Consider the following 115,343-nt stretch of genomic DNA (forward strand, 5'->3'; position numbering starts at 1 on the left):
TTCGTTGACGATGGCGTCGAGCCCGATCGGGATGGCTTGAGACGACACCCCGACCAGAACAGCCTCCCGGTTCTCGTACCAATGCGCCGCCAGAAGGCTCACACCCTCGACCAGGGCGTCCGGAATCGGGTCCTGGTCGGTGCCGCCAAAGGTCTCCTCGATCTTGAACCCGAGCAGGCGCTCGACGTGGTTCTGAGCGGCTTTGCTCAACCGAATGAGCAGCGCGTCATCTTCGCTGCCCATGTCGTCGGTGAAATTCAGCTGCTCTTTGAGCTGTTCGAGAGTGACGATCATGACGTGTTCTCAGACTGCCGTTTCAAAATGAGGCCAAATCAGCATTTTTTCGCGTTTGCCTCCCCGCGCCGGTCCCCAGGAGTGGCCGAAAGTCTCGGACTACCCCCCCCCCGGTGAGTTAGATGCCTGCCGCCGCGGCAACCTTCACGATGTTGCTGTTCACCTCGATCGTGGTGTTGAGCTTCTTCGCGCTATTGGCATCTTCGAACACCTCGGGAGTGCCCATCACCAAGCCGATGAAATAGCGAGTAGAGGGCGTGCCGCCGCTGGGCGCATCATCGAACTCGATCTTGAACGCGTAATTGTCTCGCGCTCCACCTGCAGCAGCGAGGGCGGTCTGGCCCGCGTCGTCCGGATCGAGGTCGCACACGATAGCCATTGAGCCCGCATTGAATGTGCCCTTGGCCTTCTTCGTCCGGCCTCTGGTGATCTGGTTGGAGGTGATCAGTTCGGCGGTATCGCCGATCTGTCCGAGGTTGGTGGTGCCACCAATCTCGGTCCACGTCTCCCCGCTGAAATCCGCCTCAACGAAATCGGTATCCTGGTCGGCGGTGACGCCGCCAATGAAGATCTTGGTGTTTGCCGTGGCGAACATCTTGCCCATGGCTCTTTGCTCCTATGTGCGCCGTTCCGCGACGGCATCGATTGCGTTGCACCGCTTGCAGCCGGGCCTCCAATTGGACTTCGTCATGCGAAGGTCAGGCCGCTTGCGGATCGATATGACGTGCATGACGACCGTTGCCGGCGCTCCACATGCACACCATTGGTTCTCAGGTTGAGCGAGGAAGGCCTTGGCCTCCCGCTCGAATGCTCCGTCATAGCCACGCTGGCTGGAATTGGGCCGTTTGCGGTCATGGCGGGCATTGCGATCCCTCTGCATGCGCTTGACCGTCTCGCAGGGCTCAGAGCGAAGGTGAGCCCTGGAGCAGTACGGACAGACAGAGGGCGCGCGTGAAGGCATCAGGCCACCGGAGCCTCGTGGGGATGCCCCTTCACGAGGACCGCGCCCAACGCGATCGAGGTGCCCCCCGTCTTGGTGACAACGGCACGCAGGTAGCGCTTATTCCCGATGTAGCCGAGCTTGTAGACGCTGTTGGCCTCCAGGGTGGCGGGGGCGCTGCCCGTGATGTGGGAAGCGTCGATATCGGCGAAATCCCCCGATGTCGTCGTATCGCTCTCCTGGAGCTTAATGGCGAAGTCGCCGGCCGAGACGATGTCCCCAGTGTTGACCATAAGGCAGGCAGCCTCGAACCCCTGAAGGTCGATCGCGCTCCCGGTTGTGGTGGCGGAGAGAACGGCAGGCGCGATGGCCTGCACGCCTCCGATATTGGGTTCAAGCGAACGCATGTCATATGCTCCTTAGCTCGTAGCCATCTTCAGCTTGCGGAAACGTGCAGGCTGGATGACCTTGCCGCCGACGCGGCGGGTTGCGTGGATGCGGGTCAGGCCCTTCGTGGCGAGCAGGTAGGGGTTGACGAGGATCGACATGGCAAGCCGATCGACGATGCGGTACGCGCTGAAATCGCCGTACATGATCGGGAAGGCATCAGCCTCGATGTCGGGCATGTCGACCGCTTCCGATACCGGGCGGCCCAGAAGGGTCGAGGGCTGGCCAGCCTGCAGGCCGGGCTGCCAGATGTAGTTGCCGTTGCCGTCCGTGAGGGTGCGCACCACGCCCAACGTGGTGCCGTTCATCAGCCAAGTGCCCTGATTGCGATAAGCCGCCGGCAGGTCGTACATCATGGTGATGAGCTTGTCGGCGCTCAGCGTAGTGGCGTGCCCGTTGAGGTAGGCCTCGATATCGGGATTGGTGAGCAGGCCCTCGGGCTGCTTCTGCCCTGACCCTTTGACGAACGAGATGCCCTCTTTCTGGCCGAAATCGTCGGCGAGGGCGAGACGCACCTCGGCCTCGGCGGTGCCGCCGCTGTCTGCGAGCAGCTCATTGGAGATGTCCACGTAGGTCATCAGCTTGTTGGCCGGCACGTCGAGCTGGCCGAAGGTGACGGTGCTCTCCTGGCTTTCCTCGGCTTCTCCTTCCCATTGGGCATTCGTGATGCCCGTGCGCTTGGGGTATTTCACCGAAGGGCTGGCGATGTTGCGCACAGAGGCGATGGCTCGGATCGGAGAAACCTCGACCAGGTCGCGGATGAACTCGGTGCTCATCTCGGCAGGTGCGAGATAGCCGCCCTGCTCGTCGTTCGAGACCGTTAGGGCCTTGAGGTCCGCTTCGGGAGCGTTGTCGCCGCGGCGCAGGTAGGTGCCGAACGCCTTACGTTCCTCGGTGGGTTCGTCTTCATCGTTACCATTGCCGTTCGGGCGATTGGTCTTGGTTTCGAGCTCGGAGATGCGCTTTTCGAGCTTTTCGACCAGCGCATCAGGTTCGGACGGCGTGCCCTTTTCCTCGAGCTTCTTGATGCGGTCCTCAAGAGCCGTGCGCAGCTCGTCGAGGGATTTGGTGACGATCGCGACGGGATCGTCGTCATCGCCCTTGAGTTCGATCGCGCCGTGTTCAATGGCGCCTTTGGAAACGTGTTTCATCGTTACCTCTTTGCGAATTGCGCCGTGGCGCGGTTGATCGCCTCCGCGATGCGGATGGCCTGAATGCCGGATTTCGCGCTCGTGACACGAGCTCCGGGGTGCATCGGGATGGCGACAAGGCTGGCCTCGATGAGTTCGAGCTCCTTGATCGTTCTGCCGCCGCCTGCCCGCTTGGTGGCTTTCCTGGTGATGAAGCCGATCGAGATGCCCCGAACGGCTCCAGCCTTGACCAGAGCGTTGACCTCCCGAGCTCGGACCACATCCTTGATGAGCAAGGCGCCCTTGAGTTCGAGCCCCTCATCGGTTTCCTTGGCCTCGGACCAGGCGCCAACCGGATCGTTGCCGTCATGCCCGAACAGCATGGGTAGGGGCAGCGACGTGCCGGCAAAGGCGCCCTTCTCGATCATATCCCCGACACGGTCGGCCGACTTGAACGGCCAGGCCATGCCGGTGATCGAGCCATCGTCCTCGGCGAGAATCTTGGTTTCGATGAAGAGGCGATCCATGCCCTACCCCTTCGGCCCGAAGTTGCGGTGATCACCGGCAAAGGCGTCGACTTGTTCACGAACCCAGCCCACGGTTAGGAGCTTGAGAACTGCCTTGGTCTCAAACGGGACGGGCTTGCCCTCATCCTTCACGTCCCAGCGGATCACCTTGCGGGACAGAGCGTTGAGGCGCGCCTTGGCCCGGTTCTCTGCCGAGACGCGGCCGTCCTCGTCGGCCAATTCGGCAAGCTCGTCGACAAAGGCAATGTCCGCCCGGCGCGCAGTGTCCGAGTCCGGGCCGACGATCGTCAGGATCATGCCCGTGGGCTCGCCGGACCACGGCGCGATGAGGTTGAGGTCTGCGCCCTTGTCCTGGTCGGTGGCGTTGTGGAGAACGTCACTCAGCTCCATTTTCATCCTCGTCTGTGGGTTCGGGGGCGCCGGGCTGGCTGGCGCCTGTATTGGGGTTGGCGTATTCGTCCCCGCCTTCACGCGGTGGCAGGTCGAGCCATTCCCGTGCTTCGTTGGGATTGAGGACACGCGAAGAAATCAGGGAGCCGATAGCTGTGGCGCGGACGGCGAGGTCGGCCCTGGTGAGGTCGTCCCGGTCGAAGCGGATGCGATGGTCGGCCCGTTCCTCGTTGGAGAACAGCGCGCGGCGCATGGCGCTCTCCAGCGCTACAAGCCACGGTTCAAGACTATAGGTGAGAAATTCCTTGCCCTGCTGCTCGCCGTTCGACCACGTCGCGCGGTCGAGCTCGTAGATCATCGAGGGCGGCACGCGGAAGGCGCGACAGATTTCGAGGGTCTGGTATTTCCGGTTCTCGAGGAATTGGGCGTCGGTCGAGTTGAGGGTGAAGGGCACGAACTTGGTGCCATCCCACAGCACCGGCGTTTTTCCCGCGTTCTCGCTCCCCTGCTGCGCGGCCTTCCAGCCCGCCAGCATCTTCTTGACGCCCTCGTCACCGATACTCTTGGTGGTTTCCAGCACACCGCCGGGACGGGCGGCGTTCTTGAATAGATTGGCCGCGTGCCGTTCCATGTGCTTTGCCGCATTGATGGCATCGCGGGCGAGGTTGAGCGGGCATTTCGAGAACGGCCCGCGAATGTGGATGATGTTCGCGGACGGGATCGGGGTGTTGTTGATGCGGAACGCCGGCTCCTGCCGGCCGTCCTGGCTGAAGTCGATGGTGTAATGCGCCGGCTCGTACCGGACGATCTCCCGGACTTCGCCATTGACCCGGTTCACATAGGCCAGCCCGCCCTTGTCGTGGGTGAGCGCCGTTGCGACGAGATCGCGGACAAGATCGAAGGTTGAGGACCAGTCGTTCGGTTGATCGGTCAGAAGCTCGGCAACTTCATGGGTTGGATCGTCCACCCAGACTGCGCCGTCTTTGCGCTCGATGCGGATTTCGAGGCTGGCGGCAGCCTCGCTGATCAGGCGGATGGCGGATTGAACCGCCGGGAGGGTAAGCGGGTCGAGCCCGCCCGCCGGGGTGCCGGCGAAAATCTCGTACTCGCTCTCCGATGGAGAGGTGAGAGATTTCCAGCTGATATGCAGAGGCCCGATGCGCATGGACCATTTTATGCCACGCGCTCGGTTTAACCGGATACCGGTTTATCAGGGGCTAAGCGGGTTTGTGAGGGGCATTCCGGCGGCGCTACTCGCCCGGATGCATTTTGTCCCGTCGGGTGAGGGCCAAGCCGAACAGCGCCACGGCGATCAGGAGCGCGGGCGCCCAAAGCCAGAATACGAGTTCAGTCATGGGCTGGCTATTCGCCGGGAACGATGCGCTTGTCCTCGCGCTCGGCATCCCGCGATACAACGCGCAACATCACCGCACCGATGACCAGACCGGCGACAGGCATCAAGAGCAGCGATAGCAATTGCCAGTTCATGGCCGTAACCTCTTGAGGATGCGTCTCGCATAGAAATGTAGTGCAACCGAAGAACAAATACAAATCACGCTTATCCCGTTAAGCAAAAGTCCCGGCTCCGCGTTCCCGTAAAGCGCGGCAAGCCAGGGGCCAAGGCCACCGACTGCAAATATGGAAACCGCCAGCCCGTTTACATAGGTGGCCGTCAGCTTCGTGCGCTCGTTATGGATCGTGTGGTTTGCCATCTATCGTGCTTATACCCTGATTCTACGCCGCGTCACCGTCCCGCATCCACGCGATCAGATCGTCCTCAAAGGCATAGAGCCGTCGGCCCTTCTTCTTGATCGGAGTGCCCGGCAAAGCGGCCAGGGTCCGCCGGACATAGTCCTCGCCACACCCCAGGCGGGCAGCGATGCCGCCCGCCGTCCAGATGATCTTATCACGCCCGTATCGCGTGGCGCCTTGTGACGCCATGGCATCGAAGCGCTGGGGAGAGAGGGTGCTGGTCATTCAGCGACTCCTTTGGCCATGTACTGCTGCCGGAACATTTCGTTGGACACGGCTCGACGGAAGGCAACGAGCTGGGCTTCGATCTGCTCGTTATCGAGGCCGGCCTTGGCCATCGACCCGGCCATGCGCTGGCAAACCTGCCGCCAATAGCTCTCCTGGTCCTTCTGGGTGCGCCTCTTGAGGATAAGGGACGCAACATGGCGGGCCTTGCCGACATTGCGGTCCTGAGGGAATGGGATGATCAGCGCGCCTGTCGGCGCTGTCTCAGCCGCCCAGGCAAAGAGGGGAAGCTCACGCTCAGCCATTCGCTGCCCTCCACCCTGTGGTAGATCTATATGTGTCCCCGTCCTGATACGCTAACTCAGTCGATAAGGGGGCTTTACGTCCCTCTCCTGATACGCAACGATCTTTCGATGGTGCTTGCGTCTCATCTCGGGGACTTAGCGTCTCATCTCGGGGACTAGGATTTGTTTTTTCACCGGGACGCCATTCCTTAAATTCACGGGTAGGCATACGCCCTGTGCGGTCGTCTTTATCCTCGGTCAGCAGCCACTCGGCTGCCTTCCTGCCATTGGTGTTAAAGCTGCTCGGGGTGGCCAGTCGGATGAAGCCATGATCGGATAACGACACAAAGGCCCTCTGGGCCGTGTCCTTGCTCACGTTGAGGGCCTTGCCCGCCTCTCGTGCCCCAAGGCCGATGAAGCCATTGTTCGTGCCGTTGTAGCGCGCCCTAAGCTCGATATAGAGCGCCCGTGCCACCGGACCCAGGTCACGCCATGCCAACGTATTCTGGACCCACATATCGAGTTTGATGAACGGGGCAATGTTGCCCCGTTTCTTGTTCCGCCTACCCATCAGCGCTTCCTTGTATCGAGGGCAACACCGACGCGGCTCAAGTCCTTGGTAAAGACAATGCCCTTGGATGTAAGAGCCTGAGCCACCGCCAAGAGGTTCTTGGAGGGCTCAAGGTCTCCCGGCGTGCCTTCGAGCTTCTTGACCGCATAGAGCGAAATGCCGGATGCCAAGGCCAGATCCTTTTCGGACCAGCCCAGGAGGCCACGAGCAGCGACGAGTTGAAACGAGAACACCCTCATGCGGCTTCTCCCTCGAAATGTTCGCGGAGCTTACGCTTGGACGCCACCCAGCGGCGGTTTACCTGCCTGGCGGGCAGCTCGTGCTTGGCCAGCGCTTCATAGGTCTGGCGAGGTGTGCGACCGATGAAGGCCGCAATCTGATCGATGCCCCATAGGAGGTCGAGGGTTTCGGTTTCAGTCATGGGGACCCTCCCGACGCTCGACGACGATATCGAAGTATTTGCCCTGCCGGATCAGCGGATAGGCATAAGCAATCGCCAATGTCCGATCATTCTCGTCATCCTCGGAGAGGCCGCGCCGGCTCTCCAATTCCCGGACCATGTCCTCGATCTCGAAGCACACCAAGTCTTGATGACGCTCGGCCCACTCCTGCAAATTCTCAATGCATGCGACGTGGCTCGACAAGCACGCTTGGAGGCTGAAGGTATGCGACACCGACAAAAGAGCGGTGATTGCGTCCCGCATTTCCGCCACCGACATCTTTTGATGGTGCGGATTGGCCGAACGAACCGGCCTATCTGGCGCGGCCTTCGACGCTGTGCTATTTCCAACATTCATCTGGGCGTTCCTTTCTCGCTCAGGCTTCGGCGGCATCAGGGGTCTTGGCTGCAATCTCGCCCCCTGGTGCCGTTTCTGTTTCGCTTGCAGGCAGTGCCTGTTCGAGCGTGTAGACGATTTCCCCCACCATCGATCGCCGGTTGCACTCCGCTGACTTGCGAATGCGCTCCTTCAAGTCGGCAGGCACGCGGATCATCATCTGCGGGTCTGTTCGACTCATCTAAAGTCCTTTCACTAATTTGGTGAACGCAATTTCTTTACCATGCACCAAAATAGTGCGCAACAAGTCTATTGCTATTTTTTCACGAATTTGGTGATTTAGCCCGATGGCAAAGCAAGATGATTACGTTCGATATACGATCCGCGTCCCGGCGGGCCTTTACGCACGCCTTCAAGATGCGGCTGGCGAAAAGTCTGTGAACGCCGAGATCGTTGAGCGGCTAGATAGGTCGTTCCGCACACTTCCCGTGGAACTTGGCCTTGAGTTCGTTCAGGCGATAGAGAACGCGCCGCCGAGCAAGCTCAAGGAATTGCAGGAAGGGATTGCCGACCTCTTGGACTTCCACTTTCCCAACGCTGTTATTGAGCTTAGGCCGGAAGAGCTTTGGGAAATGCAGATGGCGATGGTACGGGAACTTCCTGAAGAATATCGACCAGCATTTTTGGATAAGGCACTGGAATTGTCTCGCCTTTTGGCAAAGGACCCTACGTGGGAACCGCCAACTCAAGAGGATCGCGCCACCGATGAACAAGACTAAGGCGAGATCGAAATGAGCATCCGCAAGCGCACATGGACCACAAACGGCGTCGAGAAGTCCGCCTGGGTGGTCGACTATACCGACCAAAACGGCAAGCGCCGGCTCAAGACGTTCCGGCTCAAGAAAGAGGCCGATGCCTTCGCCCTCAACTCCGGCGTCGAGGTTCGGGACGGCGTGCATGTTCCCGATCGGGAAACCGTCGCGGTGGCCGAAGCCGGGAAGCAATGGCTCAAGGCATGTGTGGCGGCCGGGCTGGAGGCCACAACCGTTGCGCAGTACCGCCAGCATGTTGACCTTCATATCGTGCCCTTTCTCGGCCCGACGAAGCTCAACAAGGTGACGGTGCCGATCGTCCGAGCCTTCCAGGACGAATTGAGGGAGAACGGCCGTTCCGCGGCGATGGTCAAGCGCGTGACGGTCAGCCTGGGGTCTATCCTCGGCAACGCTCAGGAGCGCGGCCTGACCGTCCGCAATGCCGTTCATGAGATGAAGTCGCGCCGCAAGGGCCATACGGCGGCAGAGAAGCGCCAGAAGGCCAAGCTGCGCTATGGCGTGGACATTCCCACCATGGACGAAATCAGGGCCATTGTGAGCGCCGCTGATGGACGCTATCGCCCCCTGATCCTCACGGCCATTTTCACCGGCCTCAGAGCCTCGGAATTGCGCGGCCTGACCTGGGCAGACGTGGACCTCGGCAAAGCCGTCCTGCACGTCCGCCAGCGTGCCGACGCCCACAACGTGATCGGGATGCCGAAGTCAGATGCCGGGCAGCGAAGCGTTCCGCTTTCGCCGCTGGTAGTCAACACGTTGAGGGAATGGAAACTGGCCTGCCCCAAGGGCGAGCTGGGGCTTGTGTTCCCCAATGGCGAGGGGAATGTCGAGTGGCACGCCAATATAATCAAGCGCGGCTTTCATCCTGCCCTGATCGCGGCTGGCGTGTCCGTGCCCACCGATAAGCTGGACGATGAGGGCCAGCCCATTCCCGCCCCGAAATATTCCGGGCTGCACGCGCTCCGGCACTGGTACGCGTCCTGGTGCATCAACCGCAAAGCCGATGGCGGGCTCGAGCTGCCGCCCAAGTCGGTCCAGCAGCGCATGGGCCATAGCTCAATTCAGGTGACGTTCGACACCTATGGCCACCTGTTTCCGGCGACCGACGAAGCCGCCGCACTGGCGGCAGCGGAGCAGGCATTGTTCGCCGTCGATGCAACATGACTGCGACATGAGACGGAAAGAGCCTAGAAATCCGGGCCTCTTGAAAACACTCTGACTCCGTTAGTCCTGGTTCGAATCCAGGTTCCCCAGCCAAACTCTCAGAAAATTCCGCGTTTTCAGTGGGTTGGCGTCAATCGCCCCCGCCAAGGATTCGGATTTTTCGATCGTTTCAACCGTCGGCATTGCCGAAGACCGGGACTCCGGCAGGTCAGGCTCTGCACAAATTCACCACAAGTTCCGGGCGAGCGTGGGAACGCATGGCTTCGTGACACTCTTCCAGCGCCGAAGCGTGAAGGGCACTCCCGAAATGGCCAAAGCGAGGTACGAACCGGCCCCGACCTGTCAGTGGCATCGAAGATCTCAGCAGTTCTCGATCGTATGGATATGGACCGGGGTGATCGGCTGGACCGGATCGCCGTCACGTCGCCCGAAATATGTTGCGATAAGGTCCACTACGGTACGCACTTCATGAGGCGGATCCTGGTCGATCACCGCATCGATCATGCCCTCTCGCAGAAGGCGCCGCCGCTCCTCGGTGAGTTCGTGGGTGATGAAGACGATGTCGTCTCTCCCAAGCGCCCTGATCGCCCGAACGACCGGTAGCGCGCCGGCGGAAGCATTGTAGATTCCCTTGATGCCCGGATTCTTCTGGAGCACATCGAACACAAGGTCGCCCGCTCGCTCGCCGTGTTCCAAGCTTTCCAGGACTTCGGACAAACGGCATTGCGGGTAACGCTCGCGCAGAACCGCCCGGAATCCCGTTTCGCGTTCTTCGTGCCCGATCATGCTCAGCATTCCCGCGATCATGACGACGTCTCCGCCATCGCGCCCGAGAAACCGTCCCATCAAATCGCCGGCGATGCGTCCGGCCTTTCTGTTGTCGGGCCCGACATAGGTGTGAGTATCGATCCCTCTTAAGTCCGTTGCAAGCGTAATGACCAGCTTGCCATTTTTGCTCAGGTCTCTCAACGCCGCAGCAATATCGTCGCTATGGGCGCTGACGATAACCAGCCCGTCGTAATCGGCCCCGATTGCGGCGATCCGCTCGCTGGTTTCTTGAGGCCTCTGAGGCAGGATATGACGCATGCGAAACTGCAAATTGTACTGGGGATATGCCCCATTCGCGGCCTCGAAAGCGTTCTGGACAGCAGCATGGAATGGATTGTCCGGCGGTTGGATGAGCACGGCGATGCGCAAGGTCCGGGCGGCGCGCTGGTTCAGCGCCCGATCGAGCTTGAGCCTGCGCGCCCATTCAAGGACACGCCTTTCCTTCTCGTCGGCCACACCGCCACGACTGTTAAGCACCCTGTCGACGGTCGACGGCGATACGCCAGCCGCCCGCGCCACATCCCTTGCCGTTACCTTTCCCATCGCATCGACCTTCGCGCGTTGAAGAAATCTCTTCAATGTTGATGTTTTGCGACCATTAGCGTGGAGGTATCTTTCCGGCAATGAGGCGGCCGCGAAATATCCGGAACCGCCAGTATGTGGGAGGTTTCACAATGATCGAACTTGCCGTTTTCGGCGCGGGCCGGATCGGGTATGTGCACGCTCTCAATGTGGCGGCACATCCCCGCGTGAAGCTCAAATACATTGTCGATCCGGTCGCAGGCGCGCATCGTGATGAGCTCGCCGGGAAGACAGGCGCTGCAATCGCGGAGGCCGAAACGGTGTTTGGCGATCCAGACATTGCCGGCGTCATCATCGCCTCGAGCACAAATACGCATGCAGATCTCCTGCTCAAGGCCGCCAGGACCCGAAAAGCCGTCTTCTGCGAAAAGCCGATCAGCCTCGATTTTCCTACCGTTGCCGATGTCACGGCCCAGGTAGAGGCCTCCGGCATCCCCTGTATGCTGGGCTTCCAGCGCCGCTACGATACGAGCTTTCGTGCGCTCTACGAGCGTATTGCCTCGGGCGCTTCCGGTCCGCTTGAGCAGCTCACCATGTCCTCGCGGGATCCCTCGCCACCGCCGCGCTCCTATGTCGAGACGTCGGGTGGGATGTTCCGCGACAGTACGATCCACGACATGGATATGGCACGCTTCCTTCTCAATGAGGCGATCGCCACAGTCTATGCGGTCGGTGCCTGCCTGATTTCCGAGGAGATCGGCGATGCGGGCGACATCGACTCTCTTATGGTTACGCTGACAACCGCGTCGGGCCGCATGGCCCAGATCACGGCATGCCGCCGGGGTCCGATGGGTTATGACCAGAGGCTCGAAGCGCTTTGTGCGAAGGAGGTGCTCGCCATAGAGAACCAACCGCAATCCATGCTCGTCGTGAATACACCCGAAGGGCGCCACGCTGCCCCGCCGGAGAACTATTTCATCGAGCGCTTCCGGCAGGCTTATCGCGACGAGATGAATGCCTTCATCGCGCTTATCGAGAATGGAGAGGCACCGCTCGCGGACATTCGCGACGGCTATGAGGCACAGCGGCTCGTCGAGGCGGCGATCGTCTCTATGAACACCGGCCAGGCCGTGCGCTTCGGCACGTCCTGGGTGCCTGACGGGGAGAACTGAGATGAGCGTAGACAAGCTCCCCAACGGCGTTCGTTTGGGCGTCAGTCCACTATCATGGACCAACGAAGTGCTCGACGAACTGGGTGGGGATATTCCGCTGGAAACCTGCCTCAACCAGGCCGCTGCGGCCGGTTATCAGGGCGTGGAACTGGGGAAGAAATTTCCGCGTGAGCACGAAGAGCTGCGCGCCACGCTTGATGGCTATGGCCTCGCGCTCATTTCCGGCTGGTATTCGGGCTTCCTCGCCGAACGTTCGGTCGAAGAGGAGATGGAAGCGGTCGCCTCCCATGCCGAACTGCTCACCGCACTCGGTGCGGAGGTCATGGTCTATGGACCTTGCGGCAAGATGACCCCGGGCGCGCCCCTCGACATGTCGATGACCGAACGGCTCACACTGGATGAAGACGAAATGGACACCTATGCCGACCGGCTCTCGGCCTTCGAAAAGCGGCTCCTCGATACGTACGGCCTGAAGATGGGATATCACCACCACCTGATGATGGTTGCGGAGACTTTCGACGAGATCTCACGCATCATCGACCGCGCAGGCTGCGGGCTCCTTCTCGACACGGGCCATGCCGTCGCAGCCGGGTTCGACTATGCAAAACTCATCGAGCGGTTCGGCGACCTCATTACCCACATCCACCTCAAAGATGTCCGCGCCGACCGCATGGCACGCGTACGCAAAGAAGACCTCTCGTTCAACGACGGCGTGCGCGCCGGGATGTTCACGGTACCCGGTGACGGTGACGTGGACTTCAGGCCACTTGCCGAATTCGTGAGGGCATCCGGCTATCGGGGATGGCTCGCCGTCGAAGCCGAGCAGGATCCAGCACGTCCGGAAGCGGAACCTCAAGCGGCGGTTCGGCGCGCGCTGGATTTCACCACATCTTTGTTCGGAGGACAGCCATGACTAGAAAACTCAATATCGGCCTCATCGGCTCGGGTTTCATGGGCCAAGCGCACGCTGATGCCTTCCGGCGCGCGGCGATGCTTTATCGCGATCTGCCAGCCATACCGCACCTTTATATGCTCGCGGACGCGAGCGACGCGCTTGCGGCAAATGCCGCCGCGCGGTTCGGTTTCGAAAAGAGCACCGGCGACTGGCGAACGCTCGTCAACGATCCGGCCATCGACGTCATCGACATCACCTCGCCCAACAACATGCACCACGAAATGGCCCTTGCGGCGATTGCGGCGGGCAAACACGTCTATTGCGAGAAGCCGCTAGCGGTAACGCTGGCCGAAGCCGAAGAAATGGCTGCCGCCGCCAAGGCCAAGGGTGTCAAGACGATGGTAGCGTTCAACAACGTCAAAACGCCTGCCGCCATGCTCGCCAAGCAACTCATCGACCGTGGCGACATCGGCACGCCGATGCGCTTCCGCGGCTGGTTCGACCAGGGTTTTTTCAACGACCCAGATCTGCCCTTTTCCTGGCGCTGCACCCGCAAGGACGCTGGTTCGGGCGCGTTGGGGGATCTGGGCTCGCATGTCATTTCGGTCGCTCAGTTCCTCATGGGCGACATTGAAAGCACTATCGCGCAGACGCAAACCTTCTTCCCCACCCGGCCCGTACCGCAAGGCGGATCGGGCTATGCGGCCAGCGCCGGTTCGGACGCGCCGCGCGCGGTTGTCGAGAACGAAGACCAGATCCAGGCGCTGATCAAATTCAAGAGCGGCGCAGGCGGTACCATCGAAGCCTCACGCGTCGCGGCAGGAAAGGTCTTCGGCATCTACTGGGAAATCTCCGGCGCGGAAGGCACCATCATCATGGATGGCGAGCGCTTCAACGAGCTCAAGATTTCCCGCTTCAACGATCCCAAGCCGGACCGCGGTTTCAAGACCATCTATGCCGGAAGTCAGGTGCCGCAGTTCTCGGCCTTCTTCGGCTTCGATTTCGCTGGCGGCGGGCTCGGCTTTTTCGACGTGAAGGTCATCGAGGTCCGCGACCTGATCGAAGGCATAGTGAACGCCGGGGATTGCTTCCCCAATTTCGCATTCGGCCTCGACAACGAGCGCATCATCGATGCGATGGAACGTTCTATCGAAACCGCTACATGGGAGCAGGTTTCGGCGGGAGAAAACGCATGACATTCCTCAAGGCCCTGCCCGCATCGCGGGTCAAGCCCGCCATGGAAGCCCCGGCCCTGCGCTGGGGTATCCTTGGCACCGGATGGATCGCGGGCAAATTCGTCGAGTCCGTCAAAGCCCATACCAAACAGATCATCACCGCTGCCGGATCGCGGGATCAGGACAAGGCGAATGCGTTCGCGGCACGGTGGGGCATCGAGAGTGCATATGGCAGCTATGAAGCACTGGTCGAGGCGGGCGATATCGACGTGATCTATGTCGCGACACCGCACAATCTGCACCACCGCCACGTGCTTCTTGCACTCGAAGCTGGCAAGCATGTTCTGGTCGAAAAGCCGATGGCTATCGACTACGCCCAGGCAACCGAAATGGTCGCTCTGGCTCGACGGAAGGGCGTTTTCTTCGCCGAGGCTCTCTGGACCTTCTTCCTGCCGAAGTTCGACGTTCTTGAGCAGATCTTCGATTCCGGAGTGCTTGGCGAGATCAAATCCGTCTACACTGAATATGGCGAGTATCTCCCACGCACCCACCGCATCTTCGATCCCAGGCTGGCCGGCGGCCCGCTGCTGGACCTCGGGACCTATCCCGTTGCTCTACTGGCCAAGCTCTTGGGTGTCCCGCACGCCGTTGTCGGCCTGGGACAGCCGGACCCCAGCGGGGTGAATGGCCAACTCGCTGTCGTCATGCAAAACGACCGAGGCAATATCGGCACCATGTCGACGTCGCTCTACGGCTTTACGCCGACGAACGCAGCCATTGTGGGGACCGGCGGCACCGTTCGGTTCTCGAGTGAATTCCACCTGCCCGGTGCCTTCGAACTCGCTTCGGTGGACGGCGGCAGTGCACTGATGGATAGCGGAACCGTGCACCGATACGACGAACCCAGAGGTGCGCATTTCGAAGGTATCTACTATGAAGCCGCCGAAGTCGCGCGCTGTGTTGCCGGGGGTAAACTAGAAACACCTTGCCGTCCGCTCGATGCATCACTCGAGACGATGGCAACGCTGGACAAGATCAGGGCCGCGACCGGTATCGATTTTTCAGAGGCCAACTTGACGCTTGTTTGAAGTGTCTCCAGTGTTCGCGTATCGCGTCAAGTCAGGCAAACCCGGTTCCGATGTCCTTGTCCGCATTCCGATTGGTTCCGTTTGCCGGGTTCAGTACGCTTTCTGCCTCTCTAGGGGCACTTCCGGCACGGCGTGAAGCTGCGCCCTCGCGGCGAGAACCGGCATGATCAAAGACTTGTTCAAAGCTCTGCTCGGCAACGGCCTCGCGGAGGAGACTTTCCGTGCCCGGCTTGAGGCCGACGAAATGCCCGCCGCTCTTTATGCAATCGGAGATGTGCATGGCCGGTTTGATCTTCTCAAAGCTCTCGAGGCCCGGATATATGCGGACGGCGATGCATTCGAGGGCGAAAAATGGATTGTTATGCTGGGCGACCTCATAGACAGGGGACCGGCCTCGGCGCAGGTCCTCGATCACATGCTCCATCCGCCGCCCCAAGGGTGGCGCCGTATATGCCTGTGTGGGAATCACGATCACACCATGGCGGCGGCCATGCGCGACAAAGCGATGATGGAACAGTGGTTGTCGTTTGGTGGTGTCGAAACGCTCGCCTCATACGGCGTCGAGCTTGGGGCCCTTGCCGATGCCGGAGGGCGCTGGTCCAGACTTCAGGCCATCCTCGACAGCAGCATTCCGTCCGAACATATCCGGTTCCTCGACGCGCTTCCGATCATGCTGGCCGTACCAGGCTATGTGTTCGTCCATGCGGGACTACGGCCGGGCGTGCCGTTGGAACGCCAAACTGATGACGATATGATGTGGATCCGCACGGGCAATGTCACGCCATACGATGTTTTCCCATTCGTAATCGTTCACGGTCATACACCGACGGATACAGTTGACCTTTCCGCGCAAATCATCAACATCGACACGGGGGCATTTGCGAGTGGAATACTGACCGCCATTCGAATTACTCCCGACAAGAAACTGACTGTCATACAAACCACTGGTGCCGAGTCCGGCAAGCAGTATGAATAGATTTTTACTGCATTTATAGCCTGACCGATAATTCGGCGGCTGAGGGCTTAGGAGTTTCGGGAGGGGGAATGAACGAAACTGAAATCGATTTTAGAGCTCTATTTGACCTCCTTCGCCGTCGCATTCGCCTTATTGCCACAGTTTTTCTCCTTTTTGTCGGACTTTCAGCGGTCATAGCGTTTTCCTTGACGCCGCAATATTCCTCTTCGGCTTTGATCCTCGTCGATCCCAGCCAAAAAAACCTGCTCAACCCTGAACTGAATTCAGCGAGCGCATCGAGCGATAACGCGAGGGTCGACAGCGAAGTGGAAATCCTGCGTTCAAACACGATTCTGCTCAATGTCATCGATGAACTCGATCTCGTCACCGATCCCGAATTTGGCGTTACGCTCGGAGTTCGCGAAAAGATTCTGGCGTTCCTGCGCATTGCCAATCCCGAATTGCCAAGGGGTGACGCGGCGCTGCGCAACGTGCTCAACAAGCTGCGCAGCGCAATATCGGTGCAGCGTCTCGGGTTGACATATCTCATATCGGTGAAAGCGGAGTCCGAGGTTCCCAGCCGGTCGGCCGAACTCGCCAATGCGATTGCCGATGCATATATACGCGATCAAATACGATCGAAGATCGACAACGTTCTGGCGTCCCAGCAGGTTCTCGATGCCCGACTGAGCGAGGCGCGCGCGGCCATCGTGGCCAGCGAAGAGAATTTCGACGCCTTTTTAAACGCCAATATCGATGGCGCGGCATTCGATGTGGACAGCGACATCGCAGCGATGCGCGCCGAACTTGAACGGCTAACGAACGAACGCCGCGCTACGCAAACCCTGGCGCGCACGGTCGAGCAGTCGCTCGCCGATCAGGACTGGGAGACCATCGTCGCAACGCTCCAGTCTGACGCGGTTGCCGAAATCGAACGGCAACGCCAACACCTCGCCGCGAGCCTCGCTGCGGCGGAGAGCGGCTCTCCCGTCGCGATTAACTTGCGCGAAGAGCTTGCCGCAATCGAAGACCAACTCGAACAAGCGGCGCGGATCGAGGTCGCGGGCCTGCGCGCGTCGGTTTCGGAACTCGACAGTTCGGCCAGCACGCTCCGCCAGCAGATTCGCTCCGATGTTCTGGCAAGCGATCTTCCTGTCGAAATTCTCACGAGAATCTACGAGCTGCAGCAGTCTGCGGAGCTCTCGCGTTCACAATATGCTACGCTGCTCGAACGCAGTTCCGACCTCAGCATTCAGGCCCGTCTCCAGATCGCCGACAGCCGCATCGTCTCGCGCGCCCTGCCCGCAGATCGTCCCAGCTTTCCCAATACTCCGCTCATCGTGACCCTCGCGGGAATTGCGGGCTTGGGTCTGGGCGTCGGCCTTGCATTCGTTTACGAGAATTTCATTGGCGGGTTCACGTCCGAAGCGCAGATTGCGTCAGTGCTGCGCCTGGAGGTCATCCAGGAGGTACCCAAACAAAAGGCAGCTCCAAATGGCCCCAACGGCACGGTTGCCGACACCGTCATTGCCGCCCCACTTTCATTTTATTCGGAGTCGATCCGCAAAATCCGCGCGAGCATCGACCATGGGCTGCGCCGCAAGCCAGGCGCAACACCCGGGCGAGAGGAAACGTCGGGCAACGGTTCAGTCATCATGGTGTCGTCTTCGGTTCCTGCCGAGGGCAAAACGACTATCGCGCTCTCCCTGGCGCGAACCTATGCTTATTCGGGGCTCAGGACCATCATCATCGACTGCGATCTCCGCAAGCCCTCGATCCACAAATATATGGGCCTCGAGCCCACGACCGGCCTTCTGGAATTCCTGACCGGTGAAGCAAGCGGCGAGGCCCTTACCAATGTCATCGCACTCGATACCGAAACCGGGCTGAGCGTTCTCACCGGGTCGCGGCGCTCGGACATTCCAACCGATCAGCTTCTGACAGGCATTGCCTTTGAGCGGTTGATCGGCGCTGCGGTCAAGAATTTCGACATCGTCGTGCTCGATACGCCACCGACCGGCCCAGTGGTCGACGGGCTTTATGTGGCGCGATACGCGAACGTGATCGCATTCGTCGTGCGCTGGGCAAGCACGCCACAGACAGAAGCGCGACGCGCCATCACGCGGTTGACGGATGCAAAGGCCGAAGATGCCGAAATCATTGCCGTCCTCAATCAGCAGGAAGGCACGCGCGGCAGCTATAAAAGTCCCTATGCCGGCTACTACGATGAAGGCTGATGGGCGCCTGCGGGTGTTTGCCTGCCGCCGCGTATGCGCTAAGAGCCGTTTCAATGCAGCAAAACAGTTCGAGTTGATCTTATGGCGGCCAGCGAAATCGCATTCGGCACCTCGGGATTACGCGGCCCCGCCGATGGGTTTACCCCCGCGCGGGTCGCGGCCTACACGCGTGCATTTCTGGCGGTGTACTGTCCCGGTCAACCGGACGGCGACGTCCTCGTCGGCCAGGATTTCAGAAGCTCAAGTCCCGCCATAGCCGAAGCGGTTGCGCGCGCCGTCATCGCGTCAGGGTGCCATCCGATCAACGCCGGCACCGTTCCGACTCCCGCACTGGCCGCCTACGCCCTCGCGCGCCGTCTGCCCGCCATTATGGTGACGGGCAGCCATACGCCCGCCGACCAGAACGGGCTCAAATTCTATCGGCCTGAGGGCGAACTGCTCAAAACCGACGAAGCGCCGATCCGCACCGCGGCCAATGCGTTGATCCAGGAGCCGGGTAACCGTCTGTCCACGCCGGACGGCGACGCCCTGCCCGCCGTTTCAAACGATGTCGAAGCCGAGTATCGCGACCGGTATCTGGGCGCGTTTCCCCCCGACATCCTCGCGGGCCTCACCATCGGGGTCTTCCAGCATTCCGCTGTCGGACGGGACCTCATCCCGAATGTTCTTTCGGCACTGGGCGCCCGCTGCGTCCCGTTTGGCCGGTCCGAGACTTTTACCGCCGTCGATACCGAAGCGGTTGAAGCCGGCGTTCTGAAGACAGCACGACAAATGATCGCAGATCATCGCCTCGACGCCGTCGTCTCCACCGATGGCGATGGCGACCGCCCGCTGGTGATCGATGAAACCGGATTTCAAATCACCGGAGATATCCTGGGCGCGCTCACGGCGAAATTCCTGGGCGCCGACACCGTCGTTACACCGCTGACCTCCACCAGCGCCATAGAGCTGTCGGGATGGTTCGGAACCGTCGAACGTACGAAAATCGGCTCACCTTATGTCGTTGAAGCGCTCAAAAGGGCGGCTGGCAGCATCGCTGTCGGGTTCGAGGCCAATGGCGGTTTCCTGCTTCAAACGCCTGTCATGTTGCGCGACACCACGCTCGCGCCGCTACCGACCCGGGATGCGATGCTGCCGCTGATCGCTTGCCTCGCCCTGGCGCGAACCCGTGCGGTTTCGATATCTCGGCTCCGCGAGGAGCTACCGAGGCGCACTGTGAAAGCCGATCGCTTGCGCCCGGTCGCCCCAAACCTCGGAAAGGCCTTTCTCGACCGGATCGCAGCCACACCCGGGGCCCGCCGGGTTATCATGCCGGACCTCGAAAACCCGATGGCAATCGACCTGACCGACGGCGTAAGACTTACGCTCGCCGACCGCACGATTGTTCACTTCCGGCAGTCAGGCAACGCGCCAGAACTGCGGTGTTACGTCGAGACGGAGGCGATCGCGGATACCGATGCGCTACTTGGCATGCTATTGGCGCATACGGAGACCTACCTGAGAACACTGGAAGCCTCATGACCCCATCGCCCACAAAAATCGTCCCGATCATTCTCGCGGGGGGTACGGGGACGCGGCTTTGGCCGATGTCACGCGCGGCGCGGCCCAAGCAATTCCTCTCGCTTATCAGCGAGAACAGCCTTTTCCAGGATACCCTGCTCCGGGTTTCGGACAGGGCCGTTTACGATCCGCCGATCATCGTCACCAATGCGGATTACCGCTTTCTGGTAGCCGAGCAGGCGCTCGAGATCGGGATCGAGCCCGGTGTCATCGTGCTCGAGCCGCAGGCGCGCAATACGGCGCCCGCCATTGCGGTGGCAGCACTGATCGCCGGCGCGGATGGACACGATCCTTTGCTGCATGTCCTTCCCTCGGATCATGCCGTCGCCGCCGACACAGCCTATCGTACGGCGGTCGAAACCGCGATCGCGGCGGCGCAAGAGGGACGGCTCGTGACCTTCGGCATCACCCCCGACATGCCGGCCACCGGCTTCGGCTATATCGAGGCAGGTCCTCAAGAAGGCAACGGCGCGCATGCCGTTTCGCGTTTCATCGAAAAACCCGATTTCCCGACTGCGCAGGCGATGATTGCCGAAGGCGGGTATTTCTGGAACTCGGGCATGTTCATGTTTGCCGCCAGCGCAATTCTGGAAGCGGCGCGGCAACTCGCGCCGGATGTGCTTGCAGCTGCCGAAGGGGCTGTCGGGCAGGCCGTGCATGATCTGGATTTCTTGCGGCTCGATGCCGATGCGTTCGCCAAGGCACCGAACATATCGATCGACTATGCCATCTTCGAAAAGGCCGACACCGTTTCGATCGTCCCCGCAGCCATCACGTGGTCCGATCTGGGGTCCTGGGATGCGGTCTGGCGTGCCTCATTGCGCGACGAGCACGGCAATGTCGCCCGGGGACGGACGACGCTGATCGACAGCACTGACGCTTTGGTGATCTCGGACAACGGCCATATCGTTGTCGACGGGCACAAGGACATCATCGTTGTTGCAAGCGACGATGCCGTCTATGTCGGCCGACTTTCGGCGGCACAGAGAGTTGGAGCGGCGGTCGAACGGCTCAAGGCCCACAGCCAGACGCACGAACTGACTCAGAGCCATAAAACAATGTACCGCCCCTGGGGCGGCTATTCCTCCATACTCGACGGAGAGCGCTTTCAGGTCAAACGGCTCTTCGTCAAACCGGGCAAGAAGCTCTCTCTGCAAAAGCACCATCACCGCGCCGAGCACTGGGTCGTCGTGCGCGGAATCGGTGAGATAGACGTCGACGGGCGAACCAGGACGCTGCGCGAAAATGAGAGCGTCTATATTCCCCAGGGCTCGGTGCACCGTCTGTCGAATCCGGGCAAGATGATGCTCGAGGTTATCGAAGTGCAAACCGGTTCCTATCTCGGCGAAGACGATATCACGCGGATTGCCGACGAGTTCGGACGCGTCTGAGAGGCCAACCGGAAATTCGGATGGCCGACCTACCGGACCATCTTTGCCCGGGAAAACCTTTCAGGGCCAAACCCTTGGCCGAAACTTATCTCCGCTCCGCGTACCGGTGCCATGCTTGGCGCACCAATGCAAAAAGGAGCGAAATAGCCATGAGCACCTCTTTTCCCGGACGCGCCGCCAGCACGAACGGACCGGCGGGCGATATCTTTTCGATCACACCCGATGACGCGGCCGACCTCACGCAAACAATTCGGGGGATTTACGTCGGGGCCACTGGCGACCTCTCCGTCGTCGCCGCCTCGGGCGCCCAGGCCGTCTTTGTCGGTGTGCCGGGTGGCACGGTTCTGCCAGTGAGCGTTTCGCGCGTTATGGCGACCGGCACCACCGCGAGCAATCTCGTCGGGCTTATCTAATGATCGGCGTCGCGCTCACACCACATCTTGCGCCATCGAAAGCGTGGTGGCCGGCCGGCAATGTCTATGCTGCCGATTTCGTACAGCAGCGTTTTATGAATGACGGCGTGCATGTGCCGCAATCGGCAGCTTTCACCTTCACGCGCGCCTCGAACAAACTGGCGCAGGCGATTTCTGGCGAATGGAAGCTGTTTCCACCGGACACGCCTGCCATCACCGGCCAGGGGCTCTTCTATGAGCCAGAGGAAACCTTCTATCCCGTCAACGCGCTTTTCGAAGGGGCACTACCGGGCATTCTGGGTTCCGGAGGCGCGCTGCCGGCCGGCTGGACGGTCCTGGAAGCAAGCGGACTTTCGATCGACGTCATTGAGACGGGGCTCTATGGCGATGTCCCGTATATTCGGCTGAGACTCTTCGGAACGACGGATTGGACCGACGTCCAGATCGCCCTCAACGCCACAACCCAGGCCGCCGCCACGAATGAGACATGGACGGCAGCTCTGTCGCTGCGCCATGTCGCGGGAGCAACCGGAGGTATCATACCCTATGTTCGAGCGGTGGAGGAAACCGACGGCGCCTTCGTTGCGGCTACGACTGTCGAACTCCCCTGGTCTTCGGACTTCACACGCGCTTCCGCAACACGCCTTATTCAATCCGGCGCGACGAACAATGTGCGCGCGCGGTTCCGTCTAATCCTGCCAGACACCGGGATATCCACGGATATGACGATAGACCTGCACCTTCCAGCGCTCGCCAAGAGCGCATCTCCGGGCTCTCCGCTATTGACGGATGCCGCCGCCCCCGCGACCCGCGGCGCCGACGTCCAGACGCTGTCCCTTCCGGCCGGCAACCGTCTTCTGACGGTCGTGCATGGACAAGATGAGGAAACGACGTTTACCGATTCCGGCGGTCCGTTCATCATGCCAACAGGCCTGACCGGGCCCATAGGGATGGCTTTCCTCGCGTGACTCAAATCGATGCGGGTTGCGCAGAGGATTTGACGGGTTCACACGGCAATCGTAGCTGACGGGTCGGTCACAGGCACGGTCTTTCCTTCTCCCCTTGAGGGAGTAGGGAAGCCGTGCAACCGGCAAGGCCGTGCCTCAAACATCTGCGCCAACCCGTCATAATCACTGTGCAGAACGACCAGGGCCTGTCATCGAGAGCGAGGCCGTCGCCAACCCGATCGCCAGCCAGAATCCCATCTGCGCAAACGTCTCATTCGGCAAGGTCGTGAAGAAGACATAGGGCACGAGCAGAACCAGCAGGAGCCGGATGTCGTACTCCTTGCCGCCGACCCGTACGACCCGCGGCCGGGATAGTGCCGCCCACATGATCGCAAACACATACGCATGCCATAGCCCGAAGCCGACCAGCCCCAGTTCGCTCAGGATACGCCCCGGCAGGGAAAACGTCGAAGGCCATCCGCGCTCCGCCTCGATCAGCCAAGCCTGGATTTCGCCGCTATACCAGCCCCATTGGGGCATGAAATCGGTTGCCCAGAATGCGAACTGGCCCAGCCCCTTGCCCACCACGGGCGAATCCGCGAACTGCTGCAAGGTACTGACATTCATGGCAAAGCGGCTCAGGTTGGAGACCTTCCCGTCCTGCAAGAAGATCTGTCCGATCTCATCCTGGCCGACGAACTGCACTGCCAATATTGCGAAGAGGCCGAGAAGGTTGGCAATCAGAAGAGCGCGGTAAGGTGCGCGTCGTATGCCCGACCACTGCGTCAGCTTCAGGACAACGAGCACAAGGAAAACGCCTGCCGCGACAACCAGGCTGGCCCGCGCCTGGCTCAGCGCCAGCATCGCCAGATTGGCGGCAAGGGCCGCGCCCCACCATAGTCTGGCCTTCGGTCCACGCGCATAGAATGCCCATCCCCAAACGCTTATCGGCGTGACAAAGGATAGCCAAAGCCCCAGCCCGTGCGGCTCGAACGCCACGCTTGTCATGCGCCCCCAGAAGGTTAGATGCGGAAATCCCGGACGCAGGAGTGCCACTGCTGCCGCGTAGATGCCTCCAGTGCCTGGCGCCAGCCAGTACGCGACCTCAAGCGCACCAACGGCGGCGGCAAAAAACGTCCCGTACATCGCCGGACGGAGAATATAGGTCATGGCTTGGTGCCATGTGCAACGGCTGACGACGACGGCTAGCGCAAAGCAATAGGCAAGTACCATGGCCGAACTGACGAACCGGCTCGTCCCGCTTCTGCCCCTGAGCGAGGCGGATTGGATTGTATCGGAATTGAAGATTCCCGAAACGGCCACCCAGGCAAGAAAGACGACTGCAAAAGCGAAGAGAATCCGGTTGCTCTTGCTCATCCGAAAATCGAGAGAATACAGCAAGATAGCGGGAACATAAAACCAGACGGAAGCCGTTCGCGCGAGTTCTCCGAGGATGGACGGTCCGGCGAGTCCGGTCATGGGAAGCAGAGCCGTGCCCCACCCGACCAACACAAGCGCCAGACGCCCCACAACCGATGTCCGGTCTGAGGGGAGAACCTCAACGGCTATGTTCGGAGACGTCCCCGCCATGCTTATGCCATCCCCCTGGGAGCAGGAACGGTCCGTTCCACGGCACGCAAGAATTCAACGATGCCGCTACGGTCTATGATGCTTTTCCAGTGCAGCACGCCGGGATCGAAAGCCGAATTGTCCGGTTGCGCCTCCAGCACTTCAAAATCGGGAAATGCGAACCGCTTGCTGACATATGCGTTTATTCCGAATTCCCGTATGGCCTGAACGTTGCCCGGGGAATCATTTGCCCATATGCGCATGCCCATGGCCGCGTACTCGTAGAGTTTCGTGGGAGGCTGCATTGCGTGAGGCATGTGATAGGGGAAATAGCACAGGCCTATTTTGCATCGCCGTACCGTTTCGAGCGCGTCGCGTTGTGGCAGCTTGCCCAGAAACCGGATATTGGTTTGACTGGCATACCGGCTGTCAATTCCGTCTCTCACCGGCCCGATCATGCACAACGAACGCCCATGCCCGTATTTTGCGATAAAGGCGTCAAGCATGTCCGGGGTCTTCCGCTCATCGCTGATCTGCCCGACATAACCGAAATCGAAGAGCGCCTCCGCTCTTCCGGCCCGGGGATCGAGATATTCAGGAACACCCAATCCCAGTATTCCAAATGGGACGGTGTCTCTACGATTGAACGTCTTTTCGAGATAGCCCGTTTGAAAAAGCCGGTAATCGGGCTTGGGGAGAAGGAACCGCTTGCCGATATCCTTCGCCACACCGAAACGCCCGACGGAGCGCGAGCGGAATTCATGTATGACGGCCGCTCTGCCCGGCGGCAGTGGCCTTGGAAAAAAACCCATGATTTGCCAGATCACTGTCCGGCTCAAGTCCTGAGCAAAGTCGACATCCTCGAGGGCAGTCCGGCGGCAGCGATAGCCCATGTTTTCGAGATATCCGGTGCATGCGTCAATGGACGGGTAATAGGCCCCATCCCCGGTCACAAATAGGATTTCAAGCGTCATTCCGGTGCAACCGTCTGTATTCAAGAGCGAGGCCGAAGCCGATAGTCACCAAGATCTGCCCGACCGCTACGGCCGTCAGTGCGTGCACGAGCGCAAGGCCGGCCAGAAGGGGCACCGTTCGGACGGCAAAAATTGTCGCGGACGCTGCGAGCGCGATGGGCGTTGCGTTGACGATGATCGCAAGGCGGGTCAGCACCGAATAAGCGACCCAACTCGCAAAGGTTGTCGAGAGCACGATCAAGATCGCGTCGCCGCCTTGCCACGCTACCGGCAGGAGATCCGCCCAAAGACCATGCGATAACAGCGCCACCGCCGGCAGCGCCAACGTCAAAAGGCACATGCCGATCAAGACCGGACCGATTGCGCGATGGGCGTTATGCCGGTCGAGTTCACCAAACAATACGTACTCGATCGATAGCGTGACAATCGTCGCTGCGCCGCCGATCAGGCGGTCGGCCAGGGCATAGCTTCCGGCCTCCGCAGCGGGGCTTCGCGCATTAATGATCGAAAGCGGCACCAGCGTGCTGAGGAAATGCACCACTACCGCTGGGAGCCTGACGGCACTGAAGCGCCAGTTGCGCCCGATGACACTCGTGTCCGGTGCCTCCAGCCTGAAGCGGGCGAGGAGGGCAAATGCGACAGCCGTCAGGCAATATCCTGCCGCAAAGCCGGCAATCAGGCCTTCGGGAAACCCCACCAGGGCAAGCTGCAGGAGCGCGATGGCGACAAACCGGGCTATGTTCCCATAGCCGATCAGATTGTAGCGCTTTCGGGCGGTCAGCAGCATGATGCATATGTTGCAGACGGACATGGCCGCGACGCATATGCCGAGAAGCGGATTGAAAACCGATACGGGCACGGATATCGCAAGCGCCAGATAAAACACCGTCGAAGCTGCCTTGCCGGGCCGCTCTTCGAACTTGATGATTTCCTCGAGCCTGAACGTCGCAATGCGCGAAATGAGCAAAGCGAGAACCGCGAACAAGGCGAAGCGGGCAAAAGACGATGGCCCGTAAAGAAACGCCAACGGAATCGTTATGAAGAAATTCAGCGCCTGCCCAAGCACGTTCAGCGACGAAAGGCTGAAAACGCCACGCGCGATCCGAACAACGGCGTCCGACCTCAGCGGGGCGATGGCGCGCTCAATACCTGAATTCACCGCCGCGGCCCCCTGTAAATGGTCTCGAGCTGGTGAAACATTCTTTCCGCAGTGAACAGGCGTTCGTAGCGCTCCCGCCCGTTAATGCCCAGTTGCCGCATGTCCATGTCCGCGAGGCGTAAAACGGCCCGGGCAAACTCCTGGGCAGACCCCGGAGGACACAATACGCCGGTTTCTCCGTCGATAACGGCTTCAGGCAAACTGCTTGCCGAGGTCGCGACGATCGGCCTGCCCATGCGCATGGCTTCGAGGGCGACAAGGCTGAACCCTTCCCAGCGCGACGGCATCACGACGGCATCGGCCTCGGTCATGGCCTGACGCACGTCGTTCTCGCTCCGCCACCCGAGGTCAACGACATTTTCCGGTATCGCCCGGATGGGAGGTTCCCCAACGACCGGTCCGCCGATCATGGTCAAGCCATACCCGCGGGGGCCAAGGTCCTTCATCGCCTCGATGAGGATATCGACGCCCTTTTGCCGGTCATAGCGGCCCACGAACAAAAGGCGCTTGCCATCGCTGCCCGCCGGCAGGGGTGCCCATTCCGCATTTCCGATACCGTTATAGACGAGCCTGGTCTTCGCTTTGGGAATACCTGCCCGGACCGACAGGTTTTCCTCTGACCGGGAAATGTTCACAATGGTATCCGTGCGGAGGGCGAGCAGGCGTTCGGCGAGGGAGTAGACCTGCTTTTTGACCGGTGTGGTATCCATGGCGAAAGACCAGCCATGGGGACAATACACGATGCGCAGCCCATTGGAGCGCGGCGCAAGCCGGCCCGCGAGGCCTGCGAAGGTACTGTGCAGGTGAATGACGTCATAATCGTTGGTGCGCGCGTGCCGCACCCAATGCCGCGCCAGTTGCGCAACGCCGAGCAAACTGCGGCGCGCATCCGGATAGGCCTCCACGCTTACACCCGGACAGGTAATGAAACTTGCCTGCGAGGCGGGCACGAAGACCGTCACCTTGTCATAAGCGCGAACCTGAAACGGAAGGAGTTCATTGAGATAGGTGGCCGGTCCGCCTTTGAGCGTTTCGGCAAAATGAACCACGCGCATTATCCAGCCCCCAAATCCCTGTCCCCCTGGACGCTTGTCGCGAGCTCGCGTCCGCGCAAATCGTCCGGCTACTCTGCGAGGTTCGCCGTGGCATGGTAGCTCCGGTACCACTCGACGAACGCCGATACCCCGTCCTTCACCCCCACTTGCGGCACGAACCCGGTCAGGGCATGGAAAAGCCCGCCATCGGACGCAGTCGCGACGACGTCCCCCTGCTGCATGGGCAGCATCCGCTTTTGCGCGCGCTTGCCCAGCGCCGCTTCCACCGCTTCGATGAATTCCATGAGCCCCACCGGACTGCCCCCGCCGATATTGACGGCGCGCCAGGGTGCGACCGGGGATAGCGAATCCGTTACGCCCTCGGCCTCTACCGGTTGACCGATCACAGGTACCGCATCCATCAGGCGGCTGATGCCTTCGACAAGATCGTCGATATAGGTGAAGTCGCGGGTCATCCGCCCCTCCCCGTAAACGTCGATGGACCGCCCCTCCTCTATCGCCGACACGAATTTGAAGAGCGCCATATCCGGCCTCCCCCAGGGGCCGTAAACGGTAAAAAAGCGGAAGCACGTGGTGGGGATGCCCCAAAGGTGGGCATAGGAATGGCTCATCGCCTCGTTGGCCTTCTTGGTGGCCGCGTAGAGCGAGACCGGAAAGTCCGAACGCTCGGCTTCCTTGAACGGCATCTGTTCGTTGCCGCCGTATACAGAGCTGGTCGAGGCAACGAGCAAATGCTTGGGCTTGGCTTCACGCGCCAACTCGAGGAGATTGAACGTGCCCACGAGATTGGAGCTAACGTAGGTTTCCGGATGCTCGATGCTGTAGCGGACACCGGCTTGCGCCGCGAGATGGACGATGACATCCGGCTGGCAATCCTCCACCGCACGGCGCAGCGCATCCTTGTCTTCGAGCATGCCTATATAGGCACGAAAGCCGCTGTTTTCGCTCAGCACCTCGTGCCGGCGCTTCTTGAGCGTAACGTCGTAATAGGGTGTCAGGCCGTCATAACCGACGACGAGGTGTCCATCGGCAACCAAGCGCTTTGCCAGATGGAAACCGATGAACCCCGCGGTACCGGTAACGAAAACCTTCATTCGGCAGCATCCGACATGTCGATATCCTGAACAGGCGATGCAGCCCGGCCCACACCGTGATAGTCAAACCCAGCCCGCTCCATATCCGAACGGCCATAAACGTTACGCAGGTCGACAAAAACCCGCCCGTTCATCACCGTCTTGAGCCGCTCGAAATCGAGCGAACGGAACTGGTTCCATTCGGTCACCAGCACAAGGCAGTCCGCGTTATCGGCGACGTCATAGGCGTCCGCGCCATATTCGATCCCGTCGATGACCTCGCGGGCGGCCTTCATGCCCTCGGGATCGAAGGCCGTGATCACCGCCCCGGCATCTTTAAGCGCCTGGACGATCGCAATCGATGGTGCGTCCCGCATGTCGTCGGTGTTGGGCTTGAAGGTCAATCCCAGAATGCCGATCCGCTTGCCACGGACCGAGCCTCCGCACGCGGCGATGACCTTGCGGCCCATGGCCCGCTTGCGGGTGTCGTTGACCGCGACGGTCGTCTCGACGAGCCGCTGCGGCGCTTCGTGATCCTGCCCGGTCTTGACCAGAGCAAGCGTATCCTTGGGAAAGCACGAGCCGCCATAGCCGGGTCCGGCATTGAGAAATTTGGCGCCGATACGGTTATCGAGCCCGATGCCCCGGGCAACCTCCTGAACGTCGCCACCAACCTTTTCGCAAAGGTCTGCCATCTCGTTGATGAAGGTGATCTTCATCGCCAGGAAGGCATTGCCGGCATATTTGATCAGCTCGGCGGTGCGTCGGCTGGTGAAAAGGAGTGGCGCCTGATTGAGGTAGAGCGGGCGGTAGACTTCTTCCATGACCTGCCGCGCGCGCGCGTCCTCCAGCCCCACGACGATACGGTCCGGACGCTTGAAATCTTCAATCGCTGCACCTTCGCGCAGGAACTCCGGGTTGGAGACCACAGCCGTGTCGGCTGCAGGGTTGGTCTCAAGGATGATACGCTCGACTTCATCGCCCGTCCCCACCGGAACCGTCGATTTGGTCACCACGACGGTGAAGCCCTTCATTGCGCGGGCGATGTCGGCCGCCGCGCTATAGACATAACGTAGATCCGCATGGCCGTCGCCGCGCCGTGACGGCGTACCGACGGCGATGAAGACCACATCCGCATCGGCAACCGCCGGCGCGAGGTCTGTGGTGAAACTGAGACGACCGGCCCTGGTATTCTCTGCGACCAGAAGGTCGAGACCGGGTTCGTATATCGGGATCTCCCCGTTATGGAGGGCTTCGATCTTTTCGGCGTTGAGATCGACGCATGTGACGGTGTGGCCGAAATCGGCAAAGCACGCTCCGCTTACGAGCCCCACATAGCCCGAACCGATCATTGTAATGTGCATGGAAACCTCCGATACGCGAGAGCTGCACTATAGCAGATGTGCCGGTTTGTATGAGATTCTGTTTCAGAATGATGTCCTGTTCGGGGCATCGACGACGCGCGAGACGTCATAAACCACTTCCGCCGAGGAACTCGCGGCGCAGGGTGAGCCAGATGATCTTGATGTCCAGAAGAAGCGAGAAATTCTGGATGTAGGCGATATCGTGGTCGATACGGGCCCAGGCAACCTCAGCGTCGTCGGTCGGGCCACGCAGGCCATTAGCCTGGGCCCATCCGGAAATACCGGGTTTCATACCGTGCCGTGCCGCATAATAGGGCACAAGCTCGCGATAACGCCGTCCGCCCGCAAGCATGTCGTAAACGTGCGGCCGTGGCCCGATGAGCGACATATCGCCCTTGAGCACGTTGAGAAGCTGCGGCAATTCGTCGATGCTCGTCCGGCGCAAGACGCGGCCGATAGGTGTCAGGCGCGGATCGCCGGCTTTCGTTTGCGCAACGCCGGATGCATCGCACCGGTCGATATACATCGAGCGGAATTTATAGACCGCGAACGGCTCACCGCCGAGCCCTTCCCGTATCTGGGTGAAAAGAACCGGCCCCTTGCTTGTCAGAACGATCCCGATGGCAACGATTGCCAGGAACGGCGCAAGGAAAATCAGCGTCGCCAGACTGAGAAGGATGTCCATCACGCGCTTTCCAGCGAGCTGGAGCCGGCGCAGCCTTGAATTTTCCAGCTCTATGGGTTGGCCGTTCCGGAAGGTCAAGCGCATGCCGGAAGGCCAGGTCTCGTAAATCTCCGGCAAAAACGCATACCTTCGAGCAGCGTGGACCGCTGCATCAGGCTTACCGATATAGCCAGCGTCAACGCCGTTTGCATTGGCGGCGTCAAACGAATGCCCAAGCACCATACCCCTCCTTGCACGATCCCGGCAATTACGAACACTCCACAAAAAGACCGGAACACTGCCCGGCTTTTAATGAACCCAGAGTCTAATATTGAATTTTAGACAAATTAAATACTCACATTGCAATACGAAATACCACTATAATGACAAAACTTCTCAATGAGCTTACATATCTTCTCACACCCGAAATCAATCTCGTACGCATATATACATACAATGACATAGAGAATTACTATTTCTTATAACCCGGAAATTGCGCCGCGTAATTCATAGTTTCTCATGGATCGTGAACAGTCGAAAATTTGCGGCATGACACATCCCCCAATGCACCCAAAATCAACTTCCCGGAGCACCATGATGACTATCCCCTTAAAGTTCATGGGCCTTTTACTCCTATTGACGATGGGGCTTTCCTTTCCTGCTCGGTCGCAGGTTACCACGACCGCCGATTATTCCAATATTATCGATATCTGTACAGCCGAAGAGGCAACTATTGAAAGCTGCCAGGCTGCTATCTCAACCTATCTCACCACACTCCAAGCCGCCGGAATAGGCCAGTTGGCGATCGATGCTGCAATGAGCGATCTTGCTGCGTCTCTTCATGTTGCCAGTCAAAGCAGAGGCACTCCTGTGGTCGTTGCTTCCGCGCTCAATTATGTGTCGGATACAATCAGCGATCCGGCGCGGCGCGCAGCGGTCACCCAATTGGCATCTGACGTGGCATCGGAGGCTGGCGAGCCGGTCACTCCAATCGCCTCCCCCATATCCGCGAGCCCAAGCTGAACCGCACGCAGAAAACATGATGCGTCGCGGGGGTCAGCGCACGATCATGGCGCATTCCGCAATGGAATCATGTTGAGGACCGAAACTAATGAAAATCGCGCGATTTCGGGATAATGCGGACGTTGCGGGGATGACCGCGCGAGCGGGCAGCGATCATGGCTGCATCACCGGATGTCCCGCCGCCCTGGGAAAGAGCATCCAGCGCACCGGATCTGTCCTCGACAGCCGAGGCGATGATATGGATGACGCCTTCCTTGCTTTTTTGCACCTGTCCTTCGATCACCGCCAGCCGTGACGCCATGATCTGCCGGCGGTAGGTTTCGAAGCGGCTGGCCCACATCAGGCCGTTGGCGATGCCGGTTTCGTCTTCGAGCGTCATGAAGATCGCATTGCCTTTGCCCGGACGCTGACGCACCAGCACAATCCCCGCCACCCGCACCCGCGCGCCGTCCCGCAAAGCCGAGAGCCCCGCGCAGCTCACCACCCCTTCGGCGTCGAACATCTTGCGCAGGAACTGCATCGGGTGCGCTTTCAGCGAAAGCCTGATGGTCTGGTAATCGATGACGACGTGCTCGGCGAGTGCCATTTCGGGCAAGCCCATATCGGCCTCATCGCCCAGCTCGCGCCCATCGGCATGTTCGAACAGCGGCAACGGTTCATCTCCGGGCAGGCGCCTTACCGCCCAGGCCGAAGCCCGCCGGTCCGCGCCGGTCGAACGCAGGCCGTCGGCGTCGGCCAGAAGCGAGAAGGCGCGGCGCGGCAGGCCGGTGCGGCGCCAGGCATCGTCGACATTCTCATAGCCATCACCCCGCCGTACGGCGAGCGTTTCTCCCCATTCTTCGGAAAATCCGTCGATCTGGCGGAACCCGATCCGTAGCGCGCATTTCTCCCCTGCACACTTTTCGAGCGTGTTGTCCCAGAAGCTCTCATTAAGATCGACCTGCCGGACTTCGACACCATTTTCGCACGCGTTTCGCACGATCTGGGCAGGAGCATAGAACCCCATGGGCTGGGAGTTGAGCAGCGCGCAAGCAAAAACTTCGGGGTAGTGCCGTTTGATCCAGGCCGAGACATAGACCAGCTTGGCGAAACTCGCCGCATGGCTTTCGGGGAACCCATAATCGCCGAAGCCCTTGATCTGATTAAAGCAGCGCTGGGCGAATTCGCGGGTGTAGCCGCGCTTGACCATGCGCTCGACCATCATGGATTCGAACTGCCAGATCGTGCCGTTGTGCCGGAAGGTCGCCATGGCCTTGCGCAGCCGGTTGGCCTCGACATCGGAGAATTCGGCGGCGACCATGGCGATCTTCATCGCCTGTTCCTGAAACAGCGGCACCCCTTCGGTGCGTTTGAGGACATCGCGCAATTCATGGGGATCGTGCGGCGGCGCGGGAGAGGGAAAATCGACTTTCTCCTCACCGCTGCGGCGGCGCAGATAAGGATGCACCATATTGCCCTGGATCGGACCGGGCCGGACGATGGCGACCTGGATGACGAGGTCGTAGAATTCCTTGGGCCGCAACCGGGGCAACATGGCGATCTGCGCCCGGCTTTCGACCTGAAAGACGCCGATCGAGTCGCCTTTTTGCAGCATATCGTAGACCTCGGGGTCCTCCTTGGGCACGCTCGCAAGGTCGTAAGCCTTGCCATAATGGGTATAGATCAATTCGAACGCCTTGCGGATGCAGGTGAGCATGCCGAGCGCCAGCACGTCGACCTTCATCATCTTGACCCTGTCGATATCGTCCTTGTCCCATTCGATGAAGGTGCGGTCGTCCATCGCCGCATTGCCGATGGGCACGCTTTCGTCGAGCCGGCCTTGCGTCAGAACGAACCCGCCCACATGCTGGGAAAGGTGCCGAGGGAAGCCCAAAAGCCGCGTCGCGTAAGCCATCGCGCGCATGATCCTCGGGTTTTCCGGATCGAGCCCGGCCTGCTTGATATGTTTTTCCGGGCTCCCCACCCCGCCCCAACTGCCCCAGACGGTCGAGGAGATAAGCGCGGTCACGTCCTCACTCAGCCCCATCACCTTGCCCACTTCGCGGATGGCGCTTTTGGGCCGGTAGCTGATCACCGTCGCCGCAATCCCCGCGCGCTCGCGTCCGTAATATTCATAAATATGCTGGATCACCTCCTCGCGCCGCTCGTGTTCGAAATCCACGTCGATATCGGGCGGCTCTCGGCGTTCCTCGGAGAGGAAGCGGGCGAACAAAAGTTCGTTCTCGGCGGGGTCCACCGCCGTGATCCCCAGCGCATAACAGACCGCGGAATTGGCCGCCGACCCCCTGCCCTGACACAGGATCCCCTTGTCTTCGGCCACGCGGACAATGTCGCGGATCGTGAGGAAGTAGCAGGCGTAATCGAGCTTTTTGATCAGCGCCAGTTCGCTCTTTATGAGCTTTTCGACCTTTTCCGGAATGCCACCGGGATACCGGACCGCGGCATGCCGCCAGGTCAGCTCTTCGAGCCACTCCTGCGGCGTCCAGCCCGGCGGCGTCGCCTCCTCGGGATATTCGTAGCGCAACTGGTCGAGCGAAAAGTCGATCCGCTCGAGAAAGGTCTGCGTCTCTCCGATGGCCTCCGATGCCCCCGCAAAAAGCCGCGCCATATCGGCGGGCGCCTTCAGATGCCGCTCGGCATTGGCTTCGAGCAGCGTTCCGGCCTGATCGATCCGCATCCCTTCGCGGATGCAAGTAACGACATCCTGCAGGTCGCGCTGCTCGGTGGCGTGATAAAGCGCGTCATTGGTAGCAATAAGCGGCACACGCGTACGCGCGGCAATTTCCTTAAGTGCAACGAGCCGCCGCCGGTCGGCGCCTTTATAATGCATGCGCGCCGCCAGCCGCACGGCGCCAGGCGCGGCGATGGAGAGGCGCGTGAGCACGGTTTCAAGCGTCTCGTCCCGCGCTTCGGGGATAACGATCATCGAGAGCCCGCGGCAATGAAAGAGAAGGTCGGGGAATTCAAGAATGCACTCGCCCTTGTCCGCCTTGAGCTTACCCTTGGTCAAAATCCGGCACAGCCGCCCCCAGCCCTCACGATCTTCAGGATAGACGACGACATCGGGCGTACCGTCGGCAAATACCAGCCGCGCGCCCACCGCAAGCTTGAACGCCTTGGCGCGCGCCTGCATCTCCTCTCGTGTGAAAGGTAATTCGAGATCGGCGTAGCGTTCGATCAGCACATATTCGCCCGGTCCCGAACCCTCACGCAGTTTCTCGGTGGGCAAAACCCCCTCACGCAGATCCTCTAGCGCCCCATAGGCCCGCACCACGCCCGCAACCGTATTGCGGTCGGCAACCCCCAGCCCGCGATATCCTAACAAAAGCGCGGCAAGCACCATGTCCTGCGGGTGAGATGCCCCATGGAGGAAGGAGAAATTCGTCGCCGCGACAAGCTCGGCGAATGGAGGAACCGGCAGCGTCTCGCTCATGCGAATATCCCGTGGATGTACCAGTGAATGGGCCCCGGATCGCGGTCGTAAAGCCCGTCGCGATAGACCCAGAAACGCAGGCCAGTCTCATCCTCGATGCGGAAATAATCCCGCGTGCTTTTATGCTCGTAGGATTTCCACCATTCCGGCGCGATCCGCTCGGGCCCCTCGACACGGACGACCGTATGGCGCGCGCGGCGCCAGAAAAAGTATTCCGGCGGCCCCTCGGGCACTTCGGCAAGCGCTTCGATCCGCTGGGGCGGGGAAAACAGGAACAGCGGGCGCAAGGGCGGGTCGTCCGCCTCGCCTTTATACCAGGTCCCCGCGCCGGCATGATCCGAGATCGCCGGCAAGGCTCTCGCTGCGTATTCGGGCACGTGGCTGTCCTGCGGCACGAAGCGTTGCACGGCCTCGACACCAAACCGCGCGGCGAGGCGGTTGACGAGGTCTTCGACCGCCTGGTCGTCCGCCCCGCTGCCGTCGAGCGACGCCTGACCGGGTGGCGCGCTGTCCCCCGCCACTGCTGCAAGCCGGATCATGTCGAAGCCGAAGCCGGGGTCGACCGGGTCGGCGAGTGCGTCGAGCCGCATCAGCAAAAGCCGCAAGAGCGTATCGGGATCGCGCAAGGGCTGGCCGGACAAAAGCTCGATCCGCCGCACCGTTCCGTCGGCGCGGAAAAAGCTCGCCTCAAAGCACCGCCCGCCCTGGTCCTCGCGCCCGAGCCCAACGCAGAGCTCCTTTGCCAGCTTTGAAAGCGACGCCTCGATATCCTCGAAAAGCCCGATCGGGTCGGCAAAGCGCTGCTCGGCGCAAAAGACGGGCAAGGGCCGGCGCGGGATCAGGGGCTGATCGCCCTCCCCCAGGATCTGTGCAAGCCGCCATGTAAATGCCGAGCCGAACCGCGCCGCGAGCGGCTTTCGCGGGCGCTCGGCCAGCATGCCGAGCGTTTCGAGCCCGGCCCGGCGCAGCGCCCGGATGACATCGTCCTCAGCCTCGAGCGCTTCGATCCGCAGCCCCGCCACCTTTTGCCGTTCATCGCCGGGAGATACGATCCCGCCCCTGCCGAAACGTGTGAGCGCATGCGCGCAAAGCGCCGTCCCCGCAATTGAGATTTTCGTGGTAAAGCCCATCCTTGAGAGCCGGGATTTGAGATCGCGCGCAAGCCCGATTTCGCCGCCGAACAGATGCGCCACCCCTGTAATGTCGAACATCAGCCCGTCCCGCCCGTCGAGCGACAGGATCGGGCTATAGCGGTCGCACCAGTCTGCGATTTTTTCGAGCAAAACCTCATCCGCGTCCGGGTCGTGCTCGAGAATACGCAGAGGCCGCACCCGCGCGCGGGCATCGGCCAGCGTCATGCCGGGATAAAGCCCCTTCTCCCGCGCGGCCGCATCGATGGCGGTAATCCGCATGGCGTTCACCTCCTTGGTGGCGAGCGCCAGGGGGAGGTCAGCCAGTGTGTCCGAATTGCGATGCAGCCGGTCCGTCGAGAAGTAGGGGAGCCACAGCGCCAGATAGCGCCGGGTTCGCCGCAAAACCGGCGTCCACTTTCTCGGGACGTGCTCTGAACCTAAGCGTGTCACGATCCCACTCCAGATACCAAAGGGTTTGGGCCAAGCCCTCGCGATGCCGCAAAAGCGCTGCCTCGAACGCCGGAAATCCCGGCGCGCCCGCCGCAAGCGGACGAGAGGGGTGCCCCCTCACCTGCCAGCGGGTCGCCGCCGCGCTCGGTTCGGGCTCGGCAGCCACGCGGAAAAGAAAACTGGTCACCCCGGTTTCCCCTCCGGCCAGCGAAAGCCGGCGTGTGGCGGTCATATCGAGATGTTTCGAGTGCCCCCACGGTTCGATCACCACCGCTCCTAACGCCGGACACCGCGCCGCCTCGAGCCCCGCGCGCAGGACGTCGGTGATGTCCTTGACCAGAACGAGGGTGAGGTTTTCCGGCATCAACCCCATCTCCGCCAGCCCCTGCGGATAGAGCTTGCCTGTCTCCTCCTGCGCATGGCGCTGGCGGATCCAGACGACATGCCCTTTCGCCCCGGCGGCGCGCAGAACCAGCCCGGTCACGAACCCCGCCGCCGCGGGCGCGGCAGGGGTTATGGGCGCGAAAACCTCATGAACGGCGCCGCGCGCAAGCCCACCGCCCAACTGAGCGTCGAGCGCGGCTTCCCCGAAGGCAAAACGGTTCATACCCCCCGCCTGCCCCGTTGGATCGAGCCGCGTGAGAACCTGGCGCAGCGCATGGATATGCTCGGTGCGATCCATGGCCAATGTTCCTATTTTGTTCCATTACGACTCAGATTGGGGCGCGAGTCAATTGGAACATGTGCCCCCGCGTCGTGGAAAGCTTGCCGCATAGCGTCACGTATGCCGCCACCGGGGCCGGAATCCACCTATTTGCCTATAAGCAATCCGCCGGGACATCTCTGTGGTGCGGATCTCCGTCCGGCCGCATCGGCCTGCCAGCCACGGCGGGCCGATCACCTTGGTGCGTGCCGGAGAAGACCGCGATCCACGTTGTCAGCCACACCACGACAGTGGGAGGGGAAATTATGTACGGATATAATCCATATAGCACCAGCTATCAGACATCGAACAGCTACACCAGCTACGGGACCAACCAACCCGCACCGTCTTATAGCTCCCAGAACGCCTACTACCCCCAGACAAGCTACAATCCACCGCAAACGCAATATGGTTACAATACCTATGGGCAAAACGCTTACACGCAGCCCCAATACGCAACCCCCTATCAAAGTGCCGGATATTCCCAGGCCGGAAGCTATAATCAGAGCCTGAACAGCTCCACCTCTCTTTCGCAGCCCTATAACGCTTACCAGGCTCAGGCCTCATACAATCAGGGCTATGCCAGCGGCTATAATAACTCCGGCACATACGGCCAATCACCGTACGGTCAAAGCTATTCGGCCAGCTATCATCAATATCAGAACCCGCAAAGCCAACTTGGCTACAATACGAACGCGTACTCCCAAAATACGTACGCTCAGCCCCAGGGTTCGTCCTACAGCTATCAAACAAGCTATAGCCAGCCCCAACAGCCCGGCTGGGTGACGAACAATTATGCCGACCATAATCGGCCCTCGTCTGTTCACGGATATCTTGGAAGCGACGGGCAGGTCTATGCCAGCCAACAGGCTGCCCAGGCCTCGTATACGCAATACGGGCAAACCAGCCAGCCCACGTATAACCAAAGCTATTCGACGGGCTATAATGCGTATCAGCAGCCCCAGAACCAGTACGACTACAATACCGGCTCGTATTCCCAGAACGCGTATTCCCAGCCCCAGGCGACGTCCTATAGCCAGCCGCAGGTCACCAGCAGCTATGAGAACGACGGGCAGGCCTGGCTGGCGAATGACGGCAACCTTTATGTCTCCAGAGAGCTCGCCATTCAACAGGGCGGAGGCCTGCGCCAGAGCGGGTATAACGACACGACGCATCAGTCCGGCGGCATCACCGCGCAACAGCAGGAACAGACCAGCAATGGCGCGCTCTGGCAGGGCAATAACGGTGTTTTCTATACGACACAGGCCGAAGCCATCCGTTTCGGTGGCGGGCTTAATGCGAACCAGCCGTTGAGCAACGGGCCGCTTGGCGGGCAGTGGAATTCAAATACACCTCAGCACGGATATACTCATCAAGCTGGCAGCTCCCAGCACCCCAAGAGCACAACAGAGGATACGCTAACCTTTGATTACCTTGAGACGAACCGTGCAAATTGGTCCTCGGTTGGAAGCCGAGATTCAGTCCAGCTAAAAGATTTGAATTCTGATTATGTTAAATTCTCATGTGAAAACGCAAGCCACGCCGTCAATTTTAAATTCATCAATTCAACAACCTTATTTACGGGCCATACTGTTTCTGAATTTGACTATCAAGGGAAACTGTTTACTACCTCTTATAATGCAGCACAACACCATCCGGGCGGAGAGATACGCTTATCTCTGAGTTCATTTAATGATTCCGTCTTTTTCGAATATGACGGCCAGAGACAAAGCAATATTCTTGCCGGCGCCGGTAACGATACAATTGAATTTAAAGGCGAACGAACATTCACCCAAGTTGTTGATGGTGGGGACGGGAACGACACGATCAAAACAAGCGCCGGAAAAGATACCATTACCGGCGGTGCCGGAAACGACGCTTTAAATGGCGGCCGCGACGGCGACACCATCAATGGCGGTGCTGGCAACGACGTTCTGGCCTCCGGAGCCAAGGACCAGAAAGACGGCAATACAGATGATAGCTTAATAGGCGGGGCAGGAGCCGACCTATTTATCAGCAACGACATTGTCTCCCTCGAAGGCCTCAAATACCAGAACTGGGCAGCCCATCAGACGGAAGAGAATCATACCGATCAGGCGATCCTGATCGCTGTGGGGGGAATCGACACCGCGCTTACCCTCGCGTCGCTTGCTGCCGACCTTACCCCCCTCGCCGGGCTTGCCTCAATTGCCAGTTTCGCGGGTCACGCCGCAGTGCGCGGCATTTTCGAGTTCGGCGCAGAAACATACGAACCTGTCCAGGGCGGACGCTTCAATAACGTGACCCTGGTCAAGGACTACAACCCCCTTGAAGGCGACACGCTCGTCCAGTCATTCAAGGATACCTCATACCTCAACGCGGACTTCAGGGAGAACTATCAGGACACCCTAGACATCAGCACGGCTGGACAAACTCTTATGCGCGTCAGTTACGGTGCGGATTTCTTCGACAAAGCAAAGACTGAATATGCCTATGGATTTGGCGGAAATGCGTATGGACTGGGCACAGACGTCATAAAGAGCGGAATATCCAATCAGATCATCGAGACATCCAGATTTTTGCTCAAGGATTCCCAGGGACAAATCCACTTCGCCGCAATAGGCGACGCCTTGGGGACAGCGACCACTCTATCATACCTCAAAGGGCAAATCCCTCTTCTGGTACACGACGCACAAGCACATGCTAACCTTACGACGATGATCAAACAACTGGAAGACGCTGGACAGAAGCTGGATGCCGGAGAAGGACTTCTCGTGCACAGCGGGGGCAATAATGTCTTCTACGAGATGAACGTGAGTCACCCCAACCACAGAGGTGGCGGCTGGGGTTTCGGAAGTGAAAAGGGCGATCTTTTCGTTGCGAACACTCTTCAGACGATCCAGATGGACATCCGCCCACATGCGGGACCCAATCAGCCCACACAAGGAGAAGCGTCGGCCCTTGGGTTCGGGGGTAACGACACGTTCATCGGCCATGCCGGAAAGAACATGTTTTATGGCGGAGCGGGCAATGACACGCTCTATGGCGGAGCTGGACCTGACGTTCTCTCAGGTGGCGAGGGAAACGACGTCATCTATACCGATCCGAACCAGGCTCGGGTAATTGATGGAGGATTAGGGTTCGATATTCTCGGCCTTACGAACGACACCACCTTTAATGCTCAGGCGTTGTTGAACGGAAGTCACACGGTAACCGGCATCGAAGCGATCACTCTTGATGGGTTTGGATCGCAGAACGTCGTACTTGATACCGCTTCAATCAGCAGCCTGGCTGGCCCAGACCACAGATTGCATATCCATGGTGACGCTCACGATACCGTCACGCTGCAAGGCTATAATGTGCAGAAGTTGGGCGCTACGCAGGATGATCCGCTCGCCGCCGCTCACGCCTTGGAGCAAGGTACCAGCGGCGCAGTTCCAACGGAAATGTTTGACACGTACGGCATGTACAGCATCGACGGAAACTATGTTTATATAAATGACGATATCACTGTGAACATTGCTCAATACATGGTCTAGACTTACTTCGGAGCAAGTTCTGACTGAGGCGAGCAAACCTGAGAGCGCGTTTGCATGGTCAGCCGCCCGGCCAACCTTCAAGACACGCCCTCAGCACCCTCAAACTTGCATGAGCGCGCAATCCGTACTCTGATGGGTATGCTGGCCACCAATGGCCGGACCTAGTCGAAGAGGCACATCATGAAACTGCTTATCAAGACCGGGCTATCGCTCGCGCCTGCCCTGCTGCTCGCGGCTCCTGCCGCGAGCCAGGCCCCCGCGCAACCGGAAGAAACGACGGCCATTGCCGAGCGGCAATCGGTCACCGCGACCGACTTCATGGTCGCCGCCGCCCACCCTCTCGCCACCGAGGCTGGCTACGCGGTGCTCGAAGCTGGAGGAACGGCTGCCGATGCGGCGGTAGCCGTTCAGGCCATGCTCGGGCTCGTGGAGCCCCAGAGCTCCGGGCTCGGTGGCGGGGCTTTCCTGCTCTATTGGGATGCGGAAACAGGCGAACTGACGACTTATGACGCGCGTGAAACCGCGCCGCTTGCCGCCGATGAAACCTATTGGCTCGATGAGAACGGCGAACCTCTGGGCTTCTGGGACGCGGTGATCGGCGGGCGCTCGGCGGGCGTGCCGGGAACGCCGATGCTGCTTGAGGTCCTTCATGCCGATCATGGCCGTATGGACTGGACCGAACTGCTGCAGCCGGCGATCGCAACCGCCGAGAACGGCTTCGCCGTCACGCAACGCATGGCAGATTCGGTCGCCGGTTCACGCGGGCTCGATACCTTCGTCACTACTGCCGAATACTTCCTGCCCGGCGGTGAGCCCATCGCCGAAGGCGACATACTCACCAATCCCGAATATGCCCAAACGCTACGGCTTTTCGCGGCGGAAGGCGCAGCGCCTTTCTACACCGGGGAAATCGCCGAAGACGTTGTTGCGGCACTCAATACCAATATCAATCCGGGCATCCTCACTATGGAGGATTTCGCTGCCTATGAGGTGAAGACGCGCGCGCCGGTGTGCATCGACTATCGCGGTTATGACGTCTGCGGAATGGGACCGCCGAGTTCGGGCGGGCTCACGGTTGGCCAGATCCTGGGCATCCTCGAGCCGTTCGATCTTGCCGCCATTGGCGAGGGCGTCGAAGCGCGGCATCTTTTTGCCGAGGCCTCGCGGTTGGCTTTTGCCGACCGGGGGCTCTACATGGCCGACAGCGACTTCGTCGACATGCCGCAGGGCCTTCTCGACAAGGGCTATCTCGCGGAACGCTCGGCACTGATCGATCCCGAAGCGTCGATGGGCGTTGCCGAGCCCGGCACCCCGCCCTGGGACGAAGCCATGCTCTGGGCCCCGGATGGCGACCGCCCCAAGGCCGGCACCTCGCATTTCGTGATCGTGGATGCGGAGGGGAACATGATCTCGGCCACGACCACCATCGAAAGCGGGTTCGGCAGCCGGGTGATGACGCGCGGCTTTCTGCTCAACAACGAGTTGACCGACTTCTCCTTTGCCCCGGAAGCGGACGGCATGCCCATAGCCAACCGCGTGGAGCCCGGCAAGCGCCCACGCTCGTCCATGTCGCCGACCATCGTGCTGAAGAACGGCGAGCCCGTGCTTCTGACCGGCAGCCCGGGCGGCGCCAACATCATCGACTATACGGCGCTCTCGATCATCGCGATCCTGGATTGGGGTATGGACCCGCAGGACGCCATCGACCTGCCCCATGTCACCAACCTCAATGGCGGTACCCGCGTCGAGGAAGGCGAAGGCGCGCAGGAGCTCGCCGATGGGCTCACCGCGCTCGGCCATGAGGTGACGATTGCCAACCTCAACTCGGGCTTGCACGTCATTCAGTTGACCGATGACCGGCTGATCGGCGCCGCCGACAAGCGGCGCGAAGGCCTCGTATTGGGTCAGTAGGCTCCCCGTATGCCAAAGGCGCGATGGCTCACGCTGTTGCGCCTTTGGCCGTTGCCATCGAATGGGTCCCCCGCCCTGCCCGCTGCCCCAGCCAGACACTCACGAGAACGATCGCGGCGCCCGTGCCCTGCACCGGTGTCAACGCCTCCCCAAGGATCGCCCAGCCCAAGGCGACCGCGCTCAATGGGCTGAGAAACCCGAAGGCCGTCACCGTAGGTGGGCCGAGCCGGGCGATACCCCGAAACCACAAGACATAGGCGAGCGCACCGCCAATCAGCCCGAGCCAGACGAACCCCGCAAGATTGAGCGCGCTGGGCACCGGAAAGCCCGGCTCGAGAGTGAGCGCGACCGGCAGCAGCAAAATCCCGCCCGCGGACAATTGCCAGCCGGTGAAGGCGAGCGGCGAAACGGGTGGCTGCCATTTGCGCGCCAGGACGTTACCTGTCGCCATCGAGAGCGCACCGCCAAGCGCCGCAGCGATACCGATCGGATCTGGCGACGTGTCCGGTCCAAGCACCAGAAGCCCGACGCCGAAAATTCCTGCCAGTGCTGCAACGATCGCGGCCGGCCGGATCGTCGATCCCAATATGCTGCCCGCGAGCAGGAGCACGAGAAGCGGTTGTACCGCGCCGAGCGTCGCGGCAAGTCCGCCCGGCAGGCGATACGCGGCGACGAACAGCAGGGTCAGGAAAATCGCTATGTTGAGCGCTCCAAGAATAAATACCTTGGGCAGCCAGTGCAGAGGCGGCAGCCGGCGCGCGATCAGCAGCAGAACCAGCCCCGCAGGCAGCGCGCGCAGCATCGCGACGGTCAGCGGAAAACCGTCGGGCAGCATTTGCGTCGTGACGATATAGGTCGACCCCCAGATCGCCGGTGCCATCGCCGTGGTGAGAAGATCGAGGGAACGGGCCATGCGAGTCTCCATTTATCTTGACGTCAAGGTAGTTACAAGAAATCTTGACGTCAAGATAATCGTCCGCAATGATCCCGCGCATGGATCAGGTCGACCGTATTCTCGCGCAATGGCGGGCCGAGCGCCCGGATCTCGATGTCGGACCCATGGGCACGCTGGGCCGGCTCAACCGCCTCGCGCGGCATCTGGGTCAGGGTATGCAGGAGGTATTCTCCGCGCACGGACTGAGCGTTGCATCCTTCGACGTTCTCGCCACACTGCGCCGCTCCGGCCCGCCCTACGCGCTCAGCCCGTCCGAGCTGATCGAATGGACGATGGTCACCTCCGGCACGATGACCAACCGCATCGACCGTCTGGAAGCCGCCGGCCTCGTCGAGCGCCGCCGCAACCCCGACGACAAACGCGGCTTCCTGATCGGGCTCACCGGCGCCGGCCACGCGCTGATCGAAAAGGCCGTAACCGAGCACGTCGCCAATCAGCACCGGCTTACCGCCGCCCTCAGCGCGGAAGACCGCGCGACCCTGGATGGCCTGCTGGCGAAATGGCTGGCGGCGTTCGAGGAGAACCGTTAGCGGCGCCAGGCAGAACCCGCCGCGCACATCCGCAAATATACCAAGCCCATAGTGCATTGCGCATACGGAACCATCCATATGCCTAGCACAACGGTCAAACGCGCATGCAAGTCAGTCAATGCGCTAAAATAAACGCCAACCACAACCTTTAAACATACATTCTAACTAGAAATGACTTAGAAAATACGCCAAAAATATAGTATTCGTAACACTTAAACATGCCGATATTCATCCAGAACGCACCCTCCTCAAATGTTACCAAGTTGCCGTGGATTATTTCCGCATCTCACACCACGGACTCGTTCCAACTCTGGAGGACAACCATGTATAAGCTCATCGTATCCGCTGCAGCCGCTACCGCACTGTTCGCTGGCGCTGCCTATGCCCAGGACGTCTCGATCGTCGATCAGATCGGCGTGGGGAATGGCCAGCTCACCACGCAGAGCGGCATCGGCCCCTTCAGCGGCAATAACTTCTCGTACACCGGCCAGTTCGGCACGGGCAACCTGAGCATCACGGATCAGGACGGCGCCAATACATCGGTGACAGTACAGGCCGGCAACGGCAATACGTCATTGACCGATCAATGGGGCGCTCTCAACAGCTCGACGACGCTGCAGGTCGGCAATGGCGACTTTTCGGACACCGAGCAGACTGGCGTCGGCAACGTGTCTGTCACCATTCAGGGTAACTGATGCGTCCAGGACGGCGCGGGCGACACTTATTGTTGCCTGCGCATTCCTGTCTCTTGCAGCAAACTTGTGACCGAGGGCAATCGGTGCGGTGCGGGCCGCTTGTTTTTTATGTGTCTGGCGGCTGACAACCACTGCGCAAGCCCTTCAACAAAAAAGGGAGATTCAACAATGCGCATCTATCTGCTCTCAGCCGCAATAGTTGCCTTGGCGACGCCGGCCTTGGCGGACGACTTCAATGAAGCGCTCGTCCTGCAGGGTGGTATCGACAATTACCAGTCCACGTCGCAACAGGGCGGGCACAACTCGGTGACGCTTCAATATGGCACCGACAACACCGCCACGACCGACCAGACCGGATCGCATAACACCTCCGCGATCGTACAGATCGGCCTCGGGCATTCGCAGAGCCATACGCAAACGGGAGAGGACAACACGACCTCGAGCGTACAGGTCACCAGCAACATTCCCGGCTTCTCGCATTCGCGAACGCAGAGTGTCACCGTTGATGGCCGGACGATTTCGGTTCACGTCGAGGCGCAGAACTAGAAGTCCTGATCGAGGAGAGGTCTCATGATCCGGATCGCAACCTGCGCGCCCATGCGCGACCGGCCCAGTTGGCAGTCACTTATGTTTGTTTTGGTCCTTTTTTACGCGATCCTGCCGTGGGAGGCGAAAGCCATGAGCGAGGTTCAATGCGAGATACGGAGCCAGCCTCTCGCGACGGGAGTCGACCTTGTCGGTGTGGTATGGGCTGATCATTCTGTCTCTGGCAGCTATCAGTTTATTGTAAACAAGGAAGGAGCGAGCGGCAGTTCTCGCGTTATACAGCGCGGACTTCTCGCGCTTGAGAAAAATCAGCCGCAGGTCGTTGGAAGCATCACAATCAACGCCGGCAGCGGTGACCGTTACATCGTACGATTGACCGTTACCGCAGACGGCGACCAGACGCTTTGTACAGCGGACCTCGATAACTTTACCGCGTAACAACGGCATGTTCCGCTGCCCAAGCGGCGGGGTCAGAACCGGTTGGTAAGGGAAATCGTCGCCCCAACATTCCACATCGGGCCAGTGGCGATGCTTCTTTCGTAATAGGTTTCGCCGCTGGCCGAATACTCGGCTTCGGTGTTACCGGCGTTGAAATCTGCGTCGGCTGTGTTCACTGGAGTGGTCTGAATATAAGGCACATCGCCGAGCCGCTCGACATGGACGCCAAGGTTCACCGTGAACCCATCCGGATCCAGGTAGGTCAATCCACCACTCACCCGATTGTAAAGCGTCATCCCCGAAACCGCTTGGCTCGTGTCTGGAAGCGTAACGCGCCCTGCCCCTGGCAGTATCGCAGCGGCGGCCCCATCGTAATCCGCCCAGTAGCCGGAAACGCCGACTTCCGTCCCAACCGAGAACCGCCACCCTTCGGCAACAGGACCGGACAGGGAAGCGCCGATGATGCCGCCGGCGTAGTGCGCGACGAGGTCATCGTCGTGCTCGAGCCCGAACATTGGGATCACGTCCCCCAGGCCTTCCGCTTCCTGGACGTCAATGAGCGTTTCCTGATGCACCGAACGCGCAATCAGATTATAGGCGGGACCAAACTTCGGGGTGACGGTCCAGCCGTCATCGAACCTGAACGGCGAAGAGAACATCACCTTCTGGCTCGCCATCAGCAATGTCTCTCTAATGCTGGAGGTAACCTCAGCGTTTTCGAGGTTACCCACCCCGACCAGTGCGAAACCATCCGCGTCGGCAACGACACCGAACCCCGCAGCTTCGGGTCCCGACCCGTCGGTGGTCAGTGCGAGCCCGACCGCGCCCGTTTCGGTCGTCGTGACCGAATATTGCGCCGTCGCGTTGTTGCCTGGCGGCGAGGACGCGGAGCCGGAAACGCTCCCTGTATCACCTGTGCTGTCGGTCAACGAGACAGTACCGGTCGCCGTTGCCGTTCCTGCCCCGATGACAAGGTCGACGGTTCCCGAAGTTGGCGCGCTCACTCCGGTCACGAGCAGTTCCTCGTTGCCCGAATAGGCGGTCCTGTCTATGGATCGGCCGACGCCGAGCAGGACCGAGCCCATCCACTCGACGTAAACCGGCGCCTCTCCGATATCGCCGATACGCGAAATCAGATTGGCACCAAAGGAAAAACCGCCCAGAAGGCGCTGCGTTTCCTCGCCGGAGGTTTCGCCTGGCGCAATCGCGTCGCCCTGCCAGGCGGGGACGAGAAAAATCTCCCCGCCACCGAACTGGACACTGGTCAAAGCAATGCCTGCATTGTCCGGCTGGGGCGCGGGAGAAACCTGTCCCGCGGCCATAGACGGAACCATCGCAACTGCGAGAATCAGCACTGATAGCCGCATATTCGCCCTAAAGCATTGTCCAGAAAGGAATTTATTCCAAAATCTGGATATTACCGGTACGAAATTAAACTAATGTTATGCCCGGTCAAGCTGGAACAATTTTAGTTCACGGCCGAAACTGCCAATCGTGTCAAAAGCGCAACAAGCTGTGATTGCCGCGATGTATCTGTTTTTTTCATGATCGATGCGAGTTGATTACGCAGTGTTTGCTTGGAGATCGCGCGCTCGGCAGCGTATTCGCCTATCGTCCGCCCATTTAGAAGCGAGCTTGCGAGTTCCGCCTCGGCGCTTGTCAATCCAAATATCCGCCAAAGCGCGTCATGGGTGAGCCGCAGCGCTTCAGCGCTATCCTGGATGATCAACGCCAGGCGGCGATCCGAGGAGCCAAAATGGTCATAACCGGGGCTTCCAGCCATATCGGGCGACGGCTCCAAGGTCATGATCGAAACGAAATAATGGCCGCTGTCGTCGTGCTTTTTCAAAACGATGATTTCCGAACTGGGGCGGCAAGCCTGGGCCAACTCCGCGATTCGCGACCTGAGTCTGACGTCGTCGGCCGGATCGATAGCGTACAGATAGCCATCGGCACTCAAGAATATAGCCTCCATCTTCCGCGCGAGAACGTCGGCGCGCGCGTTCATGCTCTGCACGCGGGCGTCGCGCCCGACCAGCACGACCGGGAACGGCAAAAGCTGAAGAATATTGTTGATGAACTGGTTTTCCATCGGATGGTGATGGCGGAAATGGAATATCCGTGTCGCCCGCATCATATGCGGCGCCAGCCGCTCGAGGACGCGCGTCACCTGCTGCCGCAGGATGTCCGCCTTATGTTCGGGATAGCGGACCTCCAACACCAATTGCTGCATACCTGATCGGTACAGGACTATTCCTGTCGCACTTTCGTACGGCCCCTGCCAGGACAGCCAGTCCTTGTAGAACCGGGAATTGACGAAGGCTTCTCGCTCCAGCAGTTCGTAATCCTGATAGATACGCCCCGGCATTTGCGCCCATTGACGTTCGAACAAGACATTCCGTTGGACGAACCCGGTCATATACGAGCGCAGCGCATCGACGTTGAGCCCTCTGTGCAACAGGAAATTGCAGTTCTGGCGAACCGTATCCTGACCGTAGAGCAACACCACCGCGCCGCTAAGTGGCTGTGCGACGGTATCGAGAACTGTCTCGAACAAGCCACCGTCCAAAGCCGCATCATACAAATGCTCGATCTGCGACAGTACATTCGCACCATCGGCCAGTTCCAACATGACGTCCCCCCGGGCGAAAAGACTCGCCTCAGCCAAAGAGTTCGCGCGTTTCTTGGGGTGGCGAAAGATGCGCCTGTCTTGTTAATTCATTTTTCCTTATTAATACGACGACTGCATCGCCGGAGGCAAGTAGCCTAACGGAGAAAGTTTTCCTTAACTATACCTCAAAAGCCCGTTTTGAGCGGCCTTGAAGCCGATTACATCCGAATAAAACGTCGATTTCAGGGTACGTTTTTCTACCGCGATGATGGCGACGGTGCCGTTCCGCCAAGCAGGCCTGTAAGTTCTTGCGCTGCCTCGGCAACCAGGCGGCCCAGGGTTTCGAGACGCTCTTCTGTCACGCGGGCCGATAACCCCGAGACGGAAATTGCGCAGAGTGCCTCGGCATTGGCACTATAAACGACAGCTGCCACGCAACGCAGGCCAAGGACGTATTCCTCATCGTCGATCGCATAGCCCCGCGCACGGGTGGCCGTAAGATCGTCATCGAGGCGCTTGCGGTCAGTGATCGTGTTGCCGGTACTTTTACGCATGCCAAAGCGCTTGATGACGGCGTCGACATCCGCCTTGGGATAAGATGCGAGGATCGCCTTGCCCATCCCCGACGATATGACCGGCGCCCTGCCACCGACACGTGTGATCGCGCGCATGATCTCACGGCTTTCCACTTGGGTGAGCACCACGACCTCGCCCTCATCGATGATGCCGAGATTGGCCGTCTCCCGCGTCTGGTCGCGTAAGCTGCGCAGAACTGGCAGAGCCGGCGCCACGAAGTTGCGCTCGCGCGCAAATGCCGACCCAACCGTGAATGCGGTCCGCCCCACGTGCCACATGCCGTCGGTCCGGTCGAACTGGACGAAGCGGCGCTGCTCGAGCGTGGTGAGAAGCCGGTGCACCGTCGATGCGGAAAGCCCCGTACGCGCGGCGAGATCGGTCAGCCGCCACCCTTCCTCATCCTCGCCCAGCACTTCTAGGATCGCCAGAGCGCGCTCGACCGACTGCACGGTGCCCGAGCGGCGTGTATCGTCGGATTTTCCCATCCTGCCCTCCGGTTTGCTCCTGATGGTCCTGCACAATGATCTTGAAAGGTTGCACGACCTCGCCCCCCACTCCGCCGTCATCCTCGCGCTTGACGCGAGGACCTGCAGCCTTGAAGCCGTCCGAGCAGGGGTTGGGCGCTTTGAGCTTGCGCGGCGCGCCCGACTTCTGCTCGGCACGCGGCAGCGTGGCGGGTCCTCGCGTCAAGCGCGAGGATGACGGTGATGGGGGATAGAGACGATGCAAACCTGCCAAATCCTCTGTGGCGTGATACTTGGTAGCCATAGCACAGAAAAGCCCGCCCCGGTCGAACCGGCGCGGGCCTACACGCTTTTCCGGACCTTTACTCTTACGAGCGGGCCGTCGCCTTGCGCTTTTCCTTGGCCTCCGATGCGACCCAATCCGCGAACGAGAGATCACGGTCGCCGTTCTCATCACGGATCGAGGTCTGGAGCCCCATCACGTTGAGCTGCCCAAGGAAGGGTTGCGGCGGAAGTTCTTCCACGTTCACCATCTTGTGGACGTCCCAGGTGCCTTTGGCGACAAGGATCGCCGCGGCGACGGGCGGCACGCCGGCAGTATAGGAGATCCCCTGGCTGCCCACCTCGTTATACGCGTCCTTGTGGTCCGCGACATTGTAGATGAAGACCTCGCGTTCCTCACCGTCCTTGATGCCTTTGACCTTGTCCCCGATGCAGGTCTTGCCTTCATATTCGGGGGCAAGCGAGGACGGATCGGGCAGCACGGCCTTCACCACCTTCAGGGGCACGACTTCGAGCCCCTCCGCGGTCGTCACCGGCTGCTCGGACAAGAGCCCGAGGTTCTTGAGCACCGTGAAGACGTTGATGTAGTGCTCGCCAAAACCCATCCAAAAGCGGATGTCGGGCACATCGAGATTGCGCGAGAGCGAATGCAGCTCGTCATGGCCGGAGAGGTAGGACGTGCGTTCGCCCACCACCGGCAGATCGTCGGTGCGCGAGACCTCGAACATCTTGTTGGTCTGCCACTGGCCGTCCTGCCAGGAATAGACCACGCCCGTGAACTCGCGGAAATTGATTTCGGGATCGAAATTGGTCGCGAAATACTTCCCGTGGCTGCCCGCATTGATGTCGATGATGTCGATCGAGGAAACCTCGTCGAAATACTCATCGACCGCCAGCGCGGCATAAGCGTTGACGACACCCGGGTCGAACCCCGCGCCGAGAATTGCCGTCACGCCGGCCTTCTCGCAGCGCTCGCGCCGCTTCCATTCGTAATTGCCGTACCAGGGGGGCGTCTCGCAGATCTTGTCGGGCTCTTCATGGATGGCCGTGTCGATATAAGCCACACCCGTCTGGATGCACGCTTCGAGGACGGACATGTTGATGAAGGCCGATCCGACATTGATGACGATCTGGGACCGGGTTTTCGCGATCAGGGCCTTTGTGGCCTCGATATCGAGCGCGTCGAGTTGATGCGCTTCGATGACACCGGGCTTTTTGAGCGCCTTCTTCTCGATGACACTCGCGATGATATCCCGGCATTTTTCGACCGTGCGCGAGGCGATATGGATGTCACCGAGGACATCGTTATGCTGCGCACACTTATGGGCGACGACTTGCGCCACACCTCCTGCACCGATGATCAGAACGTTCTTTTTCACTTCTCACGTAACACCTTTTCGAGAGGTTGAACTTCAGGGCCTGCTAACACTTATGGATAGGGGTTTGACGGGTCATAGCCCGAGCAACTTTCGTGGAAAATGCCGCGCCGTGGACGCTTTTCCACAAGCGGGATTTTTCGCGACAAGGGGCCGGGCTATGACCCGCCCGGAGGGTTTTGCATAAATCGCCCACTGACGGCGCGTTTCCCCTTGCGAAGGGGAGCCCCTTCGCTGCGGGAAAACACTTGGCATTGAACGATTTATGCAAAATCAAACCCCTATCCATAAGTGTTAGCAGGCCCTCACTACGCGACGCTGCCGAAGTCCGGGATCTCACCCCAAGCGTTACGACAGGCTCCGCGCGTAGTCCTCAAACGTGAACTCCCTTACGAGTTCCACCTGCCCGTCCAGATGCTTGACCGCTATTGCAGGCATATGGACACCGTTGAACCAGTTCTTCTTGACCATCGTGTAGCCGCCGGCATCGAGGATCGATATGCGGTCCCCCGCCTTGAGCTCGGTTTCGAACTGGAACTCCCCAAAAATGTCTCCGGCAAGACAGGTTTTGCCGCAGATCATATACGTGTGTGGCCCGGTATTCGGCGCCACGCTGGCGTATTCGTCATAAGTCAGCAGATCGAGCATATGCGCTTCGGTCGATGAGTCAACGATGGCCACATGCTTGCCGTTATAGACGACGTCCAGCACCGTCACCTCAAGCGAAGTCGATTGTGTCACCGTCGCCTCACCCGGCTCGAGATAAAGCTGTATGCCATAGCGTTCCGAAAGCCCCTTCAAGCGCTGCGCGAGCGCGTCGATAGGGTAGCCCTCGTTTGTGAACCTGATTCCACCGCCAAGGCTAACCCACTCCAACCCACGGAGAATTTCGCCATAGCGCTCCTCAATCTGCCCAAGCAGATTATCGAGGCTGTCGTACTCGTCGTTCTCGCAGTTGAAGTGGAACATCACCCCCGAGATCTTCCCGAGCACCGGCTCGATCCGCTCCATGTCCCATTCCCCCAGCCGCGAGAACGGGCGCGCGGGGTCCGCGAGGATAAAGTGCGAATGGCTCAGCCCCGGATTGATCCGCAGGCCGACCGACTTGCCCGCCGCGAACGCCTTATCCGAATACCGCTCGAACTGATTGACCGAATTGAAGATGATCTTGTCGCAATTGCCGATCGCCTCGTCGATCTCGTGATCGGCCCAGGCCACCGAATAGGCATGCGTCTCGCCACCGAATTTCTCGCGGCCGAGCTTCACTTCATTGAGCGAGGAGGACGTCGTCCCGTCCATATGGTCGCGCATCACGTCGAACACGGACCAGGTCGCGAAGGCCTTGAGCGCAAGGACGCATTTGACGCCCGACTGCGCGCGCAAATACGAGACTTTTTCCATGTTGCGGAGAATGACCGACTTGTCGAGCAGGTAATAGGGCGTTTGCAGCGTCAATCTTTACGTTCGAACCTCCTAGGTGCCCGCAACCGGGCACTTGGACACCAAAAATCCGCGCCGGAACAACGCGGAGAGGCACCATCTAAAGTTTGCGCCCCGCGCGCACAAGACCCCGCGAACAAAAAATCTCGGTGCACGGTAAACCGCAAGGTTTCGCGCCACCCCCGAACCCGGCTAGAAAGGCCGCAACAGAGCTTATCCGGATCGGCACGGCATGCGTCAAATCCTCGTCATCGGCATCGGCACGGGCAATCCCGCGCATATGACCGTCGAAGCCATCGACGCGCTCAACGCCGCCGATACGGTCTTCGTCCCCACCAAGGGCGACGAAAAGGCTGCCCTCGCCGCGATCCGGCGCGCCATCGTCGCACGCTACGTCACATCAGCCCACCGCAACGTCGAATTCGCCCTGCCCATCCGCGACGCCGCCCATCCGGACTATCAGCGCGGCGTCGCCGAATGGCACGAGGCCATCGCCGACCAGTACGAGACTCTCATCTCGGACATGGACGAAAACGAAACCGGCGCTCTCCTCGTCTGGGGCGATCCCGGCCTCTACGACAGCACGTTGCGCATCCTCGAACGCGTCAAATCGCGCGGCACGCTCGATTTCACCGTCCGCGTCATCCCCGGCCTCACCAGCATCCAGATCCTCACCGCCGCCTTCGCCATCCCGCTCAACACCATCGGCAACCCCGTGACGATCACCACCGGCCGCAAGCTCCGCGAGAGCTGGCCCGAGGGCGCCGACAGCGTCGTCGTGATGCTCGACGGGCAAAAATCCTACGAACAGATCGACCCCGAAGGGCTCCACATCTATTGGGGCGCCTATGTCGGCATGGACGCGGAAATCCTGATCGAAGGCCCGCTCTCGGAGGTTGCCGCGGAGATTTCGAAGGCGCGGGACGCGGCGCGCAAGGCGCATGGCTGGATCATGGATGTGTATTTACTGCGCAGAATGTAACGCTATGGGGGCCCCGGCCACCTCTGCGCCCCATGTAGTACGCGGAGCACCTCGACCACATCGTCAACTTTATAAATGACAACGAAGGGCGTGCGCACGACGATAAGCTCGCGCGTGCCGTTCAACCGGCCTTCTCTGCCGGAGAACGGATAGTCCTGCAGCCGTGCAATCTGCGTTTCAAGCTCGTCACGCACGCGGATCGCCGCCATGACATCATCGAGCGCGATATAATCGGTGAGCGCCTCGAGATCGTCTTCGGCTTCCTGAGACCAGATAAGGCGCTTCATTCACCGCGCTCAATGCGCGCAAGCAATTCCGCCCGCTTCTTTTGCCATGAGCGCTTGTGCTCTTCGTCCGAGATCATCCGAACGGTCCCGGCCGCAATCCCGTCCAACGTCTTCTGCACCTCCGCCCGGAACCAGGAGTCATGCTCTGCCGCTTCCTGCAACTGGCGCTGCCGTTCCGCAGCGTCCGGCCGCTCGCGCTTGTTCACCTCCGGGTCGTACGCCTCCGCATCCACCGTAAATTGCGGCATACCCAGCTCATGGTGCACGAAAGCCGCGACGGTATTAAGGTTGCGCCAGAGACGCATCCGGTGGGAACGCTGCGCTGCAATCACACGCTCATGATTGCCGTAGCGCACGAGCACTGCCCACCCCCCAGGCCGCCCAAGCACCACCGCCCCCTCGATTGCTTGCGCATCGACAAGGGCTTTGACAGCCTTGCTGTCGATCATTTCCAGCGGTGCTGTCCGGTGCACCATAACGTTTTTCCTCATTGAATAAATGTGCTGCAATTATTCAATAATTGCACCGCACAGTCCAGCGTACTCCGCCGCTTTGCTCCGCCCCGCGCACCCTGATAAGACTCTCGCCAAACCGGGAGTCGCCTCACGCATATGCCATCCGCCAGCCCGCAAAAGCCCGCCCCGCGCGGCGCCTGTCCCAGTCTCGCCGCCCCCATGCAGACGGCGGACGGGCTGCTCGCGCGTTTCCGCCCACAGGGCGGCGCGCTGACACCCGCGCAACTTGCCGCGCTCGCCGATGCAGCCGAAGCTTTTGGCAATGGGCGGATCGAAGTCACCGCGCGCGGCAACCTGCAGGTGCGCGGGCTCAGAGATGAAACCGTCTCTCCCTTACGCGCCGCGTTCGATGACGCCGGCATCGCCGCGGTCACCGGCATTGCAATCGAAATCTCCCCCATCGCCGGGCGCGATCCCAAGGAGACCGCCGATCCGCGTCCGCTTGCACAAGCGCTCAAACCGGTCTGCGACGCCGCGCTTGCCCGCGCGCCGCTCTCGCCCAAGCTCGCGATCACCATCCTGAGCGGCGGCCAGATCCGGCTCGACAATCTCAAATCCGACATCCGGCTGATCGCGCAGGCCGAAGGCTGGGTGCTCGAAACCGGCGGCCAGACGCTCGGCCAACTCGACGAGGCCGATGTCCCCGAAACGGTCGATGCGCTTTTGAGCAGGCTGCAGGCCAGAGGCCCGCGCGCCCGCGGCACCGATCTCGAAGCACCGGAACTGCGCACCGCCCTGCCCCATCTGCACCCGGCGCCCCCGGCGTTCACCCAGCCGGTCTATTTCTCCATGGGCCCGCTCGCGCTTGCCGATGGCGAACCGGGCCTGCGGATCGGTGTACCCTTCGGCCAGGACAAAGCCGGATCGCTGCGGACGCTTGCAAAGACCCTCGAAGCCCACGGCGTTGACGCCGTCACCCCCGCCCCGGACCGGACACTGGTTCTGACCGGCTTCGACAGCGCGGCCCTGCAAGCTCTGTCCCCCGCCGTCGCGGCACTTGGCTACTGGACGCGTCCGAACGCCGAGGGGGCCGCGCTCACGCTTTGCTCGGGTGCGGAAGCGAGCAAGAACGGCGTTATCCACGCCGCCGACGTCGCGACTGCCTTCCTCGCCACGGCACCGGATCTGATCGACGGCTCGTTCCACATCCACGTCTCGACCTGCGCCAAGGGCTGCGCCTATCCGGGCCGTCCGGGCCTGATGCTCACAGGCAACCGCCTGGTTCTCCATGGGGAGGGAGCGGAAAACCCGCTTGCGCTCCTCGACCCGAACGCTATTGAAGAGGCAATCGCCGATCTCGCGCTCCGCGCCCGGGCCAACCGCCCCGCGAACGGCACCAGTCTCGATAGCTTCAGGCAGATCTAGAAGATGACTCATTGCGCACCTTCCGGCACCGGCGACGAACGGCTCAAGCACAGCGTCCCAACGTGCACGGTTCCCCTTCTCCCCTTGAGGGAGAAGGTGGGCCTCGCGCAGCGAGGGTCGGATGAGGGGTGCGCGCCAGCGACAATGCACGAACGCTGCGCTGTTCGCAGCACTGCAGGCACCCCTCATCCGACCGCTTCGCGACCACCTTCTCCCTCAAGGCAGGGCTATCGCATATGAGCAGTGCGTGTGGCTCCACCCCACCCCTAACCCCTCCCCATCAAGGGGAGGGAGACATGCCGTGCCTCCGGCGGGGCAGTGCACAGAGTCCCCCTCTCCCTTGTGGGGAGGGGTTAGGGGTGGGGGTATTCGGCGCAAGCCGAAGTCATATGCGATTGCCCTGTCCCTCAAGGGGAGAAGGAACGCCGTGCGGATGGCAAGGCCGTGCCTCAAAGAGCGTGCCAATCAGGATGAACGGAACACGCCTATGACCACCTACGACTATATCCGCGACGGCGAGGCGATCTACCGCCAGTCCTTCGCGACGATCAGAGCCGAAGCCGACCTCTCCCGCTTCTCGCCAGCGGAAGCCGAGGTCGCGGTGCGGATGATCCACGCCTGCGGAATGGTCGAAGCGGCAGAGCATTTCCGCTTCTCCGAAGGCTTCGTCGATACCGCCCGCAATGCTCTCCAGAACGGCGCCCCGATCTTCACAGACGCCGAAATGGTCGCGCGCGGCGTCACCCGTGCGCGCTTGCCGGCGAACAACGACGTCATCTGCGAACTGCACAATCCCGAAACGCCCTATCTCGCGCAGGATCACGGCAACACCCGCTCGGCTGCCGCGATCCACATCTGGCTCCCCCGGCTCGAAGGCGCGCTCGTCGCCATCGGCAATGCGCCCACCGCGCTCTTCCACCTGCTCGAACTCCTGCGCGACGGCGCGCCAAAGCCCGCCGCGATCATCGGCATGCCCGTTGGCTTCGTCGGCGCAGCCGAGTCAAAACAAGCGCTTAGCGAGAATTCCTACGGCGTTCCTTACGCCATCGTCGAAGGCCGATTGGGCGGCAGCGCAATGACCGCGGCGGCCATCAACGCACTGGCGAGGCCCGGCCTATGACCGAACCGGGAAAACTGATCGGCGTCGGTACGGGCCCCGGCGATCCAGAACTTCTGACGCTCAAGGCGGTGCGGGCCATCCTCAATGCCGATGTCATCGCGCACTTTTTAAAGAAAGGCCGCAACGGCAACGCGCGCGGCATCGTCGCGCCGCACTGGCCCGCCAAGGCCATCGAACTGCCGCTCGCCTATCCGGTGACGACCGAACTCGACCGCAAGGAAGACGCCTACAGAGACTCAATCGCCGCCTTCTTCGATGAGTCCGCGACAGCCATTGCCGGCCATCTCGATGCCGGTCGCACCGTGGCCGTCCTCTCCGAAGGCGATCCGTTCTTCTACGGTTCCTACATGCACATCCATGCCCGGCTGGCGCCCCGCTACGAGACCGAGGTGATCCCCGGCGTCACCAGCCTTTCGGGCTGCTGGTCGGAGGCTGGCGTGCCCCTGATGCAGGGCGATGATATCTTCACGGTCCTCCCCGGCACGCTCTCGCGCGAAACGCTGGCACTTCGCCTCAGGGACACAGACAGTGCGGTCATCATGAAGGTCGGGCGCAACCTGCCCAAAATCCGTGGCGCACTCGAAGACGCAGGCAAGCTCGACCGCGCCATCTATGTCGAGCGCGGCACCATGGCGGCCTCAAAAGTCGTTCGCCTTGCCGAGCGCGACGGCACCCCCGCCCCCTATTTCTCGCAAATCCTCGTACCCGGCTGGACGGAACGGCCATGACCGGCGCGCTCTATGTCATCGGCACCGGGCCGGGAAACCCCGAGCAGATGACGCTCGAAGCGCAGGCTGCGGTCGCGGCGTCGACGCTGTTCTTCGGCTATAAGCCCTATCTCGACCGCCTCGAGCTTCGCCCGAACCAGGAGCGCCACGCCTCGGACAACCGCGAAGAGCTCGCCCGCGCCCGCGCCGCCCTCGATGCCGCGTTGGCCGGCAAGACCGTTTGCATGGTCTCGGGTGGAGACCCAGGCGTCTTCGCCATGGCCGCCGCCGTCTGCGAAGCCATCGATGCCGACCGCGAAACCTATGGCGCAGTCCCGCTCAGCATTGTCCCCGGCATCACCGCAATGATGGCCGTCGCCGCACGCCTCGGCGCGCCCCTGGGCAACGACTTCTGCGCCATCTCGCTTTCGGACAATCTCAAGCCCTGGACGGTCATCGAAACCCGCCTGCGCGCCGCCGCAAGCGCCGGGTTCGCCATAGCGCTATACAACCCGATCTCAAAAGCTCGCCCCTTGCAATTGGGCAAAGCTTTCAGCACTTTGCGCGAAATCCTGCCCAATTCGATTCCGGTGATTTTCGGCCGTGCCATCGGCCGCCCGGACGAAGCGATCCAGACCGTGCCCCTTGCGGATGCCCACCCCGATATGGCGGATATGGCCACCTGCATCCTCATCGGCAACGCCCATACGCGCGTGGTGCCGCGCGACGGCCAGCCCGACCTCGTCTACACCCCGCGCTTCGTGCCGGAGGCGGAGAATGAGTAAGGCGCGAGCACTGTTCTCTCAACCGACACTCCCCTTCCCGTCGTCATCCGCGGGCTTGACCCGCGGACCTGGCAACGCCGCCACCGGTGGAGCGCGGAAGAAACGTCGCAAGGTCGCCGGGTCAAGCCCGGCGGTATCCGGTTTTAGCCAACGGGCTGCCACACCCCCACCATGTCATCCCGGGCTTGTCCCGGGACAAGGTATGCGCGCCGCTCTCGGTTCTATCCTCGACATGCGTGGATTCCTTCCCGCTCCTCCCTTGGCACGCTCTGGTGCAAGAATCGAAAACGGCGCGCATACCTTGCCCCGGGACTTCGCCCGGGGTGACCTCAGGGAGGATGGAAAAGCCAATGCCTGACCGCTGGCTCACCATCATCGGTATCGGTGAAGATGGCCTCGACGGCCTTCCCCCGGCCACACGCACGCTCATCACCGATGCCGAAATCGTCTTCGGCGGCGCCCGCCATCTCGGCCTTGTGGAATCTCTCGGCCTCAAGGAAACGCGCCGCTGGCAGTCCCCCTTCGAAACCTCCATCGAAGAGATCGTGCGCCTGAGAAACCGGAAACGCGTCTGCGTCCTCGCCTCGGGCGACCCGTTCTCGCACGGCGTCGGCGCGACGCTCGCCAAGCGTATAAATGCGTCCGAAATGCACGTTATCCCCGCCCCCTCCGCCTTCTCGCTCGCCGCCGCGCGCATGGGCTGGGCGCTTCAGGACGTGACAACGCTCTCGCTCCACGGCCACCCCATTGCGCTCGTCCTCCCGCACCTGCATCCGGGCCGCCGCATCCTCGCGCTGACCTCCGATGGCACCGCGCCGGGCCAGATCGCGCGGCTCCTCTCCGATAACGGGTTCGGCCCAAGCCCGCTCACCGTCCTCGAGGCCCTCGGCGGCGCCGATGAAGCGGTACGTGAGGTGCGGGCCGATCAATACGCCCTCGAAAACGTGAGTCCTCTCAACGTCCTGGCCATCGAGGTGAACGCAGAGAGTCACGCGCGGGTCCTGCCGCTCACACCGGGCTTGAACGACGACCTCTTCGAAACCGACGGCCAGATCACCAAGCGCGAGGTCCGGGCCTTTACGCTTTCGTCCCTCTCCCCCTTACGCGGACAGCTACTGTGGGACATCGGCGCAGGTTCGGGCTCGGTCGCGATAGAATGGCTCCTCGCCGACCCCTCCCTCAAGGCCATCGCCATCGAACCCGACGCTGCCCGCCGCGCCCGCATCGCCGCCAACGCCACCGCCTTCGGCGTCCCCGGTCTCGAGGTGAAGACAGGTAGCGCGCCCGAGGCGCTCGCGGGTCTTCCAACGCCCGACGCCATCTTCATCGGAGGGGGCGGTACGGATGACGGCGTACTCGACGCCGCAATAAAAGCCCTCCGCATCGGAGGGCGGCTCGTCGCCAATGCGGTGACCCTCGAAATGGAAACCCTGCTCTCGGTCGTCCACCGCGAACTGGGCGGCACCCTCACCCGCATTGCCATTTCGCGCGCCGAGCCGCTGGGGTCGATGACCGGCTGGAGACCCGCCATGCCGGTCACCCAATGGGTATGGATCAAGCGTGAAGGGACGATGGCATGACCGTGCATTTCATCGGCGCCGGCCCCGGCGCGGCGGATCTCATTACCGTGCGCGGACTTAGGCTCGTTACGACCTGTCCGGTGTGCCTTTATGCCGGCTCCATCATTCCTCCCACAATTGTTTCATCGTGCCCATCGAACGCGCGCGTCGTCGACACCGCTCCGCTCTCGCTCGACGAGATCGAGGCGGAGTTTTTATCCGCGCATAACAAGGGCTTAGACGTCGCGCGCCTCCATTCGGGCGATCTTTCGGTCTGGAGCGCCGTCGCCGAGCAGATCCGCCGCCTCGAGCGCCACGACATCCCCTATACCCTCACCCCCGGCGTCCCCGCCTTCGCCGCCGCAGCCGCATCGCTGGGGCGCGAGCTCACGATCCCCGGCGAGGCACAAAGCCTTGTTCTCACACGCCTTTCCGGCCGCGCCTCGCAGATGCCCGAGGGCGAAACGCTCGCCAATTTCGGCAAAACCGGCGCCACTTTGGCCATCCACCTCGCCATCCACCGCATCGCCGACATCGTCGCCGAACTGACCCCCCTCTACGGCCCCGACTGCCCGGTCGCCATCGTCGCCTGGGCGAGCTGGGACACCGAGAGGATTGTCCGCGGAACCCTTGAAACCATTGAAGAAATTCTCGCCGCCGACCCGATCGAGCGCACCGCCATCATCTTCATCGGCCGCAGTCTGGGCACCGCCGATTTCCGCGAAAGCGCCCTCTATAGCCCGGATTACCAGCGCCGCTTCCGCGGTCGGGAGTGAAAATACCCAGTTCTACGGGCATTTGCGCGTGACCATGCGCTGCCACCCACTGAATCGCGTTGCGGTTTGCGAGGGCTGCCGATAGCGGTATGCTCCAAGAAAACCCGGATTCCTAGGGAGGGGCACATGCGTATGCTTGCCATCGCGGTTCAGGCCATTGGCAGCCTGAACCGGCTCGTTGGTCATATATTTTCCTGGTTCAGCGTAGGGGTCGTCCTGGTCTGTTTCGCAGTCGTCGTACTGCGTTACGGCTTCGGAACGACCTATTTGTGGATGCAGGATCTCTATGTCTGGCTCAGCGGGGCCATGTTCACGGCGGTTGCCGGTTTCGCACTCTTTCGCGACGACCACGTCCGTGTCGATATCTTCTACCGCCCGGCATCGCTGCGCTGGAAGGCGATTGCCGATATCATCGGCGTGGTTTTCTTCCTGCTCCCGTTCATGAGCGTGATTCTCATCTGGGGCATCCCTTACGTTCAGCGCTCCTGGCACTATTTCGAGGGATCGGCGAATATCGGCGGAATGCCAGGACTTTTCGTTCTCAAGAGCTTCATTCTCGCCTTTGCCATACTGATCGCGCTACAGGGCATCGCAATGATCTGCCGATCCATTCTCGTTCTGGCGGACAAGGAAGACATGCTTCCCCCGCTCTACCGCTACCCGTCCACCGCAGCCGAGGAGTAGCGGGAAGATGTCGACTGTTTTGATTGGTGAAGTTCTTTCCGGCCTTCTTTTCTTCGGCGTGATCGGCTTTCTGCTATTGGGTTTTCCCGTTGCCTTCACCCTTGCGGGTACCTCGCTGCTCTTCGGCCTGGTCGGCATGTGGTTCGGGGTTTTCGACCCCTCGAACCTCGGAGCGCTGGCCTCGCGTTATATCGGGTACATGACCAACGAAGTCCTGGTCGCCGTACCGCTCTTCATCTTTATGGGCGTCATGCTCGAGCGCTCGAAGATTGCCGAACAGCTTCTACTCACCATGGGCAAGCTCTTTGGAAAGCTGCGTGGCGGGTTGGGCATTTCGGTCATCGTCGTCGGCGCTCTGCTCGCTGCGTCAACGGGCGTGGTGGGCGCCACGGTCGTCACCATGGGACTCATCTCGCTGCCCGCGATGATGCGGGCCGGCTACGACCCCAAGCTCGCCAGCGGCGTTATCTGTGCATCGGGCACGCTTGGGCAGATCATCCCGCCGTCGACGGTGCTCATCTTCATGGGCGATATGCTCTCCTCCATCAACGCCCAAGTGCAAATGGAAATGGGCAATTTCGCCCCCGTTCCGGTGACTGTCGGCGACCTGTTCGCCGGCGCCTTTATTCCGGGACTATTGCTGGTTGCCATCTATATCGGCTGGATGATTTTCAAGGCTATTACCGACCCCGAAACTTGCCCGGCGACACCGATGACACCTGAAGAGCGCAAGGGCATCTGGCGGGACGTAATCGTCGCGCTGATCCCACCGCTTGTCCTTATCTTTGCTGTGCTCGGTTCTATCCTCACTGGCATTGCTACGCCGACAGAGGCTGGCTCCGTCGGAGCCGTCGGCGCTACATTGCTTGCAGGCCTGCGCTGGCGGTTGTCCTTCCGGGTGGTGCGCGAAGCGGCCATCGCGACCGCGACGATCACGTCGATGATCTTCATTATCCTGTTCGGTGCGTCGGTCTTCTCAATCGTTTTCCGGCTCATGGGCGGCGACAATCTCGTCCACGAATTCCTCACCGGCCTGCCGGGCGGGGCGATTGGCGCCATGGTCGTCGTCATGGCGATCATGTTCGTTTTGGGGTTCATCCTCGACACGTTCGAGATCATCTTCATCATCATCCCGATCACCGCGCCGATCCTTCTGACACTCGGTATCGACCCGATCTGGCTGGGCGTGATGGTGGGTGTTAACCTCCAGACCAGCTTCATGACGCCGCCGTTCGGCTTCTCGCTGTTCTATCTGCGGGGGGTCGCGCCGAACGCGATTTCAACCGGGATGATCTATCGTGGTGCCCTGCCCTTTGTCGCCCTGCAGATCGTCGCGATCGCTCTACTGTTCTTCTTCCCGCAAATCGTAACGTGGTTGCCGAGCGTCGTTTACAGTTAGGTTCGACATAACCGCAAAAGGGGCACTTCAGGGTGCCCCTTTTTGATTAATCAGCCAAGCGAACCATCAAGAGCAAACATATTGCCCACAAAAATGGCCCGGGTGGCAAAGCCCGGGCCATTCGCTTTTCTCGCGTGGCTTTAGATAATTTAGCTCAGCGAGAAAAATTGTTCACGGGCACGCATGAAGCCCATATCGGTGGCTTCAGTGCGGCTGCGAAGGAGGTTCAGGGCCGAGATATAGCTCTCGATCGTCTTTTTGGTCAGCGCATCACCGTTCTCGCGGATACCGGTCAGAAGCTCGGTTGCGGCCTGTGCGCCAGCTTCGAGGATTTCATCGGGGAACGTCCGCAAGGTCACGCCGTGATCGTTGACGAGCGTCTGGAGAGCACGAGGATCGTTGGCATAGAAGTCGGACGCAACCTGATCGTATTCTGCCTGGCAGACGTCGCGCACGATGGCCTGAAGGTCTTCGGGGAGTTCGAGGTACTTCGCCTTGTCCACGACGAGTTCGGTCGCAAGGCCCGGCTCGTTGAAGCTTGGGAAGTAGTAGTTCTTGCAAATCTGGTAGAAACCCAAAGCAAGGTCGTTATAGGGACCCACGAATTCAGCCGCATCGAGCGTACCCGACTGAAGCGCCTGGAAGATTTCGCCGCCCGCTAGGTTGGTCACCGAAGCACCCATCTTCTCCCAGACTTGACCGCCGAGACCGGGCGTACGGAAGCGCAGGCCCTGGATGTCGGCAAGGCCGGTGATCTCATTGCGGAACCAGCCGCCAGCCTGCGTGCCGGTATCACCCGAAAGGAAACCCTTCAGGCCGAACTGGTCGTAGATTTCGTCCCAGATGTCCTGGCCACCCAAATAGCGCACCCATGCGGCGAGCTCGCGGCTCGTCATGCCGTAGGGTACACCGGTGAAGAACGAGAGGCCCTGGCTCTTGTTCTGCCAGTAATAGGCCGCGCCGTGGCTCATTTCGGCCGTGCCGTCGATGACGGCGTCGATCGACTGAAGCGCGGGAACGAGTTCACCGGCGGCGAAGACCTGCACCGAAAGCCTTCCACCCGATGCGGCAGTAATCCGGTCGGCAAGGCGCTGGGCGCCGACGCCAAGGCCGGGGAAGTTCTTGGGCCAGGTGGTGACCATGCGCCAGGTGATGTTGCCCTGCGCAATCGCCGGAGCGGCCAGACCTGCGGTCGCAGCGGCAGCGCCAGCCGACATTACGCCGGCCTTTTTGAAAAAGTCGCGTCTTTTCATCTATTTCCTCCCGAGGGCGCATGCTGCGCCTCTTGAAACGGTACCGAGTTTTTGCCCGTCCCCCAGCCGCATAGACCCAGCCTCGGACGTAGCGCGGGGCAAGCAGAGCGCAAAGCCGAGCGCACTGTCGAGCCCCGGTTGCTGATGGTGACAATCTTTGTGACGAAATGCTACCCACTACTACGCAGATCGGTCGGCCAAATCCGTGCTATTAAGAGCAAAAGGCCGGAGGAGGCTTTCAGAGAAATATGCAGCTACGCCATCAGATTCTCGCGCTGTCGGTGGTACCGCTGGTGCTGGCAATACTGGCCATCACGACGCTTGTCACCTGGCAGTCGACGCAGCTTGCGCGCACCAGTATCGATACTTTCGAGCGCAATATGCTCCAAGCCAAGCAGACCGAGCTTTTGAACCTCACCAATCTCGCGATCTCGGCGATTAGTGAAATCTACCAGAACGCCGGACCTGACGACGAGGCAGCCAAACAGCAGGTGCGGGATATTCTCTCTTCGCTCGATTATGGCGAGGACGGATATTTCTTCGTCTATGACTATGACGGCAACAACGTCGTTCACCCACGCCAGCCGTTCAGAGTTGGAGAGAACTGGATCGATTTGCAGGATCCCAATGGGGACTTCGTGATCGCCAACTTGATCGAAAAGGCACGCGAAGGTGGTGGACTGCATCAGTATATGTGGGAAAAGCCCTCTGCTGAGACGATCGCCGAAAAACTGTCCTTTGCCGTCGGGCTCGACAAGTGGGAGTGGATGCTGGGAACCGGGGTTTATCTCGATGACGTATACGCCCAGACCGCGGCAGCCAATGCCGATCTGCGGAACTCCATCAATTCGACCTTCCTCACCGTCGCGCTGATCGCGGTGCCCTCGGTGCTTCTGGTTTTCGGCACGTGGATGGTCCTCAACCTCCATGAACGGCGGCTGGCGGATACCAAACTCAAAGAACTGACGCAGCGGGTGATCGACACCCAGGAAGAAGAGCGGACCCGGATTGCGCGGGAACTGCATGACGGGATTTCGCAAATCCTCATAGGCGTGCGCTATGCGATCGATCTGGCCCGGCGGAAGGTGCAGAACGGTGCAGACGGCGCGTTCGAAGCGATCGACAAAGGCGCCGAGGCACTCAATGGCGCCATCAAGGAAGTGCGGCGTTTGAGCCACGACCTGCGTCCCTCGGCGCTTGACGATCTTGGGCTTTCCGCCGCGCTCGAAGCGCTCACGCATAATTTCATCGAGCGAACCGGCATTTGTGTGGACCTCGAAGCGGTCGCGTTCAAGAACGTCATTATTCCCGAATCCAAAACCGCACTCTATCGCGTCGCGCAAGAAGCGCTCAACAACATCGAGCGGCATGCCAATGCAACACATGTCAGGATAAAGCTTTCAAGCCCGCATGGCCGGGTGCAAATGGTGATCAGCGACAATGGACGCGGCTTTGCCGAACACACACGCAAAAAACCGGGCGTCGGTCCCGGCGGTCTGGGCCTGCGGAATATGCAGGAGCGCATGGCCCATTTCGGCGGTACGCTGTTGGTCGATACCGGTCCTTCGGGCACCACGCTCCATGCAACGCTGCCCAAGTCGGTCTTCATCAAATCGTCAAAGCTGGCAAACGTCGCATGACCCGTCTCACACCCATCAAGGTTCTTCTCGTCGATAACCATCCGCTGGTGCTCGATGGACTCAAGGCGATCCTGGAAACCTATGATCATATCGACGTGGTCGGTGCCGCGCCGTCAGCACGCGCGGCGTTGGAGATCGCGCGGGCAAGCCAGCCCGACGTCGTCTTGATGGATATCAACATGCCCGAACTCAACGGACTCGATGCCATTGAACTTTTCAAGGAGCAGACACCGGCAACACGGCTTCTGATGCTCTCGATGCACGACAGCCGGGAATATATCTCGACCTCGGTCATGTATGGCGCGTCGGGCTATATCCTCAAGGACGTCTCGACCGATGAGATCATCAACGCCATAGAAACGGTGGCCAATGGCGGCACCTTCTTTTCTTCGGGGGTTTCCGACGTTCTGCTCGAACGCAGGGCGGACGCAAAAACGCGGGCGCTCACGACCCGCGAGCAGGCAATCCTGCTGCTGATCGCCGGGGGCAAGAGCAACAAGGATGTCGCGGCCACGCTCGACATTTCGACGCGGACGGTCGAAACGCACCGCAAGAACATAAAGAAAAAGCTCGGCATTGCGACGACAGCGGGCCTGACCCGCTATGCGATCGAAAACGGGCTGATCGGCAACGATAATTAGAGCCTGATTTAAAATTCGGCGGCGGAGGGCTGGCGAGGGATTTTCGGTCGTGAAAGGTGGAAAATCGGAGGCAATGCAGGGCAATCGCTTGAAGCGAAATTTCCCACGAATGCGGCATTGCTGAACGCACTGCACCTGCTCCCCCCACCGTCATCCTCGCGTCCAGCGCGAGGATGACGGTGGGGTATGGGATGGCGTAGCACGAGAACCGATAGCGGAGTGCCGGAGAGAGGGGAGAGCGTGGTGCAAGAGCGATAATGCCTGAGGAAGAGGTGTCGCATGCGAGGGGGGCGTGTGCCGCCCTCATCCGGCCGCTTTCGCGGCCACCCTTGAGCCCTCGGTCGCCGCAAGACGAGGGCCGGGATGAGGGGAGGGAACGCGGCAAGCGCCGCGGCCCCCGCATGCGCTGCGCCCGAGGCCGGGAGGATGGCCCCGGGCAGGGAGGTCAGGCCTCAGGTGATGACGAGGTTCATCTCCGACATGAGCGAGAGATTGCCGCCCAGATCCACGGCATAGGCGTGATAGCTCGCGCCGCTGCCAAGGAGGCCGTCCGTATCGAGCGCCACGGTTTGCGTCTCGTCCGTGATCTCGACCGCGTTCTGGTGATCGTCGGCGGCGTTGGTGATGTCGTTCAGACTGTTCACTGTCACCGAGTCGTTGACCAGATAGACGGTGCCTTTAGCACTGCTTTTGACGTCGATGCTGTCTCCAGCGTTGATCGTGAGGCCGTCATTGAGCCAGCGCGCGTTGTCCTGATTATAATTCGCTGCATAGATATCGTCATGGCCGTCGCCGTCGAAATCACCTACAGCCACGCCATAACTGCTTACTGACGTTCCGCTGGCACTTGTGCCGCCGGCTTTAAACTGCCCTGGATTGTCTTTGTCATTGAGCCAGAGTTGGTTTGGTCCATTGACATTCGCAACATAGATATCGTCGAGGCCATCGCCGTTGAAGTCGCCCACAGCCACGCCAAAACTGTTTTCAGTCGTTCCGCTAGCGCTTGTGCTTCCAGGCTTGAATTGCCCTGGATTGTCTTTGTCATTAAGCCAGAGTTGGTTGGCTTGGCCGTTATTCGCAACATAGATGTCGTCGAGGCCATCGCCGTTGAAGTCGCCCACAGCCACGCCATAACTGTTTTCAGTCGTTCCGCTGGCGGTTGTGCCGCCGGTGTTGAAAGTCCCTGGATTGTCTTTGTTATTGATCCAGAGCTGGTTCGGTGCGCCGGCATTAGCCACATAGATGTCGTCGAGCCCGTCGTTGTTGAAGTCACCCACAACCGCGCCAAGACTTTGTTCATTCGTGCCGCTGGCGCTTGTGTTACCAGGATTGAAAGTCCCTGGATTGTCTTTGTCATTGAACCAGAGTTGGTTCGCTTGGCCGCCGTTCACGACATAGATATCATCGAAGCCATCCTTGTTGAAATCGCCCACAACGCCCCCCCGACTACTTTCACTCGTGCCGCTAGCGCTTGTGTTACCGGGGTTGAAAGTCCCTGGATTGTTTTTGTCATTGAACCAGAGTTGGTTTGCCTGGCCGACATTCGAGACGTAGATATCGTCGAAGCCATCCTTGTTGAAGTCGCCCACACCCACGCCATAACTCCCTTCAGTCGTTCCGCTGGCGCTTGTGCCGACAGTGAACTGTCCCGGATTGTTCTTATCACTGAGCCAGAGTTGGTTTGCTTGGCCGCCGTTCACAACATAGATATCATCGATGCTATCCTTGTTGAAATCGCCCACACCCACGCCAAAACTGTACCCACCCGTATCCCCAGTGATATTGTTGAGCGTAAACTTCGGATCCGCATTCACAATCGTCGCCACCGGCTTCGTCGCATCCACCGTCGCCTTCACCTCCAGCGACTTGTTCTCCGACCCGTCCATTGAGCGCACGGCGACCTCGGTGCCGTTGGCGAGCGAGAGGCCGGTGAAGCTCCAGTTGCCCGCGCTGTCCGCGGTCGTGGTCACGTCGATCACGCCGTCGCCGTTCTGGTCGAGCAGCATCGTGGCGAAGGCCTCGTCCACCGTGCCCGTGACCATGCTGGCCCCCGCCGCGGTGATGTCCGGATTGCCCGGCGCCGTCGCATCCACGACCTGCTCGACCCGGCCCGACATCGCGCCGGTCTCGGGGTCGGTCGCCCAGACGTGCACCGGATCGCCTTCCTTATCCTGGGGGCGCGGGATTATATTCTTCACCTCCCAGGTGCCGTCGGCACCCACGGTCGTGGTGAAGTCCGCGACGCCGTCGCCGGTCGAGTCGACGCTGATCTCCGAGCCCGGCGTGCCCGTGCCGATGGCGGAGATCCCGTGCGAGAGGAAGAACACCGGCGTATCGGGAACGTGCGCATCCACCGTCATGGTCTGTTTCGATGAGACCTGCGGCGTGGCGTCGCTGTCCTGCGTCCACGCCGTCACTGCCGTGCCGTCGGCCAAAGGCGTCGATGGCGTGTAGCTCCAGGTGCCGTCTGCCTTGGTGGCGACGCTCGCATCCGAAGTGCCGTCGCCATCGAGGTCGAGCATCACCGTCGTGCCGATGGGGGCCGAGCCCGAAACCACGGTGCCATTGCTGGCGCTGATCGAGGGCGCCGCCGGCATGGCGGCAGCACCGATGCCCGAGCCGCTGCCGTCGGTATCGGTCACCACCGTGACCGGCTCGGAGACATTGCCCGCCGCATCCTTGAGCGTCACCGTCACCGCAGTGCCATCGGGCAGCTTGGAGGGGAAGGTGTAGTTGAAGGTATCGCCGGTGACCTGCACGGTCTCCTTCCCGCCGGCCCATTCGATCGTGACCGTCGTGCCGGGTTCGGCAAGCCCGGTGATCGCCGCCCCGTCGGACGCCGCAATCGTGGCGCTGGCGGGCGCGACGGCGTCCCAGGTTACCGTATCGGGCTGGGAATCGTTGCCGTTCTTGTCGGTCTGGGTGACCGAGAGGCCGGCATTGTTGGCCGGTGCGGGGGAGAGCGTCGTGCTCCACTTGCCGTCGTCGCCCACCGTCGTCTTGCCCACGACCTGGCCGGTGTCCTTGTCGACGATGGTGATGCTGTCGCCCGGCGTGCCGGTGCCCATGAGCGTCGTCCCCTCCTGGTGCGCGTCCGGCGCATCGGGGCGGTTGGTGCCGATGGTGACGTCCGCGCCCAGGGAATCGTTGCCGTTCGCATCGCTCTGGACCGCGGTGACCTGATCGCCATTGGACGGCTTGGGATCGGGCGTGATCGACCACGTGCCATCCTCGCCGACAGTCCCCTTGCCGATCACCTGACCGGTGGTCTCATCGGTCACTGTCACCGAATTGCCCGGCGTGCCGGTGCCGGTGATGGCGTCCGGGCCGTACTGGTCGATGGTCGGTGCATCGGGGCGGTTGGCACCGATGGTGACGTCCGAGCCCTGAGAATCGTTGCCGTTCTTGTCGGTCTCGACAGCGGTGACCTGATCGCCATTGCCCGGCTTGGGGTTGGGCTCGATCGACCATTTGCCGTCCGGGCCGACCTCGACCTGGCCGAGCTGCTGGCCGGTCGACTCATCGACCAGGGTCACCGTATCGCCCGGCGTACCGGTGCCCGAGAAGCTGTCCGGACCGTACTGGTCGATCTCCGGCGCCGGCGGCCGGTTCGCGCCGATGGTCACCTCGGTGCCCGGGGAATCGTAACCGTTCGGATCGCTCTGGACCGCGACCACCTGATCGCCATTGGACGGCTTGGGATCGGGCGTGATCGACCATGTGCCGTCGGGTTTGACCGTCGTCTCGCCGATCACCTTGCCGGTCGTTTCGTCGGTCACCTTGACGGTATGGCCGGGCTTGCCCGTGCCGGAAATCTTGTCGGGGCCGTACTGGTCGATATCGGGCGCTTCGGGACGCGCCGTGCCGGGCGTCAGGTCGACCGGCTCGGACGTCCCGCCCTCAGGGCTGGTCTCGGTCACGGTGAGATGATCGTTCGGGCCGGGTCTCGGGTCGAAGGTGATCGACCAGTTGCCGTCGTCGGGGATGGTTACCGAGCCCATATCCTGGCCCGTCGTTTCATTGTGGATCGTGATCGTGTCGCCCGGCTTGCCGGTTCCCGACATGCCCTCCGGGCCATAAAGCGTGATCTCGGGCTGGGACACATAGCTATCGCTGCCCCCGCCGCCATTCTTGCCGCCGCCGCTGCCGCCGGCCACCGCCACGACGCCGCCGAGTGCCAGCGCGCCGAGACCGGCCAGCCCGGCCGCGCCCAGGCCGCCGAACGCGCCCGCCGCACCGGCAGCCCCCGCCGCTCCGACCCCGGCCACGCCGACGGCCGGCGTCAGCACGCCGTCCGCGGCCGCCGAGGTCCCGAATTCGACCGGCACATATTCGCCATTGCTCGTGAGCAGATCGAGCACCGGAACATCCCGGTTACCGTCGTCGAAATAGTCCGCAAGAACGATCACCTCGCCGCTCTTGAGCTGGATCACCAGATCGTCGCCGCGCCGGACATAGCCCGCGACGTCGCTCACCGCCACGTCGAGCTGGATCAGCGCCGTGTCGGCGGCATCGACTGCGGCACGGGTTCCCGCCAGCGCCTGCGGCACCTTGACCTCGCCATTCTCCATGGTGACTTTGGCTACATGAAACATTGGTCTTTCCTCTAAGGTAAATCCGACGAGAGCCAGGGGCTCGACCGTCGCGATAGTCTGTCGTTCAATTGGTTACAGCGTCGTGAAATGCTCGCTACATGGAAATACTTATTCCCTCTGAACCCAAAACGCCCCGCAGAAACAAACTTCTATACTGGAGAATACTTATACCTGAGCGATTCATAAGGAGACTTTACGGGTGAACGGCCCCATTTTTTACAGACCAATTTAGGCTCAGGACTCGTTAATCAGAGCCAGAAGATGACGGTTGCGGCGATGCAGATGGCTGAAAAGAAGGTGTGAGCGCATCGATCGTAGCGGGTAGCGATGCGCCGCCAGTCCTTGAGCTTGCCGAACATGTTCTCAATTCTATGGCGCTGGCGATAGAGCGCTTTGTCGTAGTCGATCGGCTGCTTGCGGCTTTTGGTCGGCGGAATGCATGGCTCGATGCCCCTGTCAGCGAGAGCTTGGCGGAACCAATTGCTGTCGTAACCCTTGTCGCCAAGCAGGCTGTCGGCGGACGGCAGCACGTCGAGCAAGAGCCTGGCGCCCTTGTGGTCGCTCATCTGGCCTTCGCTCAAAAGCAGTATCAGCGGCCGGCCCTCGGCGTCGCAAACGGCGTGCAGCTTGGAGTTCAGCCCGCCTTTCGTCCGCCCGATACGACGGGGAACATCCCCTTTTTAAGAAGGCTCGCCGCGGTGCGGTGGGCCTTCAGATGCGTGGCGTCGATCATGATGCGCTCGGGTTGCGGCCCTTCGCCGGCCAGCGCTGCAAAGATCCTGTCGAACACGCCCAGCCGGCTCCAGCGAATGAAGCGATTGTAGAGCGTCTTGTGCGGGCCATACCCGCTTGGTGCGTCCTTCCACTGCAGGCCGTTCCTGATCACGTAGATGATGCCGCTAACCACCCGCCGGTCGTCAACCCGCGGAATGCCGTGGGAAAGCGGGAAATACGGTGATATCCGCGCCATCTGGCGCTCGCTCAACAGAAACAAATCACTCATCAGGACCTCCTTCATCGGAGACCCTGAATCACATCTCACATCAAATTAATAGGTCCTGAGCCTAGCTGGTCCCGATTGGAGGGATCAGGTTTTGGGGCAGGGACTTCCCGGCAGCATCACGACACGCACGCCGTCCGAGCGGCGGTATGGCGATCGAAGGCACCGCTCAAAGAGCTGGCTCGCGGCCACCTCAAATATCCGTGCCCGTCGTATTTTTTCCCCTTTTACGCCTGTAACAAAAACGACATGGTTGAAGTCCGCGTTCGCCGTTAGAACCGGCGTATGCAACCGGACCGTGAAACGGAGTTTCGATGGGCGCCTATATCCTGCGACGCCTCTTGCTGATGATCCCGACGATCTTCGGGATCATGGCTATTTCGTTCCTCGTCATTCAGTTTGCACCAGGTGGTCCGATCGAACAGATGATCGCCCGGATGAGCGGCACCAATGTCGATGCCCTGACGCGCGTTACCGGCACGGTCGAAGGCGATTTTGCGGGGCAAGGTATCGACGCTTCGGGCGGAGAGGATAGTGGCGAGGGTAGCACCTATCGCGGGGCACGCGGGCTTTCTCCGCAATTCATCGCTCAGCTCGAGGCTCAGTATGGCTTCGACAAGCCGCCGCTCGAACGCTTTTTCACAATGATCTGGGACTATCTGCGGTTCGATTTCGGAGAATCCTATTTCCGCGATATCTCCGTGGTCGATCTGGTACTCGAAAAAATGCCCGTCTCGATCTCGCTCGGGCTCTGGATGACGTTGATATCGTACGGGATTTCCGTTCCGCTGGGGATTGCCAAGGCCGTGCGCGACGGCTCGCGGTTCGACGTCTGGACCTCCGGTATCATCATCATGGGCTATGCCATCCCCGGCTTTCTCTTCGCCATACTGCTCATTATCCTGTTTGCCGGAGGCTCGTTCTGGTCGATCTTCCCATTGCGCGGACTGACCTCGGACAATTTCGCGTCCCTGCCCTTCCATATGCAGGTGCTCGATTATTTCTGGCACTTGACCTTGCCGATCATCGCCATGGCTGTTGGCGCATTCGCGACAACGACGCTTCTGACCAAGAATTCCTTCCTCGACGAAATCCGCAAGCAATACGTCGTCACCGCCCGTGCGAAAGGCCTTTCGGAGCGCCGCGTGCTCTACCGCCACGTCTTCCGCAACGCGATGCTGCTCATCATCGCGAGCTTTCCTGGCGCATTCATCGGCGCGTTCTTCAGCGGATCGCTTCTTATCGAAACGATCTTCACGCTCGACGGTCTGGGACTGTTGGGCTTTGAATCCGTTCTCAACCGCGACTATCCGGTTATTTTCGCAACGCTCTACGTCTTCTCTCTTCTCGGACTGATCATCGGACTGATCTCCGATCTCACCTATATGTGGATCGACCCGCGCATCGACTTCGAGTCGCGGGAGGTTTAGGTGGCTCTTTCCCCGATCAACAGGCGCAGGCTTGACAATTTCCGCAAGAACACGCGCGGGTACGTCTCGTTCTGGCTGTTCCTGATCCTCGTCGCGGTTTCGCTATGCGCGGAGGCGATTACCAACGACAAACCGCTTGTCGCCTACTACAAGGGCAGGTGCTGTTTCCGGCGGTCATCAATTATCCCGAGACGAAATTCGGCGGGTTCCTTGCTCAAACGCAATACCGCTCTCGCTTCATCCAGGACGAGATCAACGAAAACGGCTGGATGATCTGGCCGCTTTTCCGCTACTCGTACCGCACCAAAGACAGCGCCCTTCCCGTTCCCAACCCTGCGCCTCCGAGCTGGATGATGAGCCGGGAAGACGCCTGTGCGCGATATTCCGAAGGCGCGAGTTCTCCGGACTGCGTCCTCGGCAACATGCACATTCTGGGGACAGACGATCAGGGCCGCGACGTGTTTGCGCGGCTCATATACGGGTTCCGCATATCTGTACTGTTCGGCGTGGTGCTCACCGTACTCTCGTCGATCATCGGGGTCGCTGCGGGCGCTGTGCAGGGATATTTCGGGGGCTGGACGGACCTCTTGTTCCAACGCTTCATCGAAATCTGGTCATCGATCCCCGCGCTTTATCTTATCCTCATCATATCGAGCGTCATCGCGCCCAACTTTTGGATCCTGATCGTGATTCTGCTCTTGTTTTCCTGGGTGGCACTGGTGGGGATCGTGCGCGCGGAGTTCCTGCGCGGTCGGAATTTCGAATACATCAATGCGGCGCGGGCGCTCGGGGTCAACAACCGAACCATCATGTTCCGGCACCTGCTGCCCAACGCCATGGTGGCGACGATCACCTTCATGCCGTTCATTCTCGGGGGCTCGATTACGACGCTCACCTCGCTCGACTTCCTCGGCTTTGGCATGCCGCCGGGTTCGCCCTCACTGGGGGAACTGCTCGCGCAGGGCAAAAACAACCTGCAGGCGCCATGGCTCGGGCTCACGGGTTTTGCCTCGATTTCCATCATGCTAAGCCTGCTCGTCTTTGCCGGCGAAGCGGTGCGCGACGCGTTCGACGCGCGCAAGACATTCGCATGAGCACCATGACCGAGCCCCTGCTTTCAATCCGCAACCTCGATGTCGATTTCGCGCTTGGCGGGCGGACGATCGAAGCCGTCAAGTCGGTGAGTTTCGACATCGCGCCCGGAGAGACGGTCGCGCTCGTCGGGGAATCGGGCTCGGGCAAATCCGTGACGGCACTCTCCGTGCTCAAGCTGCTGCCCTACCCTTCGGCGCAGCATAAGCAAGGGGAAATCGTCTTCAAGGGCCGCGACCTGCTCGCTCTACCCGACAAGGATTTGCGCCGCGTGCGGGGCAACGACATTTCGATGATCTTCCAGGAGCCGATGACCTCGCTCAATCCGCTCCACACCATCGAGCGGCAGATCAGCGAGGTTCTGTTCACCCATATTGGGCTTTCGAAGACGGCGGCGCGCAAGCGCGTGCTCGAACTCCTGGACGCCGTGGGTATTTCCAACCCCGAAACACGGCTCAACGCCTTCCCTCACCAACTCTCGGGCGGACAGCGCCAACGTGTGATGATCGCCATGGCCCTGGCGAACGAGCCGGACCTCCTCATCGCCGACGAACCGACCACCGCGCTCGATGTCACGGTGCAGGCGCAGATCCTCGACCTTCTGCGCGATGTTCAGAAGAAGATGGGCATGGCGATGCTCTTCATCACCCATGATCTCGGCATCGTCAGGCGCATGGCAGATCGCGTATGCGTCATGCAGAACGGAGAAATCGTCGAGAGTGCGGAGACCGGCACGCTCTTTAGCAATCCGCAACATGCCTATACCAAACACCTGCTCGCGTCGGAGTTGGCCGAAGCACCGCCGCCGGTGGACCTTTCGCGCGACATCGTCATGCGTGCGGATGACCTCAAGGTCTGGTTCCCGATCAAGCGCGGCGTCTTCCGGCGGACTGTGGGGCACGTCAAAGCCGTCGACGGGATTGACCTCGCCGTCCGTGAAGGACAAACGCTCGGGATAGTTGGCGAATCCGGCTCGGGCAAAACGACGCTCGGGCTGGCATTGCTGCGGCTGGTCTCTTCGAAAGGGCGGATCGTCTTCCAGGGCAAGGACATCCAGAATGTCCCCTCCAAGGCCATGCGCCCGTTCCGGCGGCACATGCAGGTGGTTTTCCAGGATCCTTATGGCTCACTCTCACCGCGCATGACGGTGGGCGATATCGTCGCCGAAGGAATGGCCGTGCATATGCCCCATATGACGAGGAGGGAACGGGAAGCCGCCGTTTCGCGTGTCCTCGAAGAAGTGGGCATCGACCCCGCCAGCCACGACCGCTATCCGCACGAGTTCTCCGGCGGGCAACGCCAGCGTATCGCGATTGCACGGACATTGGTGCTGGAACCGGATTTCATCATTCTCGACGAGCCGACATCGGCGCTCGATATGAGCGTGCAGACACAGATTGTGAGGCTCCTGCGCGATTTGCAGGCGCGGCGCGGGCTCACCTATGTCTTCATTTCGCACAACCTCAAAGTCGTGCGTGCGCTCGCCAGCGAGGTGATGGTGATGCATGAGGGCAAGGCAGTCGAGCGGGGGCCGACGGCACAGATTTTCGACGCACCGAAACACGAATATACCCGCACGCTTCTCGCGGCGGCACTGGAGGACGGCAGAACCTCCTGAAATGATATCGCCACGACCGGACGCTCTGCGTTAAGATCAAGCCTGGCGGCCCGCACAACGGAAGAGGAGACAGCGATGAAATTTCACGCCCTTGCCTTGAGTTTCGCCATTGTGGGCGCGCTTGCGGTACCGGCTACCGCGCAGGACAACGACAGCGGCTGGCTGAGCGCCTATACGATCGACGGCAGCGCTCCGAAATACTCTGAAGGCTTTGAACATTTCGACTACGTCAATCCCGATGCGCCCAAGGGCGGGGTCGTGCGGGTTTCAGCGCTGGGATCGTTCGATACATTCAATCCCATCCTCACGCAGGGTGAACCGGCAAGCGGGCTCGGTCTGGTCTACGAGACGCTTTTCGCCCTCTCGGCCGACGAGCTTTCAGCGCATTACGGTCTCATAGCGGACGCCGTTCGTTATCCCGACGACTTTTCCTCGGTCACCTTCCGCATCGACCCTGATGCGCGCTGGGCGGATGGAGAGCCCATCACCGCCGAAGACGTCAAGTGGAGCTTCGAAAAGCTCACTGAACTCAATCCGTTTTACGGAGAATACTACGCCAGCGTCAGCGATATCGTGATCCCCGAGCCGGGACAAATCACCTTCAATTTCAGTGAAACCGATAATCGCGAGCTACCCTTCATTATGAGCGAGCTTCTGGTCCTCCCACAGCACTGGTGGGAGGGTACCGATGCCAATGGAGAGCCGCGCGATATCGGTGCCTCGACACTCGAACCACCCATGGGATCGGGACCCTACGCCCTGGACAGCTTCGTCCCCGGCCGCACCGTCACATTCGCGCGCCGCGACGATTATTGGGCCGCGGACCACCCCGTCAATGTGGGGCAGAACAATTTCGATGAGTACAGGGTGGAATATTTCCGCGACACCACGGTCATGTTCGAAGCATTTAAAGGCGACGAATTCGACTGGTGGACCGAGAACCAGGCCCGCCGCTGGGCGACGGCCTACGATTTCCCTGCGGTTCAGCAAGGCCGGGTGATCCTTGAGGAGTTCGAGGAGCCCTATCGCGACTCGGGTGTGATGGTCGGGTTCGGGTTCAATCTGCGGCTCGATAAATTCTCCGATCCGCGCGTACGCGAGGCGGTCAACTACGCCTTCGATTTCGAGGAACTCAACCGGACGTTGTTTTACGGCCAGTACGAGCGCGTCGATTCCTATTTCTATAGCTCTGATCTCCGTCATGAAGGCCTGCCCCAGGGCGAGGAACTGGAAATCCTCGAAGAGGTGCGCGACATGGTGCCTTCTTCCGTTTTCACCGAGCGCTATACAAATCCCACCGGAGGGTCCGAAGAGGCGCTGCGCGAGAACCTGCGGACTGCGCTCGAACTGTTTGCCGAAGCCGGCTATACCTTGGACGGCGACAGGCTGGTCGACGCCAATGGTGAACAGTTCAGCTTCGAAATTCTCCTCAATGGCCCGACTATCGAGCCGGTCGCGCTGCATCTGGCGGACAATCTTAACCGGATCGGTGCCAATGTGACCGTGCGTTCGGTGGATTCCCCGCAATATGTCAATCGCCTGCGCAACAGGGATTTCGAGGTGACCTACGTCTCGTGGGCACAATCGCTCTCTCCGGGGAACGAGCAGCGCGGGTTCTGGGGCTCAGGATCGGCGGATGTGGAGAGTTCGCGGAACTATCTCGGCATTGCCGATCCAGGCATCGATGCGCTCATCGACAAGATCGTCTTTGCCGACGACAGGGAAACGCTCGAAGCAGCGACCAAGGCGCTCGACCGCGTGCTGCTCGCGCACCATTTTATCGTGCCAAGCTATGTGATCACCTATGCGCGGACGGCACGATGGAACCGGTTCAGCCATCCCGAGACGCTGCCGACCTATTCCATCGGTTTCCCCACGATCTGGTGGTGGGATGAGGAAAAAGCGCGAGAAACCGGCGGAGCGACGGTCAATTAACTTCGTCCGGGTCCGGCGCATCGGACCCGGCCCTCCTTTGTTAGGCCCTAATCTCCATGACACATGACGTAATTGTTTTGGGCGCTGGAATGGTTGGCGTTTCGACGGCCATTCACCTCGTGCGGCGTGGCCGTTCGGTATTGCTCATCGATCGGCGCGCGCCGGGGCAGGAAACCTCCTTCGGTAATGCCGGGATCATCCAGCGCGAGGGTGTGCGCCCGCATCCCTTCCCGCGCGATCTGGCGACGCTGGTACAGGTGGGGCTGCATCTGAGTACGGCAGCGCGATACGATCCGTTATCGCTACCCCGGTTTGCGCCGGCGCTGGCGCGGTATTGGTGGAAATCCTCGCCCGAGAGCTACAAGGCGATCGTTAAAAGCTATGCGCCGCTGATCGGGCAGTCGATCGACGCGCATGCCGATTTCATTGCGGCGGCGGGCGCAGAAGACCTGATCGTCAAGAACGGCTGGTATCTGGCGTTCCGCACGGACACGGTGCTTAAGGCAGAGGTGCGCAAGGCGCAGGCTGATCATGATGAGTATGGCATTCATTATGAGGTCGTGGACGGTGCCGAGATGGCGCAAATCGAGCCTGGGCTCAAGTTGCGGCTTGCCGGTGCGGTGCACTGGCTCGATCCATGGACCGTCCGCGATCCGGGCGCGCTGGTTTCGGCCTATGCACGGCTTTATGCAGGGTTAGGTGGCGAGGTTGCGACAACCGAGATTAAAGGCGTCACCCAGGACAGCACCGGGTGGAGCGTCGAGACGGGTGCGGGGCCGTATCGGGGCCGCGAAATCGTGATTGCCCTCGGGCCGTGGGCGCAGGAAATCCTCGATCCGCTGGGCTACCGGTTGCCGCTGTTCGTCAAGCGCGGGTACCACATGCACTACCGTCAGCCCGAAAGTCAGCCGCTCAAAAACTGGTTGCTTGATGCCGAGGTGGGTTATCTGCTAGCGCCCATGCAAAAGGGCGTCAGGCTGACGACCGGGGCGGAATTCGCGCCGCGGGATGCCGCGCCGACGCCGATCCAGCTCGGGCGTGCGGAAAGAGCGGCGCGCGGGCTCATCGATCTGGGTGAACGGCTCGATCCGCAGCCGTGGAAGGGTGCCCGCCCCTGCACGCCGGACATGATGCCTATCATCGGCGCTGCACCCAAGCATCGCGGGCTCTGGGTCGCGATCGGGCACGCACATCACGGGTTCACGCTCGGACCCGCGACCGGACGGGTTCTCGCCGAGGTCATGACGGGTGAAAAGCCGGTAGTCGACATCACGCCGTTCGCAATGGAGCGGTTCAGCGGGACCTACCCTAGTACCTGATGTTGGGTATCCCTGGGGGACGCGACAATAGCGTCCTTCCCCCCGGCATTGATGCAGGCTACACAGGACGCGCTGGCTCGTCGGGAAACACCAATCGGGTGGGGGAAAAGAATGAACGCCTATACAATCCACGATCTGATGGACAAAGCGCGCCGGCGCGTGCCGCGCATGTTCTTCGATTATGCGGATTCGGGATCGTGGACCGAAAGCACCTACCGCGCCAACGAGGAGGATTTCCAAAAGATCCTCTTCCGCCAGCGGGTCGCGGTTGACATGACCAACCGAACGCTTGCGAGCAAAATGATCGGCGAGGACGTGTCGATGCCGGTCGCCATTGCGCCGACAGGCTTCGGCGGGATGCAGCATCCGGACGGGGAAATGCTCGGGGCCAAGGCCGCTGTCGAGGCCGGCATTCCCTTCACGCTTTCAACGATGAGCATCTGCTCGATCGAAGACGTTTCCGAAGCGATTGGCGGTAAACCGTTTTGGTTCCAGCTCTATATGATGAAAGACCGCGATTTCATCGCCAACCTCATCGACCGGGCCAAGGCGGCTAATTGCTCGGCGCTCGTGATTACGCTCGACCTGCAAATTCTCGGCCAGCGTCACAAGGATTTGCGCAACGGGCTGTCCGCCCCACCCAAGATCAATCTCAACACAGTCATGCAGCTTGCGACCCGGCCGCAGTGGTGCCTCTCCATGCTGGGCACGCGTCGGCATACCTTCCGCAACATCGTCGGACACGCCAAGAATGTGGGCGATCTCTCGTCGCTCTCATCCTGGACTGCCGAGCAGTTCGACCCCCAGCTCAACTGGTCGGACATCGAATGGATCAAGGAACGTTGGGGCGGCAAGGTTATCCTCAAAGGTATCATGGATCCCGAGGACGCCAAGATGGCGGTATCTACTGGCGCGGACGCGATCGTGGTTTCGAACCATGGCGGGCGGCAGCTTGACGGCGCACCGTCCTCGATTGCCGCGCTGCCGGGAATCGTCGATGCGGTCGGCGACAAGATCGAAGTGCATATGGATGGCGGCATCCGGTCGGGGCAGGACGTCCTGCGCGCGTTGTGCCTTGGGGCCAAGGGCGTCTATATCGGGCGCGCGTGGCTCTATGGCGTCGGCGCGGGCGGCCAGAAAGGCGTCGCCAAGGCGCTCGAGATCATCCGCAAGGAGCTCGATATCACGATGGCGCTTTGCGGGGAGCGCGATATCAACAATGTCGGCCCGCATAACCTCGCCGAAAGCGGGCTGAGCTAGGGCCTGACCCAAAAGTCCGCGGCTGAGGATTGGCGAGGGATTTTTGGTTGGAATCGAGAGGGAATTTTGGGCAATATTGGACATATTGGCTAAAATTCCCTCTCGATTCCAACCAACAAAGACCCGCCAAGCCGACCCGTCGGACTTTTGGGTCAGGCTCTAAGGGCCTGTTAACACTTATGACCGCCGCACCGATCCCCCATCCGCCCACCCTGCCCCGGCATATCGTTGAAGCCGCCGTTCGCATGGCCTTCGCCGAAGACCTTGGGCAGGCAGGCGATATTACGTCACAAGCCACCATCGGACCGAATGCGACGGCGGTCGCGCGGATCAATGCGCGGGAATCCGGCGTCATCTGCGGCCTCGATTGCGCGCTCGCAGCCTTCTCCGCAATCGGGGACGGGCTTAGCGTAGAGACTTTCCTCCGCGACGGAGATAGGGTCGAGGCGGGCACCGCCGTGCTTCAAGTGTCGGGCAATGCGCGACTCGTGCTCGCCGCCGAGCGCACCGCGCTCAATTTCATGACGCATCTTAGCGGCATCGCAACGCTCACACGCCGCTTTGCCGACGCCGTGTCACATACCCCTGCCCATATCTGTTGCACGCGCAAAACCACGCCAGGCTTGCGCGCGCTCGAGAAATACGCCGTCCGGTGCGGCGGCGGACACAACCATCGCTACGGGCTCGATGACGCGATCCTGATCAAGGACAACCATATCGCCGTTGCCGGAAGCGTCACCGAAGCCGTTGCCGCAGCGCGGACATTTGCCGGACACCTGGTCGCAATCGAGGTCGAGGTCGACACGCTCACCCAGCTCGCCGAGGCGCTCGATGCAGGGGCCGAAGCTGTTCTCCTCGACAATATGAGCAACGAGGTTCTGCGCGAGGCCGTTGCGCTCACGGCCGGACGCGCCAAGCTTGAAGCCTCGGGCAATGTCACGCTCGAAAGGGTCGCGTCTATTGCCGAATCCGGCGTCGACTACATCTCGACCAGCCGGATCACCATGGCAGCGATTCCGCTCGACCTGGGACTCGACATCGCCATTAAGGGCTGATTAGGCTTTATTCAAATTTATATGCGCGTGTTGCCAATCGCTCGTTAAGGTAGAGCGCTCAAATTTTATCCTTCGGATTGCCATATCCACAAAGGTCATATATAGAGCTACCATATTCTCGACCAGCATATGGATGGCTATCCGATATGAACGTCCGCACACTGTGCCTTTCGATTCTCCATGAGCGGGAAGCGAGTGGGTACGAAATCCGGAAAATGTGCACCGAAGGCGAATGCGCCTATTTCGTCGACGCCAGCTATGGGTCGATCTATCCAGCCCTTTCGCGACTGGAAGACGAAGGACTCGTGACGAGTCGCGTTGAACATCAGGACGGCAAGCCTTCGAAAAAGATGTATGCGATCACCGATGCCGGGCGCTCGGCGTTCGTTGAAGCCCTGAGCGAGCCGCTCGGAGACGAGGTTTATCGCAGTCCATTCCTCCTGTTCGTTCGATATGCGCATTTGCTGCCGGCAGATCTGGTGGAAAAACGAATCAAGGAGCAGATCGCGCGGCTCGACGCAAAGCTCGACGATCTTGCGAAATTCAAAGCCGAACTGAATGCCGACCCGTCTGCTAGCCATTCCAACGATGCATGGCTGCTACGCTATGGTCAAACTTGTCTATCTGTTGCACGCGATGAACTCAATGCCCACATGGATGAGTTGATTGCGACAGCCCGGCCGTCCGACGCCCTTGCGTCCGCCGCCGAATAAGTGCCGCTTGCGGCTGAATGCGATTTAGTGTTATAGATTAGTAGTACACTAGAATCGAACCAAGGTTTGGAATGCCGCGCGCGGTGTTGTCTCGCCGTAAAATGACGTGGCGCTATTGTGGGGACTGCCGTCCATGCGTTTTTTAAGATCTTACGGCCTGGCTTTTCTAATCGTCCTGGGCATTGCCGCCTGGATGATTTCGGGCACGCTCATCGAAGGCGGCCAAGGGGCCGGCAACGGCGAACAGCCGTTGATCGACGCGATTGAGGGCGAAGATGGGCCGCTGCGTCCGGCTCTCGAAGCCGTAGGGATTCTCCAGCCGGTGGATGAGAGCGCTGAAGAGCCGATCACCGCAGTTGCCCAGGCGGAGGTCGAAGATCCCCTCCAGTCGGTTCGTGTTTCGACCTATACTGCTCAGGATATGCCGCAAATCATTCAGCTGCGCGGCCGCACCGAGGCCAACGCTGCCGTCGCTGTGCGCGCTGAAACCAGCGGCAATGTCGAAGAAATGCACGTCACCAAGGGACAGACGGTCGCTGCAGGCGACCTTCTGTGCACACTCGACCAAGGCACGCGCCGGGCCTCCCTGGCGCAGGCCGAAGCCCAGCTCGCTCAGGCTCAGGCTGATCTCGATAATAACACGCAACTCCGCGAACGTGGAGTTGCAGCGCCCAATACGGCTCGCCAATACGAGGTTGCTCTTGCCTCCGCTCAAGCAGCGTATGAACAAGCATTGGCCGAATTGGAGCGCACCGAGATCACCGCGACGATTTCCGGCGTGGTGCAGGAGCCAATGAGCGAGTTGGGCGCTTACCTTTCGGCCGGCAGCGAATGCGCGACTGTCGTGCAGCTCAACCCGATGATCTTCGTCGGCCAGGTGCCTGAGGCACGCATTGGTGCGCTCACGGAAGGGGATCAGGCCCAGGTGACGACGGTTACCGGGCAGGAGGTCCTTGGCGAGGTCCGGTTCATCGCCGCAACCGCGGACCCTGCATCGCGCTCGTTCACGGTTGAGATCGAATTGCCGAATGCAGACGGCACGATCCGGGATGGTGTCACTGCGGACGCGCTCATCCAGACCGGGACGATCAAGGCGCATCTAGTGCCCCAGTCGGTTCTGACGCTCGACACGGACGGAACGCTCGGCGTGCGCGCGGTCGTGGATGAAGACACAGTTGAATTCTATCCGATCGAAGTGGCCCGTGATACCCGCGAGGGCATGTGGGTGACCGGGCTGCCCGAGACGATCGACATCATTACTTTGGGACAGGAATTTGTGCAGGCCGGGCAACAGGTCACGGTCAGCCGTGAAGAGGGCGCTCTGTCATGATGAATTTTCTCGAAGCCGTTCTGCGGAGGCCGAAGACGGTTCTTACGGCCATGTTCGTCCTACTCGCAGCGGGCGTCTCGGCCTATATCAACCTGCCCAAGGAAAATATGCCGAACATCGACGTACCGTACCTGTACGTCTCGGTATCTCAGACCGGCGTGTCGCCGTCAGACGCTGAAACGCTGCTTGCACGGCCGCTCGAGCAGGAGCTGCGCGATCTCGAAAATCTCGAGCACATCCGCTCCACCTCGACAACCGGTCACGCCTCGATCTTTCTCGAGTTCAACATCAATGCCGACAAGGACAAGGCGATGGACGACACGCGGCAACGCGTGGACCTCGCCAGGTCCCAATTGCCCAGCGATGCCGACGATCCGACCGTACACGAGGTTGACGTTTCCGGCTTCCCGATCATCACGGTCGCCGTTTCGGGCGATGTGCCCGAACGCACCCTGACGACCTACGCCGAGGAACTCCAGGACGCCATCGAGGGTATCTCGACGGTGCGCGAAGTCACGCTTTCGGGCACCCGCGAAGAAGTACTGGAAATCGATATCGATCTCCTGAAGCTCGAGTCCTACGGCCTGACCACGAGCGAACTGCTTGATGCACTGAACCGTAACAACATGGTCGTGCCCGCCGGTTCGCTCAACACCGGGCAAGGTCAGTTCAACCTCGAAGTGCCGGGCCTCATCGAAAACGCTGAGCAGGTCTATTCGCTGCCGCTCAAGACGGTGAACGACACCGTCATCACGTTCTCGGATGTCGCAACCATCAAGCGCACGTTCAAGGATGCGACCGAATATACCCGCGCCAATGGTGAGCCCGCACTGATCCTGGGCGTCAACAAGCGCACGGGTACCAACATCATCGACAACTCCGAAAACGTCCGGCGCGTCGTTGCGGAGACAACCGCCGACTGGCCGAGCGTCATCAATGTCAGCTTCATGCTCGATCAGGCAATTTCGGCCGAGGACATGCTGACTTCACTTCAAGGGTCGGTCATCACCGCCGTCGTCCTGGTCATCATCGCAGCAGTTGCGATGCTCGGGCTGCGGCCGGCGTTGCTCATTGGGCTTTCGATTCCGATCTCATTCATGACGGCGTTCCTGATCCTGCAGTTCCTGGGGATCAATATCTCGATGATGGTGATGTTCGGCCTCATCCTTACCGTCGGTATGCTGGTCGATAGCGCCGTGGTGATGGTGGAGTATTCCGAGCGTAAGATTTCCGAAGGCCTGCCCCGCAAGGAAGCCTTCATCCGTGCCGCCAGGCTCATGTTCGTTCCGGTGCTTTCGTCCATGGCGACGACGATCGCGGCTTTCCTGCCGCTGCTGTTGTGGCCTGGCATCATCGGCAAGTTCATGAGCTACCTGCCGATGACCGTGATCGTGACGCTGATCGCGTCGTTCATCACGGCGATGGTGTTCATCCCCGTGGTCGGCGGCATGGTCGCGCGCAAAAAGATTTCGCAAGCGGAGAAGGAACGTGCCGATGCGCTGTCCGGCGCGGCCGCGGCCACTTTCGATCCCAAGAATGTGCCTGGACCAGCTGGCGTTTATGTTCGGATGCTTGCGTTTTTCGTCAAACATCCGATCCTCGTGCTTGTTCTTGTTTTCGGCGGTATTGGCGGCATCTTTTTCGCCTATGCTTCCAATCCGACGGGTATGGTCGCCTTCCCCGAGGTCGAGCCGGAATACGCCACCGTGGCGGTTACCGGACGCGGCAACTATTCGCCCGAGCAGATCCGCGATATCATGGTTGAGGTGGAACAGGCCGTGATGCCAGTCGAAGGCATCAGCGAGATGATCATGAATTTCGGGTCTACCGGTGCGGTCGCCTCGGTCCCGAACGATACCATCGGCAACCTGCAGCTCGAACTCGCACCATGGAAAGACCGGCGCAAGGCGAGCGCGATTTTTGCCGATATTCGCGAGCGTACAGCCAATATTGCCGGTGTCGGCATTCAGCTTGTCGAGGCAGAGGGTGGTCCCCCGGCCGGCAAGGACATCAACCTTACGGTCCGGTCGAGCGTCTATGAGGATCTCGGGCCGACGGTGGCGCGCGTCCGCGACTACATCGAGAACGATCTGGGCAATGCGATCGACGTGGAAGATACGAGGCCCCTGCCCGGCATCGAATGGGAAGTCACCATCGACCGCGACATGGCAGCCCGGTTCGGCATCGGCGTGCGCGAATTGAGCCCCTATGTTCAGCTCGTCACCTCCGGGCTGACTATCGGGTCGTACCGTCCGGACGATGCCGACGATTCGCTCGACATTGTTGTGCGCCTGCCGCAGAACGAACGAACGTTCGAAGCACTCGATACGATGCGGATCGTCACTCCGAACGGGCTGGTCCCGGTGTCGAACTTCATCCACCGCCAGGCCGCACCCAAGGTGGCTAACATCAGCCGCGAGGACGAAGCCTATGTGATGAACGTCCTTGCCAATGTCGATGGGGTCGATGCGGAAACTGGCGAAGAGGTCATGACGGCGACGAAAGTGGCCGAACTTCAGGCCTGGATGGCCGAACAAGAGTGGCCTTCCACGATCACATTTGATTTCGGAGGCGCCGACGAACAGACACAGGAGACCAACCAATTCCTGTCGCAGGCCGGCATGGCGGTTATCTTCCTGATGTTCCTGATCCTGCTCACCCAGTTCAACAGCTTCTATCAGGTGCTGCTGACGCTCTCGACAGTCGTCATGTCGACTGCGGGTGTGGTCTTGGGCATGATGGTTACGGGGCAGCCGTTCTCGGCGATCATGACGGGTATTGGTGTCGTCTCGCTGGCCGGTATCGTGGTGAACAACTCGATCATCCTGATCGACACGTTCAACCGCTTCCGCGACGAGAACGTCGATCCAGTCGTGGCCACGCTGATGACCGGCGCGCAGCGTCTGCGCCCGATCATGCTTACGACTGTAACAACAGTGGCGGGCCTGGTTCCAATGGCCCTTGGCGTTAACTTCGACTTCTTCAACCGCATACTCGAAGTGAACGGACTGTCAGGTGGTTGGTGGTCGTATCTGACGACTGCGGTCATCTCGGGTCTGACGTTCTCGACGCTGCTGACGCTGATCGTGGTCCCGGTCATGTTGGTTGCGCCGCATCTATGGAAGCAGCAGATCATGGCCACTACCCGGTTCTTCGGAGCGCTCTGGATGTCTCTCATGGGGCTCTTCGATCGCAGATCCAAAGCCCAGCCGGCAGGCGGTGGCCAGGTCGCTCTCCCGGACGGCGCGGTCATCCCCGAGACGATGGCAAACGCGAACGCCAACGAGCCCGATCAGACGGGCCTCGTGGAAACCGAAAAGAACGGGGTCACCGTGGTTTCCCGGCAAGCCGCCGAATAAGTTCTCCCTCCAAGGCGAAAAGCTGGGCCCGCATCATGCGGGCCCTTTTTTATTCCGCCGGCGCTTCCACAGGTTCGCGGGTCAGGAACCCTTCCGGATCTCGCTGGGCGGCGCGGAGGCGCTCGGTGGCCTCGGCCGCTTCGCGCTGGCGGTTCCACATCTGCGCGTAAAGCCCGTCGATAGCCAAGAGCTCCCCATGCGTGCCACGTTCGGCGATGCACCCTTCGCGCAGGACAATGATTTCGTCGGCGTTGACGACGGTCGAGAGCCGGTGGGCAATAACGAGCGTCGTGCGGCCTTTCGAAACCGTATCGAGCGCTGACTGGATTTCGCGTTCGGTATGGGTATCGAGCGCCGAGGTCGCCTCGTCGAGGATGAGGATCGGTGGGGCCTTCAAAATGGTGCGTGCGATAGCAACGCGCTGCTTTTCGCCACCCGAGAGCTTCAGTCCCCGCTCACCGACCTGCGTATCGTAGCCTTTCGGCAGCGTTTCGATAAAGTCGGAGATCTGCGCCATGAGCGCCGCTTCGCGCACCTCCTCGTCCGAAGCATCCGGCCGGCCGTAGCGGATGTTGTAGGCTATGGTGTCATTAAAGAGCACCGTATCCTGCGGCACCATGCCGATAGCAGCGCGCAGCGAGGTCTGGGTCACGTCACGCACGTCCTGTCCGTCGATCGCGACACGGCCCTCGATGGTATCGTAAAACCGGTAGATAAGACGAGAGATCGTCGACTTTCCCGCACCCGATGGGCCAACCACTGCGATGGTCTTTCCGGGCGGCACGTTGAAGCTAACGCCCTTGAGGATGGGACGGTCCGGGTCGTAGTGGAACCACACATCCTCGAACCGAAGCTCCGGGCCCGAGATGGCGATGTCCGGAGCGCCGGGCTTGTCTTCGATTTCCGGATCCTGATCGAGCAGCGCGAACATGGCCTCTATATCGGCAAGGCCCTGCCGAATCTCGCGGTAGACGAAGCCGATGAAGTTGAGAGGGCGATAGATCTGCATCATGAAGGCGTTGATGAGGACGAAGTCCCCGACCGTCAAATCGCCCGCCATGACGCCCGAAGCGGCCATGACGGAGATGACGATCATACCCGCCCAGAAGATCACGCCCTGGCCGAAATTGAGGACGCCCAGCGAGGACCAGATGCGCGTCGCCGAACGCTCGTAGCCAGCCATCGCCGCATCGTAGCGCCGCGCTTCCATCGCCTCGTTGCCGAAATATTTGACCGTCTCGAAGTTCAAGAGGCTGTCGATGGCCTTGGCGTTGGCGTCGGTATCGCTCTCGTTCATGTCACGGCGTATGGCGATGCGCCAATTGCTCGCGCGGACGGTGAAGAGGATGTAGAGCACGATCGTGGCGGCCAGCACCAAAACGTATGAAATTCCGAACATCACGGTGAACACGATGCCGACGATGACGAACTCGATGAGTGTTGGCGCGGTGTTGAGCATCGTGAAGCGCACGATGGTCTCGATGCCCTTGACCCCGCGCTCGATGACGCGCGAGAGCCCACCGGTGCGCCGCGCCAGATGGAAACGCAGCGAGAGCTTGTGGATGTGTTCGAAGGTCCGGTACGCGAGCCGGCGCACCGCGTGCTGACCGACGGACGAGAACAGGATGTCACGCAATTGTTGGAAGCCCGAATCCACAATCTGCCCCAAGCCATAGGCGATAACGAGCAGAATGGGCACCGCCAGGCCAAGCAGCATGGCCGGGTCGTTCCCGGCGCCCTCGAGCGTGTCGATGATGCCCTTATAGGCGAACGGCACCACGGTCGACGCCGCCTTCGCCAGGGTCAGGGACCCGAGCGCGAGCACGACTCGAAGGCGCAGGTCCGGGCGGTCGGCGGGCCACATATAGGCCCAGAGATTACGGATGGTCGCGAGGGTGGCGCCCTGATCGGCGCTCACCGAGGTGGTGGTCGTATTGGCCATTCGGTCTCTTAAACTCGCACGCGGTGAGGCGCACGTAACGAGGGTTGAGTTTTCCCGATGGCGTCAGGAGGCCGCATCAAGAACGGTCGCGCAGGTATCCGCTACCGTGCCTAAGTCTCCGACATAGTCCCGCGTCGCCACGCTGAAGGCGGCCAGGCGGTCGGTTCGCACACAATAGTTGTTGCGGGTGCCCTTGGCGCGGCGTTCGATGATTCCGGCTTCGAGCAAAACCTTCAAATGCTGGGACACCGTGCTTTGGGCCAGTGGCAGACAGTCGGTAATATCGTTGCAGCAGCAGTTCTGTGCCTTGCGTGCCAGAATGCGCAGAATTTCGAGCCGGACCGGGTGGCCCAGCGCACGCATCATCGCTGCGAGGTCGTCCTGTTGCATGCCTTCTTCTTCCATCGTTAAATTACGATAAAAGATACCCACCTGGAACGCAAGCGCCCTCTACCCTTTACTCCGTCTCTGCCTCGCCCCCGATTTGCATATCCGTTCCTGGCAGTGTGAAAACTTGACCGGGATAGATCAGGTCCGGGTCGCGGATTTGGTCTGTGTTGGCTTCATAAATCTGGGTGTACCGGATACCCTCGCCATAGACCCGGCGGGCGATCGTCCAGAGATTATCGCCCCGGCGTATGATCGCCTGACCCGAAACGACCCTGTCGCCGTCGCTGACGCCGATCAACGTCGGCACGCTCTCTTCTTCTGAAACTGGCTGCTCGGCGTCCGCGCTCGTAACAGGTTGGGCCGGCTCGTCATCGCCAGCGCGTTCTTCCACCGCTGCCGGTGATTGAATTGCCTCCCCGGTTGCCGGCGCCTGCTCTTGAGGCTGCGTGCCGGGTTCGGCATTTTCAGACACGGGAGTGTCGGCAACCGTGGTTGGCTGCGGCTCTGCAGGCTCCGGCGGAAGTAGATCGACGACGAAATTAACCTCAGCCCTGCCCGCGACCGACCCGTCGGGATTGAGCATGTCGATGCGGATGCGGTGACTTTCTCCGGTCAGTACGTTGATCGCCTCAATCAGCCAGCGCCCATCCGCTACTGTAGTCGTGCCAACGGGACTGTTGTCGACGTAGAGGCGGACCGCAAAGCCGTTGGCGCCGCTACCGGCGAAGAAGTTGCGATCACCGTCGATCTCGACCGCGTCGATGGTCGGCGGCACGACAACAATTGTCGGCTCTTCGGGGGCAGCTTCCGGCTCCGTCGGCGCAGCGCTGGCGACGGCTGGTTCGGGTGCGGCCTCCGCTCCGGCAGTTTCGCCGTCATCCGGACCGGACACCGGCGCCGGAACAGGCGCGTCTGCCGGTGTTACCGGTTCCTCGACTTGAACATCGGCCTCAGCGTCAGCAACCTCCGCCGCAGTTCCATCCGTTTCCACCTGAGCCGTTTCCGCGGGTGCCACATCCTCGGCCGCAGGCGCTTCCGCCACAGCGGCATCGGTGCCACCGACCTGTTCCGCCTCGGGTTCGGGTGCCTCGCCTTCTGGCTCCGGCGCAATGTCCACAGTCGGTGCGACTTCGACGGGCTCGCTCTTAACCACTTCGGGTTCCTCGGCGGGAACCGCCTCCGGCTCGGCCTCGGCGACCACCAATTCTTCCGGAGCGGCGTCTTCAGCCACGTCTTCCGTTGTCTCCGTCTGCGCAACCGCAGGTTCGGGCGCCTCGTCCTGGACCGGTACGGATACAGCTTCTGTGCTATCCTCGATTTCGGCCTGCGGCGCCTCTGCAACGGACGGCTCGGCAGAGTTCAATCCCTGGAGGATGTCGCTTGCTTCGCCCGGCGTCGAAGCGACGACCAGCGGCTCGCTCGTACGATCGTCCTGGACCACGACGACAACCGAGGTTTCAGCAAACTGCTCCGAAGCCAAATCGAAAACGCGCAGCTCAACGCCCCCCGCCGGCAGCGGTTCGGTAGTCACAAAAGCCCAATCGCCCGAAGGTTCAGTCGTTTCCTCGCCGATCAACGCGTCATTGGCAAAAATCTGGATACCGCCTTCAGGCGTTGCACTGCCGGCCATCACGGCCGATCCATCGGGTTCTACGCGTACGAGATCAAAGCTCGGGGTGATTGCCAGCGTTGCCGGTTCGGGTTCGGCTTCCGGGCCGGTCTGAGCCTGGTCAGGTGCGGCATCGGGCGTCGCGGTTTCAGGTTCAACCGCCGGTTCCTCGGTTTGGGCCCCGATGCCCGCAACCGTCTCCGATTCTGCGCCTAGAAAGGTTTCGCTCATGCACTGGCCGAAATCACCGCGCTCGACGCACGCTATTGTCCCTGGCCCGGCAATGACCCCGACGGCAATCGCACCGGTTACGACAGCGGCGCCAATGGCGAGAACGGCAGGAGAAAATGAACCGGCCAGTGTAGCCTCCTTGATCAAGCTGGGCCGCTGTATCGGCCCGGGAGCTTCAATACAGAATCACGCGTACGCAATCCAACCCGTTTATGTCCCCGAAACTACAAGGATTACCCGGCCTTGAGCAACTTATAGGTGAAAGATTCATAAAGCGCCTCGAACGACGCATCGATGATGTTTGGCGAAACGCCCACCGTGAACCACCGCTCGCCGGTCGCATCCCGGCTCTCGATCAGCACACGGGTGACCGCGCCCGTGCCGCCGTCCAGGATTCTCACCTTGAAATCAACGAGTTCGAGATCATCGATCTGTTTGGAATATTTACCGAGATCCTTGCGCATTGCAGTATCGAGCGCGTTGACCGGGCCGTTGCCCTCCGCAACCGACATGAATGTTTCGCCATCCACGTCGATTTTCACCACAGCCTCGGAGATCGTCACGAGTTCACCGCGCGCGTTGTAGCGGCGCTCGACCGCCGCGCGATAGCTCGTCACCTCAAAGTAGACCGGCAGGGTACCGAGGAGCTTTCGTGCGAGCAGGATGAAGCTCGCCTCCGCCCCGTCATAGGAATATCCGCGCGCCTCGCGCTGCTTGACTTCGCGCAGGAGTTTGTCGAGCCGGGCATCGTCCTTGGCCAATTCGATCCCGAAGCGCTTGAGGCTGGACAGGAGGTTGGACTTGCCCGCCTGCTGGCTGACCATCACAGCACGCTCGTTACCGACGCGTTCGGGATCGACATGCTCGTAGGTCGACGGATCCTTGGCGATGGCGGAGGCATGAATGCCCGCCTTTGTCGCAAACGCCGAACCGCCGACATAGGGCGCCTGCCGGTTTGGTGCCCGATTGAGGATTTCGTCGAATGCCCGCGAGACGTGTGTGATCGTACGCAGCGTTTCGGATGTCACACCGGTCTGGAAACGCTCTGCATAGCCGGCCTTCAAAAGCAGCGTCGGGATCAGCGTCACGAGATTGGCGTTGCCGCAGCGTTCCCCGAGGCCATTGAGCGTTCCCTGAACCTGCCGCACGCCCGCCTCGACCGCCGCGAGCGAGTTGGCGACGGCCTGGCCGGTATCGTCATGGGCATGGATACCGAGCTTGTCCCCCGGCGCGGCCGTGAGCACGTCGGCAACGATCTCGCGCACTTCGGCAGGTAGGGTGCCGCCATTGGTGTCGCACAGCACCACCCAGCGCGCGCCAGCTTCGAGCGCGGTCCTGACGCAGTCGAGCGCATAGGCCCGGTTCGTCTTGTAACCGTCGAAGAAGTGTTCGCAATCGACGAAGGCCTCTTTGCCCTTCTCGACGGCAGCCTTGACGCTCTCGGCGAGCGATTTGAGGTTTTCCTTCGTCGAAATCCCAAGCGCCAGTTCGACCTGATGGTCCCAGGCTTTGGACACAAAGCACACCGCATCGGCCTGCGCGTTGACGAGGTCCTGCAGCCCAGGATCGTTGGCGACGGAGCGGCCCGACCGCTTGGTCATCCCGAAGGCGACGAACTGTGCGTTCTTGGTCCGCTTTTTTTCGAAAAAGGCCGTATCGACCACATTCGCGCCGGGATATCCGCCCTCGACATAATCGACACCCAACCCATCGAGCAGGCTCGCGATGGCGAGCTTGTCCTCAAGCGAGAATTCGACGCCGGCGGTCTGGGCGCCATCGCGTAGGGTGGTATCGAAGAGATAGAGACGTTCTTTTGTCATGCGTTCCGTCTGGGGTGAGGCCAGGTGTCCGTATCGCGGTCTGGGTGCTGGTGATTGGTGGATGCGATGAAGGCCGCCGTCTCTGGTTCTTCTTGCTCGGTCGTCGGCCGGTCCGGCAGTGATCCGATGGCGTTGGCCCAGCTCAACCGGCCTTCGACCCCGTGCTGATCGACGGGCGGGAAGGCTTCCGGATCGTCCAGCGATCCGATCGAGACCGACATATGCTTTCCATCGATGTAGCTGAATGTCAGCGGCGTGCCGCAATTGGCACAGAACCCGCGTTCCGCCTGATCGGAAGACCGGAAGGTCGCAATTTCGCCGCGTGTGACTTCGAAGCTCGCGCGCAGGCCACCGACCAGCGGTGCGTAGAAGGCGCCGAACGCCTTCTGGCACATACGGCAGTGGCAGACATGCGCGCCCGAAGGCTTTTCGGTGAAACGGTAGCGTATGGCGCCGCACTGGCAGCCGCCGGAATAGGTCTCAGCCATCATGCCCTCCTCGGTGTCCATTCGGCGGTATCGTGATCGGGATGCTGGTTATTGGTCGCCTTGATGGCGGCGGCCCAATCAGCGCCATTGCTCTCGGTCGCGCCGGTGTTTTCAATGCCGGTGATCGTCTCGAACCAGGTCACCATATTCTCGGTGCAGATATTGGCGCCGGGCGGGAATGCGCTCGGGGTATCGAGCGTGCCGATCATCAGATTGGTCCGGCCGCTGGTCAGGTCGTGGAAGAACAGCGGCGTACCGCAATTGGCGCAGAAGCCGCGCTCGACGTGCTCGGAGCTCCGCCACACGCTCGGCTTGCCCCGCGTCCATGTGAGCGCGTCGTCGGGCGCAGCGACGAGCGCGGCAAAGACGTTGCCCGACGCCTTTTGGCACATCCGGCAATGGCACAGGTGTGAATTGTCATGCATGGCCGTCGCGTGATAGCGCACCGCGCCGCATTGACAACCGCCACTCACCTCCATCTCGATGCGTTCCATCAGTCTTCCTCCTCAAGAGGCCAGGCTTCGGTGTCATGGTCCGGGTGCTGGTGGGAATGCACACCCGCCATGAAATCAAGCCATTCGTCGCTCGGGTCGTCTTTTATCGGCAGACTTGTGAGCGTATCGAAGAACGCGAGCTTGTCGTTCATATTGACCTGAATGGCAGGCGCTACCTTTGTGGGATCGTCGAACGCGCCAATGGCGAGTTCGAGGCCGTATTTGGTCTCATAGGCGAGCGGCGTGCCGCATTCACCACAAAAGGCGCGCCGGGCGACATTCGAGCTTTGAAACCATTTCGGCTCACCGCGCGTCCAACGCCCGTCATGGGTGGACACCAACGGCCCGAAAAAGCTCCCGAACGCTTTTTGACACATCCGGCAATGACAGATCGACGCGCGCCCGACGAGCTTGGTGGCAAAGCGCACGGCGCCGCACTGGCAGCCTCCGGTGAGGGTTTCAGGCATGGATGTGCTCCAGCTTGGACCAAATGGCGTCCGCGACGCCTTCGGCATTCTCGGTCAACTCATTGTTCCAAAAGCGCAGGATGGCGAAGCCTTTCACGGCCAACCAACGGTCGCGCTCGGCATCGAGGGCATTGTCGGCGTGCTGAGAGCCGTCGAGTTCGATGATGAGGCGCTTTGCGTAGCAGACGAAATCCGCGATATAGGGGCCGATGGGTACTTGGCGCCGGAATTTGTAGCCGACGAAACGCCTGCACTTGAGGATCAGCCAGAGTTTTCGTTCGTGTTCCGTGGGATTGCGACGCATCGCTTTGGCGAACCCGCGATTGCGCTTCGGGTTCTCGTGCCTCCATTTGGCCCCGGCGGGCTGCCGAGGGGCCGCATACCCCTCATCCGACCTTTCGCTTCGCGAAAGCCCACCTTCTCCCTCAAGGGGAGAAGGAAGATTCGTGCTCGTGGCTGCTTTGTGCGCGTCCTCGCGCACTGAGACAGTCGTTGGCGAAAACGCCTCGGCGCGCACAGCGCGCGCCTTCTCCCCTTGAGGGAGAAGGTGGGCCGGCGCAGCCGGGTCGGATGAGGGGTGCCCCACGGCACGGGCATCTTCCTCCGCCCTTAATGATTTTCCACTCACCGTTTCACCTCCCATTTGGTGCGCTTTTCGCCGGTCTCGGGGTCTTTGTAATCCATGAGCTGGATGCCTTGTTCGGCGAGTTCGGCGCGGATTTTGTCGGCGGTGGCGAAGTCGCGTGCAGCGAGGGCGGCGAGGCGGGATTGGATCTTCGCCTCCGGGCCATCTATTTCGGCGCCGGCAGATGACGTCGACAAAGTTTTTTTGACTTCTAGAACACCATATGCAGTTTTTCGTATTTCTAGGCCGTCCTTTCCCAGACGATCGTTTATAGAATCCATCGTTCTACGATCTTCGTTTAGGAAAGCGACACGAAAATTCCCATAAACTTGCTTCAACGTTTCGTAGTGCCTCACCCTAACGACTGCGTCACCATCAGGTATGTCATTCGGCTCATAAGCAAAAATCTTAGATGGAGTTATTAAGCTTAGCGATGCCAGAGTGTGTGCGAGTTCACGAGCAGCAGAATCTGAACCGTTGAAGGCGGCCTTCTTAAGCTCATCCAGGGCAACTCTGGCCTTAGAGAAGTTAAGGTCATTGCAAAGCGCTTCGAAAACTCGCTCATTGTAGCTGGGCGCAAAATTGCCCTTGTCCGTCTGCGCGACGAGTTCCCAATACCCGTTGCGTATCGCAATCACTTGCGCCCACTCTGCAAGGAGACGCTCCGCCTCCTCCAACCGCGCCACCGAAAAATCAATCGGCTCGCGGTAATGCGTCATCAGCATCGCCAGCCGCAGCACCTCGCCCGGCCATTTCCGACCGCCGAATTTCTCAGTCTCCAGCAAATCCCGGATGGTGACGAAATTGCCTTCCGACTTGCTCATCTTCCTGCCCTCGACCTGAAGATAGCCGTTGTGCATCCAGTAATTGGCCATCACCTCGGTGCCATGCGCGCAGCGGCTCTGGGCGATCTCGTTCTCATGGTGCGGAAAAATGAGATCGAGCCCGCCACCGTGGATATCGAAGGTCGTCCCGAGATAGTGTTCGCTCATGGCCGAGCATTCGAGGTGCCAGCCGGGCCGTCCCCGGCCCCATGGGCTATCCCAGCCCGGCTCGTCCGCACGCGATTGCTTCCAGAGCACGAAGTCCGCAGGATTGCGTTTGTGCTCCTCCACAGCAACGCGGGCACCCGCGATGTTGTCCTCGAGATTGCGGCCCGACAACGCGCCATAGTCGGACATCGAGGAGACGCTGAACAGCACTTCCCCGTTGGCCGCATAGGCGTGATCGCCCGCAACCAGCTTTTCGGTGATCTCGATCATGTCTGCGATGTGCTCGGTCGCGCGCGGCTCGACACTGGGCTCGAGGCAGCCGAGCGCGGCCACATCCTTATGGAACTGGTTTGCCGTTTTCTCCGTCACCTTGCGGATCGCTTCATTGAGCGGCAGGCCCGGATAGTCGCGCGCCGCGCGGGCGTTGATCTTGTCATCGACGTCGGTGATGTTGCGCACATAGGTAACGTGCTCCGCCCCGTAAAGATGACGGAGAAGCCGATAAAGCACGTCGAAGACGATCACCGGGCGCGCATTGCCGATATGGGCGTAGTCATAAACCGTCGGCCCGCACACATACATGCGCACATTCTCCGGATCGATGGGCGTGAACGCCTCTTTGGTCCGGGTGAGCGTGTTGTAGAGCTTGAGCTGAGGGCCGGTGGTCGGCATGAAAAATCCCTTGTTCGACAATGGTCTCGCTGGCAGCGGGATCCGGGCGTCTTTAAAGGGAACAGGAAAACCGCGCCGCCACTTGAGAGTTAGCGGATAATGATGCAGCCGATAATGCAGATCGGGTTTACGGTTTTCATGGCGCGCACAATGGACGCGAAACCTATCGAAATCAAGCGCGAAAAAGGGGTGGCCCAAACCACCCCTCAAGCAGGTCGTATGACTTTGGAGTCATGTCCGGCGGCAAGGCCACCCCAATGTCCCGCCGTCGGACCTTACTGTTGCACATAGCGAGCAAGTCCGGGAACGCGCTCACGGAAATGTGTGCGTAAGCGCAGGTACGCTGTAATGGAGCTTAGCCGAGCAAGGCTACCTTCTGATCTATCGCGCCGAAAACCGACCGCCCTTCAGCGTCAACCGCTTCGATGTGTACCCGGTCGCCGGATTTGAGAAACGGAGTTCGCGCCTTGCCGATCTTGATCTTCTCCACGATCCGCGCTTCGGCAATGCAGCCGAAGCCAATGCCATCGCGTTTTAAAGGCAGGATATCCTCATGCGCGTTGGCGACGGTGCCCGAGCCTATGATGGTGCCGTTGCCGAGCGCGCGAGTCCGTGTTGCCTCGACGATGAGGTCCGCGAAATCGAAGCGTACGTCCTTGCCAGCATTGGGCTGACCGTAAAGACTGTCATTGACATGCGCACGCACCCTCATGTGCAGGCGGTTGTTGCGCCAGGCGTCTCCAAGTTCATCTGGTGTCACAAAAATGGGCGCGAAGCTCGTCGCCGGCTTGGAATGGAAAAAGCCGAAACCCTCCTGAAGATCGCCCGCAACAAGGCGCCTCAGCGACACGTCATTGCAGATGCCGATGAGCCGGATCGCCTTTTCCGCGTCTTCACGGGTTGCCCGCATCCTGACCGGCGCGGTCACGACAACGACCTCGGCCTCGAAATCCACCGCCAGATCGTCCGAGGGTACGAGGATCGGATCGGTTGGAGCGAGGAAACCGTCCGAGCCGCCTTGATAGAGCAACGGCCGCTCATCCTGCAGTTCGGCATCCTTGGAGCCCTGGAGGCTGCGTACCCGGTCGAGATGCACCATGAAGCCCGACCCGTCAATCCATTGGTAGGCGCGCGGCAAAGGCGCCAGCGCCTCGCGCGGATCGAACGGCATCCCGGCGATTTCACCGTTGTTGAGCTGGTCGCTCACCGCCTGCAGGATCGGCGCGCAGCGGGACCACTCGTCGAGCGCGTCCTGCAGGTTCGACGCAATGCGTCCGGCGGAAGCGAATCGGGTCAAGTCGCGGGAGACGATGACGAGGTGCCCGTCGGGGCGGCCATTGCGGAGGCTGGCAAGCTTCATAAAGGATTTTTACCGAAAGGTGTTGGCGTTTGCCGCTAAGATGACGCATAGCTAGCCGCAGATAAAGCTTTGCATTTGCTTCGTGACAAATATGCGAGAGCGACGCGGTTCCGAATGGCGGTCGGACAGGCCCTGGATGGTGGTTTTGCGTAAGGTCTTTACGAGAACGGCGCGGTTTGCAGCGGTCGGCCTCATCGCCGCGGCGATTGCTGGCGGAATGAGTACAGCGGCACTCGCGCAGAACCGGAACTGCACCCAAATTGTCTCGATGCTGCGTGGCATCGAGCGCAACGCGGCCTATACCAATCTCAACAACACCGCCGCCCAACTCCAAAGCGTCCAGGCCCGCGTGCGCGAAGCGGAAAGCCAGTGGGTGCGGGGTGGGTGTCAGGACGCATACAATGCCGGACAAGGCCTGTCGTCGCAGTGCCGCGGCCTCGCGCAAGCGATAACCGGCGGGCGCTCGGACGTACAGGAACTCACCGGACTCGTACGGGAAGGGCAAAGCCTCACGCAGGGCCGGGAAACGCTCTTGCAGGATTACGCGCGGTTCAGTTGCGGAGCCGGCCAATCCGGCGTCACGTTCGCCACGCAAGGCAACACGCCTCAACCCCAACGGCGCTCGCTGCTCGATCAGTTGTTCGGGGGACCGCAGCAAGGCGGCTCCGACTATATCGAGGAATACGATCCGTGGTCGAATATGGCGACCCGCCGTACCGTCTGCGTGCGGACATCCGACGGTTTCTATTGGCCGATCAGCTTTTCGACCGTGGATGCCTATATCACCCAGGACGCGATCAAGTGCCATGAATCCTGCCCGGGCCAATCGGTACTGCTCTTCTCCTACCGAAATCCGGGAGAGGAGCCTGAGGACATGATCTCGCTTTCCGGTGCACGCTACACCGCCCAGCCTTACGCCTTCGCGTTCAGGCAGAACTTCGATCTCGAAGCCTCCTGCCGGCCCGAGGAACCAATGGGCGCGATTACTCTTGCCGAGGGGGGCGACGGAACGCGCCCGGTGATCGAATTCGGCGACGAGCGCTTCCCGCTGCCGTTGCGCGATCCGCGCCGGGGCACCGAGGTGGTCGTGGCCGAGGTCAATTTCGTACCCCTGCCCCGCCCGCGCCCGAACAATGACGGCACGCTTCCGGAAGCTGTCGCCGCGCAAAGCGGTACTACGGCGGCCGATCTCAACATCGTCACCTTCGACGGCAAGCCCGTCAGGATAGTCGGGCCAGTGACGCCTTACGTCCCAGGAGCGGCAGGAGCGTCTTGAGTTCCGGGCCGTCGGGCCGTCCGGTCAGCGCCAGACGCAACGGCAGGAAAAGCTGCTTGCCCTTACGACCCGTCTCGGCCTTGAGCGCCGAGGTCCATGTGCTCCAGGTGGTTTCGTCCCAGGGCTCTTCGGGCAGAAGGTTGCGCGCCATGGCGATGAAATCGCGATCCTCAGCGGCAATTACGGGCTCGAGATCTGGCGCGAAGATGTGGCTGAGTTCGGCGATTTCCGGCAGCCTGGCAATATTCTCACGCAGCGCATACCACACCGCCGGATCGGTAACTCCATAGTCTGCCAGCCTGTCCTTGACGGCTTCGAATTCCATCTGATGCAGAATGCGAGCGTTGAGGCTCGCCAGTTCCGCCGGGTCGAAACGCGCGGAGCCATGCGAAATCATCGAAAAATCCAGCTTTTCCGCAATGGCCTCAAGGCTGTCGTAAGGCTCAACGGGAAGGCTCGTACCCGTCACCGAGGCGACGATGGCGACGGCTATGGCTTCGTATCCGTCCTCGCGCAACTGCGCGAGCGAGAGCGACCCCAAGCGCTTGGAAAACCCCTGCCCCTCGGCGTCGGTCAAAAGGTTGTGGTGCGCGAAGACCGGGCCGGCGGCGCCCAGCGCTTCGAAAAGCTCGATCTGCGTGCCGGTATTGGAAACATGGTCCTCGCCCCGGATCACATGGGTGATCCCCATATCGATATCGTCGACAACCGAAGGGAGCGTATAGAGATAGCTGCCGTCCTCGCGGATCAGAACCGGGTCGGACATCGAGGCGGTATTGACCGTCTGCGGGCCCTTGATCAGATCCTCGAAGTGAACCGGGCGTCCGTCGAGCTTGAACCGCCAATGCGGCTTTCGGCCTTCAGCTTCGAGGCGGGCTTTGTCTTCATCCGTCAAACCCAGCGCGGCGCGGTCATAGACCGGCGGACGGCCCAGCGCACGCGCGCGCTTACGCTTGCGGTCGAGTTCGTCGGGTGTCTCGTAGCATGGATAGAGGCGGCCATCGGCAACAAGCTTGTCACGCGCGGCATCGTAAAGTGCAAAACGGTCGGACTGACGCACCTTCCGGTTCGGCACGATACCGAGCCACGCAAGATCAACCTCTATGCCCCGCGCAAATTCCTCTGTCGAACGCGCCGTGTCGGTATCATCGAGCCGCAGGACGAATTCCCCGCCCTCGCGCCTGGCAAAGAGCCAGTTGAGGATCGCGGGCCGCGCGTTCCCCAGATGCAGACGGCCGGTCGGCGATGGCGCATAGCGAACGACAACCATCAGCATGCACTCCTGTCACGGTAGCCCGACGTGATCGGATATTTCCGGCCAATGCCGAATGCCTTTTCGCTGAGCTTGGGTCCCGGCGCCGACTGGCGGCGCTTGAACTCGGCGATGTAAATCATCCGCTCGATCCTCCTGACCAGATCGGCGTCGAAGCCCTTCTCGACGATCTCGGCGACCGAAAGCTCCTCCTCGACAAGACCTTCGATAATCGCATCGAGCACGGGATAAGGTGGCAGGCTGTCCTGATCCGTCTGGTCGGGGCGCAGTTCGGCGCTTGGAGCCTTGGCGATGATCTCGGGTGGAATGACGATGCCGGACGGACCGAGGACGTCGGTGGGATAATACCCGTTACGCCATTCGGCGAGCCCATAGACCTGCATCTTGAGCATGTCCTTGATGGGATTATAGGCCCCGTTCATATCGCCATAAATGGTGGCATAGCCCACGGCCATTTCGGATTTGTTGCCCGTTGTGATCAGGAGCGAGCCAAGCTTGTTCGAGATCGCCATCAGAATCGTGCCGCGCATACGCGACTGCAGGTTTTCCTCGGTGATATCCGGTGCCAGCCCCTCGAACATCGGCGCCAGATTGGCGTTGACCGCATCGACCGGATCGCCGATCGGCACGATGTCGTACCGAACACCGAGCGTTTCGGCGCAAGCCTTCGCGTCGCGCAGGCTTGCCTCGCTCGTGTAGCGATACGGCAGCATGACGCAATGCACGTTCTCCGCCCCCAGCGCGTCCACGGCAATGGCGGCGGTGACCGCGGAATCGATACCGCCCGAAAGCCCGAGAACAACCGATTTGAAGCCGTTCTTGTGCACATAGTCGCGCAGGCCCAGCATCGCGGCATGCCAGGGTGCCTCGTTAACGGGAACCAGCTTGGTCACTGAGCCCTGAGTACACCGCCAGCCGCTTTCGCCCTTTTCCCAGTCGGATACAACCATATCCTCGACAAAGCTCTTGCCCTGGAAGGCGAGCGAGCCATCGGCGTTGATGCCGAAGCTGGCACCGTCGAACACCAGTTCGTCCTGCCCGCCAACCTGGTTGGAATAAACCATGGGCAGCCCGGTTTCCCTGACCCGGGCGCGCACGAGTTCAAGGCGGACGCGCTGCTTGTTGAGCCAATAAGGCGAACCATTGGGGCACAGAAGGATTTCCGCCCCCTTTTCAGCCAGCGCCTTTGAGACCGGGACGTGCCAGACGTCTTCACAGATCGGCACGCCGATCGAAACGCCCTTGATGGTCATAGGCTCGGGTAACGATCCGGCTGTAAAGTATCGCTTCTCGTAAAAGACGTCGTCGTTGGGCAACTCGACCTTATAGCGCCAATCGATAATGGCACCGTCCTCGGCGAGCACCACAGCATTATAGAGGTTCCCGTCAGCACGCCACACCGTGGGAAGGAGCAGTGAGGCGTTGATCCCCTTCGTCTCTGCGGCCAAGGTCTTTGCCGCCGCAATCGCCTCGGTGACGAATTGCGGCTTGAGTAGCAGGTCCTCGGGGAAATATCCCGTAAGGAACAGCTCGGTGAACATGACGATATCCGCGCCCTGTTCTTCGGCTTGGCGGAGAGCGTGTTTGGCTTTCGCGAGATTGCTCTCAAGCGCGCCGACTGTCGGGTTGAGCTGCGGAAGGGCGATGCGGAGCGTTTCGGTCACGGCGTGTATCCGGCTTCTTTATACGAGCGGCGCAAGCCTTATCCCGCGTACCAGCCGAGCGCAAGGTGCGCAGACGGAAACGCCGGGCTGCATTGCGGACAGCCCGGCGTTGTAAATACTGGACCCGGAAGCGGGCTAGAAGGTACCGGTAATCTCCACGACGGGCCCCCAACGCCAAAGTTCGATATTACCATCCAAAATATAGCCTTGGGGATTGCTGCCGTCTGGGTCGCGCATTTCGAAACTGGTGTCGACCGGCCCGGTGAGGTAATAGCCGCGGGCGCCAGCACGGATGACAAGGTTTTCGGTCGGATGGAAGCCAGCCATCGCCTCGATTGACCCACCGTACAGGTTGCCTTGGATCGCGACGTCGGACCCTTGGACCTGCCCGCCCAGGTCCGGGATGGCCATTGCGCCATAGGTGCCCGAAAGGTGGGCAAACGGAATTGCTGCGGCATCGATCGTGATGTCGAACGTGTCGTTGATTTCAGCTTGGGCGGTGACACCCAGGCGAAGACCATGGATTTCAAGCATGTTCGGGCTGCTGTCACCACCGCCGCCGGAGGTAATAAAGCCGGCGCGCCCCATATCGATGGATTCGTTGCGGTATTCGTAGCCGATCAAACCGCCAAAGCGGAAGGTCTCATTGCCCAACGGCGCATAGCCAAAATCGGCACCGGCATACGCTATGGTCCCGGAGTCGGTTCCGACGGAAGCGCCTCCAGTCGATGGGGTTTCGTAGGTTCCGCTGATCGCGGCGGCGAAGCCGAGATTGCCTTTGAGGAACGAGTCGGTGGATGCGTCGTCGATGCGCCCGTAGAGCTCAACGAAATGGCTCTGGTCTTCTACGGAATGTTCAAGCCCCCCCGCCGTCATCGACTGGTTGCCCATGCCGTAGAAATAGCGAAGCCCCGCTTCGAACGTGAGCGGATCGGGCGTCTCCCATTCGCTTGGATACGCGGGACGCAGAACTGGCGCGGATGGCGACGCACCCCAATCCGCGGCATAAGCCGCTCCAGCGGAAATGACCAGCAGCGTGCCAGTCGTCACGCCCAGAACTACGCGGGACATCGTACCCTCCAAGAGCACCACAAGACGAAACTTGCGTACGTTATGTCCCCGTTAGGGTTAATGTTGTGCTAAGTGGAGCGACTAAGTCTACAGTTGCACTTTGCGCTGCGCTGTTCCCACCACCCCGTCATCACCCGGTTTATCCGGGTGATCCAGCGGCGCGCTGTCCAGCGCGCGGGAAAACCTCAGAGCCTGCCCCAAAAGTCTGACCGGTCAGGCTCCAAGATGGTCAGGCTTGTATTTCTTGCGGGATGATGCCGGGGATATTCGAAAGATTCCGAATACCCCCAAAGCATGTAGAATCAGCCGGCAGCGCGCGCCGCGTCGCCGCCCATGCGGTGGTTCTGCATCTCTTCGGCGATCAGGAACGCAAGTTCCAGCGCCTGGCTGGCGTTGAGGCGCGGGTCGCAGTGGGTGTGGTAGCGGTCCGAAAGGCTCGCTTCCGTCACTGCTGAAACGCCTCCGGTGCATTCGGTGACATCGCGGCCGGTCATCTCCACATGCACGCCACCGGCGACCGTACCCATCCGGCGATGAATATCGAAGAACGCCTTCACCTCCGAGAGGATCCGGTCGAACGGACGCGTCTTGTAGCCCGAGGACGCCTTGACGACATTGCCGTGCATCGGATCGCAGCACCAAACCACTGTGCGGCCCTCGGCCTTTACGGCCTCGATCAGTCTTGGCAGGTGTTCCTCGACCTTGTCGGACCCGAAGCGCGCGATCAGCGTGAGCCTGCCCGCCTCATCCTTGGGATTGAGAGTTTCCATAAGGCGCTTCAAATCGTCCGCCTCCATCGAGGGACCACATTTGACGCCGATGGGGTTGTTGATGCCGCGGAAATATTCGACATGCGCATGGTCGGGATTGCGCGTCCGGTCGCCGATCCAGACCATGTGGCCCGAGGTCGCATACCAGTCATTGGTGATCGAATCCCGGCGTGTTAACGCCTCCTCGTAACCCAACAGCAGCGCTTCGTGCGAAGTGAAGAACTTGGTCTCGCGCAACACCGGCGTATTTTCCGGGTTGAGCCCGAGTGCGCTCAGAAAGGTGATCGCATCGTCGATCTTCCGGGCGACTTCTTCATAGCGCGGGTACCAGTTGGAGTCCTTGACGAACCCCATTGTCCACTCATGGACACGATTGAGGTTGGCGAAACCGCCCGCCGAGAACGCGCGTAACAGGTTGAGCGTCGCGGCGGACTGCCGGTACGCTTCGAGCTGGCGGTTTGGATCGGGCACGCGAGCTGCTTCGGTAAACTCGATCCCGTTGATGATGTCGCCCCTGTAGGACGGCAGCGTCACGCCGTCGATCGTCTCGTTATCGGACGAGCGCGGCTTGGCGAACTGCCCGGCTATACGGCCGACCTTGACCACAGGCTTGGAGCCGCCATGGGTCAGGACCACAGCCATCTGCAGGAAGACACGGAAGAAGTCGCGGATGTGGTCCGCGTGATGTTCGGCGAAGCTTTCGGCGCAGTCCCCGCCCTGCAAAAGGAAGGCCTTTCCCTTTGCGACCTCGGCCAGATTGGCTTTGAGGTCGCGCGCCTCGCCTGCAAAAACCAGCGGGGGAAACGAAGCGAGCCGGGCCTCGACCGCCTCAAGCTCAGTCTGGCTCGGATAGGTCGGGACCTGCAGGATTGGTTTCGTCCTCCAACTGTCAGGTGTCCACGTGCTCATCGTTTCTCTCGCTCATGTCAAATAAGGCATTCCCCGCCCGGAAAAGCCCGGTGGGTGGGGCGGTCTATCAACTCCGCTCCATTATGCCAAGTATCTAGGGCCTGTTAACACTTATAGATAGGGGTTTGACGGGCCATAGTCCGAGAACCTTTCGTGGAAAATCACGTGCCGTGGACCAATGTCCACAAGCGGGATTTTTCGCGACAAGGGGCCGGACTATGACCCGCCCGGAGGGTTTTGCATAAATCGCCCACTGCCGGCGCGTTTCAAACAGCACGGGGGATAGCCCCGCCCTGCTCGAAACGTTTGGCATTGAACGATTTATGCAAAATCAAACCCCTGTCTATAAGTGTTAACAGACCCTAGGTCTAGTTTGCGACGGGCGGGGGTCTCAGACACCCGTCTTTTCTCCGTCCACGATACGATAACTCGGGGCCTTGAGCGTCACAAGCTCTTCCGCCGCCGTCGGGTGGACCGCGATGGTCCGGTCGAAATCGGCTTTTGTCGCGCCCATGCCCATCGGAATGGCCAAAAGCTGGATCATCTCGCCCGCGCCCGGCCCCAGGATGTGGCAGCCGATCACTTTCCCGCTAGTGCTCTCGGTGATGAGCTTGAGCATCATTTTTTCCTGCCGGTCCGAGAGCGTATTTTGCATCGGCCGGAAGCGGGTCACGTAGACGTCGATGGAGTGATAGCGCTCTGCCGCCTCGTGCTCGGGCAGCCCGGTAGTCCCGATCTCCGGCTCCGAGAACACGGCGGTCGGGATGAGATCATAGGGCACGACCGTTGGCGTATGGTTGAACACCGTCTGCGCGAAAGCCGCGCCCTCGCGGATCGCTACGGGGGTCAGCGCCGCGCGGGCCGTCACATCGCCCACCGCATAGATCGACGGCACCGACGAGCGTGAATATTCGTCCACGACGATGGCGCCGCTCTGGTCAAGCTCGACGCCAGCTTCTTCGAGCCCGATGCCGCTCGTATTGGGGTGTCGCCCCGTGGCGAACATGACGGCGTCAAACGTAGCCTCTTCGCCATGTGAGAAGCTGACGCATACGCCCCCGCCGTCCTTGCGCAGCTTGGCGATGTGATAGCCATAGCGGAAGCGGATACCGCGCGCCTGCATTTCCTCTTCCAGCCCGTCGCGCAGGTCATGGTCGAACCCACGGAGGATCTTGTCGCGGCGATAGACGAGCGTCGTGTCGACGCCAAGCCCGGCAAAGATCGTCGCGAACTCGACGGCGATATATCCGCCGCCCTCGACCAGGATGGTGCGCGGCAGCGTTTCAAGATGGAACGCCTCGTTCGAGGTGATCCCGAGTTCGGCGCCCTCGATATCGGGTTTGAACGGCGTGCCGCCAGTGGCGACGAGAATGTGCTTCGCCCTGAGGGTCTTGCCGGACTTGAGCGCGACCGTATCAGCGCCCGTCAGGACTGCCCGATCATGGAAAACCGTAACGCCGGAGCCGTCGAGCAGCTTTTCGTAGACCTTTTCGAGCCGGTCGATTTCCCTATCCTTATTGGCCAGGAGGGTCGGCCAGTCGAACTTCGCGTCGACCTGCCAGCCAAAGCTGGGTGCGATGTCGAACAGCTCGTTGAAGCGCGATGCAAGAACGAAGAGCTTTTTGGGCACGCAGCCACGGATGACGCAGGTGCCGCCATAGCGGTATTCCTCGACGATGGCGACCTTCGCGCCGAACTGTGCGGACATGCGCGCAGCGCGTACCCCGCCGGAGCCCCCACCGATAACGACAAGATCAAATTCTTCGCTCATGGGGCGCCCCTTTTTGTTCAGCTTTTGTCAGCCGACCCGATATAGGCCGCGCGTGCGCACAAAAAAACCCCTCGCCGTCCAGCGAGGGGCTCAGTCTCCGCGCGAGGCGAACGTCAGATATCGTAGCCCTCCTCACGCAGCAACGCGCGGGTGCGTGCCATCAATTCCCGTGACGCATTGTTCTGCCAGATTTGCAACACGCCCTGCAGGTCACGATTGATCCCGCGGTTCTGGTCGAGCAGCTTTTGCCCCGTCTCGGTCTCGTAAAACGCCACGATTTCCTGCAACTCCTCGATGGTAAAGCGCGACGCGTATATACGCGCGAACTGGTCGTAGAGCGCCCCCTTCTGTTCGGCATATTCGTCAACGGCGACACGCACGGTTGCCTGAACCGGCTCGGCGAGTGAAGGATCCTGCTGGATCAGTGTGCGCATGACCCTGACGCCGAGTTCGACGAGCTTGGACTCGAACACATGCGCCTGATCGGTCATGTCGACATACTGGCGCGCGACAGCGAGATGCTCGGGCGAGATTTCCTGCTGCGCGGAGGCGGCGGAGGTGCCGCCGAGCGCCAATGCCGCAGCAAGGACAGCTCTGAGCGACAGACGGCGCAGGTTGGGCATAAAGGTCATGGTGCGTCGGTCCTTTGCAAATAGCCGATTGTCAGGATCGGATCGCGGACAGGCGGATCACGCCTTCCGGTCCCGCCAGATAGGCTTCCTGACACAAATTCAAAAACAGCCCGTGCTGGACAACGCCGGGGATGTCAAGCAGGGCTTTCGAGAGCGCTTGTGCGTCCGAAATGCGGCCAAAAGATGCGTCGAGGATCAAATGGCCGCCGTCGGTCATAAAGTTATCCCCGTCAGGTTTGCGCCTTGGCGCCAGCCCACCCTCCGCGCCGAATTCGGCCATCACCTCGCGGATCGCGCGCGCGGTTGCGGCCTGGCCGAACGGGTTAATCTCGACGGGCAACGGAAATGCGCCAAGCGTCTCTACCCGCTTTGAGACATCGGCGATCACCACCATCCGCCCGGATGCCGCTGCGACGATTTTTTCGCGCAAAAGCGCGCCGCCGCCGCCCTTGATCAACTGGAATGCGTTGTCGATCTCGTCGGTACCGTCTACCGTTACGTCGAGCGCATCGATCTCCTCGAGCGTCGTCAGCGGAATGCCGAGGCCGCGCGCCTGGGCGGCTGTCTGTTCGGAGGTAGGCACGCATACGCACTGAAAACCCTCGGCAACTTTGGCGCCCAGGAGATCGACGAAGTGCTTTGCCGTCGATCCTGTTCCCAGCCCGATGCGTTGGCCTTCGCGAATTTCGCCCATCGCGGCCTCGGCCGCCTGCCGTTTGAGGGCTTCGCTCATCCTTTATCCTCCGAACCGGTGCGAATCCGTGGCGCACATTCAGTGGCGGAAGCGTCCGCTGTCAACTCGCCTTTCGGCGACGGCGACGGCAATCTGTCGCGCTTGTGCAACAGTCGCTGCGCTCATAGCGCAAAATTACGTACTCCTGCGCTTCTCCGCCTTCCGCGCGCGCGGCGTTGGAGCTAATGAAACAGCCGCTTCAGGTCCGAATCATGCCGATTCTGGCTTTATAGGGGGACACCTAGGTTCATGATATTCGCTCGGCACGCGACTGCGGTTTTCGTTGCTCTCTTCATTGCTCTCGGTCTTGCGGGTGTCGGCATGGCGCAAGGCGACCGGATATGGGATCAGGACGAGAAAAGGTGGATTCCACGGCCCGAACCGATCATGGGGCGCGGCAGCCCCATCCGCCGTGAAACCGTGGATTATGAGACCTCCTACGCACCCGGTACGATCATTGTCGATACCAGCGAGCGGCGCCTCTATCTGATTTTGGAAGACGGTAAGGCGCTCAAATATGGCGTCGGCGTCGGTCGCGATGGCTTCACCTGGTCGGGCACGCACCGGATCACGCGCAAGGCCGAATGGCCGGGCTGGACCCCACCGCCAGCCATGCGCCGCCGCCAGCCGGACCTGCCGGCCTATATGGAAGGCGGACCGATGAACCCTCTGGGCGCCCGCGCGCTCTATATCGGTTCGACGCTTTACCGCCTGCACGGCACCGCCGAGCCCTGGACCATCGGCCAGGCCGTCTCCTCGGGCTGCATCCGGCTGACCAACGACGACATCGTCGACCTTTACAACCGGGTTGAGGTCGGCGCGCTTGTCGTTGTGCGACATTAGTTTGTCGGCCGCGCCCCTTTCGCGTGGAGCGCACCACGCCTATAGTTAGGGGATGAATGCAGTCCACCCGCCCCCGCAAAAACCGCTTGTCGACCGGTATGGCCGGCATGTGACCTATTTGCGCGTTTCGGTCACCGACCGGTGCGATTTCCGCTGCACCTATTGCATGGGCGAGGACATGACGTTCCTGCCCAAGAGCGAAGTGCTGAGCTTCGAGGAAATCCAGGCGATTATCGGCGCCTTTGTCGCGCGCGGCGTCCGGAAGGTCCGACTTACGGGCGGCGAGCCGCTGGTGCGGCGGGACATCATGAAGCTCATCACGGCGCTTTCGGAAACCCATCTCGCTGCCGGAGCACTGGACGAGTTGACGCTCACCACCAACGGCAGCCAGCTTGCCAAACACGCCGAAACACTCGTACGGCTGGGGGTGAAGCGGGTCAACGTGTCCCTCGATACGCTCGACGGCGCGCGGTTCGCCGAAATCACGCGGCGCGGACGACTGCCGCAGGTGCTCGACGGCATCGAGGCAGCGCAAGCGGCGGGACTGCGCGTCAAGATCAACATGGTCGCGATGCGTGGTGTCAATGAGGACGAAATCGTCCCCATGCTCGAATGGGCGCATGGCCGCGGCTTCGAACTGACGCTGATCGAGGCGATGCCTTTGGGTGAAGTTGCACTCGACCGCACAGAAACGCACCTTTCGCTGCGTGAGGTCCGCGACCGGCTGGCGGAGCGCTTCACGCTCGAGCCTATCGCCAAGCGCACCGGCGGCCCGGCCCGCTACATGCGTGTTGCGGAAACCGGCGGCACGCTGGGCTTCATCACGCCTTTCAGCCACAATTTCTGTGAAAGCTGCAACCGCGTCCGGCTTACCTGCACTGGCCAGCTTTACATGTGCCTGGGCCAGGACGATCGTGTGGACCTGCGCGAGGCCTTGCGAACCAAAGGCCCCGAGGGCCTGGACGCGGCACTCGACCGTGCGATGATCTTGAAGCCCAAGGGCCACGACTTCATCATCGGTCGTACGCACACCGACCCGGCGCTGGCGCGGCATATGTCGGTAACGGGGGGATAAGTACTGCAGGGCGGAATACTCCGCGGCGGTCACCGGGCAGGGTATAGCGTCGTCAGAACGACCCCCCAGGTGCTGTTCGGCTGCTCCCGATATTGGCCGTAGAGGGAAAATGAGGCGAGGTCGTCTATCCCATCGCCGTTGAAATCTCCGGCTACGATATTCCGTCCATTCCAGCTTTGGCCGAAGCCCGTCACCCAATCCGGCGCAACCGGATCGAAATGCCCGGTCCCGTCGTTCAGACCGATCTGGATGGCGGCGCTGTCGAGTTCGTCCTTCCAACTCGGGTCCATATTGCGTGTGACGAGATCGAGATCTCCGTCGCCATCGAAATCGGCCAGTTCCGAGCCCATGGCGAAGTTCAAATCATCCATGCCAGGATACCCTTGCGGCCAGAGCCGCTCGGCCGTTCGGTCAACATAAGAACCGCTCTCGTTCATCAGAATCTGAATGTACTGACCGGACCAGGTGCCACCGTTGGGTTGGCGCGTGCTCTGGGTCAGAACGAGGTCCAGCGCGCCATCGCCATCGATGTCCATGGCGTCGGCGTCGGTGGTAAAAGTGGCGTACCCCCAACGATCTGTGGGCAGTTCAACTGCCGTGTCGGTCGGAAAAGAGCCGGCACCGTCGTTGAACAGCAGCAGGGAGTGCCGGGTTCCCGAAAAACGCGCCGCATCCGCAGGGGCCTCCCCGCGCGCGAGCAACAGCAGATCGAGGGCGCCGTCGGCGTTCATATCAATCAGCCTGGCCGTCGTATACTCGGCGCGATGTACACGGTTCCGCGGCCTGAAGTCGACAAGTGCCGAATCCAATACGGTACCGATATCCTGACGCTCGAACCGCCCCTCGCCGTCATTGATCAACAGGTACGGGATTATGTTCTGTGCACCGTGATTGGTGATCACCAGAATGTCGGCATCGCCATCGCCGTCTATGTCGCCTTGGGTCGCACCATGCGCCATGTCGCTGATCTGGGGCAGATGGGTATCGCTGACATCCTCGTGTCCATCCGGTCCGGACAGAAGCAATACGTTCTGCTCGCCGGAGAACGGCTGGCGGTCGAACCCGTGGGCGGCGATGAACAGATCGCCAACCCCATCTCCGTTGAAATCGGCGATCACGCCTTCGCGCTCGTGCACGCGGGCCGGCAAATCCTCGGCGTGCAATCCCGGGAGAAGACGCGGTGCTGCGTCGGCTGCAGGTGACACGATAGTGGGGCGGGTCGGGCGGTCAATCAGGTCGAACCGTTCGTCGGAAGCGTGATTGGCCAGAACGATCTCATCCGCACCGTCCGCGTCCAAATCGCCGACCGCAATCACAATCGTCGTGACATTGCAGGCCACACAATCCGGCGTATCCGCCCGTACGTCGGTCTGTATTTCTGTCTCCCGTGGAAAAATGCGGCTCGGCGCGACCAAAATGTCTGGTGCAAACGGGTTCCCGAAGCGGCCCTGATGAACCTGGTCCACGCGTTCGCCCATTTCGAACGTCAGTCCCAGTTCGATGTCCGAAGGAAATCTCTCGGCGAAAGAGACCAACGCGCCCTCGGTTTTTGATCCAAAAATGCCGTCGGGCGTTCCCGTGTGGAAGCCAAGATCGTTGAGTTGGGCCTGCAACGCCCTGACCGCTTCCCGATCCGCGCCAAAGGTTTCGTCCACCGGTATATCCTGGGCGCTTGCAGCGCCCGCGAAAAAAGCAATCGCGAGAAGGTGAATAACGAGAATTCGGAACACTGAGCCTCCTCCGATATCTGTTGAACGGATCCAGTGGCCGGTCCGCAATCTGCGATATTAGGGCACGCAGACATTCGGCGCGTGGCCCAAACGGGCTAATTGGTCAAATTTCCCCTCTTCTTGGCACCCTGAGATGGATCTACCTACTTATCGTCATCACTCACCACCGCAAATTCCAGCGGCAGCGCGGTGGTGTATTTGATCTGCTCCATCGCGAATGACGAACTGACGTCGGTGAGCGGGATCTTGGAGATCAGCTTTTTGTAAAAGACGTCATAGGCCTGGATCGACGGCACGACCACGCGTAGCAGGTAGTCCACCTCGCCGCTCATCCGGTAGAATTCGACGACCTCGTTGAATTCCTCAACAACGGCGGCGAATTTGCGCAGCCAGGCGTCGTTGTGCTCGTTCGTCCGCACAGCCACGAAAACCGTTACGCCCGCATTGACCTTTTCCGGGTTCAGCACCGCCACGCGGCGCCTGATGATCCCCTCCTCCTCCATCTTCTGGATGCGGCGCCAGCATGGCGTGGTCGACAGCCCCACCTTGCGGCCGATTTCGGCGACCGGCATCGTCGCATCTTTTTGCAGGAGTTGAAGAATCTTGCGGTCGAGTTTGTCGAGCGCCATGGAATGCTCCCCGAGGTATTATTTTCCAAAAATTGGCTGTTTCACCCGCGTGGTGAGAAAATCGTCCGCCACCCACACACATTTGATGTGCTCGGCTTTCCCGAGTCAAGGCAGTCGAGCAAAGTTCGCCGCGTACCGGTCGGTGGAATCGTATCGCGTTTTTGAGCCATATACGATCGGACGAATGCGCATCGAACCCGAATGTGGATTTCAACCGCCTGTTAACCACACTGCCGATAGCGTGGAATTGGAGCGTACGGGATTTCGTTTCGTCCTCAACGGACAGCGAAAGTCCTTTTCCGTTTTGCGTTAGTATGTCGAGTACCACCATGTCCCTTGGCGCGGATCATCGTGCATCCGAAGCACCCCGGCGGCCACGTGAGCGCCGGCGCACCGTGCAGCGGACGGTTCTGGATGCCCGTCAGCGCCTGACATCGAGTTCAGGGACGCGGGTCGATTTCGACTTCGATCTTCTCGACGATTACGCGTCTGCGCGCATAGCGGGGCTTTTGCCCATGATCCTGGTGCTCGCGATCCTTCTGGCGTTCGCAAGTCTATGGGTGCCGATTGAAATCGCGGCGGGGTGGGCAGGGCTCGTCGCGTTGGCTAATATTGTCGTCGGCTTGGCGTGCCGTCAGTTCCGGCGCGAGGACAAAAAGAAATTCAACGCCCGGAAATGGACCACCACCTTCATTATCGGCGAAGCCGTCTATGGGCTTGCATGGGCCGCTCTGCCGGTCCTGGCCATTGACGGCGGGCACGATATTCTTGTCATCGTCTTCGCCATGCTGCTTGTCGGCATGGCGGCCAATGCGATATCGACCCGGACCCTGCCGCAGGCGACCCTTGTTTCAACGCTGCCCGCCTGCCTGTCGGTCGCCACGACGCTGGTTATTGCAGCGGGGACGCTCAACTATGCACTGGCTGCCGTCGCGTGCGGCGCGTTCGTCTTTTTCGTCTTCCTCGCCTATCAGCTGCACAAGTCCGAACTGGGCAATCTCGAGCATCAGCTTGAAAAGGACGGCCTGATCCTCGATCTTGAGGAAGCGCGGATCATGTCGGACGAAGCGCGCCGCCATGCCGAGCAGGCCAATATTGCCAAGTCGCGGTTTCTCGCGACCATGAGCCACGAACTGCGTACGCCGCTCAACGCAATCATCGGCTTCTCCGAAGTGCTGAAATCGGAGCTTCTCGGCTCACATTCGGTGCCCCAATACAAGGAATATGCAGGCGACATCCACGCCAGCGGCCAGCACCTTCTGAACCTCATCAACGAGCTTCTGGATCTCTCCCGCATCGAGGCGGGCCGATACGACCTCAACGAGGAGGCGATCAGCCTCGCGGATATCGCTGCGGATGCCAAGCGCATGCTGGAAATCCGGGCCCGCACCAAGAATATCGATCTCACCTTCGATTGCGACGAGGACATGCCCAAGCTCTGGGCCGACGAGCGTAGCGTGCGGCAGGTCGTGCTGAACCTTTTGTCCAACGCGATCAAGTTCACTCCCCAAGCGGGCAAAGTGACGGTGACGGTCGGACGCAGTTCGGACGGCGGCCAGTTCGTCTCGGTGACCGACAACGGCCCGGGCATTCCCGAGGAGGAAATCGAGACCGTACTTTCCTCCTTCGGTCAAGGTTCACTGGCGCAAAAGACAGCCGAACAGGGGGCGGGCCTTGGCCTGCCCATCGTCCAGAAGATCATGGACTTGCATCAGGGCCGGTTCGATCTCTTCTCCAAGCTGCGCTTCGGCACCGAAGTTATCGCCACTTTCCCCCGCGCCCGCACAATGGAAGGCGTTGCCCCCGTCAAGGAGCATCCAAGGCTCGAGATTTACTCGGAAGCTGGCTGAGCGCGCAAATCCTCGGTCACCGTACCGACCAGAAGCATTTCCTCCTCGTGCTCGGTCTCACGCAAGGTTTCGGCGATCCCCGCTTCATACCAGGCCTTCATCGCCGGCAGATCGAGCAGCCGGTGCGCATAGGCATCCGCCTGCGCGCTCAAGGGTAACTTGTAAGTCAGGTGCCGAAAGGCGACCGGTGCGAAGAACGCGTCAACGGCCGTAAACGCGCTGCCGGCGAGGAAGGGACCGCCGAAGCGCTCGAGTCCCTCGCGCCAAAGCTCGTCGATCCGGTCGACGTCCTTTTGCAGTGCCGGCGAGATTTCGTTGAGCGTCACGCGCACGCCGACATTCATCGTGCACACCGAGCGTAAGGCGGAAAAGCCGGCATGCATCTCCGCGGCCGCGCAGCGCGCCCATGCGCGCTCTGTCTTGTCGGACGGCCAGACCGTGGGATGATCCTCGGCCAGATATTCCGTGATCGCGAGCGAGTCCCACACCGTGGTGCCGCCATCGACGAGGCAGGGAACAAGCCCGGTGGGCGAGAACTTGCGGAACGCCTCATAGCTGGACCCTTCGAGGAAGGGCACGAACTTCTCCTCGAACGGAATGCCGAGCACCTTCATCAGGATCCAGGGCCGCAGCGACCACGACGAATAGTTCTTATTGGCGATATAGAGCGAATACATCGGCGGTATCCTTTGCAGCGATAGAGGGCTCTCAGAGCCTGATCCAAAAGTCCGCGGTTGAGGATTGGCGAGGGATTTTTGGTTGGAATTGAAGGGGAATTTTGGGCACTATTGGACATATTGGCTAAAATTCCCCTTCAATTCCAGCCAACAAAGACCCGCCAAGCCGACCCGTCGGACTTTTGGGGCAGGCTCTCAGGATAAGTGGATACCACTTATCCGTTCTTCTCGGCCACAGCCGCCTCGGCGAAGGTTGCCATGTTCTTGTGCAGATGCAGCGCCGTCTTGGCCATCACTGCCCCGAGCGCCGCACCGCTGCCTTCCCCCAGCCGCATGCCCAGATCCAGCAGCGCCGTCTTCTCCATCGCCGCGAGCGCACGCGCGTGACCGCTCTCCGCCGAAACGTGGGCAAAAATGCAATGATCGATGGCCGCGGGGTTGACCGCATGCGCGACCGCCGCCGCGCTTGTCGCGAC

General features: G+C 60.7%; 101 protein-coding genes and 1 pseudogene (2 of these 102 only partly in view). 44 read left to right on the forward strand and 58 right to left on the reverse strand.

The window, feature by feature from the left end:
- From LG281_RS04795 to LG281_RS04865, 15 genes are all read right to left on the reverse strand, one after another.
- Positions 1-294 carry the 5' portion of a head-tail connector protein gene (locus LG281_RS04795; RefSeq protein ID WP_404404891.1) on the reverse strand. Its footprint begins 39 nt before the window's first position, so the window shows 294 of its 333 coding nt (coding positions 1-294); its start codon is at positions 292-294; the stop codon falls past the left edge of the window.
- Between the two features lie 118 nt (positions 295-412).
- Positions 413-898 carry a hypothetical protein gene (locus LG281_RS04800; protein ID WP_404404893.1) on the reverse strand — a complete coding sequence of 162 codons (486 nt, stop codon included), beginning with the start codon at positions 896-898 and terminating at the stop codon, positions 413-415.
- A gap of 12 nt (positions 899-910) precedes the next feature.
- Positions 911-1,174 carry an endonuclease gene (locus tag LG281_RS04805; RefSeq protein ID WP_404404895.1) on the reverse strand — a complete coding sequence of 88 codons (264 nt, stop codon included), beginning with the start codon at positions 1,172-1,174 and terminating at the stop codon, positions 911-913.
- Positions 1,175-1,254: 80 nt separating this feature from the next.
- Complete coding sequence (locus tag LG281_RS04810; protein WP_404404897.1) at positions 1,255-1,641, reverse strand: hypothetical protein; 387 nt, start codon at positions 1,639-1,641, stop codon at positions 1,255-1,257.
- Between the two features lie 12 nt (positions 1,642-1,653).
- Positions 1,654-2,832 carry a phage major capsid protein gene (locus LG281_RS04815; RefSeq protein ID WP_404404899.1) on the reverse strand — a complete coding sequence of 393 codons (1,179 nt, stop codon included), beginning with the start codon at positions 2,830-2,832 and terminating at the stop codon, positions 1,654-1,656.
- 2 nt (positions 2,833-2,834) lie between these two features.
- Positions 2,835-3,338 carry an HK97 family phage prohead protease gene (locus LG281_RS04820; RefSeq protein ID WP_404404901.1) on the reverse strand — a complete coding sequence of 168 codons (504 nt, stop codon included), beginning with the start codon at positions 3,336-3,338 and terminating at the stop codon, positions 2,835-2,837.
- Between the two features lie 3 nt (positions 3,339-3,341).
- Positions 3,342-3,728, reverse strand: a complete 387-nt coding sequence (locus LG281_RS04825) for a hypothetical protein (protein ID WP_404404903.1) — start codon at positions 3,726-3,728, stop codon at positions 3,342-3,344.
- Positions 3,715-4,893: a phage portal protein gene (locus tag LG281_RS04830; protein WP_404404905.1), complete on the reverse strand. Its 1,179-nt coding sequence runs from the start codon at positions 4,891-4,893 to the stop codon at positions 3,715-3,717. The genes LG281_RS04825 and LG281_RS04830 overlap by 14 nt, the downstream gene beginning before the upstream one ends.
- A 197-nt stretch (positions 4,894-5,090) precedes the next feature.
- A complete protein-coding gene (locus LG281_RS04835) occupies positions 5,091-5,216 on the reverse strand; it encodes a hypothetical protein (RefSeq protein WP_404404907.1) in 126 nt (41 codons plus the stop codon).
- A gap of 246 nt (positions 5,217-5,462) precedes the next feature.
- Positions 5,463-5,705 (reverse strand): hypothetical protein, encoded by a 243-nt coding sequence (locus LG281_RS04840; protein ID WP_404404909.1) that lies wholly within the window; start codon positions 5,703-5,705, stop codon positions 5,463-5,465.
- Positions 5,702-6,010: a DUF6074 family protein gene (locus LG281_RS04845; RefSeq protein ID WP_404404911.1), complete on the reverse strand. Its 309-nt coding sequence runs from the start codon at positions 6,008-6,010 to the stop codon at positions 5,702-5,704. Before LG281_RS04845 ends, LG281_RS04840 begins: the two co-directional genes overlap by 4 nt.
- A gap of 549 nt (positions 6,011-6,559) precedes the next feature.
- Positions 6,560-6,799 carry a transcriptional regulator gene (locus LG281_RS04850; protein WP_404404913.1) on the reverse strand — a complete coding sequence of 80 codons (240 nt, stop codon included), beginning with the start codon at positions 6,797-6,799 and terminating at the stop codon, positions 6,560-6,562.
- Entirely contained in the window at positions 6,796-6,981 is a 186-nt protein-coding gene (locus LG281_RS04855) for a DNA-binding protein (protein ID WP_404404915.1), read from the reverse strand. Before LG281_RS04855 ends, LG281_RS04850 begins: the two co-directional genes overlap by 4 nt.
- Positions 6,974-7,393, reverse strand: coding sequence for a hypothetical protein (locus tag LG281_RS04860; protein ID WP_404404917.1), 420 nt, complete (start codon positions 7,391-7,393; stop codon positions 6,974-6,976). Before LG281_RS04860 ends, LG281_RS04855 begins: the two co-directional genes overlap by 8 nt.
- The gene (locus tag LG281_RS04865; protein WP_404404919.1) at positions 7,377-7,577 is read right to left on the reverse strand and encodes an Arc family DNA-binding protein; all 201 of its coding nucleotides are present in this window, start codon (positions 7,575-7,577) and stop codon (positions 7,377-7,379) included. The genes LG281_RS04860 and LG281_RS04865 overlap by 17 nt, the downstream gene beginning before the upstream one ends.
- A gap of 106 nt (positions 7,578-7,683) precedes the next feature.
- Here LG281_RS04865 and LG281_RS04870 point away from each other — a divergent pair, with 106 nt between their 5' ends.
- Positions 7,684-8,115 (forward strand): hypothetical protein, encoded by a 432-nt coding sequence (locus LG281_RS04870; RefSeq protein ID WP_404404921.1) that lies wholly within the window; start codon positions 7,684-7,686, stop codon positions 8,113-8,115.
- 12 nt (positions 8,116-8,127) lie between these two features.
- On the forward strand, positions 8,128-9,330 hold the full coding sequence (locus tag LG281_RS04875; protein ID WP_404404923.1) for a tyrosine-type recombinase/integrase: 1,203 nt from the start codon (positions 8,128-8,130) through the stop codon (positions 9,328-9,330).
- A gap of 360 nt (positions 9,331-9,690) precedes the next feature.
- Here LG281_RS04875 and LG281_RS04880 read toward each other — a convergent pair whose 3' ends face one another.
- Entirely contained in the window at positions 9,691-10,701 is a 1,011-nt protein-coding gene (locus LG281_RS04880; RefSeq protein WP_404404925.1) for a LacI family DNA-binding transcriptional regulator, read from the reverse strand.
- A gap of 131 nt (positions 10,702-10,832) precedes the next feature.
- Here LG281_RS04880 and iolG point away from each other — a divergent pair, with 131 nt between their 5' ends.
- The 10 genes from iolG (at position 10,833) to LG281_RS04930 (ending at position 22,534) form a co-directional block, all read left to right on the forward strand.
- A complete protein-coding gene (iolG, locus tag LG281_RS04885; RefSeq protein WP_404404927.1) occupies positions 10,833-11,852 on the forward strand; it encodes an inositol 2-dehydrogenase in 1,020 nt (339 codons plus the stop codon).
- A gap of 1 nt (position 11,853) precedes the next feature.
- Entirely contained in the window at positions 11,854-12,765 is a 912-nt protein-coding gene (gene iolE / locus LG281_RS04890) for a myo-inosose-2 dehydratase (protein ID WP_404404929.1), read from the forward strand.
- Positions 12,762-13,943, forward strand: a complete 1,182-nt coding sequence (locus tag LG281_RS04895) for a Gfo/Idh/MocA family protein (RefSeq protein WP_404404931.1) — start codon at positions 12,762-12,764, stop codon at positions 13,941-13,943. Before iolE ends, LG281_RS04895 begins: the two co-directional genes overlap by 4 nt.
- Entirely contained in the window at positions 13,940-15,010 is a 1,071-nt protein-coding gene (locus tag LG281_RS04900; RefSeq protein WP_404404933.1) for a Gfo/Idh/MocA family protein, read from the forward strand. Before LG281_RS04895 ends, LG281_RS04900 begins: the two co-directional genes overlap by 4 nt.
- Positions 15,011-15,173: 163 nt before the next feature.
- The gene (locus tag LG281_RS04905) at positions 15,174-15,986 is read left to right on the forward strand and encodes a metallophosphoesterase (protein WP_404404935.1); all 813 of its coding nucleotides are present in this window, start codon (positions 15,174-15,176) and stop codon (positions 15,984-15,986) included.
- 68 nt (positions 15,987-16,054) lie between these two features.
- Positions 16,055-18,202, forward strand: coding sequence for a GumC family protein (locus LG281_RS04910; protein WP_404404937.1), 2,148 nt, complete (start codon positions 16,055-16,057; stop codon positions 18,200-18,202).
- Positions 18,203-18,283: 81 nt separating this feature from the next.
- Positions 18,284-19,723 carry a phosphomannomutase gene (locus tag LG281_RS04915; RefSeq protein ID WP_404404939.1) on the forward strand — a complete coding sequence of 480 codons (1,440 nt, stop codon included), beginning with the start codon at positions 18,284-18,286 and terminating at the stop codon, positions 19,721-19,723.
- Positions 19,720-21,153, forward strand: a complete 1,434-nt coding sequence (locus tag LG281_RS04920) for a mannose-1-phosphate guanylyltransferase/mannose-6-phosphate isomerase (protein ID WP_404404941.1) — start codon at positions 19,720-19,722, stop codon at positions 21,151-21,153. The genes LG281_RS04915 and LG281_RS04920 overlap by 4 nt, the downstream gene beginning before the upstream one ends.
- Positions 21,154-21,302: 149 nt before the next feature.
- A complete protein-coding gene (locus LG281_RS04925; RefSeq protein ID WP_404404943.1) occupies positions 21,303-21,566 on the forward strand; it encodes a hypothetical protein in 264 nt (87 codons plus the stop codon).
- Entirely contained in the window at positions 21,566-22,534 is a 969-nt protein-coding gene (locus LG281_RS04930; protein WP_404404945.1) for a hypothetical protein, read from the forward strand. The genes LG281_RS04925 and LG281_RS04930 overlap by 1 nt, the downstream gene beginning before the upstream one ends.
- A 162-nt stretch (positions 22,535-22,696) precedes the next feature.
- Here the strand turns inward: LG281_RS04930 and LG281_RS04935 are convergent, their stop codons facing one another.
- The 7 genes from LG281_RS04935 to LG281_RS04965 form a co-directional block, all read right to left on the reverse strand.
- A complete protein-coding gene (locus LG281_RS04935; protein ID WP_404404947.1) occupies positions 22,697-23,890 on the reverse strand; it encodes an O-antigen ligase family protein in 1,194 nt (397 codons plus the stop codon).
- A 215-nt stretch (positions 23,891-24,105) separates the two neighbouring features.
- Positions 24,106-25,056 (reverse strand): hypothetical protein, encoded by a 951-nt coding sequence (locus LG281_RS04940; RefSeq protein ID WP_404404949.1) that lies wholly within the window; start codon positions 25,054-25,056, stop codon positions 24,106-24,108.
- Positions 25,046-26,215: a hypothetical protein gene (locus tag LG281_RS04945; RefSeq protein ID WP_404404951.1), complete on the reverse strand. Its 1,170-nt coding sequence runs from the start codon at positions 26,213-26,215 to the stop codon at positions 25,046-25,048. Before LG281_RS04945 ends, LG281_RS04940 begins: the two co-directional genes overlap by 11 nt.
- On the reverse strand, positions 26,212-27,270 hold the full coding sequence (locus LG281_RS04950; protein ID WP_404404953.1) for a glycosyltransferase: 1,059 nt from the start codon (positions 27,268-27,270) through the stop codon (positions 26,212-26,214). Before LG281_RS04950 ends, LG281_RS04945 begins: the two co-directional genes overlap by 4 nt.
- A 68-nt stretch (positions 27,271-27,338) precedes the next feature.
- Entirely contained in the window at positions 27,339-28,364 is a 1,026-nt protein-coding gene (locus LG281_RS04955; protein WP_404404955.1) for an NAD-dependent epimerase/dehydratase family protein, read from the reverse strand.
- The gene (locus LG281_RS04960) at positions 28,361-29,707 is read right to left on the reverse strand and encodes a UDP-glucose dehydrogenase family protein (protein WP_404404957.1); all 1,347 of its coding nucleotides are present in this window, start codon (positions 29,705-29,707) and stop codon (positions 28,361-28,363) included. Before LG281_RS04960 ends, LG281_RS04955 begins: the two co-directional genes overlap by 4 nt.
- 106 nt (positions 29,708-29,813) lie before the next feature.
- Positions 29,814-30,392, reverse strand: coding sequence for a sugar transferase (locus tag LG281_RS04965; RefSeq protein ID WP_404404959.1), 579 nt, complete (start codon positions 30,390-30,392; stop codon positions 29,814-29,816).
- 573 nt (positions 30,393-30,965) lie between these two features.
- Between LG281_RS04965 and LG281_RS04970 the strand changes: the two genes are divergently transcribed.
- The gene (locus LG281_RS04970) at positions 30,966-31,394 is read left to right on the forward strand and encodes a hypothetical protein (RefSeq protein WP_404404961.1); all 429 of its coding nucleotides are present in this window, start codon (positions 30,966-30,968) and stop codon (positions 31,392-31,394) included.
- A gap of 85 nt (positions 31,395-31,479) precedes the next feature.
- On the opposite strand, the gene LG281_RS04975 is transcribed toward LG281_RS04970, so the two are convergent.
- The 3 genes from LG281_RS04975 to LG281_RS04985 are packed head-to-tail and all read right to left on the reverse strand — an operon-like array spanning position 31,480 to position 37,092.
- Entirely contained in the window at positions 31,480-34,827 is a 3,348-nt protein-coding gene (locus LG281_RS04975; RefSeq protein WP_404404963.1) for an error-prone DNA polymerase, read from the reverse strand.
- The gene (locus tag LG281_RS04980; RefSeq protein WP_404404965.1) at positions 34,824-36,362 is read right to left on the reverse strand and encodes a Y-family DNA polymerase; all 1,539 of its coding nucleotides are present in this window, start codon (positions 36,360-36,362) and stop codon (positions 34,824-34,826) included. Before LG281_RS04980 ends, LG281_RS04975 begins: the two co-directional genes overlap by 4 nt.
- Entirely contained in the window at positions 36,277-37,092 is an 816-nt protein-coding gene (locus LG281_RS04985; protein ID WP_404404967.1) for an ImuA family protein, read from the reverse strand. The genes LG281_RS04980 and LG281_RS04985 overlap by 86 nt, the downstream gene beginning before the upstream one ends.
- Before the next feature lie 287 nt (positions 37,093-37,379).
- On the opposite strand from LG281_RS04985, the gene LG281_RS04990 reads away from it, so the two are divergent.
- Both LG281_RS04990 and ggt read left to right on the forward strand, forming a co-directional pair.
- A complete protein-coding gene (locus LG281_RS04990; RefSeq protein WP_404404969.1) occupies positions 37,380-40,631 on the forward strand; it encodes a hypothetical protein in 3,252 nt (1,083 codons plus the stop codon).
- A 180-nt stretch (positions 40,632-40,811) separates the two neighbouring features.
- Positions 40,812-42,542, forward strand: coding sequence for a gamma-glutamyltransferase (gene ggt, locus LG281_RS04995; RefSeq protein ID WP_404404971.1), 1,731 nt, complete (start codon positions 40,812-40,814; stop codon positions 42,540-42,542).
- Positions 42,543-42,570: 28 nt separating this feature from the next.
- On the opposite strand, the gene LG281_RS05000 is transcribed toward ggt, so the two are convergent.
- Entirely contained in the window at positions 42,571-43,455 is an 885-nt protein-coding gene (locus tag LG281_RS05000; protein WP_404404973.1) for an EamA family transporter, read from the reverse strand.
- Between the two features lie 80 nt (positions 43,456-43,535).
- Between LG281_RS05000 and LG281_RS05005 the strand changes: the two genes are divergently transcribed.
- The 4 genes from LG281_RS05005 (at position 43,536) to csgH (ending at position 45,706) form a co-directional block, all read left to right on the forward strand.
- On the forward strand, positions 43,536-44,027 hold the full coding sequence (locus tag LG281_RS05005; protein ID WP_404406623.1) for a MarR family winged helix-turn-helix transcriptional regulator: 492 nt from the start codon (positions 43,536-43,538) through the stop codon (positions 44,025-44,027).
- A 323-nt stretch (positions 44,028-44,350) separates the two neighbouring features.
- Positions 44,351-44,722 (forward strand): hypothetical protein, encoded by a 372-nt coding sequence (locus LG281_RS05010; protein ID WP_404404975.1) that lies wholly within the window; start codon positions 44,351-44,353, stop codon positions 44,720-44,722.
- Between the two features lie 168 nt (positions 44,723-44,890).
- Positions 44,891-45,268: a hypothetical protein gene (locus tag LG281_RS05015; protein WP_404404977.1), complete on the forward strand. Its 378-nt coding sequence runs from the start codon at positions 44,891-44,893 to the stop codon at positions 45,266-45,268.
- Positions 45,269-45,292: 24 nt separating this feature from the next.
- The gene (gene csgH / locus LG281_RS05020) at positions 45,293-45,706 is read left to right on the forward strand and encodes a curli-like amyloid fiber formation chaperone CsgH (protein WP_404404979.1); all 414 of its coding nucleotides are present in this window, start codon (positions 45,293-45,295) and stop codon (positions 45,704-45,706) included.
- Positions 45,707-45,738: 32 nt separating this feature from the next.
- On the opposite strand, the gene LG281_RS05025 is transcribed toward csgH, so the two are convergent.
- From LG281_RS05025 to LG281_RS05045, 5 genes are all read right to left on the reverse strand, one after another.
- On the reverse strand, positions 45,739-47,061 hold the full coding sequence (locus LG281_RS05025) for a hypothetical protein (protein WP_404404981.1): 1,323 nt from the start codon (positions 47,059-47,061) through the stop codon (positions 45,739-45,741).
- A 113-nt stretch (positions 47,062-47,174) separates the two neighbouring features.
- A complete protein-coding gene (locus tag LG281_RS05030) occupies positions 47,175-48,338 on the reverse strand; it encodes a helix-turn-helix transcriptional regulator (RefSeq protein WP_404404983.1) in 1,164 nt (387 codons plus the stop codon).
- Positions 48,339-48,574: 236 nt separating this feature from the next.
- Positions 48,575-49,378: an IclR family transcriptional regulator gene (locus LG281_RS05035; protein WP_404404985.1), complete on the reverse strand. Its 804-nt coding sequence runs from the start codon at positions 49,376-49,378 to the stop codon at positions 48,575-48,577.
- Between the two features lie 347 nt (positions 49,379-49,725).
- Complete coding sequence (locus tag LG281_RS05040) at positions 49,726-51,018, reverse strand: saccharopine dehydrogenase NADP-binding domain-containing protein (RefSeq protein WP_404404987.1); 1,293 nt, start codon at positions 51,016-51,018, stop codon at positions 49,726-49,728.
- 345 nt (positions 51,019-51,363) lie between these two features.
- A complete protein-coding gene (locus tag LG281_RS05045) occupies positions 51,364-52,416 on the reverse strand; it encodes a carboxynorspermidine decarboxylase (protein ID WP_404406624.1) in 1,053 nt (350 codons plus the stop codon).
- A 271-nt stretch (positions 52,417-52,687) separates the two neighbouring features.
- Between LG281_RS05045 and cobF the strand changes: the two genes are divergently transcribed.
- Positions 52,688-53,437 carry a precorrin-6A synthase (deacetylating) gene (gene cobF / locus LG281_RS05050; RefSeq protein WP_404404989.1) on the forward strand — a complete coding sequence of 250 codons (750 nt, stop codon included), beginning with the start codon at positions 52,688-52,690 and terminating at the stop codon, positions 53,435-53,437.
- A 2-nt stretch (positions 53,438-53,439) separates the two neighbouring features.
- On the opposite strand, the gene LG281_RS05055 is transcribed toward cobF, so the two are convergent.
- Together LG281_RS05055 and LG281_RS05060 are read right to left on the reverse strand one after the other, a co-directional pair.
- Positions 53,440-53,724: a type II toxin-antitoxin system RelE/ParE family toxin gene (locus LG281_RS05055; RefSeq protein ID WP_404404991.1), complete on the reverse strand. Its 285-nt coding sequence runs from the start codon at positions 53,722-53,724 to the stop codon at positions 53,440-53,442.
- Entirely contained in the window at positions 53,721-54,200 is a 480-nt protein-coding gene (locus LG281_RS05060; protein ID WP_404404993.1) for a hypothetical protein, read from the reverse strand. Before LG281_RS05060 ends, LG281_RS05055 begins: the two co-directional genes overlap by 4 nt.
- Before the next feature lie 135 nt (positions 54,201-54,335).
- Here LG281_RS05060 and LG281_RS05065 point away from each other — a divergent pair, with 135 nt between their 5' ends.
- From LG281_RS05065 to LG281_RS05100, 8 genes are all read left to right on the forward strand, one after another.
- Positions 54,336-55,604 carry a precorrin-3B synthase gene (locus tag LG281_RS05065; RefSeq protein ID WP_404404995.1) on the forward strand — a complete coding sequence of 423 codons (1,269 nt, stop codon included), beginning with the start codon at positions 54,336-54,338 and terminating at the stop codon, positions 55,602-55,604.
- Positions 55,605-56,091: 487 nt separating this feature from the next.
- Positions 56,092-56,724, forward strand: coding sequence for a precorrin-8X methylmutase (locus LG281_RS05070; protein ID WP_404404997.1), 633 nt, complete (start codon positions 56,092-56,094; stop codon positions 56,722-56,724).
- Complete coding sequence (locus LG281_RS05075) at positions 56,721-57,452, forward strand: precorrin-2 C(20)-methyltransferase (protein ID WP_404404999.1); 732 nt, start codon at positions 56,721-56,723, stop codon at positions 57,450-57,452. Before LG281_RS05070 ends, LG281_RS05075 begins: the two co-directional genes overlap by 4 nt.
- Positions 57,449-58,216, forward strand: coding sequence for a precorrin-3B C(17)-methyltransferase (locus LG281_RS05080; RefSeq protein ID WP_404405001.1), 768 nt, complete (start codon positions 57,449-57,451; stop codon positions 58,214-58,216). Before LG281_RS05075 ends, LG281_RS05080 begins: the two co-directional genes overlap by 4 nt.
- Before the next feature lie 350 nt (positions 58,217-58,566).
- Positions 58,567-59,796, forward strand: a complete 1,230-nt coding sequence (cbiE, locus tag LG281_RS05085; protein WP_404405003.1) for a precorrin-6y C5,15-methyltransferase (decarboxylating) subunit CbiE — start codon at positions 58,567-58,569, stop codon at positions 59,794-59,796.
- Positions 59,793-60,551, forward strand: a complete 759-nt coding sequence (cobM, locus tag LG281_RS05090) for a precorrin-4 C(11)-methyltransferase (protein WP_404405005.1) — start codon at positions 59,793-59,795, stop codon at positions 60,549-60,551. The genes cbiE and cobM overlap by 4 nt, the downstream gene beginning before the upstream one ends.
- A 126-nt stretch (positions 60,552-60,677) precedes the next feature.
- Positions 60,678-61,235: a TRAP transporter small permease subunit gene (locus LG281_RS05095; RefSeq protein ID WP_404405007.1), complete on the forward strand. Its 558-nt coding sequence runs from the start codon at positions 60,678-60,680 to the stop codon at positions 61,233-61,235.
- Between the two features lie 7 nt (positions 61,236-61,242).
- Positions 61,243-62,634, forward strand: a complete 1,392-nt coding sequence (locus LG281_RS05100) for a TRAP transporter large permease subunit (RefSeq protein ID WP_404405009.1) — start codon at positions 61,243-61,245, stop codon at positions 62,632-62,634.
- A 149-nt stretch (positions 62,635-62,783) separates the two neighbouring features.
- On the opposite strand, the gene LG281_RS05105 is transcribed toward LG281_RS05100, so the two are convergent.
- A complete protein-coding gene (locus LG281_RS05105; RefSeq protein WP_404405011.1) occupies positions 62,784-63,887 on the reverse strand; it encodes a TRAP transporter substrate-binding protein in 1,104 nt (367 codons plus the stop codon).
- Positions 63,888-64,135: 248 nt separating this feature from the next.
- Here LG281_RS05105 and LG281_RS05110 point away from each other — a divergent pair, with 248 nt between their 5' ends.
- Positions 64,136-65,527 (forward strand): cache domain-containing protein, encoded by a 1,392-nt coding sequence (locus LG281_RS05110; RefSeq protein WP_404405013.1) that lies wholly within the window; start codon positions 64,136-64,138, stop codon positions 65,525-65,527.
- A complete protein-coding gene (locus tag LG281_RS05115) occupies positions 65,524-66,168 on the forward strand; it encodes a response regulator (RefSeq protein ID WP_404405015.1) in 645 nt (214 codons plus the stop codon). The genes LG281_RS05110 and LG281_RS05115 overlap by 4 nt, the downstream gene beginning before the upstream one ends.
- A gap of 452 nt (positions 66,169-66,620) precedes the next feature.
- On the opposite strand, the gene LG281_RS05120 is transcribed toward LG281_RS05115, so the two are convergent.
- Both LG281_RS05120 and LG281_RS05125 read right to left on the reverse strand, forming a co-directional pair.
- Positions 66,621-70,763 carry an Ig-like domain-containing protein gene (locus LG281_RS05120; RefSeq protein WP_404405017.1) on the reverse strand — a complete coding sequence of 1,381 codons (4,143 nt, stop codon included), beginning with the start codon at positions 70,761-70,763 and terminating at the stop codon, positions 66,621-66,623.
- A 248-nt stretch (positions 70,764-71,011) separates the two neighbouring features.
- Positions 71,012-71,766 (reverse strand): IS5 family transposase gene (locus LG281_RS05125; protein ID WP_404400331.1). Its coding sequence is split into 2 segments (ribosomal slippage): positions 71,012-71,433 and positions 71,433-71,766, totalling 756 coding nucleotides; the frame shifts between segments, so codons are not numbered across the junction.
- Between the two features lie 311 nt (positions 71,767-72,077).
- Here LG281_RS05125 and LG281_RS05130 point away from each other — a divergent pair.
- The 10 genes and pseudogenes from LG281_RS05130 (at position 72,078) to LG281_RS05175 (ending at position 86,874) form a co-directional block, all read left to right on the forward strand.
- Positions 72,078-73,193: a microcin C ABC transporter permease YejB gene (locus LG281_RS05130; protein ID WP_404405019.1), complete on the forward strand. Its 1,116-nt coding sequence runs from the start codon at positions 72,078-72,080 to the stop codon at positions 73,191-73,193.
- Positions 73,194-74,287: pseudogene (locus tag LG281_RS05135) on the forward strand (ABC transporter permease).
- Complete coding sequence (locus tag LG281_RS05140) at positions 74,284-75,903, forward strand: ABC transporter ATP-binding protein (RefSeq protein ID WP_404405021.1); 1,620 nt, start codon at positions 74,284-74,286, stop codon at positions 75,901-75,903. Before LG281_RS05135 ends, LG281_RS05140 begins: the two are co-directional and overlap by 4 nt.
- 75 nt (positions 75,904-75,978) lie before the next feature.
- Positions 75,979-77,838, forward strand: a complete 1,860-nt coding sequence (locus LG281_RS05145) for an extracellular solute-binding protein (RefSeq protein WP_404405023.1) — start codon at positions 75,979-75,981, stop codon at positions 77,836-77,838.
- 56 nt (positions 77,839-77,894) lie between these two features.
- Positions 77,895-79,157: an NAD(P)/FAD-dependent oxidoreductase gene (locus tag LG281_RS05150; protein ID WP_404405025.1), complete on the forward strand. Its 1,263-nt coding sequence runs from the start codon at positions 77,895-77,897 to the stop codon at positions 79,155-79,157.
- 111 nt (positions 79,158-79,268) lie between these two features.
- A complete protein-coding gene (locus LG281_RS05155) occupies positions 79,269-80,417 on the forward strand; it encodes an L-lactate dehydrogenase (protein WP_404405027.1) in 1,149 nt (382 codons plus the stop codon).
- Positions 80,418-80,596: 179 nt separating this feature from the next.
- On the forward strand, positions 80,597-81,472 hold the full coding sequence (gene nadC / locus LG281_RS05160) for a carboxylating nicotinate-nucleotide diphosphorylase (protein WP_404405029.1): 876 nt from the start codon (positions 80,597-80,599) through the stop codon (positions 81,470-81,472).
- 146 nt (positions 81,473-81,618) lie between these two features.
- The gene (locus LG281_RS05165; protein ID WP_404405031.1) at positions 81,619-82,185 is read left to right on the forward strand and encodes a helix-turn-helix transcriptional regulator; all 567 of its coding nucleotides are present in this window, start codon (positions 81,619-81,621) and stop codon (positions 82,183-82,185) included.
- A 133-nt stretch (positions 82,186-82,318) separates the two neighbouring features.
- Positions 82,319-83,515, forward strand: a complete 1,197-nt coding sequence (locus tag LG281_RS05170) for an efflux RND transporter periplasmic adaptor subunit (protein ID WP_404405033.1) — start codon at positions 82,319-82,321, stop codon at positions 83,513-83,515.
- Complete coding sequence (locus tag LG281_RS05175) at positions 83,512-86,874, forward strand: efflux RND transporter permease subunit (protein WP_404405035.1); 3,363 nt, start codon at positions 83,512-83,514, stop codon at positions 86,872-86,874. The genes LG281_RS05170 and LG281_RS05175 overlap by 4 nt, the downstream gene beginning before the upstream one ends.
- A 49-nt stretch (positions 86,875-86,923) precedes the next feature.
- On the opposite strand, the gene LG281_RS05180 is transcribed toward LG281_RS05175, so the two are convergent.
- From LG281_RS05180 to LG281_RS05225, 10 genes are all read right to left on the reverse strand, one after another.
- Positions 86,924-88,816, reverse strand: a complete 1,893-nt coding sequence (locus tag LG281_RS05180) for an ABCB family ABC transporter ATP-binding protein/permease (RefSeq protein ID WP_404405037.1) — start codon at positions 88,814-88,816, stop codon at positions 86,924-86,926.
- Positions 88,817-88,879: 63 nt separating this feature from the next.
- Positions 88,880-89,206: an ArsR/SmtB family transcription factor gene (locus LG281_RS05185; RefSeq protein ID WP_404405039.1), complete on the reverse strand. Its 327-nt coding sequence runs from the start codon at positions 89,204-89,206 to the stop codon at positions 88,880-88,882.
- A gap of 67 nt (positions 89,207-89,273) precedes the next feature.
- Positions 89,274-91,193 carry a LysM peptidoglycan-binding domain-containing protein gene (locus LG281_RS05190; protein WP_404405041.1) on the reverse strand — a complete coding sequence of 640 codons (1,920 nt, stop codon included), beginning with the start codon at positions 91,191-91,193 and terminating at the stop codon, positions 89,274-89,276.
- An 86-nt stretch (positions 91,194-91,279) separates the two neighbouring features.
- Positions 91,280-92,866 (reverse strand): citramalate synthase, encoded by a 1,587-nt coding sequence (cimA, locus tag LG281_RS05195; RefSeq protein ID WP_404405043.1) that lies wholly within the window; start codon positions 92,864-92,866, stop codon positions 91,280-91,282.
- Positions 92,863-93,375 (reverse strand): GFA family protein, encoded by a 513-nt coding sequence (locus LG281_RS05200; RefSeq protein WP_404405045.1) that lies wholly within the window; start codon positions 93,373-93,375, stop codon positions 92,863-92,865. The genes cimA and LG281_RS05200 overlap by 4 nt, the downstream gene beginning before the upstream one ends.
- Positions 93,354-93,848, reverse strand: coding sequence for a GFA family protein (locus tag LG281_RS05205; protein ID WP_404405047.1), 495 nt, complete (start codon positions 93,846-93,848; stop codon positions 93,354-93,356). The genes LG281_RS05200 and LG281_RS05205 overlap by 22 nt, the downstream gene beginning before the upstream one ends.
- Entirely contained in the window at positions 93,848-94,315 is a 468-nt protein-coding gene (locus tag LG281_RS05210; protein WP_404405049.1) for a GFA family protein, read from the reverse strand. Before LG281_RS05210 ends, LG281_RS05205 begins: the two co-directional genes overlap by 1 nt.
- Complete coding sequence (locus tag LG281_RS05215; protein WP_404405051.1) at positions 94,308-94,958, reverse strand: endonuclease domain-containing protein; 651 nt, start codon at positions 94,956-94,958, stop codon at positions 94,308-94,310. Before LG281_RS05215 ends, LG281_RS05210 begins: the two co-directional genes overlap by 8 nt.
- On the reverse strand, positions 94,940-96,604 hold the full coding sequence (gene cysS / locus LG281_RS05220) for a cysteine--tRNA ligase (protein ID WP_404405053.1): 1,665 nt from the start codon (positions 96,602-96,604) through the stop codon (positions 94,940-94,942). The genes LG281_RS05215 and cysS overlap by 19 nt, the downstream gene beginning before the upstream one ends.
- Before the next feature lie 355 nt (positions 96,605-96,959).
- Positions 96,960-97,964, reverse strand: a complete 1,005-nt coding sequence (locus LG281_RS05225; RefSeq protein WP_404405055.1) for a fumarylacetoacetate hydrolase family protein — start codon at positions 97,962-97,964, stop codon at positions 96,960-96,962.
- A 136-nt stretch (positions 97,965-98,100) separates the two neighbouring features.
- Here LG281_RS05225 and LG281_RS05230 point away from each other — a divergent pair, with 136 nt between their 5' ends.
- The gene (locus LG281_RS05230) at positions 98,101-99,240 is read left to right on the forward strand and encodes a DUF2865 domain-containing protein (protein WP_404405057.1); all 1,140 of its coding nucleotides are present in this window, start codon (positions 98,101-98,103) and stop codon (positions 99,238-99,240) included.
- Here the strand turns inward: LG281_RS05230 and gltX are convergent.
- The 7 genes from gltX to rpiA all read right to left on the reverse strand — a co-directional run bounded on the left by gltX (position 99,185) and on the right by rpiA (position 108,063).
- On the reverse strand, positions 99,185-100,516 hold the full coding sequence (gltX, locus tag LG281_RS05235) for a glutamate--tRNA ligase (RefSeq protein ID WP_404405059.1): 1,332 nt from the start codon (positions 100,514-100,516) through the stop codon (positions 99,185-99,187). The two genes, LG281_RS05230 and gltX, sit on opposite strands and share 56 nt — an antisense overlap.
- Complete coding sequence (locus LG281_RS05240; protein WP_404406626.1) at positions 100,510-102,186, reverse strand: NAD+ synthase; 1,677 nt, start codon at positions 102,184-102,186, stop codon at positions 100,510-100,512. Before LG281_RS05240 ends, gltX begins: the two co-directional genes overlap by 7 nt.
- Positions 102,187-102,312: 126 nt before the next feature.
- A complete protein-coding gene (locus LG281_RS05245; RefSeq protein ID WP_404405061.1) occupies positions 102,313-103,248 on the reverse strand; it encodes a hypothetical protein in 936 nt (311 codons plus the stop codon).
- 302 nt (positions 103,249-103,550) lie between these two features.
- On the reverse strand, positions 103,551-104,927 hold the full coding sequence (locus tag LG281_RS05250; protein WP_404405063.1) for a class II 3-deoxy-7-phosphoheptulonate synthase: 1,377 nt from the start codon (positions 104,925-104,927) through the stop codon (positions 103,551-103,553).
- 391 nt (positions 104,928-105,318) lie between these two features.
- The gene (gene gor / locus LG281_RS05255; protein ID WP_404405065.1) at positions 105,319-106,698 is read right to left on the reverse strand and encodes a glutathione-disulfide reductase; all 1,380 of its coding nucleotides are present in this window, start codon (positions 106,696-106,698) and stop codon (positions 105,319-105,321) included.
- A 113-nt stretch (positions 106,699-106,811) separates the two neighbouring features.
- Positions 106,812-107,330: a DUF2059 domain-containing protein gene (locus LG281_RS05260; protein ID WP_404405067.1), complete on the reverse strand. Its 519-nt coding sequence runs from the start codon at positions 107,328-107,330 to the stop codon at positions 106,812-106,814.
- A 31-nt stretch (positions 107,331-107,361) separates the two neighbouring features.
- The gene (rpiA, locus tag LG281_RS05265) at positions 107,362-108,063 is read right to left on the reverse strand and encodes a ribose-5-phosphate isomerase RpiA (RefSeq protein ID WP_404405069.1); all 702 of its coding nucleotides are present in this window, start codon (positions 108,061-108,063) and stop codon (positions 107,362-107,364) included.
- A gap of 249 nt (positions 108,064-108,312) precedes the next feature.
- Here rpiA and LG281_RS05270 point away from each other — a divergent pair, with 249 nt between their 5' ends.
- Together LG281_RS05270 and moaA are read left to right on the forward strand one after the other, a co-directional pair.
- Positions 108,313-108,906 (forward strand): L,D-transpeptidase, encoded by a 594-nt coding sequence (locus LG281_RS05270; protein ID WP_404405071.1) that lies wholly within the window; start codon positions 108,313-108,315, stop codon positions 108,904-108,906.
- Positions 108,907-108,958: 52 nt separating this feature from the next.
- The gene (moaA, locus tag LG281_RS05275; protein ID WP_404405073.1) at positions 108,959-109,981 is read left to right on the forward strand and encodes a GTP 3',8-cyclase MoaA; all 1,023 of its coding nucleotides are present in this window, start codon (positions 108,959-108,961) and stop codon (positions 109,979-109,981) included.
- 29 nt (positions 109,982-110,010) lie between these two features.
- Here moaA and LG281_RS05280 read toward each other — a convergent pair whose 3' ends face one another.
- Together LG281_RS05280 and LG281_RS05285 are read right to left on the reverse strand one after the other, a co-directional pair.
- Entirely contained in the window at positions 110,011-111,711 is a 1,701-nt protein-coding gene (locus LG281_RS05280) for an FG-GAP-like repeat-containing protein (protein ID WP_404405075.1), read from the reverse strand.
- 143 nt (positions 111,712-111,854) lie between these two features.
- Entirely contained in the window at positions 111,855-112,340 is a 486-nt protein-coding gene (locus tag LG281_RS05285) for an Lrp/AsnC family transcriptional regulator (protein WP_404405077.1), read from the reverse strand.
- 329 nt (positions 112,341-112,669) lie between these two features.
- Between LG281_RS05285 and LG281_RS05290 the strand changes: the two genes are divergently transcribed.
- Positions 112,670-114,190 carry an ATP-binding protein gene (locus LG281_RS05290; protein WP_404405079.1) on the forward strand — a complete coding sequence of 507 codons (1,521 nt, stop codon included), beginning with the start codon at positions 112,670-112,672 and terminating at the stop codon, positions 114,188-114,190.
- On the opposite strand, the gene LG281_RS05295 is transcribed toward LG281_RS05290, so the two are convergent.
- Together LG281_RS05295 and cobT are read right to left on the reverse strand one after the other, a co-directional pair.
- Entirely contained in the window at positions 114,172-114,867 is a 696-nt protein-coding gene (locus LG281_RS05295) for a glutathione S-transferase family protein (protein WP_404405081.1), read from the reverse strand. The genes LG281_RS05290 and LG281_RS05295 overlap by 19 nt on opposite strands.
- Positions 114,868-115,082: 215 nt before the next feature.
- Positions 115,083-115,343 carry the final stretch of a nicotinate-nucleotide--dimethylbenzimidazole phosphoribosyltransferase gene (cobT, locus tag LG281_RS05300; RefSeq protein WP_404405083.1) on the reverse strand. The gene runs 756 nt beyond the window's last position, so only the last 261 of its 1,017 coding nucleotides appear in the window; the start codon falls outside the window, past its right edge; its stop codon occupies positions 115,083-115,085.

It is taken from the genome of Pelagibacterium halotolerans (genome assembly GCF_044811015.1).
In the GTDB taxonomy this organism is placed as follows: domain Bacteria; phylum Pseudomonadota; class Alphaproteobacteria; order Rhizobiales; family Devosiaceae; genus Pelagibacterium; species Pelagibacterium halotolerans_A.

What these genes read in the sequence shown, in the direction of transcription:
- LG281_RS05005 (WP_404406623.1), top strand. Translation starts at nt 43,536, where the DNA reads ATGGATCAGGTCGACCGTATTCTCGCGCAATGGCGGGCCGAGCGCCCG.
- LG281_RS05180 (WP_404405037.1), bottom strand. Translation starts at nt 88,816, where the DNA reads ATGGCCAATACGACCACCACCTCGGTGAGCGCCGATCAGGGCGCCACC.
- LG281_RS05210 (WP_404405049.1), bottom strand. Translation starts at nt 94,315, where the DNA reads ATGCCTGAAACCCTCACCGGAGGCTGCCAGTGCGGCGCCGTGCGCTTT.
- LG281_RS05045 (WP_404406624.1), bottom strand. Translation starts at nt 52,416, where the DNA reads ATGGAAAAAGTCTCGTATTTGCGCGCGCAGTCGGGCGTCAAATGCGTC.
- LG281_RS05285 (WP_404405077.1), bottom strand. Translation starts at nt 112,340, where the DNA reads ATGGCGCTCGACAAACTCGACCGCAAGATTCTTCAACTCCTGCAAAAA.
- LG281_RS05150 (WP_404405025.1), top strand. Translation starts at nt 77,895, where the DNA reads ATGACACATGACGTAATTGTTTTGGGCGCTGGAATGGTTGGCGTTTCG.
- LG281_RS05110 (WP_404405013.1), top strand. Translation starts at nt 64,136, where the DNA reads ATGCAGCTACGCCATCAGATTCTCGCGCTGTCGGTGGTACCGCTGGTG.
- LG281_RS05155 (WP_404405027.1), top strand. Translation starts at nt 79,269, where the DNA reads ATGAACGCCTATACAATCCACGATCTGATGGACAAAGCGCGCCGGCGC.
- LG281_RS05290 (WP_404405079.1), top strand. Translation starts at nt 112,670, where the DNA reads ATGTCCCTTGGCGCGGATCATCGTGCATCCGAAGCACCCCGGCGGCCA.
- LG281_RS04950 (WP_404404953.1), bottom strand. Translation starts at nt 27,270, where the DNA reads ATGCGCGTGGTTCATTTTGCCGAAACGCTCAAAGGCGGACCGGCCACC.
- LG281_RS04830 (WP_404404905.1), bottom strand. Translation starts at nt 4,893, where the DNA reads ATGCGCATCGGGCCTCTGCATATCAGCTGGAAATCTCTCACCTCTCCA.
- LG281_RS04820 (WP_404404901.1), bottom strand. Translation starts at nt 3,338, where the DNA reads ATGGATCGCCTCTTCATCGAAACCAAGATTCTCGCCGAGGACGATGGC.
- LG281_RS05035 (WP_404404985.1), bottom strand. Translation starts at nt 49,378, where the DNA reads ATGGGAAAATCCGACGATACACGCCGCTCGGGCACCGTGCAGTCGGTC.
- cimA (WP_404405043.1), bottom strand. Translation starts at nt 92,866, where the DNA reads ATGACAAAAGAACGTCTCTATCTCTTCGATACCACCCTACGCGATGGC.
- LG281_RS05140 (WP_404405021.1), top strand. Translation starts at nt 74,284, where the DNA reads ATGAGCACCATGACCGAGCCCCTGCTTTCAATCCGCAACCTCGATGTC.
- LG281_RS04875 (WP_404404923.1), top strand. Translation starts at nt 8,128, where the DNA reads ATGAGCATCCGCAAGCGCACATGGACCACAAACGGCGTCGAGAAGTCC.
- LG281_RS05105 (WP_404405011.1), bottom strand. Translation starts at nt 63,887, where the DNA reads ATGAAAAGACGCGACTTTTTCAAAAAGGCCGGCGTAATGTCGGCTGGC.
- LG281_RS05170 (WP_404405033.1), top strand. Translation starts at nt 82,319, where the DNA reads ATGCGTTTTTTAAGATCTTACGGCCTGGCTTTTCTAATCGTCCTGGGC.
- LG281_RS05205 (WP_404405047.1), bottom strand. Translation starts at nt 93,848, where the DNA reads ATGGAACGCATCGAGATGGAGGTGAGTGGCGGTTGTCAATGCGGCGCG.
- LG281_RS04935 (WP_404404947.1), bottom strand. Translation starts at nt 23,890, where the DNA reads ATGAGCAAGAGCAACCGGATTCTCTTCGCTTTTGCAGTCGTCTTTCTT.
- LG281_RS05115 (WP_404405015.1), top strand. Translation starts at nt 65,524, where the DNA reads ATGACCCGTCTCACACCCATCAAGGTTCTTCTCGTCGATAACCATCCG.
- LG281_RS05225 (WP_404405055.1), bottom strand. Translation starts at nt 97,964, where the DNA reads ATGAAGCTTGCCAGCCTCCGCAATGGCCGCCCCGACGGGCACCTCGTC.
- LG281_RS04900 (WP_404404933.1), top strand. Translation starts at nt 13,940, where the DNA reads ATGACATTCCTCAAGGCCCTGCCCGCATCGCGGGTCAAGCCCGCCATG.
- LG281_RS04865 (WP_404404919.1), bottom strand. Translation starts at nt 7,577, where the DNA reads ATGAGTCGAACAGACCCGCAGATGATGATCCGCGTGCCTGCCGACTTG.
- LG281_RS04815 (WP_404404899.1), bottom strand. Translation starts at nt 2,832, where the DNA reads ATGAAACACGTTTCCAAAGGCGCCATTGAACACGGCGCGATCGAACTC.
- LG281_RS04800 (WP_404404893.1), bottom strand. Translation starts at nt 898, where the DNA reads ATGGGCAAGATGTTCGCCACGGCAAACACCAAGATCTTCATTGGCGGC.
- LG281_RS04925 (WP_404404943.1), top strand. Translation starts at nt 21,303, where the DNA reads ATGAGCACCTCTTTTCCCGGACGCGCCGCCAGCACGAACGGACCGGCG.
- LG281_RS04810 (WP_404404897.1), bottom strand. Translation starts at nt 1,641, where the DNA reads ATGCGTTCGCTTGAACCCAATATCGGAGGCGTGCAGGCCATCGCGCCT.
- LG281_RS05015 (WP_404404977.1), top strand. Translation starts at nt 44,891, where the DNA reads ATGCGCATCTATCTGCTCTCAGCCGCAATAGTTGCCTTGGCGACGCCG.
- cysS (WP_404405053.1), bottom strand. Translation starts at nt 96,604, where the DNA reads ATGCCGACCACCGGCCCTCAGCTCAAGCTCTACAACACGCTCACCCGG.
- iolG (WP_404404927.1), top strand. Translation starts at nt 10,833, where the DNA reads ATGATCGAACTTGCCGTTTTCGGCGCGGGCCGGATCGGGTATGTGCAC.
- LG281_RS04975 (WP_404404963.1), bottom strand. Translation starts at nt 34,827, where the DNA reads ATGAGCGAGACGCTGCCGGTTCCTCCATTCGCCGAGCTTGTCGCGGCG.
- LG281_RS05000 (WP_404404973.1), bottom strand. Translation starts at nt 43,455, where the DNA reads ATGGCCCGTTCCCTCGATCTTCTCACCACGGCGATGGCACCGGCGATC.
- LG281_RS04970 (WP_404404961.1), top strand. Translation starts at nt 30,966, where the DNA reads ATGATGACTATCCCCTTAAAGTTCATGGGCCTTTTACTCCTATTGACG.
- LG281_RS04930 (WP_404404945.1), top strand. Translation starts at nt 21,566, where the DNA reads ATGATCGGCGTCGCGCTCACACCACATCTTGCGCCATCGAAAGCGTGG.
- cobF (WP_404404989.1), top strand. Translation starts at nt 52,688, where the DNA reads ATGCGTCAAATCCTCGTCATCGGCATCGGCACGGGCAATCCCGCGCAT.
- LG281_RS04880 (WP_404404925.1), bottom strand. Translation starts at nt 10,701, where the DNA reads ATGGGAAAGGTAACGGCAAGGGATGTGGCGCGGGCGGCTGGCGTATCG.
- LG281_RS05065 (WP_404404995.1), top strand. Translation starts at nt 54,336, where the DNA reads ATGCCATCCGCCAGCCCGCAAAAGCCCGCCCCGCGCGGCGCCTGTCCC.
- LG281_RS04895 (WP_404404931.1), top strand. Translation starts at nt 12,762, where the DNA reads ATGACTAGAAAACTCAATATCGGCCTCATCGGCTCGGGTTTCATGGGC.
- LG281_RS04920 (WP_404404941.1), top strand. Translation starts at nt 19,720, where the DNA reads ATGACCCCATCGCCCACAAAAATCGTCCCGATCATTCTCGCGGGGGGT.
- LG281_RS04940 (WP_404404949.1), bottom strand. Translation starts at nt 25,056, where the DNA reads ATGACGCTTGAAATCCTATTTGTGACCGGGGATGGGGCCTATTACCCG.
- moaA (WP_404405073.1), top strand. Translation starts at nt 108,959, where the DNA reads ATGAATGCAGTCCACCCGCCCCCGCAAAAACCGCTTGTCGACCGGTAT.
- LG281_RS04850 (WP_404404913.1), bottom strand. Translation starts at nt 6,799, where the DNA reads ATGAGGGTGTTCTCGTTTCAACTCGTCGCTGCTCGTGGCCTCCTGGGC.
- LG281_RS05130 (WP_404405019.1), top strand. Translation starts at nt 72,078, where the DNA reads ATGGGCGCCTATATCCTGCGACGCCTCTTGCTGATGATCCCGACGATC.
- LG281_RS04835 (WP_404404907.1), bottom strand. Translation starts at nt 5,216, where the DNA reads ATGAACTGGCAATTGCTATCGCTGCTCTTGATGCCTGTCGCCGGTCTG.
- LG281_RS05185 (WP_404405039.1), bottom strand. Translation starts at nt 89,206, where the DNA reads ATGCAACAGGACGACCTCGCAGCGATGATGCGTGCGCTGGGCCACCCG.
- LG281_RS05215 (WP_404405051.1), bottom strand. Translation starts at nt 94,958, where the DNA reads ATGGGAGGTGAAACGGTGAGTGGAAAATCATTAAGGGCGGAGGAAGAT.
- LG281_RS04910 (WP_404404937.1), top strand. Translation starts at nt 16,055, where the DNA reads ATGAACGAAACTGAAATCGATTTTAGAGCTCTATTTGACCTCCTTCGC.
- LG281_RS04955 (WP_404404955.1), bottom strand. Translation starts at nt 28,364, where the DNA reads ATGAAGGTTTTCGTTACCGGTACCGCGGGGTTCATCGGTTTCCATCTG.
- LG281_RS05230 (WP_404405057.1), top strand. Translation starts at nt 98,101, where the DNA reads ATGGTGGTTTTGCGTAAGGTCTTTACGAGAACGGCGCGGTTTGCAGCG.
- gltX (WP_404405059.1), bottom strand. Translation starts at nt 100,516, where the DNA reads ATGCTGATGGTTGTCGTTCGCTATGCGCCATCGCCGACCGGCCGTCTG.
- LG281_RS05055 (WP_404404991.1), bottom strand. Translation starts at nt 53,724, where the DNA reads ATGAAGCGCCTTATCTGGTCTCAGGAAGCCGAAGACGATCTCGAGGCG.
- LG281_RS04855 (WP_404404915.1), bottom strand. Translation starts at nt 6,981, where the DNA reads ATGACTGAAACCGAAACCCTCGACCTCCTATGGGGCATCGATCAGATT.
- LG281_RS04845 (WP_404404911.1), bottom strand. Translation starts at nt 6,010, where the DNA reads ATGGCTGAGCGTGAGCTTCCCCTCTTTGCCTGGGCGGCTGAGACAGCG.
- LG281_RS05250 (WP_404405063.1), bottom strand. Translation starts at nt 104,927, where the DNA reads ATGAGCACGTGGACACCTGACAGTTGGAGGACGAAACCAATCCTGCAG.
- LG281_RS04965 (WP_404404959.1), bottom strand. Translation starts at nt 30,392, where the DNA reads ATGGACATCCTTCTCAGTCTGGCGACGCTGATTTTCCTTGCGCCGTTC.
- LG281_RS05245 (WP_404405061.1), bottom strand. Translation starts at nt 103,248, where the DNA reads ATGTCCCGCGTAGTTCTGGGCGTGACGACTGGCACGCTGCTGGTCATT.
- LG281_RS05070 (WP_404404997.1), top strand. Translation starts at nt 56,092, where the DNA reads ATGACCACCTACGACTATATCCGCGACGGCGAGGCGATCTACCGCCAG.
- LG281_RS05100 (WP_404405009.1), top strand. Translation starts at nt 61,243, where the DNA reads ATGTCGACTGTTTTGATTGGTGAAGTTCTTTCCGGCCTTCTTTTCTTC.
- nadC (WP_404405029.1), top strand. Translation starts at nt 80,597, where the DNA reads ATGACCGCCGCACCGATCCCCCATCCGCCCACCCTGCCCCGGCATATC.
- LG281_RS05175 (WP_404405035.1), top strand. Translation starts at nt 83,512, where the DNA reads ATGATGAATTTTCTCGAAGCCGTTCTGCGGAGGCCGAAGACGGTTCTT.
- iolE (WP_404404929.1), top strand. Translation starts at nt 11,854, where the DNA reads ATGAGCGTAGACAAGCTCCCCAACGGCGTTCGTTTGGGCGTCAGTCCA.
- LG281_RS05030 (WP_404404983.1), bottom strand. Translation starts at nt 48,338, where the DNA reads ATGTTGGAACTGGCCGATGGTGCGAATGTACTGTCGCAGATCGAGCAT.
- LG281_RS04960 (WP_404404957.1), bottom strand. Translation starts at nt 29,707, where the DNA reads ATGCACATTACAATGATCGGTTCGGGCTATGTGGGGCTCGTAAGCGGA.
- csgH (WP_404404979.1), top strand. Translation starts at nt 45,293, where the DNA reads ATGATCCGGATCGCAACCTGCGCGCCCATGCGCGACCGGCCCAGTTGG.
- LG281_RS05010 (WP_404404975.1), top strand. Translation starts at nt 44,351, where the DNA reads ATGTATAAGCTCATCGTATCCGCTGCAGCCGCTACCGCACTGTTCGCT.
- LG281_RS05060 (WP_404404993.1), bottom strand. Translation starts at nt 54,200, where the DNA reads ATGGTGCACCGGACAGCACCGCTGGAAATGATCGACAGCAAGGCTGTC.
- LG281_RS05295 (WP_404405081.1), bottom strand. Translation starts at nt 114,867, where the DNA reads ATGTATTCGCTCTATATCGCCAATAAGAACTATTCGTCGTGGTCGCTG.
- LG281_RS04985 (WP_404404967.1), bottom strand. Translation starts at nt 37,092, where the DNA reads ATGGATCGCACCGAGCATATCCATGCGCTGCGCCAGGTTCTCACGCGG.
- ggt (WP_404404971.1), top strand. Translation starts at nt 40,812, where the DNA reads ATGAAACTGCTTATCAAGACCGGGCTATCGCTCGCGCCTGCCCTGCTG.
- LG281_RS04860 (WP_404404917.1), bottom strand. Translation starts at nt 7,393, where the DNA reads ATGCCGCCGAAGCCTGAGCGAGAAAGGAACGCCCAGATGAATGTTGGA.
- LG281_RS04990 (WP_404404969.1), top strand. Translation starts at nt 37,380, where the DNA reads ATGTACGGATATAATCCATATAGCACCAGCTATCAGACATCGAACAGC.
- LG281_RS05145 (WP_404405023.1), top strand. Translation starts at nt 75,979, where the DNA reads ATGAAATTTCACGCCCTTGCCTTGAGTTTCGCCATTGTGGGCGCGCTT.
- LG281_RS04905 (WP_404404935.1), top strand. Translation starts at nt 15,174, where the DNA reads ATGATCAAAGACTTGTTCAAAGCTCTGCTCGGCAACGGCCTCGCGGAG.
- cbiE (WP_404405003.1), top strand. Translation starts at nt 58,567, where the DNA reads ATGCCTGACCGCTGGCTCACCATCATCGGTATCGGTGAAGATGGCCTC.
- LG281_RS05095 (WP_404405007.1), top strand. Translation starts at nt 60,678, where the DNA reads ATGCGTATGCTTGCCATCGCGGTTCAGGCCATTGGCAGCCTGAACCGG.
- gor (WP_404405065.1), bottom strand. Translation starts at nt 106,698, where the DNA reads ATGAGCGAAGAATTTGATCTTGTCGTTATCGGTGGGGGCTCCGGCGGG.
- LG281_RS04870 (WP_404404921.1), top strand. Translation starts at nt 7,684, where the DNA reads ATGGCAAAGCAAGATGATTACGTTCGATATACGATCCGCGTCCCGGCG.
- LG281_RS04840 (WP_404404909.1), bottom strand. Translation starts at nt 5,705, where the DNA reads ATGACCAGCACCCTCTCTCCCCAGCGCTTCGATGCCATGGCGTCACAA.
- LG281_RS04825 (WP_404404903.1), bottom strand. Translation starts at nt 3,728, where the DNA reads ATGGAGCTGAGTGACGTTCTCCACAACGCCACCGACCAGGACAAGGGC.
- rpiA (WP_404405069.1), bottom strand. Translation starts at nt 108,063, where the DNA reads ATGAGCGAAGCCCTCAAACGGCAGGCGGCCGAGGCCGCGATGGGCGAA.
- LG281_RS04805 (WP_404404895.1), bottom strand. Translation starts at nt 1,174, where the DNA reads ATGCAGAGGGATCGCAATGCCCGCCATGACCGCAAACGGCCCAATTCC.
- cobM (WP_404405005.1), top strand. Translation starts at nt 59,793, where the DNA reads ATGACCGTGCATTTCATCGGCGCCGGCCCCGGCGCGGCGGATCTCATT.
- LG281_RS05200 (WP_404405045.1), bottom strand. Translation starts at nt 93,375, where the DNA reads ATGGACACCGAGGAGGGCATGATGGCTGAGACCTATTCCGGCGGCTGC.
- LG281_RS05270 (WP_404405071.1), top strand. Translation starts at nt 108,313, where the DNA reads ATGATATTCGCTCGGCACGCGACTGCGGTTTTCGTTGCTCTCTTCATT.
- LG281_RS05075 (WP_404404999.1), top strand. Translation starts at nt 56,721, where the DNA reads ATGACCGAACCGGGAAAACTGATCGGCGTCGGTACGGGCCCCGGCGAT.
- LG281_RS04915 (WP_404404939.1), top strand. Translation starts at nt 18,284, where the DNA reads ATGGCGGCCAGCGAAATCGCATTCGGCACCTCGGGATTACGCGGCCCC.
- LG281_RS05165 (WP_404405031.1), top strand. Translation starts at nt 81,619, where the DNA reads ATGAACGTCCGCACACTGTGCCTTTCGATTCTCCATGAGCGGGAAGCG.
- LG281_RS05260 (WP_404405067.1), bottom strand. Translation starts at nt 107,330, where the DNA reads ATGACCTTTATGCCCAACCTGCGCCGTCTGTCGCTCAGAGCTGTCCTT.
- LG281_RS05080 (WP_404405001.1), top strand. Translation starts at nt 57,449, where the DNA reads ATGACCGGCGCGCTCTATGTCATCGGCACCGGGCCGGGAAACCCCGAG.
- LG281_RS05120 (WP_404405017.1), bottom strand. Translation starts at nt 70,763, where the DNA reads ATGTTTCATGTAGCCAAAGTCACCATGGAGAATGGCGAGGTCAAGGTG.